Annotated in this window: 108 protein-coding genes, 1 tRNA gene and 1 pseudogene (1 of these 110 cut by a window edge); 65 read left to right on the forward strand and 45 right to left on the reverse strand. The window is 51.7% G+C overall.

Features of this window, described 5'->3' with window-relative positions; genetic code table 11:
• The 4 genes from EYC87_RS16375 to EYC87_RS16390 form a co-directional block, all read left to right on the forward strand.
• Positions 1–2,247, forward strand: the 3' portion of a protein-coding gene (locus EYC87_RS16375; protein WP_279253816.1) for a sensor histidine kinase. The gene continues 432 nt to the left of window position 1, outside the view; only the last 2,247 of its 2,679 coding nucleotides appear in the window; the start codon falls outside the window, past its left edge; the stop codon is at positions 2,245–2,247.
• Positions 2,248–2,290: 43 nt separating this feature from the next.
• On the forward strand, positions 2,291–2,857 hold the full coding sequence (locus EYC87_RS16380) for a heme NO-binding domain-containing protein (RefSeq protein WP_279253817.1): 567 nt from the start codon (positions 2,291–2,293) through the stop codon (positions 2,855–2,857).
• Positions 2,858–3,035: 178 nt separating this feature from the next.
• Positions 3,036–4,145 (forward strand): HD domain-containing phosphohydrolase, encoded by a 1,110-nt coding sequence (locus EYC87_RS16385; protein WP_279253818.1) that lies wholly within the window; start codon positions 3,036–3,038, stop codon positions 4,143–4,145.
• A gap of 370 nt (positions 4,146–4,515) precedes the next feature.
• Complete coding sequence (locus EYC87_RS16390) at positions 4,516–6,936, forward strand: PAS domain-containing sensor histidine kinase (protein ID WP_279253819.1); 2,421 nt, start codon at positions 4,516–4,518, stop codon at positions 6,934–6,936.
• Positions 6,937–6,968: 32 nt separating this feature from the next.
• Here the strand turns inward: EYC87_RS16390 and EYC87_RS16395 are convergent, their stop codons facing one another.
• Complete coding sequence (locus EYC87_RS16395) at positions 6,969–7,370, reverse strand: PAS domain-containing protein (RefSeq protein WP_279253820.1); 402 nt, start codon at positions 7,368–7,370, stop codon at positions 6,969–6,971.
• Positions 7,371–7,508: 138 nt separating this feature from the next.
• On the opposite strand from EYC87_RS16395, the gene EYC87_RS16400 reads away from it, so the two are divergent.
• Positions 7,509–7,829: a response regulator gene (locus tag EYC87_RS16400; protein ID WP_279253821.1), complete on the forward strand. Its 321-nt coding sequence runs from the start codon at positions 7,509–7,511 to the stop codon at positions 7,827–7,829.
• Between the two features lie 76 nt (positions 7,830–7,905).
• On the opposite strand, the gene EYC87_RS16405 is transcribed toward EYC87_RS16400, so the two are convergent.
• A complete protein-coding gene (locus tag EYC87_RS16405; protein WP_279253822.1) occupies positions 7,906–9,732 on the reverse strand; it encodes an ATP-binding protein in 1,827 nt (608 codons plus the stop codon).
• A 43-nt stretch (positions 9,733–9,775) separates the two neighbouring features.
• On the opposite strand from EYC87_RS16405, the gene EYC87_RS16410 reads away from it, so the two are divergent.
• Positions 9,776–9,988: an alpha/beta fold hydrolase gene (locus tag EYC87_RS16410; RefSeq protein ID WP_279253823.1), complete on the forward strand. Its 213-nt coding sequence runs from the start codon at positions 9,776–9,778 to the stop codon at positions 9,986–9,988.
• A 17-nt stretch (positions 9,989–10,005) separates the two neighbouring features.
• On the opposite strand, the gene EYC87_RS16415 is transcribed toward EYC87_RS16410, so the two are convergent.
• The 5 genes and pseudogenes from EYC87_RS16415 to mscL all read right to left on the reverse strand — a co-directional run bounded on the left by EYC87_RS16415 (position 10,006) and on the right by mscL (position 13,634).
• Positions 10,006–11,061 carry a succinylglutamate desuccinylase/aspartoacylase family protein gene (locus EYC87_RS16415; RefSeq protein WP_279253824.1) on the reverse strand — a complete coding sequence of 352 codons (1,056 nt, stop codon included), beginning with the start codon at positions 11,059–11,061 and terminating at the stop codon, positions 10,006–10,008.
• Between the two features lie 39 nt (positions 11,062–11,100).
• The gene (locus EYC87_RS16420; protein ID WP_279253825.1) at positions 11,101–11,568 is read right to left on the reverse strand and encodes an ATP-dependent zinc protease family protein; all 468 of its coding nucleotides are present in this window, start codon (positions 11,566–11,568) and stop codon (positions 11,101–11,103) included.
• Positions 11,565–11,882 carry a cation:proton antiporter regulatory subunit gene (locus EYC87_RS16425; RefSeq protein WP_279253912.1) on the reverse strand — a complete coding sequence of 106 codons (318 nt, stop codon included), beginning with the start codon at positions 11,880–11,882 and terminating at the stop codon, positions 11,565–11,567. The genes EYC87_RS16420 and EYC87_RS16425 overlap by 4 nt, the downstream gene beginning before the upstream one ends.
• Positions 11,865–12,788 (reverse strand): annotated as a pseudogene (locus EYC87_RS16430) (ATP-grasp domain-containing protein); the annotation flags it as partial. The gene EYC87_RS16425 and the pseudogene EYC87_RS16430, both read right to left, overlap by 18 nt.
• 393 nt (positions 12,789–13,181) lie before the next feature.
• Positions 13,182–13,634 (reverse strand): large conductance mechanosensitive channel protein MscL, encoded by a 453-nt coding sequence (gene mscL / locus EYC87_RS16435; protein ID WP_279253826.1) that lies wholly within the window; start codon positions 13,632–13,634, stop codon positions 13,182–13,184.
• Positions 13,635–14,276: 642 nt separating this feature from the next.
• Between mscL and EYC87_RS16440 the strand changes: the two genes are divergently transcribed.
• Both EYC87_RS16440 and EYC87_RS16445 read left to right on the forward strand, forming a co-directional pair.
• Positions 14,277–15,452, forward strand: a complete 1,176-nt coding sequence (locus EYC87_RS16440) for a phytanoyl-CoA dioxygenase family protein (protein WP_279253827.1) — start codon at positions 14,277–14,279, stop codon at positions 15,450–15,452.
• A gap of 124 nt (positions 15,453–15,576) precedes the next feature.
• Positions 15,577–16,734, forward strand: coding sequence for a serine hydrolase domain-containing protein (locus tag EYC87_RS16445; protein ID WP_279253828.1), 1,158 nt, complete (start codon positions 15,577–15,579; stop codon positions 16,732–16,734).
• Between the two features lie 17 nt (positions 16,735–16,751).
• On the opposite strand, the gene EYC87_RS16450 is transcribed toward EYC87_RS16445, so the two are convergent.
• The 3 genes from EYC87_RS16450 to EYC87_RS16460 all read right to left on the reverse strand — a co-directional run bounded on the left by EYC87_RS16450 (position 16,752) and on the right by EYC87_RS16460 (position 18,826).
• Entirely contained in the window at positions 16,752–17,129 is a 378-nt protein-coding gene (locus EYC87_RS16450; protein WP_279253829.1) for a hypothetical protein, read from the reverse strand.
• 10 nt (positions 17,130–17,139) lie between these two features.
• Positions 17,140–17,751 carry a hypothetical protein gene (locus EYC87_RS16455; RefSeq protein WP_279253830.1) on the reverse strand — a complete coding sequence of 204 codons (612 nt, stop codon included), beginning with the start codon at positions 17,749–17,751 and terminating at the stop codon, positions 17,140–17,142.
• 463 nt (positions 17,752–18,214) lie between these two features.
• Entirely contained in the window at positions 18,215–18,826 is a 612-nt protein-coding gene (locus EYC87_RS16460; protein ID WP_279253831.1) for a GNAT family N-acetyltransferase, read from the reverse strand.
• 266 nt (positions 18,827–19,092) lie between these two features.
• Here EYC87_RS16460 and EYC87_RS16465 point away from each other — a divergent pair, with 266 nt between their 5' ends.
• Positions 19,093–20,094, forward strand: coding sequence for a hypothetical protein (locus EYC87_RS16465; RefSeq protein ID WP_279253832.1), 1,002 nt, complete (start codon positions 19,093–19,095; stop codon positions 20,092–20,094).
• A 157-nt stretch (positions 20,095–20,251) separates the two neighbouring features.
• On the opposite strand, the gene EYC87_RS16470 is transcribed toward EYC87_RS16465, so the two are convergent.
• The gene (locus EYC87_RS16470; RefSeq protein ID WP_279253833.1) at positions 20,252–21,484 is read right to left on the reverse strand and encodes a saccharopine dehydrogenase family protein; all 1,233 of its coding nucleotides are present in this window, start codon (positions 21,482–21,484) and stop codon (positions 20,252–20,254) included.
• A 393-nt stretch (positions 21,485–21,877) separates the two neighbouring features.
• Between EYC87_RS16470 and EYC87_RS16475 the strand changes: the two genes are divergently transcribed.
• Both EYC87_RS16475 and EYC87_RS16480 read left to right on the forward strand, forming a co-directional pair.
• Positions 21,878–23,236: an amidohydrolase gene (locus EYC87_RS16475; RefSeq protein ID WP_279253834.1), complete on the forward strand. Its 1,359-nt coding sequence runs from the start codon at positions 21,878–21,880 to the stop codon at positions 23,234–23,236.
• Positions 23,237–23,481: 245 nt separating this feature from the next.
• Positions 23,482–24,498 carry an aldo/keto reductase gene (locus tag EYC87_RS16480; protein ID WP_279253835.1) on the forward strand — a complete coding sequence of 339 codons (1,017 nt, stop codon included), beginning with the start codon at positions 23,482–23,484 and terminating at the stop codon, positions 24,496–24,498.
• 161 nt (positions 24,499–24,659) lie between these two features.
• Here the strand turns inward: EYC87_RS16480 and EYC87_RS16485 are convergent, their stop codons facing one another.
• The gene (locus EYC87_RS16485; protein ID WP_279253836.1) at positions 24,660–26,294 is read right to left on the reverse strand and encodes an SGNH/GDSL hydrolase family protein; all 1,635 of its coding nucleotides are present in this window, start codon (positions 26,292–26,294) and stop codon (positions 24,660–24,662) included.
• Positions 26,295–26,783: 489 nt separating this feature from the next.
• Between EYC87_RS16485 and EYC87_RS16490 the strand changes: the two genes are divergently transcribed.
• Entirely contained in the window at positions 26,784–27,164 is a 381-nt protein-coding gene (locus EYC87_RS16490) for a VOC family protein (protein WP_040542164.1), read from the forward strand.
• Between the two features lie 91 nt (positions 27,165–27,255).
• Here the strand turns inward: EYC87_RS16490 and EYC87_RS16495 are convergent, their stop codons facing one another.
• Positions 27,256–28,575 carry a BamA/TamA family outer membrane protein gene (locus EYC87_RS16495; RefSeq protein ID WP_279253837.1) on the reverse strand — a complete coding sequence of 440 codons (1,320 nt, stop codon included), beginning with the start codon at positions 28,573–28,575 and terminating at the stop codon, positions 27,256–27,258.
• 123 nt (positions 28,576–28,698) lie between these two features.
• Between EYC87_RS16495 and EYC87_RS16500 the strand changes: the two genes are divergently transcribed.
• A complete protein-coding gene (locus EYC87_RS16500) occupies positions 28,699–30,312 on the forward strand; it encodes a class I adenylate-forming enzyme family protein (RefSeq protein ID WP_279253838.1) in 1,614 nt (537 codons plus the stop codon).
• A gap of 132 nt (positions 30,313–30,444) precedes the next feature.
• Positions 30,445–30,837, forward strand: coding sequence for an MAPEG family protein (locus EYC87_RS16505; RefSeq protein WP_279253839.1), 393 nt, complete (start codon positions 30,445–30,447; stop codon positions 30,835–30,837).
• Positions 30,838–30,972: 135 nt separating this feature from the next.
• Here the strand turns inward: EYC87_RS16505 and EYC87_RS16510 are convergent, their stop codons facing one another.
• Positions 30,973–31,182, reverse strand: coding sequence for a hypothetical protein (locus EYC87_RS16510; protein ID WP_279253840.1), 210 nt, complete (start codon positions 31,180–31,182; stop codon positions 30,973–30,975).
• Positions 31,183–31,328: 146 nt separating this feature from the next.
• Between EYC87_RS16510 and EYC87_RS16515 the strand changes: the two genes are divergently transcribed.
• The 3 genes from EYC87_RS16515 (at position 31,329) to EYC87_RS16525 (ending at position 34,528) form a co-directional block, all read left to right on the forward strand.
• A complete protein-coding gene (locus EYC87_RS16515) occupies positions 31,329–32,240 on the forward strand; it encodes a hypothetical protein (protein ID WP_279253841.1) in 912 nt (303 codons plus the stop codon).
• Between the two features lie 154 nt (positions 32,241–32,394).
• The gene (speB, locus tag EYC87_RS16520) at positions 32,395–33,351 is read left to right on the forward strand and encodes an agmatinase (RefSeq protein ID WP_279253842.1); all 957 of its coding nucleotides are present in this window, start codon (positions 32,395–32,397) and stop codon (positions 33,349–33,351) included.
• 130 nt (positions 33,352–33,481) lie between these two features.
• The gene (locus tag EYC87_RS16525; RefSeq protein WP_279253843.1) at positions 33,482–34,528 is read left to right on the forward strand and encodes a hemolysin family protein; all 1,047 of its coding nucleotides are present in this window, start codon (positions 33,482–33,484) and stop codon (positions 34,526–34,528) included.
• 24 nt (positions 34,529–34,552) lie between these two features.
• On the opposite strand, the gene EYC87_RS16530 is transcribed toward EYC87_RS16525, so the two are convergent.
• Positions 34,553–34,996, reverse strand: a complete 444-nt coding sequence (locus tag EYC87_RS16530) for an ABA4-like family protein (protein ID WP_279253844.1) — start codon at positions 34,994–34,996, stop codon at positions 34,553–34,555.
• 167 nt (positions 34,997–35,163) lie between these two features.
• On the opposite strand from EYC87_RS16530, the gene EYC87_RS16535 reads away from it, so the two are divergent.
• The 10 genes from EYC87_RS16535 to EYC87_RS16580 all read left to right on the forward strand — a co-directional run bounded on the left by EYC87_RS16535 (position 35,164) and on the right by EYC87_RS16580 (position 47,534).
• Positions 35,164–36,078, forward strand: a complete 915-nt coding sequence (locus EYC87_RS16535) for a VOC family protein (protein ID WP_279253845.1) — start codon at positions 35,164–35,166, stop codon at positions 36,076–36,078.
• A gap of 2 nt (positions 36,079–36,080) precedes the next feature.
• Positions 36,081–36,284 carry a hypothetical protein gene (locus tag EYC87_RS16540; protein ID WP_279253846.1) on the forward strand — a complete coding sequence of 68 codons (204 nt, stop codon included), beginning with the start codon at positions 36,081–36,083 and terminating at the stop codon, positions 36,282–36,284.
• A 60-nt stretch (positions 36,285–36,344) separates the two neighbouring features.
• Positions 36,345–37,796, forward strand: a complete 1,452-nt coding sequence (locus EYC87_RS16545; RefSeq protein ID WP_279253847.1) for a two-component system sensor histidine kinase NtrB — start codon at positions 36,345–36,347, stop codon at positions 37,794–37,796.
• A gap of 135 nt (positions 37,797–37,931) precedes the next feature.
• The gene (locus EYC87_RS16550; RefSeq protein ID WP_007230182.1) at positions 37,932–38,153 is read left to right on the forward strand and encodes a hypothetical protein; all 222 of its coding nucleotides are present in this window, start codon (positions 37,932–37,934) and stop codon (positions 38,151–38,153) included.
• 76 nt (positions 38,154–38,229) lie between these two features.
• Positions 38,230–38,628, forward strand: a complete 399-nt coding sequence (locus EYC87_RS16555) for a VOC family protein (RefSeq protein ID WP_279253848.1) — start codon at positions 38,230–38,232, stop codon at positions 38,626–38,628.
• A gap of 216 nt (positions 38,629–38,844) precedes the next feature.
• Positions 38,845–40,044, forward strand: coding sequence for a CaiB/BaiF CoA transferase family protein (locus EYC87_RS16560; protein ID WP_279253849.1), 1,200 nt, complete (start codon positions 38,845–38,847; stop codon positions 40,042–40,044).
• Positions 40,044–40,943 carry a hydroxymethylglutaryl-CoA lyase gene (locus tag EYC87_RS16565; protein ID WP_279253850.1) on the forward strand — a complete coding sequence of 300 codons (900 nt, stop codon included), beginning with the start codon at positions 40,044–40,046 and terminating at the stop codon, positions 40,941–40,943. The genes EYC87_RS16560 and EYC87_RS16565 overlap by 1 nt, the downstream gene beginning before the upstream one ends.
• 37 nt (positions 40,944–40,980) lie before the next feature.
• A complete protein-coding gene (locus EYC87_RS16570; RefSeq protein ID WP_279253851.1) occupies positions 40,981–43,041 on the forward strand; it encodes a hydantoinase/oxoprolinase family protein in 2,061 nt (686 codons plus the stop codon).
• Positions 43,042–43,052: 11 nt separating this feature from the next.
• Positions 43,053–44,924 carry a hydantoinase B/oxoprolinase family protein gene (locus tag EYC87_RS16575; RefSeq protein WP_279253852.1) on the forward strand — a complete coding sequence of 624 codons (1,872 nt, stop codon included), beginning with the start codon at positions 43,053–43,055 and terminating at the stop codon, positions 44,922–44,924.
• 81 nt (positions 44,925–45,005) lie between these two features.
• A complete protein-coding gene (locus EYC87_RS16580) occupies positions 45,006–47,534 on the forward strand; it encodes a TonB-dependent receptor (protein ID WP_279253853.1) in 2,529 nt (842 codons plus the stop codon).
• A 50-nt stretch (positions 47,535–47,584) separates the two neighbouring features.
• Here EYC87_RS16580 and EYC87_RS16585 read toward each other — a convergent pair whose 3' ends face one another.
• The 6 genes from EYC87_RS16585 to EYC87_RS16610 all read right to left on the reverse strand — a co-directional run bounded on the left by EYC87_RS16585 (position 47,585) and on the right by EYC87_RS16610 (position 56,600).
• The gene (locus EYC87_RS16585; RefSeq protein WP_279253854.1) at positions 47,585–49,546 is read right to left on the reverse strand and encodes a DUF3604 domain-containing protein; all 1,962 of its coding nucleotides are present in this window, start codon (positions 49,544–49,546) and stop codon (positions 47,585–47,587) included.
• A 128-nt stretch (positions 49,547–49,674) separates the two neighbouring features.
• The gene (locus tag EYC87_RS16590) at positions 49,675–50,880 is read right to left on the reverse strand and encodes an acyl-CoA dehydrogenase family protein (RefSeq protein ID WP_007230168.1); all 1,206 of its coding nucleotides are present in this window, start codon (positions 50,878–50,880) and stop codon (positions 49,675–49,677) included.
• A 13-nt stretch (positions 50,881–50,893) separates the two neighbouring features.
• On the reverse strand, positions 50,894–52,009 hold the full coding sequence (locus EYC87_RS16595; protein WP_279253855.1) for an acyl-CoA dehydrogenase family protein: 1,116 nt from the start codon (positions 52,007–52,009) through the stop codon (positions 50,894–50,896).
• Positions 52,010–52,077: 68 nt separating this feature from the next.
• Entirely contained in the window at positions 52,078–53,262 is a 1,185-nt protein-coding gene (locus EYC87_RS16600) for a hydroxymethylglutaryl-CoA reductase (protein WP_007230228.1), read from the reverse strand.
• A gap of 174 nt (positions 53,263–53,436) precedes the next feature.
• Positions 53,437–55,047, reverse strand: a complete 1,611-nt coding sequence (locus EYC87_RS16605) for a carotenoid oxygenase family protein (RefSeq protein ID WP_279253856.1) — start codon at positions 55,045–55,047, stop codon at positions 53,437–53,439.
• 89 nt (positions 55,048–55,136) lie between these two features.
• A complete protein-coding gene (locus tag EYC87_RS16610; protein WP_279253857.1) occupies positions 55,137–56,600 on the reverse strand; it encodes a coniferyl aldehyde dehydrogenase in 1,464 nt (487 codons plus the stop codon).
• A gap of 263 nt (positions 56,601–56,863) precedes the next feature.
• Here EYC87_RS16610 and EYC87_RS16615 point away from each other — a divergent pair.
• The 3 genes from EYC87_RS16615 to EYC87_RS16625 all read left to right on the forward strand — a co-directional run bounded on the left by EYC87_RS16615 (position 56,864) and on the right by EYC87_RS16625 (position 57,687).
• Positions 56,864–56,940, forward strand: a tRNA-Arg gene (locus tag EYC87_RS16615).
• 19 nt (positions 56,941–56,959) lie between these two features.
• A complete protein-coding gene (locus tag EYC87_RS16620) occupies positions 56,960–57,226 on the forward strand; it encodes a DksA/TraR family C4-type zinc finger protein (protein ID WP_279253858.1) in 267 nt (88 codons plus the stop codon).
• 182 nt (positions 57,227–57,408) lie between these two features.
• Positions 57,409–57,687 (forward strand): YebG family protein, encoded by a 279-nt coding sequence (locus tag EYC87_RS16625; protein WP_423243983.1) that lies wholly within the window; start codon positions 57,409–57,411, stop codon positions 57,685–57,687.
• Between the two features lie 60 nt (positions 57,688–57,747).
• Here EYC87_RS16625 and EYC87_RS16630 read toward each other — a convergent pair whose 3' ends face one another.
• A complete protein-coding gene (locus tag EYC87_RS16630; RefSeq protein WP_007230231.1) occupies positions 57,748–59,151 on the reverse strand; it encodes a M20/M25/M40 family metallo-hydrolase in 1,404 nt (467 codons plus the stop codon).
• Positions 59,152–59,341: 190 nt separating this feature from the next.
• Between EYC87_RS16630 and EYC87_RS16635 the strand changes: the two genes are divergently transcribed.
• Together EYC87_RS16635 and EYC87_RS16640 are read left to right on the forward strand one after the other, a co-directional pair.
• Complete coding sequence (locus EYC87_RS16635; RefSeq protein WP_279253859.1) at positions 59,342–60,754, forward strand: sulfatase-like hydrolase/transferase; 1,413 nt, start codon at positions 59,342–59,344, stop codon at positions 60,752–60,754.
• A gap of 51 nt (positions 60,755–60,805) precedes the next feature.
• Positions 60,806–61,285, forward strand: a complete 480-nt coding sequence (locus EYC87_RS16640; RefSeq protein ID WP_007230227.1) for a thioesterase family protein — start codon at positions 60,806–60,808, stop codon at positions 61,283–61,285.
• A gap of 19 nt (positions 61,286–61,304) precedes the next feature.
• Here EYC87_RS16640 and EYC87_RS16645 read toward each other — a convergent pair whose 3' ends face one another.
• The gene (locus EYC87_RS16645; RefSeq protein ID WP_279253860.1) at positions 61,305–61,925 is read right to left on the reverse strand and encodes a 3'-5' exonuclease; all 621 of its coding nucleotides are present in this window, start codon (positions 61,923–61,925) and stop codon (positions 61,305–61,307) included.
• 250 nt (positions 61,926–62,175) lie between these two features.
• On the opposite strand from EYC87_RS16645, the gene EYC87_RS16650 reads away from it, so the two are divergent.
• The 3 genes from EYC87_RS16650 to EYC87_RS16660 all read left to right on the forward strand — a co-directional run bounded on the left by EYC87_RS16650 (position 62,176) and on the right by EYC87_RS16660 (position 67,145).
• Positions 62,176–63,126 carry a fatty acid desaturase gene (locus tag EYC87_RS16650; protein ID WP_279253861.1) on the forward strand — a complete coding sequence of 317 codons (951 nt, stop codon included), beginning with the start codon at positions 62,176–62,178 and terminating at the stop codon, positions 63,124–63,126.
• Between the two features lie 11 nt (positions 63,127–63,137).
• Positions 63,138–63,983 (forward strand): sugar phosphate isomerase/epimerase, encoded by an 846-nt coding sequence (locus tag EYC87_RS16655; RefSeq protein WP_279253862.1) that lies wholly within the window; start codon positions 63,138–63,140, stop codon positions 63,981–63,983.
• Positions 63,984–64,088: 105 nt separating this feature from the next.
• Positions 64,089–67,145 (forward strand): hybrid sensor histidine kinase/response regulator, encoded by a 3,057-nt coding sequence (locus EYC87_RS16660; protein WP_279253863.1) that lies wholly within the window; start codon positions 64,089–64,091, stop codon positions 67,143–67,145.
• Here the strand turns inward: EYC87_RS16660 and EYC87_RS16665 are convergent.
• Together EYC87_RS16665 and EYC87_RS16670 are read right to left on the reverse strand one after the other, a co-directional pair.
• Complete coding sequence (locus EYC87_RS16665) at positions 67,142–68,920, reverse strand: SpoIIE family protein phosphatase (protein ID WP_279253864.1); 1,779 nt, start codon at positions 68,918–68,920, stop codon at positions 67,142–67,144. The genes EYC87_RS16660 and EYC87_RS16665 overlap by 4 nt on opposite strands.
• Before the next feature lie 162 nt (positions 68,921–69,082).
• Positions 69,083–70,156, reverse strand: a complete 1,074-nt coding sequence (locus EYC87_RS16670) for a peptidylprolyl isomerase (protein ID WP_279253865.1) — start codon at positions 70,154–70,156, stop codon at positions 69,083–69,085.
• Between the two features lie 343 nt (positions 70,157–70,499).
• Here EYC87_RS16670 and EYC87_RS16675 point away from each other — a divergent pair, with 343 nt between their 5' ends.
• From EYC87_RS16675 to EYC87_RS16685, 3 genes are all read left to right on the forward strand, one after another.
• On the forward strand, positions 70,500–70,730 hold the full coding sequence (locus tag EYC87_RS16675) for a DUF2789 family protein (RefSeq protein WP_040542179.1): 231 nt from the start codon (positions 70,500–70,502) through the stop codon (positions 70,728–70,730).
• A 90-nt stretch (positions 70,731–70,820) separates the two neighbouring features.
• On the forward strand, positions 70,821–71,180 hold the full coding sequence (locus tag EYC87_RS16680) for a YeeE/YedE family protein (protein ID WP_279253866.1): 360 nt from the start codon (positions 70,821–70,823) through the stop codon (positions 71,178–71,180).
• A complete protein-coding gene (locus EYC87_RS16685; RefSeq protein WP_279253867.1) occupies positions 71,181–71,474 on the forward strand; it encodes a DUF6691 family protein in 294 nt (97 codons plus the stop codon).
• On the opposite strand, the gene EYC87_RS16690 is transcribed toward EYC87_RS16685, so the two are convergent.
• Positions 71,471–73,144, reverse strand: a complete 1,674-nt coding sequence (locus EYC87_RS16690; RefSeq protein ID WP_279253868.1) for an ATP-binding protein — start codon at positions 73,142–73,144, stop codon at positions 71,471–71,473. The two genes, EYC87_RS16685 and EYC87_RS16690, sit on opposite strands and share 4 nt — an antisense overlap.
• Positions 73,145–73,319: 175 nt before the next feature.
• Here EYC87_RS16690 and EYC87_RS16695 point away from each other — a divergent pair, with 175 nt between their 5' ends.
• The 3 genes from EYC87_RS16695 (at position 73,320) to EYC87_RS16705 (ending at position 75,583) form a co-directional block, all read left to right on the forward strand.
• Positions 73,320–73,733, forward strand: coding sequence for a pyridoxamine 5'-phosphate oxidase family protein (locus tag EYC87_RS16695; protein ID WP_279253913.1), 414 nt, complete (start codon positions 73,320–73,322; stop codon positions 73,731–73,733).
• Between the two features lie 338 nt (positions 73,734–74,071).
• On the forward strand, positions 74,072–74,998 hold the full coding sequence (locus EYC87_RS16700; protein WP_279253869.1) for an LLM class flavin-dependent oxidoreductase: 927 nt from the start codon (positions 74,072–74,074) through the stop codon (positions 74,996–74,998).
• A gap of 210 nt (positions 74,999–75,208) precedes the next feature.
• Entirely contained in the window at positions 75,209–75,583 is a 375-nt protein-coding gene (locus tag EYC87_RS16705; RefSeq protein ID WP_279253870.1) for a glutaredoxin family protein, read from the forward strand.
• 315 nt (positions 75,584–75,898) lie between these two features.
• Here the strand turns inward: EYC87_RS16705 and EYC87_RS16710 are convergent, their stop codons facing one another.
• Positions 75,899–77,101: a hypothetical protein gene (locus EYC87_RS16710; protein ID WP_279253871.1), complete on the reverse strand. Its 1,203-nt coding sequence runs from the start codon at positions 77,099–77,101 to the stop codon at positions 75,899–75,901.
• Between the two features lie 189 nt (positions 77,102–77,290).
• Here EYC87_RS16710 and EYC87_RS16715 point away from each other — a divergent pair, with 189 nt between their 5' ends.
• Positions 77,291–78,103, forward strand: coding sequence for a sulfotransferase domain-containing protein (locus EYC87_RS16715; protein WP_279253872.1), 813 nt, complete (start codon positions 77,291–77,293; stop codon positions 78,101–78,103).
• A gap of 13 nt (positions 78,104–78,116) precedes the next feature.
• Here the strand turns inward: EYC87_RS16715 and EYC87_RS16720 are convergent, their stop codons facing one another.
• Entirely contained in the window at positions 78,117–79,088 is a 972-nt protein-coding gene (locus tag EYC87_RS16720) for an MBL fold metallo-hydrolase (RefSeq protein WP_279253873.1), read from the reverse strand.
• Positions 79,089–79,256: 168 nt separating this feature from the next.
• Here EYC87_RS16720 and EYC87_RS16725 point away from each other — a divergent pair, with 168 nt between their 5' ends.
• The gene (locus EYC87_RS16725; protein ID WP_279253874.1) at positions 79,257–80,012 is read left to right on the forward strand and encodes a DUF4956 domain-containing protein; all 756 of its coding nucleotides are present in this window, start codon (positions 79,257–79,259) and stop codon (positions 80,010–80,012) included.
• Here EYC87_RS16725 and EYC87_RS16730 read toward each other — a convergent pair.
• Positions 80,002–81,078 (reverse strand): hypothetical protein, encoded by a 1,077-nt coding sequence (locus EYC87_RS16730; RefSeq protein WP_279253875.1) that lies wholly within the window; start codon positions 81,076–81,078, stop codon positions 80,002–80,004. The genes EYC87_RS16725 and EYC87_RS16730 overlap by 11 nt on opposite strands.
• A gap of 121 nt (positions 81,079–81,199) precedes the next feature.
• Here EYC87_RS16730 and EYC87_RS16735 point away from each other — a divergent pair, with 121 nt between their 5' ends.
• The 3 genes from EYC87_RS16735 (at position 81,200) to EYC87_RS16745 (ending at position 83,477) form a co-directional block, all read left to right on the forward strand.
• Positions 81,200–81,682, forward strand: coding sequence for a class II aldolase/adducin family protein (locus tag EYC87_RS16735; RefSeq protein ID WP_279253876.1), 483 nt, complete (start codon positions 81,200–81,202; stop codon positions 81,680–81,682).
• A 58-nt stretch (positions 81,683–81,740) separates the two neighbouring features.
• A complete protein-coding gene (locus EYC87_RS16740) occupies positions 81,741–82,736 on the forward strand; it encodes an SDR family oxidoreductase (protein ID WP_279253877.1) in 996 nt (331 codons plus the stop codon).
• 141 nt (positions 82,737–82,877) lie between these two features.
• Positions 82,878–83,477, forward strand: a complete 600-nt coding sequence (locus EYC87_RS16745; protein ID WP_279253878.1) for a hypothetical protein — start codon at positions 82,878–82,880, stop codon at positions 83,475–83,477.
• On the opposite strand, the gene EYC87_RS16750 is transcribed toward EYC87_RS16745, so the two are convergent.
• The 5 genes from EYC87_RS16750 to EYC87_RS16770 form a co-directional block, all read right to left on the reverse strand.
• Positions 83,478–84,626, reverse strand: coding sequence for an NnrS family protein (locus EYC87_RS16750; RefSeq protein WP_279253914.1), 1,149 nt, complete (start codon positions 84,624–84,626; stop codon positions 83,478–83,480).
• A gap of 115 nt (positions 84,627–84,741) precedes the next feature.
• On the reverse strand, positions 84,742–85,980 hold the full coding sequence (locus EYC87_RS16755) for an alginate export family protein (RefSeq protein ID WP_279253879.1): 1,239 nt from the start codon (positions 85,978–85,980) through the stop codon (positions 84,742–84,744).
• A 398-nt stretch (positions 85,981–86,378) separates the two neighbouring features.
• Positions 86,379–86,744 (reverse strand): hemerythrin family protein, encoded by a 366-nt coding sequence (locus EYC87_RS16760; RefSeq protein WP_007230199.1) that lies wholly within the window; start codon positions 86,742–86,744, stop codon positions 86,379–86,381.
• Positions 86,745–86,804: 60 nt separating this feature from the next.
• Complete coding sequence (mobB, locus tag EYC87_RS16765) at positions 86,805–87,323, reverse strand: molybdopterin-guanine dinucleotide biosynthesis protein B (protein WP_279253880.1); 519 nt, start codon at positions 87,321–87,323, stop codon at positions 86,805–86,807.
• 57 nt (positions 87,324–87,380) lie between these two features.
• A complete protein-coding gene (locus tag EYC87_RS16770; RefSeq protein ID WP_279253881.1) occupies positions 87,381–88,220 on the reverse strand; it encodes a TauD/TfdA dioxygenase family protein in 840 nt (279 codons plus the stop codon).
• Positions 88,221–88,365: 145 nt separating this feature from the next.
• On the opposite strand from EYC87_RS16770, the gene EYC87_RS16775 reads away from it, so the two are divergent.
• The 3 genes from EYC87_RS16775 to EYC87_RS16785 are packed head-to-tail and all read left to right on the forward strand — an operon-like array spanning position 88,366 to position 90,575.
• A complete protein-coding gene (locus EYC87_RS16775) occupies positions 88,366–88,857 on the forward strand; it encodes a cupin domain-containing protein (protein WP_279253882.1) in 492 nt (163 codons plus the stop codon).
• A 7-nt stretch (positions 88,858–88,864) separates the two neighbouring features.
• Complete coding sequence (locus EYC87_RS16780; protein ID WP_279253883.1) at positions 88,865–89,728, forward strand: DMT family transporter; 864 nt, start codon at positions 88,865–88,867, stop codon at positions 89,726–89,728.
• A 58-nt stretch (positions 89,729–89,786) separates the two neighbouring features.
• The gene (locus tag EYC87_RS16785; RefSeq protein WP_279253884.1) at positions 89,787–90,575 is read left to right on the forward strand and encodes a thioesterase family protein; all 789 of its coding nucleotides are present in this window, start codon (positions 89,787–89,789) and stop codon (positions 90,573–90,575) included.
• A gap of 25 nt (positions 90,576–90,600) precedes the next feature.
• Here the strand turns inward: EYC87_RS16785 and EYC87_RS16790 are convergent, their stop codons facing one another.
• Positions 90,601–91,830 carry an alpha/beta hydrolase family protein gene (locus tag EYC87_RS16790; RefSeq protein WP_279253885.1) on the reverse strand — a complete coding sequence of 410 codons (1,230 nt, stop codon included), beginning with the start codon at positions 91,828–91,830 and terminating at the stop codon, positions 90,601–90,603.
• 276 nt (positions 91,831–92,106) lie between these two features.
• Between EYC87_RS16790 and EYC87_RS16795 the strand changes: the two genes are divergently transcribed.
• The 3 genes from EYC87_RS16795 (at position 92,107) to EYC87_RS16805 (ending at position 94,611) form a co-directional block, all read left to right on the forward strand.
• The gene (locus EYC87_RS16795) at positions 92,107–93,219 is read left to right on the forward strand and encodes a hypothetical protein (protein WP_279253886.1); all 1,113 of its coding nucleotides are present in this window, start codon (positions 92,107–92,109) and stop codon (positions 93,217–93,219) included.
• A 66-nt stretch (positions 93,220–93,285) separates the two neighbouring features.
• Complete coding sequence (locus tag EYC87_RS16800) at positions 93,286–94,011, forward strand: SDR family NAD(P)-dependent oxidoreductase (RefSeq protein WP_007230239.1); 726 nt, start codon at positions 93,286–93,288, stop codon at positions 94,009–94,011.
• Positions 94,012–94,020: 9 nt separating this feature from the next.
• Positions 94,021–94,611, forward strand: a complete 591-nt coding sequence (locus EYC87_RS16805; RefSeq protein ID WP_279253887.1) for a 2-hydroxychromene-2-carboxylate isomerase — start codon at positions 94,021–94,023, stop codon at positions 94,609–94,611.
• 3 nt (positions 94,612–94,614) lie between these two features.
• Here the strand turns inward: EYC87_RS16805 and EYC87_RS16810 are convergent, their stop codons facing one another.
• Positions 94,615–95,220: a LysE family translocator gene (locus EYC87_RS16810; RefSeq protein ID WP_279253888.1), complete on the reverse strand. Its 606-nt coding sequence runs from the start codon at positions 95,218–95,220 to the stop codon at positions 94,615–94,617.
• A 203-nt stretch (positions 95,221–95,423) separates the two neighbouring features.
• On the opposite strand from EYC87_RS16810, the gene EYC87_RS16815 reads away from it, so the two are divergent.
• Entirely contained in the window at positions 95,424–96,119 is a 696-nt protein-coding gene (locus EYC87_RS16815) for a PaaI family thioesterase (RefSeq protein WP_279253889.1), read from the forward strand.
• Positions 96,120–96,149: 30 nt separating this feature from the next.
• On the opposite strand, the gene EYC87_RS16820 is transcribed toward EYC87_RS16815, so the two are convergent.
• On the reverse strand, positions 96,150–96,563 hold the full coding sequence (locus EYC87_RS16820) for a DUF1761 domain-containing protein (RefSeq protein ID WP_279253890.1): 414 nt from the start codon (positions 96,561–96,563) through the stop codon (positions 96,150–96,152).
• A 65-nt stretch (positions 96,564–96,628) separates the two neighbouring features.
• On the opposite strand from EYC87_RS16820, the gene EYC87_RS16825 reads away from it, so the two are divergent.
• Both EYC87_RS16825 and EYC87_RS16830 read left to right on the forward strand, forming a co-directional pair.
• Positions 96,629–97,303, forward strand: coding sequence for a fumarylacetoacetate hydrolase family protein (locus EYC87_RS16825; protein ID WP_279253891.1), 675 nt, complete (start codon positions 96,629–96,631; stop codon positions 97,301–97,303).
• A gap of 232 nt (positions 97,304–97,535) precedes the next feature.
• On the forward strand, positions 97,536–98,087 hold the full coding sequence (locus tag EYC87_RS16830) for an HNH endonuclease (RefSeq protein WP_279253892.1): 552 nt from the start codon (positions 97,536–97,538) through the stop codon (positions 98,085–98,087).
• Positions 98,088–98,098: 11 nt separating this feature from the next.
• Here the strand turns inward: EYC87_RS16830 and EYC87_RS16835 are convergent, their stop codons facing one another.
• The 3 genes from EYC87_RS16835 to EYC87_RS16840 all read right to left on the reverse strand — a co-directional run bounded on the left by EYC87_RS16835 (position 98,099) and on the right by EYC87_RS16840 (position 101,487).
• Positions 98,099–100,570: an LssY C-terminal domain-containing protein gene (locus EYC87_RS16835; protein ID WP_279253893.1), complete on the reverse strand. Its 2,472-nt coding sequence runs from the start codon at positions 100,568–100,570 to the stop codon at positions 98,099–98,101.
• Between the two features lie 68 nt (positions 100,571–100,638).
• Complete coding sequence (locus EYC87_RS19525) at positions 100,639–100,995, reverse strand: phospholipase D-like domain-containing protein (protein ID WP_423243982.1); 357 nt, start codon at positions 100,993–100,995, stop codon at positions 100,639–100,641.
• Between the two features lie 234 nt (positions 100,996–101,229).
• Entirely contained in the window at positions 101,230–101,487 is a 258-nt protein-coding gene (locus EYC87_RS16840) for a DUF2059 domain-containing protein (protein WP_279253894.1), read from the reverse strand.
• Positions 101,488–101,721: 234 nt separating this feature from the next.
• Between EYC87_RS16840 and EYC87_RS16845 the strand changes: the two genes are divergently transcribed.
• Genes EYC87_RS16845 through EYC87_RS16870 form a run of 6 tightly spaced genes read left to right on the forward strand, consistent with a single transcriptional unit; the run spans position 101,722 to position 107,823 of the window.
• Positions 101,722–102,690, forward strand: coding sequence for an AAA family ATPase (locus tag EYC87_RS16845; protein ID WP_007230191.1), 969 nt, complete (start codon positions 101,722–101,724; stop codon positions 102,688–102,690).
• A 3-nt stretch (positions 102,691–102,693) separates the two neighbouring features.
• Positions 102,694–103,632, forward strand: coding sequence for a DUF58 domain-containing protein (locus tag EYC87_RS16850; RefSeq protein ID WP_279253895.1), 939 nt, complete (start codon positions 102,694–102,696; stop codon positions 103,630–103,632).
• Positions 103,629–104,126: a DUF4381 domain-containing protein gene (locus tag EYC87_RS16855; protein WP_279253896.1), complete on the forward strand. Its 498-nt coding sequence runs from the start codon at positions 103,629–103,631 to the stop codon at positions 104,124–104,126. The genes EYC87_RS16850 and EYC87_RS16855 overlap by 4 nt, the downstream gene beginning before the upstream one ends.
• Positions 104,119–105,111, forward strand: coding sequence for a vWA domain-containing protein (locus EYC87_RS16860; RefSeq protein ID WP_279253897.1), 993 nt, complete (start codon positions 104,119–104,121; stop codon positions 105,109–105,111). Before EYC87_RS16855 ends, EYC87_RS16860 begins: the two co-directional genes overlap by 8 nt.
• Positions 105,101–106,756, forward strand: coding sequence for a vWA domain-containing protein (locus EYC87_RS16865; RefSeq protein ID WP_279253898.1), 1,656 nt, complete (start codon positions 105,101–105,103; stop codon positions 106,754–106,756). Before EYC87_RS16860 ends, EYC87_RS16865 begins: the two co-directional genes overlap by 11 nt.
• Positions 106,756–107,823: a BatD family protein gene (locus tag EYC87_RS16870; protein ID WP_279253899.1), complete on the forward strand. Its 1,068-nt coding sequence runs from the start codon at positions 106,756–106,758 to the stop codon at positions 107,821–107,823. The genes EYC87_RS16865 and EYC87_RS16870 overlap by 1 nt, the downstream gene beginning before the upstream one ends.
• Here the strand turns inward: EYC87_RS16870 and gcvT are convergent.
• The gene (gene gcvT / locus EYC87_RS16875; RefSeq protein ID WP_279253900.1) at positions 107,795–108,904 is read right to left on the reverse strand and encodes a glycine cleavage system aminomethyltransferase GcvT; all 1,110 of its coding nucleotides are present in this window, start codon (positions 108,902–108,904) and stop codon (positions 107,795–107,797) included. The genes EYC87_RS16870 and gcvT overlap by 29 nt on opposite strands.
• Before the next feature lie 129 nt (positions 108,905–109,033).
• Between gcvT and EYC87_RS16880 the strand changes: the two genes are divergently transcribed.
• From EYC87_RS16880 to EYC87_RS16890, 3 genes are all read left to right on the forward strand, one after another.
• Entirely contained in the window at positions 109,034–109,543 is a 510-nt protein-coding gene (locus tag EYC87_RS16880) for a shikimate kinase (RefSeq protein ID WP_279253901.1), read from the forward strand.
• Between the two features lie 374 nt (positions 109,544–109,917).
• Positions 109,918–110,139, forward strand: coding sequence for a PA3496 family putative envelope integrity protein (locus EYC87_RS16885; protein WP_007230187.1), 222 nt, complete (start codon positions 109,918–109,920; stop codon positions 110,137–110,139).
• Between the two features lie 200 nt (positions 110,140–110,339).
• A complete protein-coding gene (locus EYC87_RS16890) occupies positions 110,340–110,546 on the forward strand; it encodes a hypothetical protein (protein WP_007230162.1) in 207 nt (68 codons plus the stop codon).
• A gap of 35 nt (positions 110,547–110,581) precedes the next feature.
• Here EYC87_RS16890 and EYC87_RS16895 read toward each other — a convergent pair whose 3' ends face one another.
• Genes EYC87_RS16895 through EYC87_RS16910 form a run of 4 tightly spaced genes read right to left on the reverse strand, consistent with a single transcriptional unit; the run spans position 110,582 to position 113,877 of the window.
• The gene (locus tag EYC87_RS16895; protein WP_279253902.1) at positions 110,582–111,058 is read right to left on the reverse strand and encodes a hypothetical protein; all 477 of its coding nucleotides are present in this window, start codon (positions 111,056–111,058) and stop codon (positions 110,582–110,584) included.
• Positions 111,055–111,690, reverse strand: coding sequence for a hypothetical protein (locus EYC87_RS16900; protein ID WP_279253903.1), 636 nt, complete (start codon positions 111,688–111,690; stop codon positions 111,055–111,057). Before EYC87_RS16900 ends, EYC87_RS16895 begins: the two co-directional genes overlap by 4 nt.
• The gene (locus EYC87_RS16905; RefSeq protein WP_279253904.1) at positions 111,648–112,505 is read right to left on the reverse strand and encodes a hypothetical protein; all 858 of its coding nucleotides are present in this window, start codon (positions 112,503–112,505) and stop codon (positions 111,648–111,650) included. Before EYC87_RS16905 ends, EYC87_RS16900 begins: the two co-directional genes overlap by 43 nt.
• Positions 112,506–112,527: 22 nt before the next feature.
• The gene (locus tag EYC87_RS16910; protein ID WP_007230169.1) at positions 112,528–113,877 is read right to left on the reverse strand and encodes a glutamine synthetase family protein; all 1,350 of its coding nucleotides are present in this window, start codon (positions 113,875–113,877) and stop codon (positions 112,528–112,530) included.
• A 125-nt stretch (positions 113,878–114,002) separates the two neighbouring features.
• On the opposite strand from EYC87_RS16910, the gene EYC87_RS16915 reads away from it, so the two are divergent.
• On the forward strand, positions 114,003–115,286 hold the full coding sequence (locus EYC87_RS16915; protein ID WP_279253905.1) for an NAD(P)/FAD-dependent oxidoreductase: 1,284 nt from the start codon (positions 114,003–114,005) through the stop codon (positions 115,284–115,286).
• Positions 115,287–115,343 lie beyond the last annotated feature (57 nt).

Below are 115,343 nucleotides of genomic sequence, written 5' to 3' on the forward strand. Positions count from 1 at the left end.
TCACTACAAATCGCGCGAAAGGTAATGGAGGGTTTATTTTGCATCTTCGTGTTCCATATAATCGACAAGGCCGCAATATATATCAATGCTTACTACCATAGGTCACTTCCTTTATTTCCGTCGACCATATCAACAAAAGAATTTGTCCAGTCGATGATGGCAATTGGCCTTACCGGTGTGACGCTGCTTATGACTTCCGTTGATTTAGAGGAACTTGACACCTCATGGGAGTACGCAATGTACAACTCTATCGAGGCGATACAAGCTGAGCATAGCGTAGCCATGCGACAACGAATTGCGCCGCTAATTGCCACCCAGGGTCCGATTAGCACTGCCCCGGGCACTTTATCTAATAACGAAAAACAGAAGAGGTATGCAGAAGCAGGAATTATCAGTGCCAGATTTATTCCAATTTCCGCAGATCAAAAAATCGAAGATTTAGGCGAGGATTACATAGAAACTCTGTATACCGTTGCCAAGCTTCGCCGAAGTCCTTCAGCATTTGCTGTTATCAGGGCTGATGATACTAACGGCGAGCGGTGGGATTTCTTAACTGCCTATGGCACATCCGGAGTTCTTGTATTATCTTTTAAAAGTCAAGAAGCATTCTCTAGCTTTTTTTCAACTGAAAACACACACATCAGTCTTTCTGAAGAAGGCTACAAGAGGCATGGGCGGTCAGGGAGCTTGGAAAACGCGCTTTCGGAAAACCCAAAACTTAAAGAAATCACCCTATTCGAAAATGATTCCATGAGCTTATGGGTTCGCTCGGAGCTATTTATACATAACCATATGTTGCTCTCGGCTCTTGCTGACGGTCAGTCCCATCTGACTTTTTCGTCAGTATCGGCTCTCAGCCCTGGGGGTATAGAGTGGACATTCATTACTATTACGGACGCTTGGCCATATGTATTTCAGCACTATTCTCCTTTTCTGCTAACAACCGGCTGGGGCTTTCTTGCTCTATCTCTTTTTATAATAAGCCTTGGATATTCTGTCCACAGAGCGTTAGATCCCGGGCGGGTACTTTCTAGAGACTACTCAAATTATATTATTTCTGTGATGGGGTTAGAGACAAACGCCGAGCCGCCGAAAACCCGGACGACTTTTATCGAAGAGACAGCCAACATACAAGATACATTGCTGGCGTTAACGCAAGAAATTCAAACGATGAATATTGCGATGCAAGACACTTTAGGTAGTTATCAACATTTTTTCGACGAGATGCCAGTCGGCGTAATGGGCATAGACGAGACAGGTAAAAGAAGTTACATAAACGAAAGTTTGGCAAAGATCTGCAGACTGAGTTCTGTAGCGTTGAACGATATTCAAAACCAAGCCATAGTGCTCTTTAACAACAACCATACTACAGCGATAGATATTGAGATTGTCTGTGGTGACGGCAACCCACATCAGCTTGATCTCTATACTGTGGATCGGCTCGGTGAAAAAGGATTGAAGAAAGGTATTTGGGTTATTATCGCGGATCGTACAGAGGAGAAGTTGAAAGATAAGCAACTCGCGCAAGCTTCCAAGCTCGCAACTCTCGGACAGATGTCGACCGAAATTGCCCATGAACTCAATCAGCCGCTAAACGTTGTTTCATTATGCCAAGCTACCATAGTTGCTGAAATTCAAAAGTCAGACACTGACAAAGAAAAGGTACTGAAAAAGACAACACGTATAAAGTCAGCTGTTGATCGCGCATCTCGAATTATTAATCATATGAGAGTCTATGGCCGCGTGGATGCCGGAAAGCTTGAGCTCATCGACGCTCGACTAGCAATTCAGGGCGCTTTAACGATGACAGAAGATCAGTTAAAAATACTCGGTCTTATGGTGCGGACAGAGATTCCTGATGATAATTTGCTGGTAATGTCTGATGTTACAAAATTGGAACAAGTCATCATAAACCTGATTTCCAACGCCAGGGATGCGGCAGTTGAAAATGCAGAAAGGCCTGAGATACAGTTAAGGGCTGAAGCTGAATCTGGACAGGTAAAGATCGTTGTGCAAGATAACGGTGGCGGCGTGAAAGAAGAAGATCTTTTTAAGATTTTCGAACCGTTTTGGACGACGAAGCTTAGTGGTGAAGGAACTGGCTTGGGTGGCTCAATAAGCTACGGAGTCATTAAGGAAATGGGGGGAACAATTGTGGCTGATAACGTCCAGGACGGACTGAGAGTGACGATAACCCTCAAACAGTTTCGAGGCGAGAAAGCACTCAGCAGATCGGCCACTGCCTAGGTCGTTACAGGTAATTTTTCAACTTTTTTGAGGTCTTAGTTACGTGTACGGTATCATTAATAGTTCATTTAAAAAATACATAGTCGAAGTCTATGGCGACGAGCAGGGGACGGAGATCAGCGACTCCTCAGGGGTCAAATCAGAGGTATTCAACGAATATCGCAGCCATGACGATGAAAATACGCTGGCGCTTTTAAAGGCTGCAGTTGAAGTCACCGGCGAAACTCCAGACCACCATCTCCGACAATTCGGCCGCTTTTGGGTTCGTAGAGTTGCAACGAATGACTTTCGCGGACTCATTGACAGCTACGGTGGTGATTTTGTATCTCTGATTCAAAACCTCGATTCGATGCACAAAGAGATATCCGGCACCTTTCTAGACTACTCACCGCCGAGCTTCGCAATAAAAGAGCTGACTGAATCACGCTACAGCGTTACTTATCAAAGCTATCGCCAGGGTTTCACTCCTTTCGTTTTGGGAATACTCGAAGAGCTGGGTGATTTCTACGGGCGCGTCACAACGATAGAATCAGTTGAGACAACGTTAAGTGACAAGGGCGAGAAAAGTGTAATCTGCGTAGAAATCCCGAAGAAAAACCTCGAAATTTAAGAAAATCACCTCGATTTTCTCTCTCAAGTCATTTTTAGAACGCGCCGTTTGTTTTGCCTGACGAACGTAAAGTCCGTTTAATAAATTTAATAGAATGAGTGCGAGTTATTCCACGATTTTCTTCTAAGCTGTACTCATGGATGGCTTAAGTAACCCCACTTACTAATTGGTTTTTGAAATGAAAATTTTGCTCGTAGAGGACGACCTGGCAACAAGAGAAGAAGTCTCCGATTTGCTAGAGACACTGGGCCATGACACGGTCGACTCGGACTGCGCTGAAGAGGCATTACAGTACATTCGATCAGACGGATCTGCCGATTTGATTTTATTCGATTTAAATATGCCAGGCACCTCAGGTTTGGATATGATCAAGGAGGTTCGCCACACGTCGGCACAGGCAGTTAGCACAATGCCAGCAATTTGTATGACAGGCTCGAAGGATGCTCATGCGGTAGTAGAGCTGCTCAAAACTGGTATTACAGATTTTCTTTTTAAGCCACTACGCCTGGCTGATCTCAAGTCTTCACTACAGAAAGTTGAGAGCGAAATCAGTCGAGTGAGAGCGCAAGAGAGTCAAGCCGCAGCGCTCAATGACAAGCTTAATGAAAAAGATAAGTTACTTGAGGAGCTTTCACTCGAATTATCTGAAAGCCAGACAGAATCAGTGCTTTGTTTGGCCTATGCCGCAGAATACAAAGACTTGGGAACTGGCGCTCACCTCCGACGAATTAGCAAATACGCAGAGCGAATGGCGGAGCTGCTGGGCTGGTCAGAAGAACGATGTTCCAGTATCGCCCTGGCGGCGCCGCTGCATGACGTAGGCAAGATAGGTATTCCTGATACCGTACTGAATAAGACAGGAACGCTTACGAGTCGAGAGTTTAATTGCTTGAAGTCTCATACCACGCTCGGAGCTGAAATTCTTTCCGCGTCGAAAAGCCCCGTGATGCGATTAGGAGCGAAAATCGCTCATTATCATCACGAAAATTATGATGGAACAGGCTATCCAAGTGGGCTTGTGGGGAGTCAGATACCTATAGAGGCCATGATTACTGCCATAGTCGATGTCTATGACGCTTTAAGAACCAGTCGACCGTATAAAGAAGCTATGGATCACGCGTCAGCTATAGACACAATGTGCAACGGCGACGAACGAACAGATGTTTCAAAATTTCACCCAGAATTATTGAAAACGTTTTTACACAATCATCACGATTTTGGCGAAATATATCGTAAAAATACTGTCGCAGACGTCCCACCAATCGTGCTGAATGCAGTCGCGCATTAAGATTAGCGCATAGGATCGCATCGAGCGATTCCTGCACAGAAGCGTCGTCAGCATAAGCGCGCCCCTAAATACACGGGTTGACAAAGAGGCGGCTTCTTTTATTTAGCGACAGTTGCTATAGCCTACCCTTGCGGTGAGACAGCGATGCCGACCTGGTCTTTCCCTGCTCAAAAACTGTTCTAACGCAGCTAACGAAAAAGCGAACTCTGACCACTTAAAGAAACTTAAGTCAAATTCTGATGTCTTTTCATCAGTGCTATTGAGAAACATCGCTCGCCACTAACAACTTATCTAAATATACTTTAGGCTATCGAAGTCTAACTTATTCTGTTCAGACCAATTTACAGCATAATTAAAATTGGAAGTCACAATGCGAGACAATCCGGAAGTCACGACACGAGACGATACTGATTCGCAGAGCCACCTGTTAGCAGAGCGTAATCGGTATTTCAACAAGTTAATGATGATGCTCGTGTGGATCGGTTTGGCTGCTAATATTGCGGTGACATTTAACTGGTTGGAGACTGGTTGGCGGCCTGGCGTTCTTATTGGATACCTACTGAATATCATTGTAGTCGTGCTGCTGATCTTCCGCGAAAACATAAGCCTTCGCGTGCGCGCGACCATTTTTCAATTTTTATTTACCGGCTTATTTATTACCAGCATCTTAAGTGTCGGTTATTTCAGTGCATATCATGCGGGAGCACTGCTTTTGACAGCAACCGCCTACATATTTTTGAGCGCGCGAGAAGCAATCATACAATACGTGGTGTGTGCTGGTGTATATGTAGTATTTTTATTGATAGTAGGTACAGAATTATCTCCTGATTTTATTAGCTACGAGACAGCATCATCAACTTCCGCATTTAAGATCTCCTACTTCATGACACAACTCCTCCTCGGCAGCGGCCTATACTGTTTAATTAGCATGAACAGTCAAATTCAATATCGGGCTGCGCACGAAAATGCAAAATTAGCGGAAGAAAATGAAGCTCTTATTTCCCTGATTTCCGAGGCTCCCTTTGGATTAGGGCTTTGGAACCCAGAAGGAATATTAGTATTTTCTACCAAAGAGCTTGAAGAAATGCTTGATGCAATGAATATTTATCAAGACGGAACCCTACAGTTCGAAGAATTACTGGATGCTGCCCTGAAAAAAAACCTGCATTCGCTTGAACCGGGACAAGAGAATCACTGGCATAAGCAACGAATCAAGGAGTTCTACGCAGGGACACATGATAGCGAATATGAGATGAGTGACGGAAGGTTCGTATCTGCAATCGACAGAAAAATATCCAATGGCTTCATTGCGAGTTTCAGGAAAGATATTACCCATATAAAACAAGCGGAACGCAAAATACGCTTCATCACGGATAATGTCACTGAAAGGGTACTCGCAGTTGGAAGGAAAGGCGACATAACATTTGCCAACGCTGGTGTTGAGGCATCGTTTGGTATGGGCAGCGAGGAGCTTGTGGGTAGCTCAATACATCACTTATTTACACCGCAGTTTAAAACTAGACTGGATGAAATACTTGACACAAAAGATTCAGATGGCTTCAAAACACAGGTATTTACGGAAAACGTTGAAGCAGTCAGAAAAGATGGGACACGCTTTTCTGTGGACGTGCGCTGCAAACGTACTCAGGTGGTAGATGGAATAGAGCTATTAATGGTTATTTATGATCACTCATCGCTTACCAAAGACGAATTGAGAGTCAAGCAGCTTCATGAGGCGATCCAAAAAATTACTGCCGGGATCGCTTTGATCGCAAAGACCGGGGAGCTGTCATTTTTTAATGGGTCCTTCAAGGATCTAGTCGGTGGCGATCCAAATCTAGAGTTGGGCGGTTCGTTCAGCTCTTTGATCGACAAACTTGTAACGTCTGATTGGATGTCAAAAGAAAATCCAACCGACACTGAGCAGCAGTTGCGTAGTGCATACGAAAATGTGCGCTCTGGACATGTAGAAATCGCTGCCAAAGACAATAAATGGTTACAAATTAGCTTTTTTCATCTTTCTGATGGAGACCGGCTTTGCGTGATTATTGATGCATCACAAGCTAAAGCGGTCAATGAACAGTTAGTTCAGACAGGCAAGCTCGCTTCACTTGGAGAGATGGCGGCGGGCATCGCACATGAAATTAATCAACCCCTCAACGTTATCAAATTAGCATCACTCAATTTAGAAAATATACTGTTGTCAGAATCGTCATATACAGAGCCCGTTCAAAAAAGGATAGAAAGAATAATTAGTCAGGTCGACAGGGCTGCAAAAATAATTGATCAGATGAGACTTTACGGTCGCGAAGCAAAAGAATCATCTAGCGAGGCAAATCCGCTAGTTTGCATCAAAGATGCCGTTGAAATGCTTTCCGCAGAGTTTAAATTGGAAAGTATTGATTCAGAGCTGATGCTACCCGAGCGATTACCTTTTGTGAAAATACATCCAATTAAGTTAGTGCAGGTTTTAGTCGTAATGATGACTAACGCCAGGGACGCGTTTAACGACAACAGCATACCGCGCCAAGATCGTATTTTAATGATTAGCGCCGAAATGAACGACTCAGACACACTTAAAATAATATTGGCGGATAGTGCAGGTGGAATTCCGTCGTCGGTGATCAGTAAAGTCATGGACCCGTTTTTTACAACTAAACCTCCTGGAAGCGGAACAGGTTTAGGGCTTTCAATAGCAAGCCGAATCATTGCGGATGCTAGTGGACATATATCGGTTAATAATCGAGACGCAGGCGCAGTTTTCGAAATCACATTGCCCGTAGTTCACTAAGCAGGTGACACAATATTCACGATCTGTGCAGCTTAGGAGCTGTCCAAAAAATTCTGACAAGCGACATCGAGGGTTTCAAGTAAGTCACTGAGCACGCGCTCGGAAGTTGTTGGTGATGAAGACAAGCCCGTGCCTAACGCAATCATAAAAGTATCTGTGCTTAATGCTGACACAAAACTAATAACGCTTGCAGATTTGTTGTGCATTTTTTTCCGGAGCAGATCGTTCTCGGACGCAAACCTCAAAATTTTAATAAAAGCAGAATTTACAAAAGTACAATCCCCACTTGAATCAATACCATAGATAGCTTCACCGGTTGAGTTAATCAGCAAATTTAACCAATCCGATTCGGCACCCAAATTTTCAATACGGTGAACTTTGCTCTCAATCGACTTACCAAGATAAAAAAACAGTGGATAAGACGACTGGGACAATATCGATTATGTAGTGCAGATAGCTGCTCTGATGAATTTTCACAATCGAGCCCAACGGAAAACCGAAATCAAACAGTACAATGTCATCGCCGAAGATAGCGAGGCCAATCAATTCATAATCTCAACTATGCTAGGCAAATGGGATATACGGCCGACATGGTCGCAGATGGCAGAGAAGCCGTGGATGCAAGTCGAGCGGGATACTACGACCTTATCTTTATGGATATTCGAATGCCTAATATGAATGGCAAGGAAGCCACCCACAAAATTCGACAGGCGGCGATTCGGCAGCCAACCATCGTTGCACTAACAGCGAACGCGTTCGATGCAGACAAACCTCAGGATCTGTCGGCTGGCATGTATGGGTTTATCACCAAGCTCATCAGTCTCGAACGCTTAGTTAACGCATTTAAATCTGTAGACAATTCAGCGGCAGATTTACAAAGAATAGCGGATTAAGAAATTCACGTCTTTTGTCAGGGCGAGAAAAATGAGCAGGCATGCCTTTCGAGGTCTTCACAGTCTGCCTCGTAGCCTAGCCAGAGTTGACCGCATTACGAATTTTTCTTAGTTTTTCTGGAAATGTCGCAACATCAATTGGTTTTGTCATGTAAAAGTCGCACCCCGCCGAGATACACTTGTACTCATCACCTTTTATCGCATGTGCTGTTAGAGCCACCACCGGGCACGCAATTTTAAGTGCCTTGAACTTGGTAGCGGCCTCATAACCGTCCATTATTGGCATTTGCATATCCATAATAACAATATCGGGAGGACTGTTTTGCTTCATCATCTTTTTGTAGCACTCTAAAGCAAGGGCACCATTGGTGACATGATCTACCTGTGCTCCTTGCTGTTTGAGAATAATCATAAGTAGTTCAGCAATGCTGACACTATCCTCACAAAGAAGTATCCGCCACCCATCTAAAGCGGCTTCGGATTCGCCACTTGGAGTCGTGTCGCGACTGTATTCCAGCACTTCTGCACCAGGTCTGAACCACTGCGCATCTGGAGAGAGAGCGACATCCAGGGCAATCTTAAAGGTCGTTCCTCTTCCCTCTTCCGACTTAGCTTCCAAGGACCCTTGCATTAGTTTCAACAAGCTTGTAACCAGCGCCAGACCTAATCCAGCACCCTCAATTTCACTTGCATTGCTGGTTTTGTGTAAACGCGAGAACGGTAAAAATGCCTCGTTAATTAAATCCGGAGCCATTCCGCATCCTGTATCTTCAATCTGAAAAATTAGCTTACATCCAGAATTAACGGGAGCGGCGCTGACCGTCACTTTCACGTAGCCTTCTTCAGTATACTTAAGCGCGTTAGATATTAAGTTTGTGAGAATCTGTCTTACCTTGACTCTATCTACTACTACCTCTGTAGGAACTGTTCCCTGATAATCGATTACTAGTTCAAGCTCTTTCGATTTAGCTCGAGGGCGCTGATTCTCTACGCAATCGTCCAAAAAACCTGTTAATGAGATACGATCCAGATCAAGTGTTGCCTTACCGGCTTCAACAGCGGCAACGTCAAGCACGTTTCCTATCAGTTCCTGAAGATGACGGGTGCTCGAAATCAACTGCCTGCGCCACTTAATCTTCTGGAAATCATCAAGTTCCCCTGCCGAGAGTAAATCTGCGTAACCGACTATAGACGTCATCGGTGTTCGTATCTCGTGCGTCATATTTGCAAGAAATCTACTTTTTGCTTCGGATGCGCTTTCCGCACTGCGTCGTGCTTTTGTAAGATCCAGAGCTTGTGATTTAAGTTCCGCCTCTTTTTCGCTCAGCACCAGCACAGCCTGTTCCAGGCGCTCCATTGCAATTGCGGTATCAATTCGATTAGACGCCAACGCTGCTATCGTTTTGAAGAGCTGAACGTCCTCCGTGGAAAAAAAATCAGCGTCCGGGTGCTCTGAATCCAGCACGCCGATAACACGATCTTGATGGGTAATAGGTACAGCCAGTTCCGAAAGACGGAATTCATCATCAAGGATATATCTAGAATCTTGTCGTGTATCAGAGATAATTTGAGCTTCCCCTGTGCAGGCTACATGTCCAACTACGCCCTCGCCTACCTTGATTTTTAACGGACTAGCAATCTGCCGCTGGTCAGGGTTTTTCGGTCCATGTGCAGCGACTTGAAAGAGGTATTCATTGTCTTCATCCACTAAATAAACCACGCAGTCTAAAAAGCCGAGCTCTGCAATAGCAGTTTTCGCTATGTTCCAGCAGATGTCTTCAACGCTTTTTAGTGGTTCTTGGCTGAGCGTGAATCGATGCAGAATTTCGAGGTACCGATGCCTTTGAATTGGCTGATTGGCGACATCTGTTTGGTCGTCTGCTGATGGTTTCTCATAATTCACGTCAGTAAGTATAAGGCATTTAGGATTTTTTTTCGTAGCAACAGTGTTAACGACTTATAAGCCAGAAGTCGGTGGCTCAATGGCGATCAAGTTTGCCCATGATCACCCTGAAAGAGTAAAGGGTCTTTGCTTGCTTGGCTCCACAGCCAGCTGGGTGCAGCGAGACGACTTCCAGACGGGTCTGCCTGAACCGGCTCTAGATGCGCTGGCCCGAAATTGGAGAAAAGGTGTATTGTGCGAGCCTGGCTTGTCTTAAACGCTGCCGAAACCCGCTCAGGTAATAGGTGCCTCTCCAGCGGCCTCTGGTTCAGTTATGGAGTCATCCAGTTGGTGCTCTTCTTGGAACCTTTCGACATCTTTCTCGACGGTAGCAACTTTGCGTCCGTACTCAGCTATATGAAAGATTGCATCCCCTTCATAGACTAGCGGCAAATTTGTTCGCCCAATGACTACTCCATTGCTAGGCGAAACTACGGGTGTCTCATCGGCACCCAAAGGATCCGCGACCATTGCAATGACCTGCCCCTTTTCTACCTTTCCTCCCAGCGGAGCAAAGGTGCGCAAAATGCCACTCTCCGGAGCCCGCAACCAGCTTGTTTGGTCGCTGACAATAGGTGGTCGAGGCACTTTTTTACTCCGTGATTTGGGTAACATTCCTATACTTCGCATAACGTTGATAACACCTTTGACACCCGCTCGAATATAAAGCTCGTCAAAGCGCAATGCCTCACCCGCCTCGTAAAGAATCACCGGTATACCCGCGTCACCGGCGCAAGCCCTTAACGACCCATCTCGAGTCTTGGCATCAATTGCCAGCGGCACCCCAAAGGCCTCGGTCATCGCGAAGGCGTCCGGGTTATCCAGATCTGCTCGAATTTGAGGAAAATTGGATCGGTGCCTGGCCCCCGTGTGCAAATCGATGCCGTGGGTGCATTTGCTAACAATTTGCTCAATGAAAGTATGGGCAACCCTGCCGGTGAGCGAACCCCTGGGTGAGCCCGGAAATGACCTGTTCAGATCGCGGCCATCCGGAAGATAGCGCATGTGGTTGAGAAATCCGTGTACGTTTACGATGGGTATCGCGATCAAGGTTCCGCGTAGACTGTTTAGCGACCTGTGCTGAAGAACGCGGCGGATGATTTCTACGCCATTGATTTCATCTCCGTGAATCGCTCCACTAATAAACAGCGTAGGGCCTGGCCGCTTACCCCTGATCACTTGCACAGAAATCGACATATCATCATGGGTATACATAGGCGCGACTCGAACATCAATCGACTGGCGGTGACCAGGGCTGATGGCGATGCCACCTATCATCAAATCAGGCATGTAATCCTCAAACTCCCAATGCCAAAGCAACGCGAGGCATCACTCTGCAGTGCCTGCTTTCTTGCGCCTTTTTATTCGTTTTCCCTGTAGATACGACCTTCCTGAATCCACAAGATATTGGCCACGTATTGCAGTGCGCCCGAGTAGCACAAGAAACTTCATACTATCTCTGTCTGTCAACGTAACCTCGATACGGTGCTTTTTCTCTCCAATCATGATGTCCGTTTCTATAACAAAACGCTGCTCTTCGTGCCCGCCTGAGTCTCTGACCGTGCGCTGATCTTTTAATAAAGCTTCGCACTGAACATCTTGCGTCGTATCACTGTGCTCGGAACGGATGCAAAAACGAACCCATGCCTTACCTTCGCGCTCGAATGGTTCGACGGAAAATGCGTGCAAACAGCTGGTTCGTGCGCCCGTATCTACCTTCGCCTTTATCTCTGATATTCCAAGCTCGGGAAAACCCAGCCACTCACGCCAGCCCAGTACTGATTTTCCTGTGCTCATGAGTCTTCCTTTTCTGTCGACTCATCAGGAGTATCGACGATTTGAGTATCGAGGTCCTGAATAACAGGCCTACGCTTACGCTTGGTCTTAACGGGTATCATCCCGCGCATAGATTCTAGCTTACCGAAACAAAGCAGTTTATCGCGGGGCTCCAGCACACGTTCGTTACGTGGATTTGGAATGATTTTATCGCCTCTATAAAGTGTAAGAATGTTGATATCGCTCTCTGCTAGCCGCGTCTCTGTAATAGTCTGGCCGATAAATTTAGAACCCTCCGGGACATAAATTTCCGTCACTCCATAACCTTTACTCACCGTTAAACGTTGACGCAAATCGATTTCTGGAAAATCGACCTGAGCCGCTATGTAGTCAATGACTGCACCGGCAATATCTAATTCCGTACAAGTTTCAATCCCTTCCAGGCCTGGCGACGAGTTTACCTCCATTACCTGCGGCCCATCCTCGCCCTCCAGCATATCGACGCCAGCGACCTGCAAACCAAGAATTTGCGCACACCGGACAGCTGTTTCCCGATATTGCTCGTCCAACTCTATCGGCTCTGCTATGCCTCCCCGGTGAACATTGCTGCGAAACTCTTGGCCCTGCGCCACCCGCCTCATAGCTGCTACCACCCGGTCACCGACTACAAAGGCCCTGACATCCTTGCCCTTGCTTTCGGCAACGAATTTTTGGATAAGCACATTTTGCTTCTGGCTCTGTAACAGTTCGACTATCGAAGTAGCCTGAGTCACTGACTCGGCGAGTAACACGCCAATTCCTTGCGTTCCCTCGATCAACTTGATGACTACAGGTGCACCTCCCACGCGCTCAATCGCCGGGAGTACGTCTTTTTTATCGCGAACAAACGTAGTTCTGGGAATACCCACATGATGCCTGCTGAGAATCTGTAAACTGCGAAGCTTGTCACGCGAGTTGGAGATACCGTGGGCAGTATTTGCACAAAATACGTCCATTTCCTGAAACTGCCTGACCACCGCTGTGCCGTAGTATGTGATTGATGCCCCAATTCTCGGCAGCACCGCATCGTAGTTACTCAAGGCCTTCTGGCGGTAATACAGATCTGGTGAGCCCCGTTCGAGGTCTATAGCAAACTTGAGTGTGTTTAGCACTTTTGCCTGATGGCCACGCTGTTCTGCCGCCTCTTTCAAACGTCGCGTGCTATAAGCATTCGGGGCACAGGAGAGAATTGCAAGTTTCATATTTCTATTACCTTTTTTATCGCACTAAACCTGAATGCCCGGCATTTAGATCAGAGTCTCGATAATTTTACCTCTATATTCGTTCGTCAGTTTATAGCAAAACTGAGGAATGACTTACTCTGGTTGCGACGTCGCAAGTCTGCACCTAAAGACCCAATTTGAGCATGTCAGCTTCCAGGCACTATTGCTCAACAACTGCCCCTGAGGGCGCGCTGTTGAGCGGCATATAGTCCGTTCAGTTAATTTACAGAGCGATCTTCAATGGCATAACCGCGGTGAGCTTTAAAGTGAACTGCGAGCGGGGTTAACATGGGGCCATTTCTTGTAGGAGCAGCCAACCGGCCTAACCCGCAGCGGGTTAGGCCGTTAGCAATAATGACATCCTGAATATGGCTAACTGACCTCAGAAGTACAGTGAGAGCATCGAGTCGCCTTAATCGATATCTCCGAGAAGCAGTGATTACACTCCTTGGTTGTTGGCTCAGCCGGGGCGGCCTCTTCTTCCTCTGCTTGCAAGTTGTTAATGCCGCGGATTAGCAGATATACGGCAAATGCAACGATCAGAAAGCTGATTACGGCATTGATGAAAACGCCGTAGCTGATGGTAACAGCACCTGCCTCCTGCGCCGCGGCCAAAGTTGAGTATGGACCTGCCTGAGCGCCTTCCTTCAGCGTAAGAAACAGATCGGTAAAGTCGACCCCACCCAGCAGTAAACCTACCGGAGGCATGATAACGTCGTTCACCATACTCTTAACGATTGTGCCGAAAGCGCCGCCGATGATAATACCCACCGCCATATCTACCACGTTGCCGCGCATTGCGAACTCTTTGAAGTCTTTTAACATGATATTTCTCCAATTCTGTTGGACTAGCCCTCGAAGATTCGAGTGCCTCGAAGCAGCATACTACGATCTATTGACAGAACAAGAGTCGCAAAAATAATGATTACGATCGTCACTTAGCAGTTCTTGACGTCCAGTAATGCTTAATACCAGCTGCCTAAATTGTAATTGGCCGACAATGACAAGACGCAACAATACGCTATAAAACGTTAATTCCGCTATAAACACTGATTTTGGCAACCTGCTCACTTAACCGGGCCCAGGGAACTGCTCGAAGGCATTCCCACCGATCCCAGCGGCGGCGGACACTACGTGATGTGGGGTGATACGCCTTATGCGCACATCATGGTGCCAGTCTCACTGGATGTTAAGGGGGTCATTACAAAGAGCCCATAAACGCCGGTCGAATACGCCCACCGGTAGCTTGGACGCATTCAATCTTGGCGCTATAGAATTCTCGTTCATTCAGCGTATCAAAATGACACCCATGCTGGGCTAAGATACAATCACCGGGTCAGCTTTGGCGTCAACTCCAGTAAAAACAGGCGCTAAACGTTGACTCGTTGTCGTAGGGCAGGTATCCCCCCATCGGCATGCTCCTTGTGGAAACAGCAGAAATATCAAGACACGGCTTGGACAACTATTATGAAACTTCCCGATTACAGTAAATCTATTAACGCTTGCGCCGCTCACTATGGTGATGAAGCCGATGCGGTGAAGCACTATATGCAGCAGGGTCTGCACCACGCCTATGCACTGGGCAATCGTGGCCCGATTTGCTTCGACACCGACGGCCAACTCAGCCCGGAAATTCTCGCAGCGTATTCAAAGTATGGTTTCTACGTATTTGAAGCGGCCATTGGCGATAGGGAAATGGACGATATCCTGCAGGACATTGAAGAAATGCGCTCACGCTTCCCTACCCATCCTGACGGGAAACTAGACTCACAGGGGCGACCCGCGATAGGAGCGGACTGCAACGGGCCGGGGCTGGCTTGGTGTAAGCCGCTGAGTGATCCTCTCGGAGGAACTGACGCGGCCAACGGACGACACCAGGTGAAACTGAAGGAGCTTGAAGCGGATACAGCTGCCCCCGAAGCCGCGCCCTTTGTGCTATTTGGTTCCCTGCAGTTCTCCGATGCGGCGCTACGCTTGTATGGTCACCCTGAACTGCTGAAGGTCGCCGCCGCAATTAATGGCAGCGATTTTGCGCCGTTCAACGAAGTCCTGTTTATAAAAGATGCTGGTCTTGGAGCGGCGGTTTCCTGGCACCAGGATGGTGTCACACATTGGGACAGCCCGCAGTTCGATGAAGGTATACACGGTTTCAACTTTATGGCCCAAGTATACGGAAGCACGCCGGTGAACGGAGTCTGGGTAGTCCCAGGAACGCATAAAGTGGGCAAGGTCGACATTAAAAAAATGGTTGCGAATTCTGGCAGCGAACGCCTGGAGGGAGCGGTTCCTTTAGTGTGTGCCCCCGGAGATGTGGTGATATGTAACCGCCAGCTTGTCCACGGGTCTTTTGCCAATTCCGGTTACGAGCGGCGCCTGACGATCAATTTCGGTTTCCACCGTCGCTCATCGGTGCTCAACGTTAAGGGTGCAGGCATACATAGCGATGTCGCGGTATACACCGAAGACGTCATTCAGCAACGCTCTAAGGTACTGGGCTATGCGATAGATGCACGGCAGCAACAATATCCGGATGAAACGCCCTATCGCTATTTGCCGTTCCAGCAAGACGATCAGGCCTATATTTGGAACGCCGCTGCCAAAGCCGACATCTTCGATTACAACCTGCTTGATTTGAGTATTTGAGCCCTCAATTCATCTGCACTCCTTGCCTCGAACACGCATCGGTTAATGCGTCTGGTCAGCTCGACAGTCTTTATGTTGTCACGTAAATTAGCTCATTTCCGATATCAGTATTGGTTGCGCTAGTATGAAATTAAAACTCTTGTTTATTCACCTCGCTATCGGTTGCTCGTTACTGACTGCCTGCAGCGACAGTGGTCGAGATAGTGACAATGATGCTTTGCCGCCGCCGGAGCCGGAACCTGTTCCCGAGTATAGCTTTACCGCGGTAGACGACCGTTTTCAGCGCTTTCTCGATGACAGCGAAATATTTGACGGTATCTCCTACACCCTGGTAGATACGACTCAGGGGGTAGTGCACGAATCTGCGCTTGGCGATCATACGCTGGACATCGTAGTCATGTTGGCTTCCACCAGCAAAGTACCCGCTGTCACCTTAATGATGGCCGTAAACGACGATGAGTCACTTAATTACGATATCGAAGCATCCATTGACAATTACCTCCCCTGGGAGGGAGTCTATGGAGACCGCACAACGACGCAGCTGGTGAGCAACACTTCGGGCATTCCCGGGTTGACTGGGTTACCAGAGTACGGAGCACATCTTTGCCAGTACGCTGCAGTGGGCACACTTGAAGCCTGTGGCGAAATTATTTACAGCACTTTATTACCGTCTACTCAACCTGCTGATGAAGCCTTTAACTACGGTGGGTCGCAGTGGCAATTGGCAGGTACCGTGATAGAGCAGGTGAGCAACCAAACCTGGCGACAGGCATTTTCAGATTATATTGGCGACCCCTGTGAACTTGATGTATTTCAGTTTGGGAATATGTGGTCAAACCAGGGGGCATGGTCGGGTAATCCAGATAGCCTCCTGGGGCTGGATAATCCCAGCATCGAAGGTGGGGCTGTCAGTAACATGCAGGACTATGCCAAATTGCTGCTATTACATTTGCGCGACGGTAAATGTGGCGACAACCAGGTGCTGTCGAAATCATCGGTAGAGTTTATGCAGGTGGATCGAGCGGGTAAGTTTGGCACGCCCTACGGGATGGGGTGGTGGATTATTGCCGACGCTGCTGGCGGAGCGCCTAGCGTGTTTTATGATCCTGGTGCGTACGGTGCTATCTCATGGATTGATGTGGAGCGTGGTATTGGTGGTTATGTTGCCATCGACGATTATACCCGTGCAGCTGCTGGTGATCCCATCGGCCTGGTTTTGGGCGAGATAATAGATCTGGTGGCTGCAGCCGTAGACGAGGGTAGAGCTGCTATCGCGAACTGAACCTGACGCCTGGTTTATTACTGATTGCCTGGAGGCTCTGCGGTTTTGGACACGGGGATGAGTTGCACATTCCGCAGCCATTTCTGCAAAGCAGCAAAATCCTGTGGGTTTTTCACAGGGTATGCGTTCATCAGTCGGCTCACATCGCGCAGATAGCTATCAATGTTGCCAGGTGTGAGCACGCGAACATCTAATTGATCGCTGCAGTCTCCGACAGTAATACACTCCATAATGATTTTTCCAGCCTCTGGCGAAAAGTGCATGCCGTCGGTATAAAAAGAATTTTCGATTCCGATAGGTTCAAGCGTGATTCCCGGATTATGCTCAATGCCGGTAACGCGAAAGCCGCTGCCAGAAGCATTGACCTTTTTGGTAACCCGACGCTGCCACACCAAATAGTTTTTTTCACCTCTGCGCAGCTTTAACGGAGTTAATCACACTGCCGTGAAACGGAGACAGGAAAAAAGTGGTGTCGATATCGTTAGCCGATAAAAAGTCAATTAAGTCAACAAATTCCACTAAATCCAGTTCGCCAGACTCAGCCAGAAACTCTCGCATTCGTTTTTTGTTAACAAAAGAATACAGCCAGTTGGTACTTTTTTGCGGATAGTACAACCAGGTTCCATCATCCAGGTATTCGGACTGGGGAACTTCGTTGCTGAACATTGAAAGAGTTGACTGAACCAGGGAGTCAACAGAGAGCAAACTAACCCATTGGTCCTTCGACCGTTGCCGTCTTTGGGCAAACCTGTCTCGCATAGTGGCAGCGAGTGTCAGTAGCCTCTCTGGTGGAAGTCCCTCTCTGACTTTCCCCACGTTTTCGGTGCGAAACATGTAGTAATCAAGTGCGATGAAAACAGACTTCAGCGGCCTTACTGTGTGTGCATACTCAAGCATCAGTTTTAGCTCTCGCATCCATATACCCGGAAGTGAAGCATTGTATGAGTGCTTGCCAATAACACCCGGCGGTAAGCTGGCAGCGCGTGAACTGCCGATAACGACGTGTTCAGCGCGCATCTGTTAAAGTGCGTATGGCTTATGGAGCCTGATGTTGACACGGTCTAGTCTGCTGACTGGAGAATTTAAACCAACGTCCGGATATATGTCATAGGGATCGATAATATAATTGATTGCGATCACGCATAATGCGAGCACCAATACTGCTCCTAAAAATCGGAACAAGTAAACGCGATGGGTCTGTTGATTTACAACGGCTGGCATAACTGAGTGTCGCCGATCACCAGCGCCAGGGTCAAGCAAGCACCCCTCGCGCTGGTTGCCACTTTCACCCGTGTTGCCTCGAGGTAATGGAGCGCTGTCGCAGCGAAACCTTTGGCCTGATTGTGCGGGAACAGGACCACGCCTGTGCCTGTCACCATGAGCAAGATTAGCGCTAGGCAGCTTTTACCCGACCGAAGTACCGGGTTCGTCTTTTGTTACGACCTTCTTGCGTTCACCCACGTGACGCTACGAAAAGTGCCTATGGCTTGGACTGCAAACCTTGCCAGTCGTTTTTTGTTAATTCCCAGTAGCGCGAAGGGCGAAGGCCCCCTCCAGGTAACTTGCTGTTAATTTCGCCCATATACGTAAAGCCTATTCGGTCCAGCAGTCGTGCCGTACGCACATTATCGAGCGCCGCTGTCTCACAAATTAAATCAACGCCAATAACGTCAAATAGCCAGGTAAATGCCTGTAATGCGCCAGAGCTACCTTGCCTGGTGTTTTGATAGTCGCTATCAATAGCCCCGCCAAGTTCACAGGATGCCCACTGTGGCCAAACCTGAATATCGTAATAGGCTATTGCTCGTTCATGCTCGTCAGTGCTGACCATCAAAAGGCCCTCTCCGCGTTTACGTTCATCGAGGTGTTGGTGGATAAAAGAGGCAACGGAGTCATGATCTATCCGATCAGGAAGGGTATAGATAGGTTGTGATATATCCGGATTTGACAATAGCGTAGTTAGCGCGGCAATATCCTCGTCCCGGGCTACATGGGCTATTGCTGCCAAACTCTGCGTATTACGGATAGCACTGCGAATGTAGCGCTGCTTTAAATCGCTCGCTGCGACCCTTGTGAGAGGCAATTCAGTCATATGCAATTCGTTGTTAGCAATAGTCTTTCCAGTATAGTTGAACAAATTGGAGACCGAAGCATGCGCTCCAAGCTAAGGTCCGGCTTACCTCACTCACTTTTACGGTGGGTTACTCGATGCCTCTTTATGGCGGGTTATTTTGGCAGCTCCAATTTACATGAGAGAATCCAAGGGCACCGAACGCACGTAAATATTTCAATATGCTGAACTGTCACAAACACCGAGCCGAGGGTGAGCCGATGTTACTACTGCCAAGACTCCTGACAATGAGCCTATTTTCACTGGTGCTCGCTGGCTGCTTCCATACCGAACTGGGTAGCTCCGTAACCGGTGCAAGAGTCACTGTCACCGATCTGCGCAGCGGAGAGTCTATTGAAGACGGACTCACTTCTCTTACTGAGGCAGGCTTTATAGCTACCCGCTCCCAGGACGAATTCGACGAGCTCAATGATCTGGCTAAATTGCTCTACCTGGGCAACTTCTTTGTTGATGGAAAAGCCTACGACCCAGAGAACTGGTACCTGATCACTGCGCGAGGTGGAGCCGACATTGATGTAGATAGCAACTTCGTCATCGATGCCAAGCCCGCGAGCGAGGTAAACGGTCTCTGGCACGCTCTGATCACGGGCAGGCAGCTGCGCAATGGTAACTTTGTCATATCGCCGATCACAGAGGCTCTTTACCAGCTACTTAAGACTGAACTGGATGACCTGGACAACACCCAGTTGCGTGTCCGTTTGAATCAGCTCTCCGCTGAAATACTAGGTGACGTCAACAATGATGAGCGGGTCAACTATGTTGATGCTCTTAAATGGACAACTATTGTCCACAAGCCCTTGTACCTCCGGGACTTTTCCCAGGTAGAGGCGCTGGCGCAGGCAATACGTGATGGCGCGAATCAGACGACCTTATCGGCACTGGCACAGGACATGTTTGCGGAGCCCGCCCCAGACGCATTGCAATACTACCAGCAGAATATTTCCGCTCCTATCGTCCAAACACTTTGCGTGCGTTGCCACATGCCCGGGGGTAGTGCTCCAAACAGTGGGTCGGCATTGGTTCTGGTTACTAACAACACTGCCAATTTTCAGGAAAAAAATCATCAGAATTTTCAAGACTTCCGCGATCAATTACCCGCCAGCCGCGATCTCAGCGACTGGGTGACCGGAAAAGCCAGCGGCCAAATCAGCCACGGTGGAGGAAGGCAGTTGGCCCCAGGTAGTCAGGAGTTAGAAAACCTGGAAACCTATCTGAATTTGCTGGAATAGGTCGAACGTAATGCACTCATCGACTTAGCACTGAAAAAAGCATTGCTGAACATCTGTTGTGAGTTTGACAAGTCACCAACACCTTGTCGTGTTTGCCTTATAGGCGTCGTTTCGTGCTTCGAGATATTCCATTCGAATACCACCTGAGCCAGAGTAGTCAGGCATCAATAAGCTCGAAGTGCATGCCCGCGCTTTGCTGTAAACGGCGAGTCAGGCTTTTTCCCATGGCCGTAGCTGGGGTCCAAATACCACCGGCGCAATCAAGGTCATCACGTGCAAGGCAAACTGCCGCCTCACCAAGCATTCGCGAAGTAGCGCCATAGCCGGGATCACGATCACCGCTTACTCGAACCTTGAGACTATTGCCACTATCAGCGTTTATTCCATGGAAAAATAATTCAAAGTGACCTTTGAGTTGCGCCTCTGCACTCGGCCCTTCCCCCGGCGACGGCAAAAGCCGCGCGGCCAGCTTTCGTAAGGGTTTGACCGACATGACAAGAGGTGTCAACTGACTACCCATGCAGACTATTGCTGCTTTGCGCTTACCTCGACCACCCTCTCCTGTCAGCATACGCTCACTGAATATGAAATCCCGACCGTAGGGATATCCAGCAAGTGCATTGCTGCGCCTTACAACCCGGGTATTGATAGCGGCCATCACGAAGGTACTGGTCCACTGTTGAAAGTCATTATCGTATTCAGGTTTGTTGAGATCAGGCTGGTCCGGGCCGCTTCGCTCTCCCTTTGGATTCAAGGAATAAGGGTTGATCATAGCTTCACGCACTGCATGGTCATTGGCAGCTTCCTCAAACATGTGCATCATGCTGGCTATCGTTCCGCCACTGGCGGAGCCACTGAATTTGCCTACACGAGATTTCACCTGATCTGAGTACTCGCCGAACTGCTCGTGCATCGCCTGCTGCAAAAATAATGTCCCGAGGTCAGTAGGGATGGAGTCGAAACCACAGGTATGGACGATCCGCGCGCCACTTTTTCGGGCATCGTCCAGGTAGTGATCGATCGTTCGCTCCATCCACTGAACTTCACCTGTCAAATCACAATAATCGACACCTGCAAAGGCGCAGGCAGCCAGTAAATCATTACCGTAAGTTGCATAGGGGCCCACGGTGGTACAAACGACTATGGTGCGAGCGACCATGCTATCCAGAGAACTTCTATCGTTACTATCTGCCTTTATGAGCGGCAGATCTGGTCGATCCAGTTGGTCCCGTAAGGCTTCGAGCTTTGAAATGTTGCGACCAGCCAGCGCCAATCGGAGATCAGAGCCATAAGTCTCCACAAGGTGACGAGCAACAAGAGCGCCGGTAAATCCAGTCGCACCCCATAGGATAACCTCGAATTCAGCGTCCTTTCTCGATGTTGTTGTCATAAAACAGCCTTATGCGAATGCCGAGCCCGATGATTCCCAAACGGCTCGATAGTATGGATTGTCTCTGGTGCCCACTCCCCGTGAGTCAACGCGAAGCGTTTTAGCTTAGCAGTCACCCGCCTTACGGGTCTAGCGCTGTGGCTGTACAATTGCTTTTTGATCGTGTGCCAAACGGCCAAGCTCAATACCACTTTAAGACCTGTGAATGGACCCCAGCTTGAAAGCGACATCGTCTTGATGGGCGCGCATAACTCCGTGAATGTCGCAGGTAAACTGCCGCCCAGCGACTGCCTTCCACCTCCAATGCTACACTAGCCTCCAGCTCCGAACCTGCAATAAATTCCAAGCAATGACTGGCCGACATCAAATAAAATGTTATCTGGAGATCTCTTAATGAATTGGCAAACTTTGAAGACGCTGTGCAAAGCGCCTGTCGAGCTCCCGATAATGCTTGCATGCCTCCTGTCGCTCAGTTTAGAAACGAGTGCACAGGCTTATAGTGATATCGACACAGCAGCTGAGCGGGTGGAGCAAAAAGTGATCGAATGGCGACGCCAAATTCACCAGCACCCGGAACTCTCCAATCGGGAAATAAAAACCGCCGCGCTAGTGGCTGATCATCTTCTTTCGCTTGGACTTGATGTGACTACCGAGGTTGGCGTGCACGGTGTTGTAGCGGTTCTGAAGGGCGGCCAGCCGGGCGACAAAGTTATCGCGCTCCGGGCTGATATGGATGCAAATGCGGTTAAAGAGATGCAAACGCTACCGTTTAAGTCCACCAGAATTGATGAGACCTGGCCCGAGGGCGCAGTGCCTGTTATGCACGCCTGCGGGCACGACGGCCATACAGCGATGCTGATGGGGGCCGCAGAAGTGTTAGCAGCTATGCGTGAACAAATTCCCGGCACTGTGAAATTTATCTTTCAGGGTGCTGAAGAGGGGCCACCGGGAGACGAAGAGGGAGGAGGCTCGATGATGGTGCGTGAAGGCGCGTTGGAAAACCCCAAACCCAACATGGTGTTCGCCATTCACCTGGCGCCCTCGCCCAATAATGCAGTAGGCTATGCCAAAGGCAACGCCCTGGCCAACTCTTACAAGCTCAGTATCAAAATCGCGGGCGCGGGTACCCATGGTTCTGCACCTTGGGCCGGCAAAGATCCCATGCCCGTCGGAGCAGAGATCATCAGCGCGTTGGCGCAAATTTATCGGCAGGTTCCAGCCAACGAGGCATTAACGCTAAGCATTGGCAAAGTGATCGACGAGGGACGCTTCAATATCATCGGTAGCAATCTGACACTGGTTGGGACATTGCGCGTGCTCAATAACGACCTGTTACAAGATATAAAAATGCGGGTGGAGCGTATCGCATCAAATATAGCTGAGGCGCACGGGCAAACGGCCGAAGTCGTATGGGAACAATTTGTCCCGGCAGTTTACAATGATCCGGAATGGGTAATTCGCATGCTTCCAACACTAGAGAGAGTAGTGGGTGCTACCAATGTGTTTGAGGGGCCACCCTCCCTTGGCTACGACGACGCCTCAGAGTTCATTAATCCAATTGGGGGTTTATACATCGGCCTGGGCGCGCAAGACTCCGAGTTCGGCGGACCGGCGGGGATCAGGCCAATAGAGGGTGGCAAGGGTATCTATTACAACCACAGTCCTCACTTTTATATAAATGAAGAAGTATTGGTGACCGGTGTACGATTGCATGTAAATACGGTCTTTGATTTTTTGAACGGAAAAATTTAGGGTTCAAGCTCAGAAGCGCTAGACAAACGCCAGCAGGTATAGACCGGCGTTATAGCATCTAATCCTGAGTTCCTGATGCATGATACGAACGGTTACGGGATGTTAACTCTATCGTTGGTTTTGGGGCTGACAAGCGCAAGACCGATAATAAAAAACTGTGTGTCGTTGACATCAACTATCCGTCTTATACTCTCGTAGTTTTATTTTATACTCTCCTCATTACACAGCCTTCACAGGAATTGAATATGCAAAAGAATCGATTGGGTAAGAGCAGCATTGTTGTATCGGATATCTGTATGGGCACCATGACTTTTGGTAATCAGGCGGATGAAAAAACCTCTTTTCGTATTATGGACATGGCCTACGATGCCGGGGTCGACTTTTATGACACAGCGGAAATGTATCCAGTGCCCCCCGACGCAAAGTATGCAGGGCTCACCGAGGAAATTGTCGGGCGCTGGATGAAAACCAAGAATCGCGATGCACTAATTATTGCGACCAAGGTAGCTGGGCCCAGTCACGGCTGGATTGAGGCACCCTTGCGCAGCGGCATGACCGGGCTGGACCGGCACCATATTACGCGCGCGGTGGAGGGCAGTCTGCGCCGCCTGGACACGGACTACATCGACCTCTACCAGACACATTGGCCGGATTGGGATTACCCACAGGAAGAGATCATGTTGGCGCTGGACGAATTAGTGCACGCTGGAAAAGTGCGAATCCTGGGTTGCAGCAATGAATCCACATGGGGCCTGACCAAGAGCCTCTGGGCCTCTGATATTCAGGGCGTGTCTCGCTATGAAACTATCCAGAATAATTTTAGCCTCAACAACCGTCGCTTTGAGGACGAATTAGCACAAGCCTGCCGTAAGGAAAACGTCAGCCTAATACCCTATTCTCCCCTCGGCGGAGGGGTGCTTAGCGGCAAGTACAACGGTGGCGCATTTCCCGAAGGTGCGCGTTTTACGCTCTATCAGAATAAGCCTGAGCGTCAGCAGGCGATGATGCGACGTTTTGTCAATGAACAGACCCTGGCATCCACCGAGCGCTTTCAGGCAATTGCTGCAGACCTGGATATATCGGTTAGCACACTGGCCATCGCCTGGAGTAAGCAGCATGATTTTGTTGCATCCACTATTATCGGCGCAACGACAACCGAGCAAGTACCAGAACTGCTGGCGGCGGCTGATGTGACTCTGACGAACGAAACAATGGCGCGTATTAATTCAGTGTCGCAGGAAATACGCTACCCAATGGGCTAGCATCGGCGGGTTAATTAATCGAACTGGTCTCGGCGCTGGCATGTCCATCCAAGTCCAGTTGCATACACTGACATTAGCACTGAACTCGATGTTGCGCCTTGCACCCGTGGCCGGGAAGCCCGCGAGAAAACGCATAGCGTTGCGTTTTTTTTCTTTGCCTATTAATAGGCGTCTGCAACGAGTTCACACCACGCACGATACTCATCCGCCTCTGGCATTGCCGCCATCCACCCTTGATCATGCAGCAAATTACCGAGGGCATAAGCCATCCAGCAGTGAAAATAAGTAGTGGGGTGCACTAAATCCCAAAACACAGCTCGCGGTGCGTTTGAGCAGATAGACGCTGACGATGGCAGAACACCCAAGCTCATTCCTGCATAGCAGCGATTTTGGTAAGACCGTTCAACACCGGCACCTGATAAGGTCACCTGATTGGATATGAGATCAAAGCCCATAGCAGGCTTGGTAAAGTCGGGGCTCAAGGCACCCTCTAATATCGTATCTGCATCGGCAACAATAATTTCAAGATCAGGAGAGCTTTGCCGTATGCCAAGGACCATGTCGTCTAATGCCGCATTATGTGAACGAGTCAGCTCACTCAGGCGCGTGGAAAACAATAGCAGCCTTTCCTGCTCGTCAATATCGTCAGCACCTGTTTTGAAGCTTAAGTTGTTTAACACCATTGGCGTCTTCCCCAGATCAGGTAGATTGATCACTAAAAGCCGCCTCAAACCAAGGTCGCGCAAACGCAACAAATGCTCTTTGAGCGCATCGATGACGCGATCGATGACAATGTTATAGCCCTCCTCGGAAGTCGGCTTGCTCAGGAGCGCACTAATTGAATTGGAAAACGCCTCTTTGGAAATATAATCGTTAGCGCCTGCCCACAATATTCCAATGGTCATATCTTGCGGCTGACCCTGTTTTTCCTTGAGGTAGTTCTTTGCGTAATCATCTATTTGATGAGTAATGCTTCCAGTGACCAAAAACTGACCGCTAGTCATAATACGTTGAGAAAGTTGTTCATTACTCATTCTGGTCCTATGGGCCGCCATCGCTCCGCCCAAAGCATGGTTTTGCACCGCCGCGCCAGAAGATACTTCCAGATAATCTACCCACACTGGCCCGTTAGCGAAACGTCCTAACCAATACGGTTGGCGGGGTGCCATCTGGAGCCGACGCCGGAGCTTGCCCGTATCGCTGAGACTATCCCCGAAAACAACTAGCCGAGTCACGGGCTGTCGCTCAGACCAATCGTCGAAAACGAAGGAAGTGTAAACACCTGTCTTGGATCGAGATGTTCTTACCAGCCCGGGCCGAAACTGACCGCCTTGCTTACGCTTTTCCATAGTTTGCCGGCAGATTTTGCGCAAATGAGCATAGGGCTGTTCTGCGTCCAGGAACCAGTTTTGGTCCTTGGAAGCGACATCGGTAACTTGCACGAAGCCTGCTTCAAGATACCCTTTCAGCATAATCTTATGGCCCGCAGGCGTTCTGGCCGCAATCCATCCTTTTGAATAGGCCGTTTTGGAGGATTTGCCTTCTTCATGCAAAGGCTTGAGCGAGGACTCACAGTGCACTAACCAGGACTTGCTGACCGGAACAGTATTGACCGATTCGGGCGCCGGGGTGTTTACAGAGCAGGCTGCCAGCATTGAAAACAAGAGAAAACTAAAACAACGAATGATTTGGACTAAACTTATCATGCCGATTAAACGTTCTCGATATACCAACTCCGGGCCTTGCAATGAGGCCCGATTAACGGCCATTAAGGTGGGAATAAAAGCTAACAACATACCATCGCTCTGGGCCTGGCAGCTAGCTCCAGTAAGGCCGCAGAAACAGCTGTCCCTGCCAATGCAGAAACCGCTACTAGTGTAAGCGATGTCTTAACCTGCAAATCCCTTATCGGTTGTGGAACCTCTGCTGGCAACATTAGAAATAAGCCTTTGAATTGGGTGAGGGCAGCGCCACGATAGCAAATCCACTTGGAAAAATCCTGAGAAAATCAGTGCGAATAAACTGTGCAAAGCCATGGAACCCTGTGCTTGCTCCGAACAGATTGCCGTTTATACCTGGCAGATAATGGAACGTGTTGCGCGTTTAATAACCACCTCACAAACCGATAAAGTTCATCGTATATACGATAATCGATCTGTAGCGGCCAGCGCATCGCCTAGCGGCAAAATATTAGGGGCCTGAGAATTTTTCCACTCGTGAAAAGTAGCAGTCAGGCCTTTACTCACCTACACTACTCCTCCTTCAACGAAACCAGGAGAGCAAACATGTTCAGCCATATGATGGTCGGCGCCAACGACATACAGGAATCCAAAACATTCTACGATGCGGTCCTCGGAGCCCTGGGCCATGAGCCAGGAGTGATTGACGACAAGGGCCGTTGTTTTTATTTCACCCCGACCGGCATATTCTCTATGAGTCAGCCTATCAATGGTGAACCTGCCAGTCACGGCAATGGCAGTACTGTGGGTTTTGCAGCAAAGAACCCGGAAGAAGCGAATGCCTGGCACGAAGCAGGGCTGGCCAATGGCGGCACCACCTGTGAAGAACCCCCCGGAGTGCGAGAAGGTGCAGCAGGGGCGCTATATCTTGCCTATCTTCGCGATCCATCCGGAAACAAAATCTGCGCCCTGCACCGCGTTGGTTAAGATCTGGGGCATGGTTGAATTTCGATCTGAAATTCGACCCTGCTATGGATTATTGTCTTCAAGCATTATGGGCTTGGAGAGAGGGTTGCATTCAGAAAGGATGACTCACCATAAACCAGAGATTGCCGCCCTCCTCTGAATAAGCAAAATCCGCACGTACAACCACGCCTGCGGTGAGAGCTCGCAAACCTACACCAACATCCGTCTTCATATCGTCAAATAGCGTATCGAGGGTGTACTCCGGGGCCACCCGTCCTACTTCAGCGAAAGCGACCAGCTGCCACCAGTCCAGGTGTAAAAATTTTAACCAGCTGACGTTACGGATCGGGTTGTAGTCGAGTGTATAGCGGTATTCAGCAGCCCCGTAAATTGACGCCTTGTCGTGAAATCGGCTGTCGCGGAAACCGCGCATACGATAATAACCACCCAAGGTTGCGCCTTCCAGAAAGGGCGGCCCTTTAGTCACTCGGCTACCACCGACATCATTGGTCTGGATATCCCAGCTCGGTGAATAACCGGTCCACGCATTCAACGCTATTATGCGCTGCCGTGCCCAATCGCTGGCTCCAAGCGAAAAGTACTTACTGGCCTCAAGTTCAAGGAATGTCCACTTCTCGTCGGAATCCCCCCAGCCTGGGTCATGATGCACAGCGAAGTACTGTGAACTGCCCCGCGAGGGATTTATGGGAAAGTCAGTATTATTGTGCAGCAGGCCAAACTCAAAGACATTTGTATCGCCATCGAGCTCACCCCCATCATCTCTCTCATAACTCTGGTAGCGATTATACTGCTTGACGCCGATTACTGTTGCGCCGCCCTCCAACGGATTCCAGGTCTCACCACCTGAGGGCTCAGACGCGAGCAAACCGTTTTCAAGGGTATAGTGAACCCTGTTACTGTCAGCCGTTGCACCAATCGGCAGCGCATACTCAATCTTGATATCCAGCCAGTTACTATCGCCACTGGACTCCAGGTAAGCGTCCTCTCTGGAGTCATTAGATCCTGGTCGATTAAAACCAGACGGAAGAAACAGATTACGTGGGAAGGAATAGGCCCGATGTTGCGGGTAGTAGCCATACATTCCCGAGGCGGAAACGAAGGTTCGCTTGCTAAATGGCAGTCGATAGTCCCAAACTCCAGCAAAAAATCCATGGCTATCCTCGCCTGCAAAGGCCGCACCTCCAACGGTCATCTGGTCCTGCAGAAAACCCTTGCGCATGCCCCCCAGGCCAAGAACCGGCCCTGTAGACTCAGCATTAAAGCCATAAGGCAAGACCAGATTTTGACCACGGGGATTCAAGTTTTCAACCCGCTCTACCGCGGTTTTAACCTGCATAGATGGCTTGGCATGAGCAGGACTCCCAATGACAATTGCGACAATTATTAACAGTGAAATAACAGGTAATTGCAAAGCCGTTCTCCAATCAGCGTAGCGCTTTCAAAACGTAGCCGCCAATAAACAGTAGATCGAATCTATATGCAAGACAGGCTACCGTGAAACTGATAACGTAAGCTCCGCTTGGAGGACCAAAACATGTATAAAATAGAATTAAGCGAGTCTTACTGCCCGGCGCAGGGTGGACCTGAACCGGCGCCCATGACGATTGGCGACATTCTGCGCCAGTCTGCTGCGCGAATTCCAGATCAACCTGCAATCAAAGAACTTAACTACGCGGGCGAGATCTGTCGCACCTGGACCTACGCCGAACTGCTGACAGATTCGGAACGACTGGGTAAAGCTCTCGCAAATCGTCACGCCGAGGGATCCAGAATCGCCGTTTACGCGAACAACCTCCCTGAGTGGGTGCTACTGGAGCTAGCCTGCGGGCTCGCCGGCGTCATCCTGGTTACTGTAAACCCGGCCTATCAAAAGAACGAACTCCAGTACGTCCTCGAGCAGTCCGGCTCTGAAGCAATCTATTATGTCGCTGACTTTCGCGGCAATCCGATGCAGGAGATCGCGGACGCTGTGTGCGACGAGGTTCCCGCAATCACCCATCGAATTCTACTGACGGATCACGATGCACTGTTCGCGGGTGAACACGTCGGGGAACTGCGCAGTCCCAGTCCGAGCGATGCCGTTCAAATTCAATATACATCGGGAACAACGGGATTTCCCAAGGGCGCACTGCTTCATCATAACGGTCTGGTTCGCAACGCCCTTGACACTATGATACGTGGCGGCCTGAAGTCCGGTGATAGCTTTGTTCACCACATGCCTCTATTCCATACCACCGGCTGTGCTGTTCTGGTGATGGGAGTAATCGGCACAGGCTGTACGATGCTGCTGGCCCCGATGTTTGACCCTGAAGTTATTACTGAAATCATCGAGCGCGAACGCACAATGTTCATTTTTGGCGTCCCTACAATGCTTGTCGCCCTCATCGACGAAGCCCGTCGCTCAGGCCGGGACGTCTCCTCAATCCGACGAATGATGTCTGGCGGGGCAATGGTGGCTCCACAACTTTGCCGCGATTTGAAAGAAGTATTTGGGGCGACAATTCAAATTGTCTACGGTCAAACCGAAACATCACCAGTACTGACACAAGCTTGGTACGACGACTCGCTTGAAGATCTCACAGAGACAATAGGACAACCGGCGGCCCATACTGAGATGTCCATACGCGACACGCGTGATAATAGTGTACTGCCGATTGGTGAACAAGGCGAAATATGTGCTCGCGGCTACAGCGTGATGGTTGGCTACAATAACAATCCAGAAGCAACCGCTGCTGCTATTGATAGCGAAGGCTGGCTGCACACCGGAGACCTGGGACGCATGGACTCGCGCGGCTTTCTCAAAATTACCGGGCGCGTTAAGGAGATGATTATTCGGGGTGGCGAGAACCTGTTCCCCGCTGAAATCGAAAATACGATGCTGGAGCACGAAGCGGTAGGCGAGGTTGCCGTTGTAGGCGTGTCGGACGACAAATGGGGCGAGCAAGTTGTCTGCTTTATTCGCAGTACAGGTGATCAGCCACTGACGGCCGATGGGCTCAAATCATTCATCCGTGAGCGACTGTCACCGCAGAAGTCGCCGGCGTTCTGGGTAAGCGTTACTGACTGGCCGCTGACTGGGTCAGGAAAAATCCAGAAGTTTAAACTCAAGGAAGCTTACGAGGCAGGGAAATACACCCCGCTGGACTAGTCGATCAACTACGACTCGCGACAAGCTCAGGCCGAAGGCAACGTCGAAGCCGGATCCCAGGCATGAGCATTCTGATTCAAGGCATGTCATACTGATGGCGCAGTAAATTCGTACCCGACGAGGAATAGAACTATGTCCATTGAACTCATGATGTTGGTCTACAGCGCCGCACTATTCTTGGCGATCATCTTGGCACAGGCTGGTCTTGCGATAGCCCAGAACGGACTGGCAAACCAGGCAGGGAGCCGAGACAATCTGGCCGAGCCAACAGTCCTGCGACAGCGCATGCATCGGCTAACGGCAAACATGCAGGAGAATCTGGTTCTTTTTGCGATCGCTGTTCTGGCTGCCAATGCAGCAGGAGTCTCAAACGAAACCACCGTAATGGGTGCAAGCATTTTTTTCTATGCCCGCGTTGCGCATACAATTGTCTACGCCTTTGGTTGGCCGATGATTCGCCCGCTGTTCTATTTTGCCGGTCTGTACGGCACCGTCATCATTGGCTTGCAAGCTGTCAGTGCTTGATTGAGTGATTGTGGGTGCACAAACTGTACCCACCAGGCAAAATAACCGGCAGCTTCCTGTGCCAGAGTAGCCACTCTCAATCTTTATCTCGCAATGATCGGCCCTACTGAAAAGCAAAGCCCAAAGTGACGAGCGCTATCGTGGTTCACCTTTGCGGCGGTTTGCAAAAAAACTGAGCAACACGAAGGTCAGCGCCATTCCTGCAAACAGTATGGCAATTGTTAGCACGTCCCGGTTGGCAGTTTCCGCTGTCCAGATAGCATCGGCATCAAGTCGAAACAAAATATACATCGATAATACCCAGGGTGAAAAAGCGACCAGTGTGCTTATGTGTTTCTTTGGCATGTCTGACCCACAGCCCTATTGTTTTGTTGTGGTAAACCGTATCATGAATTTCAGCTACGCCATTCTGCGCCTATCCGCACGGAGGCCGCACTCAATGACCAGTGACAAAATGCACTGCACCGAATACCCACACAAGCGACTAACAGATGCTTACTAATCTGGAGACCATGTTACGACATAAGGCCATTAATGGTTGGCCTCTGTTTTTGCTTTTTTCGATCCCAATCAGTGGTGCAGTACTGATAAAAATGCTGGCCACTGATTTATCAGTGGGTGAAGGCATAGCATCAATGATTGGATATTCTGTGCGGTTTGCCATCCCCTTCATCTTTTTGGCCATTGGAGCTTCGTCGGCTTACACCCTATTTCCTAACCCATTCACTGCGTGGTTAGCGCGGAACAGACGTTACATCGGCCTTTGCTTCGCCATTGCCATGTTCTGGCAAGCTGTATTTATTTTTACCATGACAACGTTTTTCCGCGACTTTTATTTTGCTGACGTTTACTACTTTAGAGACGAGCTGGAAGGCAGCGTTGGCTACGTATTTTTGACCTGCATGGTTATCACATCCTTTGCATTCACCCGCAAAAGGCTCGGTTCGCAGCAATGGAAATACATTCAAAAGGGCGGTGTTTACTTTTTATGGGCTTACGCCTTCAGTGTGTACTGGTGGAACCTTTATTATTACCCCAACCCTGAAACTATCGACTCTGTCTTTTATTGGATGGGCTTCACCGCATTCAGCCTACGCATTGCCGCCTGGGGAAAAAAGCGCAACCGCCAAAACGATAAAAGCAGCACCCCCATTGTAGTAAAGGCGATTGGGGCTGCTGTTGTCGGTTTCGGCCTGGTAGCATCAGCCACCGGGCTGCTTTGGCAAAAATCGGTTACCGAATTTATGACTTCTGCCGCCTGGTCCGCTGAACTAGAACTGTGGCTACCTTTTTGGCCCCTGGAACCCTTTTTGCCGCTGCTTATTATCGCTTTGGGGACATGGTTTTATACTCACGCCAGGCGGCAAAAAAATATCGCTGTTCCCAGGCCGTCTAGAATATGACTGCGATGCCTGATACTTCTTCAGCTTAGTATCATCAAAGTTATGACAATGCCCGCACAGCTGCTAATCTCAACGCATAAGGCCTGCATCAACTACTGGCGGATATTGCTGCAGGTAATGGGCTTGTTAATGTGCATATTGGAGTAACTACAACATGACCACCCGATTTAACCAGCCACTGGGCGGCAACGAAATGCCCCGCTTTGCCGGTCATGCCTCCATGTTTCGCCTGCCAACACAAACCAATGCCGAAGGACTGGATATCGCGTTAGTAGGGGTGCCACTGGATATAGGCACCAGCAATCGTGCCGGCAGCCGCTTCGGCCCGCGGGAAATCCGTTGCGAGTCTGTGATGGTGCGCCCTTACTGCATGTACACCCAGGCCGCCCCCTTCGATTCTTTCCAGGTGGCCGACATCGGCGATGTTCCGCTCAACACATTCAACCTGCTCAAATCTATCGATATCATCGAAGGCTTCTTTGACGATGTGCTGAGCCACGGCGCCAAAACTATCAGCATGGGCGGTGACCACACGGTTGCACTGCCGATTCTTCGTGCAACGGCAAAGAAACACGGCCCTGTTGCTTTGATCCACGTGGACGCCCACTCAGACACCAACGACAGCATGTTTGGAGAGCGTATTACCCACGGCACTATATTTCGCAGGGCAATTGAGGAAAACCTGGTACAGGCCGACAAAATGTTTCAGATTGGGCTTCGGACCACAGGTTACTCGGCCGAAGATTTCGACTGGGCGCGCAATCAGGGCGCACTGGTCGTTCCAGCCGAAGAATGCTGGCACAAATCGCTGAGTCCACTGATGACAGAGATTCGCGGTGTTATCGGCGCGGAAACACCGGTTTATCTTTCTTTTGATATTGATGGGCTGGACCCCTCTGTCGCGCCAGGCACCGGCACACCCGAACCTGGAGGACTTAGCACGATTCAGGGTATTGAAATTATTCGTGGCTGCTGGGGATTGAACATGGTGGGTGCAGACCTGGTAGAGGTGTCGCCTCCCTACGATACAACGGGCAATACATCATTACTCGCCGCCAATTTGATGTTTGAAATGCTCTGCTCTTTCCCCGGCTGTCAAAGAGCCAGGTAAACTACAGGGAGCCAGACCATAGGCACCGGTGCCAGCGCGGCTCACGATAGAGTCGATAGCTTGTTCCACGCCCTCCCCGGTGTACAATCGACGTGCCTGACGCAACTCTCTCGAGGACTTTTCCCGCTACATGACCCTACTGGTTATTTATCTCTCTCTCGCTATTGGCGTGTCTTTTCTTTGCTCAGTACTGGAAGCAGTGCTGTTGTCAGTAACTCCCGGCTTTGTCGCTACCCAGGTGGAGAAATACCCGCGCCGCGGCAAGGTCTTGCATGATGTCAAAGCGGACCTCGATCGCTCCTTGTCGAGCATTCTGATACTGAACACTTTCGCCCACACCATGGGTGCCGCAGGCGTCGGCGCCCAGGCGGTTCGCCTGTTTGGCGAAAAGTGGGAGGGCCTGATTGCCTTCCTGCTCACCCTCGCCATTCTCTACATATCCGAAATCATCCCCAAAACCCTCGGTGCGACCTTCTGGAAACAGCTAGCTCTGCCGTCAGCCGTTATCATTCGACTGCTCATCAAAACTCTTTACCCCTTCGTGTGGCTGTCGGCTCTGATAACCCAACTGTTTTCCAAGGGTAAGAGCGGGGGCGTCAGCAGGGAGGAGCTGACTGCCATGGCTAAACTCGGTGCGCGCCATGGCTCGCTACGCAACCAGGAGAGCGAATTACTGGAAAATATTCTCAGCCTGCGCGGCACACGAACCGAGGACATTCTCACCCCGCGCACTGTCGTCACTGCATTGCCGGAAAGCATCACTATTCTTGAGGGTCTCGATCGGCTGGGAGATCGGCCTTTCAACCGTATTCCTGTGTACCGCAGTAATGTCGACGCCATCAGTGGCGTGGTTTATCGGCCCACCATGCTGGAGGCGGTCCGAGAAGGCCAGGGAGAGCTGACCCTGGCTGCTATTGCCGCGCCGGAATACCGCGTCTCTGAAGAGTTGCCCGTGCTGCAATTACTGGACCTGTTTCTCAAACGCAAAGAGCACTTGTTTCTGGTGGAAGATGAATACGGCCAGACCGCTGGGGTAGTGACCCTTGAGGATGCGGTGGAAACTTTGCTGGGTCGGGAGATTATGGATGAAAGCGACAAGGTCGAAGACATGCAGCAACTGGCTCGCAGCACCTATCGCGAACGCCTTAGGGACCTGGATAAGGATAAAGAAACCTGAAGAAAAGACCGAGGGTAAAAAGGTCTAGCCAGCTGACTCGATCAGCGTCACGGTGCGCTTCAGGGCGAGTCGCAGCAACAGGTAAAGCATTAACCCTGCAGGGCCTGCCATCAATGTTACCAGCAAGAAAGGCATGATAAGCCAATGCTTGATACCCTGCCGCTTCGCGTCCCTGACTGTCCATGCGCCAACAAACAGGTCAAATACCAGGTAGTGAATCCACCCACCCAGCACAGCGGTGGGACTCTGGAACAACATCATGACACTTTCCAGCGAACCAAAACCTGCTCCCTCCGGCGCGGGCTGTCCGAAAAACAGTGCCCAGATGTAAAAAGGACCTAGCAACAGTGGCACCCAGATAGCATTAACCGAAAGTTGCGTGACACGATGATGAGGCAGAAAAAACAGCAAGAACCAGGCGGGCAGAACAGCATAATTGCAGATCAAGAATAAGTCGTCTGTACTCATAGTATTCTCTGTAAATGCGGGCGCAGTCAGCCGCCCTGTGCCCAGAGCGTACAACGGCTGGCCCGGGATATCCATCCGATTGGCGATGACCAGGGCGATGCCTTATATTAGCGCTATGAACAGATTGCCACGTTGGCTTTCACACACAATTACCGGGAGTCCATTTGGTGAAAAGAATTTGCGCCAGCCTGTTGCTAACGGCAGTGGTTTTGACTGCATGCAGCGCGACGGGGGTCAGCATACCTGCCCTGGAGGGTAGCCTCGCCGGCGAACGCCTGCCCGGCAAAATCATCTGGCACGAATTAATCACCGACACACCCGAGCAGACACAGCGCTTTTACACCGAGCTTTTTGGTTGGGAGTTCGAACCCTTATCGGATAAGAACATCAACTACTTCCTCATTCGCCAAAACGGTAAGGCCATTGGCGGCATGATAAATCAGAACAGACTTCCCACTAAGGCAGATATTTCACAATGGGTCGCCCTCTTTTCGGTGACCGATATCGCTGCAGCCACTGACCAGGTAGCAAGTTCGCGTGGGACTGTATTCACTCCACCAACCTCTCTTGGTGACCGCGGTAAAATAGCCGTCGTCGCCGACCCACAGGGAGCGCTTTTCGCGCTGTTACAAACTGCTAATGGCGACCCGGCGGACACTGCCGAGCCAGCGTCGGTTGGCGATTTTTTCTGGCACGAGCTTTGGACTGGCGACATAGATCGGGCTGTTACTTTTTATGGCAAACTCGCACCCTATCAAATGGAACGAAGAAACCTGGGCACAGGGAACGAGTCCATTGACTACTTCGTGATGCAGACGCAGCAGCAAAAGCGTGGCGGCATCCGGGTGAACCCGTTCAAAGGCTTGCCGCCCATCTGGGTAAATTACCTGCAAATCCTGGATGATGCAGAACTTGATCGCATTTTGGCGAAGGTAGAGTCATTGGGCGGTGAAATCCTGGTGCCGGCTGCTTCCCGCCCCAGCGGGGGCACCGTGGCGATGATTGCGGGTCCCTCTGGCGCAGGTATCGCCTTGCAGACCTGGAAAAATGAAGAGCAGCTCGCGAAATTTGGAGAACAATGATAATGAAGTCTACTTTTCGTGGCGTACGACTGACTGCCCTGCTCATCGCTGTTTGCCTGTTATCCGGCTGCGACGACCCGCAGGTCTACGGCGGCATTAGTGTTTCCAGCGGATACGGTTCCTATGGCGGTTATCATCATGGTCGTTATGGCGGCTACCATTCTGGAGTCCGAACCAGTGTCTCGATTGGGGGCAGAATCCGCTGAATGCACAGTCGGCGCTAAAGAGGCCAAAGCAGTGCTCGGTAGGGTAAAAAAGGTGTCTGAATGGCAACAACCATAGTAAAAAAGCTACTTGCTTGTCTGCTGATATCCGCCAGCCAACCGGCTTTGGCTGACATTTTTGCAGCATTCCGGTTTGAGGACGGTGACACTAACTGGCAGTACGTGGCAAACACCACGGGCACGGTGCTAATTATTGCCCTGAGCTACACCCTGGTCCGTTTGTTTCTCAATATCCGCAAGGCAGGACGTTATAATCGGGAGCTAGAGGAAATCCGTGGTCAATTGGAAGATCGGGTCCGCACTCGCACCGCAACCCTGGATGAGTCCAATCGTCAGTTAAAGAAAAACCACGCTGTTCTTGAAAGTGAAATTTCCAAGCATCAGGCAACTGCGGAGCGCCTGCAGCAATCAGAGTCCTATATCACCAGCATTATGCAATCCATGCCACTTATGTTGATTGGCCTGGATCGGGAAGGCAGCATTACCCAATGGAACACGCGCGCGGAGGAAGTTAGCGGCCTGCAAGAGCCTGAAGTTCTCGGCAAAAAAATATGGCAAGCCTACCCCTCAATCACAGTCACTCCGGAGCAAATTGATGAGGCGATCACCAACGATTGCACGCTCACAGTCAAACATAGCCAACGAGGCGCATATCACTTTGATATCACGATTTACCCGCTCATAGATCAACCGGAGCCGGGGGTAGTGGTGTTGATCGATGACGTTACCCAGCGAGTGACCGCAGAGAATATGCTGATCGAGAGAGACAAGATGTCATCGATGGGAGAACTTGCCGGTTCTCTGGCACATGACGTCAGTACACCCGTCAATGCAATGCTGATGGATATCCGTGAAGTTCAATCACGCATTGCAAAGCTTGAGTGTGAGACTGCCACAGACCCAGCTCCAATGTTGGAAGACGCACTGTTACGTGGCGAACAGGTATCAAGAGTCATTTCCAATCTACTTGAATTTTCAAGCTTGCAAGCGGGCGAAATGAAACTGGCAGATATTCCTGACGTTGTTGATCATAGTCTGGAACTTGCAACGGCAGCGCTGACCTCTTCCTCCGGGCTGCAATTTCGCGATGTTGACATTGAAACGAGTTACGAGGAGGGATTGCCACCCATTCCCTGCCATGAAACGGAGTTGCAGCAGGTTCTACTCAGCCTGCTTCGGCACTGCGTCAACGCGCTGGGTGAAATAGAGCGAGAGGGCTTTGTGCCCAAGGTGACACTGCAGGTTAGCCAGTTTTACGATGCTCTTTGGTTAAAAGTACAACACAATGGCCGAGGTCTTAGCCTTCAGGAGCAACAGGCGCTGTTTGAGCCGTTCTTTGCTGATTCTCGTGACGTCAGCGGCGATGACTATGACGCCAGCCGTCGCCTGTCGTATCCGTATTTTATTATCACTGAGCAACATCGCGGCCAGTTGGCTGTAACATCAGATATCAACGATGGCACCACATTCCATATAGAATTACAGCTCGCTTAGCCCCCGTTCTGGCTAGTGCTTCTGCTGACATCCTGCGAACTTATCCCAGGAATTTTTTACGGGTCAGGCCAAGCCTTTCGCTGCTTGAACTATAATCCCAAAGGCAACGACCACACAAAACAAGGCCAGCACGATATGAACAGAATCGACAAATTAAAAAACGATGTATACAGCTTTGAAGAGCTGATTACGCTGGAGAAAAACGCTACCCAACTGAGAGACAGCGAAACACTGCGCCTCATCGAGATCAGTCGCGCATCAAAAACCGCAAAAGGAGAGAAGCCAAAGGCTGTCGTCGACGAAGATGGCCGGCCACTTACCCGCAGAGCTCGCCGTGAGGAAAAACGCGACCGTTAGTGCTGGTCATTTCCATGAGACGCTACCAGGGGCGAAAAGCACTCAATCGCTACTCTATATCAGGAGGAGGGGCCGAATGATAACGAAGGTACACCACATCAATATTTTGGTACGAGACCTCCAGCTTGCCGTGTCTCGCTATCAAGCCGCTTTTGCAATTGAGCACTTTGAGTACGGCGATTTACCTGAAAGAGGAGTAAAAACAGCGCGGTTTCGCGCGGGGGAAAGCTGGATCGTGTTGCTTGAGCCAATCGACGCTGAAGGCGTTCCCGCCAGACATCTCGCAGAACACGGTGAAGGCCTGTTTCTGCTCTCTCTGGGAGTCGATTCTATGGATAAGTCACGGTCCCATATCAACAGCAGTGGAGGTGGTGTGATCGATGCATCCGAACGCCTTGGACTTGAGGGCTGGAAAGTACTGGATCTGGATCCAAACACCTTTTCTGGCGCCGTACTTCAGCTGACGGAGGACTAATACCTCAAAGTTTGTGCATTGAAACTTCTGATCCGTCTTGCAGCCCCCCACGTACTCTGAATATAGCTAACTATTGTATTCGCACCCGCGTTCTTTCAAGTCGCTGATTTGCAAAGAAAATTGTAAGCCATATTGAGAGCTGCCATGCTGATGCGGTAGGCAAATCGTCTTTTGGCTGTGATAGCCCAGGCAAACCTACTTCGGAGCCTTCCGACAATGTCCAAACCGCTAGACGGACTTCGTGTTCTGGATCTCACCCATATGCTCTCCGGACCCTATGGCGCGATGATTCTCGCTGACATGGGCGCAGAAACCATCAAAGTCGAGCCATTGCACGGCGAAGGAACGCGCAAATTGCTCGCGAATGATCCGGCCAACTCACTAGACGGCATGGGCGCTTACTTCCTGACACTCAACAGAAACAAACAAAGCGTCGCTATCGATCTAAAAAGCCATGCCGGACGCACCCAGTTCTATCGCCTTGTGGAAAAATCCGACATTGTCATCAGTAATTTCGGTGCTGACGTGCCCGAGCGACTTGGTATTGATTTTGAAGCACTCAGCGCGGTCAACCCTGGCATTATCACCTGCACTATCACCGGGTTTGGATCAGATGGCCCCCAGAGCAAACGTCCTGCCTTTGATCAGGTTGCCCAGGCCACCGGTGGTGGCATGTCCATCACCGGCAGCGACCCTGAGCACCCCGTGCGTGCCGGGATACCGATCGGCGACCTTGGAGGTGGTATGTTTGGCGTGATGGGTGTTTTGGCTGCGCTTTATGAGCGCGAAAAGAGCGGCAAGGGCCAACATGTCGACATCTCCATGCTGGACTGCCAGGTATCGCTGCTGAACTACATGGCCACTATGCACTTCCTGTCGGGAGAAGACCCCTACCCTATTGGCAATTCTCACTTTGTTCACGTGCCCTACAACACTTATCGCTGTCAGGACGGCTTTATTGTTATTGCGGTCATCACCGATAATTTCTGGCAAAACCTGAAGCAGGTGGTCAACTGTGCAGCGTTCGATGACCCGGCGCTGGACGGGCAGCCCGGGAGATGGGCAGACCGTGAAATGATCAATGCGACACTCAGCGATGTCCTGAAGGAGCGGAGCTGTTCCCACTGGCTCACTCTATTGGAGGCGCAGAGGATTCCTTGTGCCCCTGTCAATAATTTTAGCCAGGCGCTCTCCGATCCCCAGGTGCGCCATCGCAACATGGTTGTGGAGTTAGGCCATCCCAATGGCGCCAAAACCCGCGGCCCGGGTAACCCCATCAAACTATCGCGAACCTGCGAGGAATCCTTTGCCCCCGCCCCAACGCTGGGCCAAAACACAGATGAAGTGTTCAGCACGCTTTTGGGCTACAGTGTAGGTGAGATCGATGACCTGCGCAGCAGAGGAGTAATCGCTTGATGAGTGAGTGCATCGTAATCAACGAGGTTGGCCCCAGAGACGGGCTACAGAGCCAGGATAAGCACCTGACCGTGGCGGAAAGAGCATCGCTTATCAAGTCTCTGCTCACTGCGGGCCTGCAGCATATCGAGGCGGGAAGCTTCGTGTCTCCGCGAGCCGTTCCGCAAATGGCAGGTACCGACGAGGTCTTTCATCTCTTGGGACCCGAAAATTCGCCTTACCTAAGCGCCCTGGTCCCCAATATGAAAGGCTACGAGCTAGCCCGCTCTGCCGGCGCATCAACCGTGGCGGTTGTGGTGTCTGCCACTGAGACCATGAACCAGAAAAACATCAACATGAGTTTACAACAAACTCTGGAAACCGCTGCTAACATCATCCGCCGGGGGCGCGCAGAGGGCGCCCGCGTTCAGGCTTATCTTTCCGTTGCCTTTGAGTGCCCGTATGAGGGCAAAGTCGCTGCAGATACCATTCTTTCCCAGGCCCGGCAGCTGGCCGCCTGGGATGCTGACGAAATTGTAATAGCAGATACTATCGGCGCCGCTGACCCCGCATCCGTGCGCAGCCTGCTCAACGCTCTGGTTGCAGAGCACGGCGCCGAAAAAATTGCCTGTCACTTTCACGATACCCGAGCGATGGGTTTAGCCAACACATTTGCAGCGATTGAGAGCGGCGTTCGCCGGTTTGACAGTTCACTAGGCGGACTGGGTGGCTGCCCCTTCGCTCCCGGAGCAAAAGGCAACGTCGCTACAGAAGATGTTGTCATGATGTGCGAACAAATGGGGTTTAAAACCGGAGTTCAAATGCCCTTGCTTTTAGCTGCGGTGAAGATGGTTAGCGAGCTAACTGGCCATACCCAGGGTGGCAGAGCTCATTATTGGCTCAGTAACAATGCGGTCTGAAAGCAAAGAGCACACAAGGCACTAGGAGAATCATATAATGGCATACCGACTAGGCGTAGATGTCGGCGGCACCTTCACCGACTTCCTGTTAATGGATGAGGAGAGCGGCCAGACACATACCGCAAAGGTGCCTTCTACACCCGAAGACTCTTCAATCGGCGTGCTCAATGGCGTTGCACGCATCTGTGACGAATCTGGCATCGATCCTTCGCACATCAAACTGGTAATGCATGGCACTACAGTTGCTACCAATGCCGTGCTCACCGGTAAGGGCGCGGTCGTCGGCCTGGTGACCACAGCGGGCTACGAAGACACATTGCAAGTGGCTCGATCATTCTGCCCCGGCGGTCTTGGCGGTTGGGTCAGCTATATCAAAAAACCATTACTGGCACCGCTTGAGCTCACCATTGGCGCTGGCGGGCGCATTGGGGCAGATGGCGCGGTAGTGCGTGAGCTGGACGAAGACGGGTTAAGACGCGATCTCATCACCCTGCGCGAGAGAAATGCCATACAGGCCTTGACCATCTGCTTTATTAACGCGCACATCAACAACGAGCATGAAGAACGAGCACGAGACATTGCCCGCGAAGTGTTTGTTGACACACCCATCTCAATCTCCAGTGAAGTCGTTCCTGAGATGCAGGAGTACGAGCGCACCGAAACTACGGTAGTCAATTCCTACGTAAGACCGGAAGTAGAACGCTACGTTAATAATTTACGCACGGCGCTCGCATCGCGCATGGGAGAAGATACCCAGCTGTCGATACTGCGGTCCGATGGTGGCTTGGCTTCGGCACGCGCCTCCGCAGAATCACCGGTCAATTTGTTAATGTCCGGTCCCGCGGGTGGCGTAGCGGGCGCTATCTATTTCTGCAGCCGCGCAGGATTTAAGGACATTCTAACGTTCGACATGGGCGGTACGTCTACTGACGTTGCCTTGATTCAGAATTCCCGGGCGCGGGTCCGCAGAGAAACTATTGTAGGCGACGTGCGGGTAAGAGCCCCCTCGGTGGATGTTCGCACCGTCGGTGCGGGTGGCGGCTCTATTGCGTTTGTACCCGAACTTACCAAAGCTCTGCGAGTTGGCCCCGAGTCTGCAGGGGCGGTACCAGGCCCTGCCTGTTACATGAAGGGTGGCGAGCTACCCACCGTCTGTGATGCCAATGTCGTATTGGGATACCTGCCATCGGATGTGCAGCTGGGCGGTAAAATGGAAATCAACCGCGACGCGTCTATGGCCGCGGTACAACAGGTCGCCGACGGCATGGGCATCGGCCTGATGGAAGCCGCAGAAGGCATTATCAAAATAGTGAATGAGTCCATGTTTGGCGCTTTGCGTTTGGTTTCAGTTGAACAGGGCTATGATCCGCGCGATTTTGCCCTGGTGGGTTTTGGCGGTGCTGGTCCATTGCATGCCAATGCGCTGGGAATTCTGACAGACGCATGGCCGGTGATTGTACCTCCAGGCCCAGGCGTACTTTGTGCCTACGGCGACGCCACAACGCAAGTTCAGGACGAAGCAGCCAGAACCTACCTGACGATGGCAGGTGATCTTAGCGATGAAAAACTGAAAACTGATTTAAAAACACTGCAACTGCGTGCGGGAGAATCGCTGGTGCAGGACGGTATACCTATTGAAGATCACGAGGTCACTTATCAGGCTGATCTGCGTTATGCAGGACAGGCATTCCAGATTACTGTTGATTTCACCGAAACAGATTTAAATGAAAAAGGTGCTGCTCTTCTTACTGAGCAGTTCGATGCGGAACACGAGCAGCTGTTTACTTTCAAGCTCGACGATGGCCACGAGATTCTTATGATTCGCGCTGTGGCCAAGGCGCGCACGCAGGCGATTGCTGAACTACGCCGCGCAGAAGCTGGCACTACCCTAGAAGAATGTGTTCTACACCAGAGCAAGTTTTTCTATGAAGGGGCGTGGCACGACGCACTTATCTATGACCGAGACAAGTTACACGAAGGCCTGGAGGTCGCCGGTCCGGCGATTGTCAGTGAAATGGACTCTACAACAGTAGTCCTGCCCGACTATAAAGCAAACGTCGACACTATCGGCAACCTGCTGATCAACCCGATCGTATAAAGGGGATTCCAATGACTGCCAGATTAATTGAAACGAGCACCCAACCCCTAAACGCAGTAGAGGTCGATGGAGTAACGGTCGACATCATCGAAAATGCGCTACGCAACGCGCGTGAAGAGATGGACGCCGTTTTATTCCGAACAGCGATGTCCCCGGGCATTCGCGAGCAGGGTGATTGCTTTCCAATGATCGCCAACAAAGACGGCAAAATGGTAGTGGGACAGTTTGGCTCCTTTATCGGTCCGTTCCTGGATGCTTACGATGAAGAAATTGAAGAAGGCGACATTATTCTTACCAACGATCCCTACATGTGTAACGCTGCAGTTTCACACCTGCCGGACTGGGTCGTGCTGGTGCCAGTGTTCAAGGAGGGCCGCCACATAGCCTGGACAGCCATGTTCGGCCATATGTCAGATAACGGCGGCATGGTGCCCGGTTCTATTCCTATTGAAGCGACGAGCATTTATCAGGAAGGCATTCGGATTCCACCGACCAAACTTTATAAAAAAGGCGTATTGCAAAAAGACCTGCTCGAACTGATTCTGCACAATGTGCGCACACCACAGTGGAACCGGTTTGACCTGAACGCTCTGGTAGCGGCCTGCAACACGGCAGCCAAGCGCTGTGTCGAACTGGCGGAAAGATTCGGTGACGAAGTGCTGGTGTCAACGATGGACATTATGCTGCAGCGTAATCACGCTGCCATGAAGCACATCATCGAAATGTTCATTCCCGAAGAGCCTCGAGAATTTGAGGACTACCTCTGCGATGATGGCATGGGCATGGGCCCGTACAGAATTAAATGTCGCATGTGGCGCGAGGGTTCTACCGCCATTTTTGATTTTGAAGGAACGGACCCGCAGGCGCAAAGCTCGGTTAACTTTTTCCTCAACGAAGACATGTTCAAAATGTTCTTCGGCTCCTTCACGATTAATGTAGTAGACCCCCAGATTGTGTTTAATGATGGCTTCTATGACCTGGTTGATGTGCGAATACCACAGGGCACTCTATTAAAGCCCAATTTCCCTGCCGCATTATCAGGAAGGACCCACGCCCTTGGGCGTATCTTTGACCTGCTTGGTGCGCTACTGGGCATGGGGGCACCGGACCAAATGCTTAATGCAGCCGGTTTCTCAGATTCTCCACATTTGTTCTATTCCGGCTACGATAAAAAAGGCGAATGGTTCCAGCTGTTTCAGATTGGCTTTGGCGGCATCCCAGGGCGCCCGGTTGGCGACGGACCCGACGGCCATTCACTATGGCCGGGGTTTACCAATGTGCCTAACGAATTTATTGAGTCCTATTTCCCTTTACGCATTGAACAATACGCGACTATTCCCGATTCAGGCGGCGCTGGTTTGCACCGCGGCGGCAATGGTTTAAGTGTGGCCTACCGGTTTTTGGCAGACGGCGATATCGGTATTCATGACGAGCGGTGGCTCACCTATCCCTGGGGTGTATTGGGCGGTGAAACAGGCATGCGATCGACCAAGCGCCTGGTTCGCGCGGACGGCACTGAAGAGTGGCTACCCGCTAAAGTAGAAGGAGTCAAAGTGAAGGAAGGCGACATCCTCTACTTTAACACCTGGGGCGGCGGTGGTTGGGGCGATCCCTTTGACCGCGATCCGTCACTGGTATTGCAGGATGTTGATAAGCGCCTGGTGACACGCGAGGGGGCTAAACGCTACGGCGTCGTCATTGCGGATAACGGCACAGTCAACGCTGAAGCGACTGATGCACTGAGAAACGAATTACGCACGGCCCGGCCACCTATCGAGGTGTTTAACAGAGGCGGCACAATCGAAGAACTAAAGGCAAGGTGTCTGGAAGAGACGCATCTGCCACCACCAGTTTCGCCCAGCTTCGTAGGCGGGACAGCGTGATAAAAAATGTTTTGTAAAACCAATGAAATAACAAACTTTAAGCGGTAGAAAAACCAGCAAATATAAATCAGGAGAAATGCCATGCACTTCAACAGAAAACCATTAGTCATAGGGCTGGCGGCAGCTGTCGCTGGATTTACAGTCACCCCAATCGCCATCGCGCAGTCAGAAAGCCTGGCTATCGAGGAGGTGGTAGTCACCGCTCGAAAACGAACAGAGAACCTGCAAGAAGTTCCGATTGCGATCAGTGCCATTGGCGAAACGACAATAGAACGGGCCGGTATTGAAAGGGCATCTGACTATATTAGTTTGATCCCCAACGTCACCATTGTCGACGCCGCCAACGTGGGTGATACCCAGGTCAGCATTCGAGGAGTGGTATCAACCCGAGACGCGGAATCCACTTTTGCCTATATCGTCGATGGCGTACTGAGCACTAACCCCAACAGCTTTAATGAAGAGCTGTTCGATGTTCAGCAAATAGAAGTGCTCAAGGGTCCTCAGGGGGCACTGTATGGTCGTAACGCTGTCGCCGGGGCAATACTTGTAACCACCAAGGAACCGACCAATGAATTTGAGGCGAAGGTAGGTGGCGGCATTGCCAACAATAACGCCTACAAAGTAAACGCCATGGTGAGCGGTCCGATTGTAGAAGACACTCTTCTTGGCCGCTTTTCTATCAGCACGCGCGAGACCGATGGTTTTTACAAAAACATTTTCACCGGGGAAGACGACTCAGTGGATTATCTTGAGGACACCAGCGCCCGCGGACGTTTGATCTGGAATGTTAGCGAAGACATGTCCCTGGATTTTCGGGCGGGCTATTCGGAAGTGAAGGGCGGAGCCATTAACTTTAATGCCGCCTTTGCCATCCCTGCTTTCGAACAGAATTTCGGCGCGCCGGGCTTTTTCCAGGATGTGAATGACCTGGACTTCCGCTACACCTTTAATGTCCCTGGCGAAAACGAGCAGGAAACACTCGATTTTGCAGTAAAGATGGACTGGGACCTGGGCTTCGCGGACCTGGTGGCCAATATCGCCTACAACAACCTAGAGGAATATTTGCTCTCTGACGGAACCAGCGCTACTTTTTATGGTTATGAATTGACAGGCGCGTGCCAGGCTGACCGACAAACCCTGAACAGCTTCAGCAGGCCCGACTTGTTTGGTCCATTCTTTAACCCTTATGGCGTGCTGCCCCCCGGTGAAGAAAACGATTTCTCAGGCGTTTACGGCCCTTACACACCCACTTCCTGCGATGGTTATCAGTACCAGGAGCGCAACCAGGAAGACCTCAGCTTTGATGCTCGACTGGTTTCACCCGGGGATCAGGCGTTACGCTGGATTGGCGGCATCTATCTCGCTGAGATTGAACGTGAGGTCGTGGTTGGTTATGGCGCCGATACGGGCAATGGCTTTAACAGGACCCCTTATGTCCCGGCGGACGGTCCTAATCCTACTGACTTATTATTCTGGGATGACTTCGACACCACCGTCTACGCGGTCTATGGCCAAATTGAATTTGACCTGACTGACACGCTGGAAATAGCGCTGGCCGGTCGCTATGACCGAGAGGAAAGAGAGGTTACCAATAAGGTACCAAACGTTTCCAACTCCGGACTTAATATTAACTTGCTAGACGATAACTTCCAGCCAACGCCTATTAACCCTGCATTCAACAGCAACCCTAATGGGATTCCGAAGCGGGACGATACCTACAGCCAGTTCCAGCCCAAGCTAACCCTGAACTGGGCGGCTACTGACAACATGAATATTTACGGCAGCTACGGCGTTGGATTCCGCAGTGGCGGCTTTAACTCTGTAGGCACTGAGGATCTGCTTAACTTCTGGTTCAATGCTGGCTACGGCGGAGCGGGCGAGGCTGTGAATGCACAGATCAATGTCACGGATGACTATGACAAAGAAGTCTCCGAAGCCTTTGAAGTTGGCATGAAATCTGAGTTTATGGATCGCAGGCTGCGGTTGAATGCAGCGCTGTTTCGCACCGACGTAGAAGATAATCAGTTCTTCGAATTCTTCGCCGGCCCCTTTGGCTTGCTTCGCTCGGTCACCACCATCGATGAGATGTATATCCAGGGATTCGAAGCCGATATCACCTTTATCGCCACCGAAGGCCTGACATTCTATGGCGGCGTAGGGCTGATGGACTCGGAGATAGAAAAGAACAAGAACCGACCATTGTCCCAAGGTAATGATGTTCCGCAGGCTCCAGAGACAACCGGTAATCTTGGTGCAGAATGGGTAATTGCCTTATCCACTAATATTAACCTGGTCAGCCGGCTCGACTGGAGCTACGTCGGAGAGACCTGGTTCCACACTCTACAGGGCGAACAGACCCCGACGATCTGGAATGCATTTTTTGGTCCGGGTAACAATCAGGACTTCTCCAAGTCGTCTCGAGACGCCTACGACACGCTTGACCTGCGCATAGGTTTGGAAGCGGATAACTGGAGAGTGACTGCCTGGGGACGCAACATTACCGATGAAAAATACCTCGAGGAAGTGATTCCGGCACCAGAGTTTGGTGGCAGCTTTAATCACCAATCAGCCCAGCGCTCTTACGGGCTGGATTTTTCTTACCTCTTCTAAACTTGATCCTTCCTATAAGCCGCCGGTATTCACTGGCGGCTTTTTTTGCCCTAGTCATTATCTTCCCTGGCACTCGCGAGCTCAGGTGAGTACCAAATTGGTGATGTGTAAGCTCGCTCCTGAATAGTAGCGGGTCCCTCGTATGGCGTATCGACGCCGAGGGCAGTAGCATCCAGTTGAGAGTGTCGCACCGTCGGTATCTGCAATACACGCAAATAGTAGAGCGAGCTTTGGCCAGCATCGAACTCCGGATCGATCCATAAAGCACTTAGCTGCGCGGCACCGATATTATTGGCCGTTTTCCCCGTTTTGATGTTCGCACTATTACCCACTGCTGGCAGTTTTCCGTCCAACTGCAGGGCTCGCTCACCAGACACACTTTCCGACCAGGCTACGTTGAAGATTTTTTCTTCTGCCCGTCCATCATTATTCAGCCAAAGTTTAATGACCTGAATTCTGTCAAGATTGTGATCCAGAGCTCCCTTGGTAGCCGCCACTAAAAACCGCGGCGCTGCTCCAGTGGGTGCACTGGCTAACTCCCCACCCATCGGCACCCCTCCCGCATAACCCACTGCGGCCAGGTCTGCAGCCTGAATATCTTCTTGTTGATAGCCCCAACCGCCAAAAAACCGCACGCCTATGCGTGGACCTGTGGTGGCGTATGTCTCGCGGCGCTTCATCGCGGCAATAATGGCTTCGCGGCTGTTATCCTCACTCCATACTGCAGCCAAGCCTGATGCTGACATCGTCCAACCGTTGGTGCTGGTTTTGCCGTTGGCATAGTCCCCGGAATCAGGTCCACGCTTGTTAACGGGAATGGAATCAGTAGGCATCTTGCCCCAAAAGTTAGGCTCCTCCGCTGAAGCCAGACTGGTATGGGCATCGGTGGAGCCAATCATGCCAAGCTTGAATGGATTAACGCCGGTATCTTTTTCCAGCTCTATGCCATTTTTTAAAGCCGAGCGCACAGTATCGCCTTTCTGCACCTGATAGGTTTGGCCGGGATTGATGCCTTGAATGTAAAAACGATAGCGCTCGAAATTCGCAAACTCATCATCTGGCGCTAAATCGGGATGGGTTTCGCTATCACCTTTAATTTGTGTAGCTTCGACCAGCGGCTCCCAACGCGACCGCTTGCTCGCGTATTCAGCCGTAATCGGCTCTCCTGCAACAGTGGTCTTGGAAAACATATAACCTTTAGAAATATTGGAATTATGGGGAATCGCAATAAAGTTGGCGCCAACGCTCGCCGACAAAGCCGCCAATTGATCCCACAGTTGCTCTGGATACGGAGCTACGTCAGCGCCAATCGGAGAAAAACTGCTGGCAGTTTTGCCATCGGTATCAGACAGTACAACCCGATGTAAATTGGCACCGCTAGCGGTCTGTGACCACTCCCAACCAACCAATGTAGTAAAACTTCCAGGCTGGTTATAACGATCTGCCACTTCCATCGAGCGAGTCCACTGAGACGCAATAATTCGCGCTGCACTGTCCTTGCTGACCAGGCCCACGCTCTCAAGCCCCTTTCCATTACCCGACTCATTCGCAGTGGCGATTGGATCCCGACTGTCTCCCGGCTGAATATCGTTAGTTGGTATCATCTCCCTGAAAGTCTCAACACCCTTTCTTGGATCGGAGATGAAATAGCGAATTGACTCCACATAAAAGAAAGACTTCAATTTTTCAAACAGGCCAGCTTCCGGTTGCTCAGCGCGACCGCCCATCACCTCCGGGAAAACACCTAGGTATTCAGCATGGTCAGCGACAGCAAGAAAATCCAGCGGTTGATTAATTTGCACTCGGTTACCGGCATAGGGATGAATGACTGGCTCACCTCTGGCATAACGATAGGCCACGTCAGGGCCGGCGGTACGGTTGCCCGCCATAAAGGCATCGGGTGAATTGGCGGTATGAAGGTGTGTGTCGCCCCATAAAAGCTTAGTCTCTGCCAGTGCGCCAGTGCTTGGCAGCAGCGCGATCACGGCAAAGAAATAGTTGTATTTTTTCATGAATCGCCTTTTTATACTTTTACTCGAAACGCCAAGTGCGCGGAGCAGGGTAGCATTAAAACGCTAGTATCTGCTGAAGCTGCCAATAGCGCGAGAGCCACTTGCCGATGGCAAGCAGTTCAGTCGTTCTACTTCAGTTCACTGGATGACTTTCCCAATATTCGTCGAGCAACAATAAGCTGCTGTATCTGTTGAGTACCTTCAAAGATATCGATGATTTTGGAGTCGCGTGCAAATTTTTCCAACAAGCGAGATTCGCTATAACCCAGGCTCTGGCAAAGTTCCACACAGCGCAAGGTAACCCGGTTGCCCATGCGACCAGCCTTGGCTTTACACATGGATGCTTCCTTTGAGTTTGGTTGCTTGTTATCTGCCATCCAGGCTGCCTTGAGTGTAAGCAGGCGAGCACCCTCCCACTCAGCCTCCAACCGATATAGCTCTGCCTCAACGGCACTGACATTGCAGGGCTTGCGGTTATAGTCTGGAGAAACACCCTCTTCAGTCAGTAGTTCACTGGCTAGGTCAAGTGCGGCTCTGCCAACACCCAAAGCCATCGCTGCGACAGGAGGTCGGGTATTATCGAAAGTCTGCATCACCCCACCAAACGCCTTTTTGCGACCTTCAGCATCGGCGGCAAGCTCAGCGCTACCGAGAATGTTGTCGGCTGGAATACGGCAATCGCTAAATGTAATGGCAGCAGTGTCCGAAGCGCGAATGCCCATTTTGCGTTCCAGTCGCGTAACCTCGCAACCGGGCGTCCCCTTCTCCACAATAAAGGACTTGATTGCAGCCTTACCCAGTGATTTATCCAGCGTTGCCCACACCACCAAGGTGTCTGCCCACTGGCCAGAGGTCACATAAATTTTCTCTCCATTGAGTACCCACTCGTCACCATCGCGCACGGCCGTGGTGGCAATATTGGCGGAGTCGGATCCAGTTCCCGGCTCAGTAATACACATGGCGGCGTAGCTGGTGCCGTATTTTTCTCGCTGGGCCAAGGTACCGACGGCCTGTATGGCTGCATTGCCCAGCCCATTAGCGGGCATTCCCAGAAACAGACCTAAATCGCCCCAGGCTAATGCCTGCAGACCAATAACCGCTGCCATATTACCGCCATTCACTACCGCGCTACTTTCTGCAGCACTGGCACCCCCTGTCGAAGAGCCTGCGCTTCGCCCACCCGCCAGTAGTTTGACGACTTCATCCATCTCCGTCGGATAAGTGTGCTCTTCCTTGTCATATTTGCGCGAATAGGGCCGCATCATATGCTCGGCAAGCAGCATTGCGTTGTTGAATGTTTCCTGGTGCTTGTCGGATATTTCAAGTTGTATCATAGTCGTTGTCTCTTCAGGCGCTGGCAACGCCATCCAGAATGGCGATAGCTCGCAAATTGCGATACCACATTTCAACCGGATGCTCTCGGCAAAAGCCGTGACCGCCCAATAGCTGCACACCATCCGTGCCAATTTTCATCGCATGCTCTCCGCAGGCCACATGTGCAAGATAGGTTGGTCGGTGGAACTCCAGTCCCTGTTCAGCCAAAGACGCTGCTCGCCATACCATCAACCGCATGGCTTCTAACTCGGTGGCCATGTCTGCCACCATGAAAGCGACTGACTGGCGATTGCTGATGGGTTCTCCAAAGGCGACACGCTCATTGACGTAATCTTTAACGTAGTCCAGAACAGCCTGACAAGTGCCTACGGCCAGGGCTCCAATGCCAAGACGGGACAAGTCGATAAAGCGCTGGAGATCAAATTCATCGTGTCCAAGGCGAGCCTCCAACGGTAGCCGAACATTAGTAAATTCAATAGTCGCCAACTGCAGAGTGCGCAAACCCATGTTCGACTCTTCAGTGCGAGTCATTCCCTGTGGCGTACCCTCAACAATAAATGCTGCATTGCCCTGCCCTTTCAGTCGAGCAATAACCAGCGTTAGTTGAGCATCCATACCCAGAGGGACCATGCACTTAATGCCATTGAGTACATAGCCCTGTTCTTCCTCTATGGCGTTGCAATGAAGCTCCGTGGGATCAAACATTGCCCGGGGTTCCATCAGCGCAGTAGTCGCGGCAACAAATGTACCTTCGCAGAAAAGTGGCAGATATTGTTCGCGCTGTGCATCGTTCCCCTGGTCAATCAAGGTATTCACAAATGCTTGAGGACTGACCGCGCCCAGTGCGAGTCCCAGATCACCCTTAGCAAGGTCCTCAATATTAAGCACACTGGAGACTGGCGATCGCTCCATGCCGGCCCCGCCCAATGCTTCTGGAATCGATAACAACGCTAGTCCGAGCTCGGCCGTTTTATCATAGAACCCCATTGGGGGCGCACCCGCCTCGTCACTAGACCTGGCGATACTGCGAATTTCAGAATCGGCGAAACGCTGCATGGATTCATGACTCATACGCTGATCATCAGTGCGGGTGAGATCGAATAATCTATCCGGGTGGCTGCTACTCATCGTGTTGAACTCTTTATTCAATTTGCTATGAACTTTCTATTAATCTACTGATGTCTGTCGAGACAGCACTATCGATTACGACCCAGTTTTTCGTGGGCATCTACCCACTCGTTAGTACCCGTGGCCTTATCCGTTCGCGCTGCAGATACCAGCGACAGCTCTCCCGCCACCACCAGGCCGGCTGCAATCTCTATTAATTTGTAGGCTTTGTCCTGACCATAGCAGTCCATCAACTCCAAACACTCACGCTGGGTCGCAAGACCAGTACCGCCACCATAGGTCGCCATAATCAAGGCCGGCAAGGTGATGGAGTAGTACAAATCTCCTGTCTTGGTCACGTAACTGTAAACACTGCACTGATTTGCCTCTCCTATATTGGCCATGTCCTGGCCAGTCGCCATGTAGAGAGCGGCCAGGCCATTCGCCGGATGCGCTGCGTTATTGGAAGCGCCCGTCAAAAAGGCGGCTAGCGTGTTAATGCCGGTGCTGTTGCGAAGGTTTTCCGGTGTGGTGCGCAGCACGTCAGCAAGCACCTGTCGCGGAATGGTGATCTCCGCCGTCACTTTACGGCCACGGCCCTTCAGGGAGTTAACAAAAGAAGTTTTCTTTTCTGTATCCATGCCACCGGAAAGGCCATAAGTACGCAGCTTTGGATAGTTAGCCCTTATCCATTCGCAAGCAACAAAAGTCGCGCCACCGGTCATGTTCTGCCCCGCGGCGTCGCCGGTGCTGTAATCAAAGCGAGTGTAGACCATGTTGTGTACCGGGTACTGTTCAATTTCCAGAAGCTTACCCACCGAAGTCGTTGACTCAGCCTGTGCCCTGATCACGTCGATGCTGTCGACCAGCCAATGACAAAACTCGCGAGCGTCACGCGCATCCTTGAAAAAGAACACGGGAGCTCGCTGCATGGCTTCACTCATTACAGTAGTTGTGACTCCGCCGCTTTCGCGGATAACCCGCATGCCTCGGTTATAGCTTGCGATAAGAGTTCCTTCGATCGTGGCCATAGGCACATAGAATTCACCCTGGGCGTGCTCACCGTTAACCAGTAACGGGCCGGCAACACCAATAGGTACCTGTGCAACGCCAAACAGCTGCTCGCAATTACCTTCCATGGTTTCCGGGTCAAAACTAAACTGCTTGGTGTGATTCAAGCTCGCCCCGGACTTTTCTTCCAGAAAATGCTGGCGCTCGGTGATGATTTCACTGGTGTAGTCGTTTTCCTGACTGCGGGGTATCTTTGCACTCATTGTCGGCTCTCTTTTAACTTCTCTACTGGGGTATACGCTGCACGCAATGAATCAATCGCTACTGAACAGCATCTATATCAATTCCGCGTTTTTGAAAAACGGTGCGACGCCACAGCAGATATGCTGTGGCAGCAACTGGACCCGGACTATTCAGCACAGGTCGTTCGTTATAGCTTACGCCTGCAGCGACTGCAGCTGCTCGCTATTCAGCCAACAACCATGCACGCCATAGGGCACTCTCTGAGGTAGTGTCAGGCGGGCAATCTCGGTCATGGTCTTCGCATCAAGCACTAGTAACGCAGAGTCCTTATCGCTCGTAAGTAGCTCTATCAAGTAACCGTCATCTTCTTCCACTGCGTTGTCTCGCGGCACGAAAAGGGCTTCACCCCCACGGTATTCGCCATAGTCAAAACTCGCTATCGCTTGCTCACTCAGTAAGTCATATTTCAGTACACCACTGCCCATGATTCCACCGGAACCTTCTTCATCGAGTAAATAGGCATAGCGAGTTTGCTTACCCAGCCAATCAGTGTTGATGCTGGGGCGTTCATAAAAATGCTGCAACAGACAGCGTTTATCAACCAGTGCCCCACTGTCCAAATTGAAACGGAACTTGTAGAGATGAGCATGCGGCTCCTGCGGCGAATGAATGGGCACATTACTCGGATAACTGGTGAATACCGGGGCCACCAATACCAACTCAGTGGCTCCATCTGCGTCAACTTCCTCCCAGCCATTGACCGTGTGCCAAATGTGACCGTGCATATCAGCATCAAACCAACGCACGGTGGCGTCACTGCCTTCCTGGCGATGCAGCACACCAAAACGCATCATGTAATCGGAGTCGTAATAAAAAGCACTGGCGTGTTCCTTAAACGACTGCCCTGCGTCGAAACGCAATGACAAGTCAGGAAATACCGCGCAATGATCTGTCAGGAAGCCATCATGGACGAATGCTGAAGAGGGTTTAGCCTGGTCGATTTCCTGATAGAAAGTCAGCTCGCCTTTCGATAACACTGAATAGGACACGGAACCGCTTTTCAATTCAGTGCTAAAGGAATGCCAATCGCCGGTGTCAGGATCGATCTTGGGGTGAGCCGTAAAAGGCCCTGTAAGCACACCGCCAAGGCCATCGAACTCGCCCTCACCACTGAGCACCAACAGACCATCTTCAAAACGCACTTGCAGAGCGAAGGGGTAAGCAGTTTCCTGCAGTGCGTAAAGCTTGCCGTGATGGCACTGGATAGCAGTCGTCGCTGAAGCGTTTTTCACACTGTCCATCTTCGGTACCAGCCCGAAACGCTGCTCCATGAGATTGCTGATAATGCGCGCGAGCCCTTTTTTGCCATTGCCGGCTATATCACCAAACTCTGGATACAACTCCTTACCCGCCTCTTGTTCATGCGCAAAGCGCGGAGTGCGCACATAGGTATTTGAGTACCAGGCACGACCCTCTTTAAACTGCACCTGGTGCAACATACCTGCGCCATTAAACATGTGCAGACGCGAACGGGATTCAGTGAACTGTCGGTTAGTACCATTGCGTAGGTAAGCGCCTGTCAGATCATCAGGTAACGTCCCGCTTACCGACAACTCCGCTCTGTCCAGCTCACTGTGTACAGGATCAAAACCGGGCTGGCGATAGGCGCTGTTCTCGTTATAAGAGTCGATGGCGGGATCAGCTTGTAATTTTCGAACCCAAGCAGTTACCAGGCGCGGCAAAAACACCGTGCGCGCCAGCAGCAATGCCAGCAAAACAATGACGACAGTCATTAGGGTGGCCATGGGGTTAGTCTCCGGAAATTGTTGTTATGAGAGTGGGTACCGACGCTGCTTCTGCACTCGACCAGTACCCACTATATTCATTATGAATTTTAGATTTTGGTTTGCATCTTTATCGAGTTTTCGGTGTTTTTACCGTAAGGCGGACGCATCCCGGCAAGTCCCGCGATATCAAATTTTGGCTGGCGGTATATCGCCTTGGCATGACTAAAAGTCTTAAAGCCGTGCTCACCATGATAAGCGCCAGTTCCAGCAGGCCCTACGCCACCGAAGGGCAGGTCCTCCTGCATGATATGCATAATAACGTCGTTAATGCAGACGCCACCTGAGGTAGTGCGATCCAGCACGTCTCGCTCTTCGCGTTTGTCATAGCCGAAATAGTAAGCCGCGAGAGGTCTTGGCTTCGAATTGACGTAATCAATAGTTTCGCTGAAATTTTTATAGGTTTTAATCGGTAGCAACGGTCCGAAAATCTCTTCGTCGAGAATTCGCATATCTTCCGTTGGATTCTTCACAATAGTGGGCGGCAGTTTGTGCGTGCCCTGTTGCAGGGAGAAGTCTTCTGCAGCTGGATTGCACTCAATAATCTCAGCTCCTTTTGCCTTGGCGTCTGCAAGATTTTCCTGCATACGGCTAAAGTGCCTTTCATTAATCATTGACGTGTACTGACCGTTATCCAGCAGCTTTGGGTACATTTCCGCTACCGCAGAATGAATCTCAGCAATCACTTCGTCGACACTTTCTTCGGGCACCATCAGGTAATCGGGCGCCAGGCAAATTTGTCCGGCGTTCATGGTTTTGCCGAGCATCACTCTGCTCATGGCCTGCTTGATATCTGCACTGCGGCTTAGAATCACGGGTGATTTTCCACCGAGTTCCAGTGTTACCGGCACCAGATTTTTTGCCGCAGCCGCCATGATGTGGCGGGCGATGCCGGTTGCCCCGGTAAACAGCAGATGATCGAACGGTAAATTGCTAAAGGCAACCCCGGTTTCTGGCCCTCCGGGAAAGATAGCAACCTCTTTCTCATCCCAGGCATCTTTAACGATATCCGCCATGACCTCGGAAACGGCAGGCGTAAATTCGGAGGGTTTGACCATTGCTCTGTTGCCCGCCGCCAAAATGTCGGCGATCGGAGCAAAAGTTAAGTTAGCGGGAAAATTCCAGGGACTAATCACGCCCACTACACCCAGTGGCTGATACTCAATCCAGGACCGACCACCCAACACGTTCAGAGGAAACATGGTTTTGCGTTTGTCGGGTTTCATCCAGTGTTTGACGTGCTTTATGGCGCTCTTGAACGGCATGATGCTGGCCGAAACGTCCGTTATCATGGACAGCTCTCGGGGGCGGCAACCAAAATCAGTACTGAGCGCCTCTACCAACTGGCCTTGATGCTTGTGAATCGAGGTCATACCCCGTCGCATCCGATCGATACGAACCTCTGCGCTCACATGTCCTTCGGCGGTGTAATCCGCACGCTGGGCCTGCAAAACAGCGGTCATGGCTTCTGCGACAGAGTCCTTTTCAATTTCAGCTTGCTGGGGGGCATTCATGGCTTTCTCCTCGAAAACAGTGGTGTATGGGCCCGACAAACATGAGGTCGCGGCGTAAACCCCCATCCTAGTGCATTCCCACAACATAATAAAACAGGATAAACGGCTTTTTAAACGTGTAGCGGCAGGGAGTAGATTAAACGACGATGCGACATTGCTGACTTTAAGAGCGATATTACGATCGGCAATACTGTTATCGGCTCAAACATTTGTTCCCTGACTTTGTCCGTTGGCGGAAATAGTCTGTATACTTGCGTCTCCACGCGCCCGTAGCTCAGCTGGATAGAGTAACTGGCTTCGAACCAGTTGGTCGGGAGTTCGAATCTCTCCGGGCGCGCCAATCTACAGCGGAACATCTCATGGCTGGAGGTTTTGCTAAAAACGGAGCGGTCCAGGAGCAAATAGACGCGAGCCTGGAAGATGAGATCAGTCGCGCCCGTGATCGCCTGCCCCATGGTAAAAGTCTCCTACAATGTGAGATATGCAGCGCCTCCATCCCTGAAGCTCGCCGCAAAGCCATTCCCGGAGTACGCCTGTGTGTTAAGTGCCAAGCATCGCTCGACGAGGAAGAGGCCGCTTTTTCGGGTTACAACCGTCGGGCTAGTAAGGATAGCCAACTGAGATAGCCCGTTAAAATAGCCCGTTAAAATAGCCCGTTAAATTAACCCGCCCGCCTGCTCCACTCCCAACAGCCAAGTTCACCGAGCTACAGTCTCGCGTAAAAAGCGCTTGCCAATTTTACTGTATATATATACAGTAAAACCAAATACAACAAACGCACACGAGGTGAACTGTGGCCGTAGTAGCAATGTGGAAATGTGATCGGGATAACGCAATGTTTGACAGCAAAAAAGCAGCCGATGCCCATGACAAAATTCTGGAACTGGCGGAAAACTTCAGTCTGCTTCTTGAAAAGCAGGTTGATGGCATCAGCGAGCAAGACGCAGAGAACATTGGGCTTCTGCTCTCCAAAAATAAGGACGTACTGATCGCCGCCTGTAAAGGCAAGCCAGAGCTATTGTTAAACATTGGTAGCGAGAGCGCAGAAGACGCATCGAACGTAACGCCTCTGGCTGCCCAGGCATAGTGCCTAAAGCGGCTTTATAGACAGTATTGTATTGCGCGTGAGCAAATCGGACTCCGATCCTTAGCTTGGCGCGTTGCTGGCGAGTTCTTTGAGGATTACGGTCCAGTGATCCAGAGCGTCATAAAACGCCTTCTTGGGCACTCGTTCGTTTAGGCCGTGAGCAAAGTTGTCTTCAGGGCGCATAAAGAGCCCTGAAATCGCCAAGGTCGGAATGCCTGCGTTTCGAAAATGCATCCCGTCGGTCGCACCCGAAGCCATGTAGCCAATAATCGCCACATCGGGATAGCGAGCATGAACGGTTTTCGATACGGCGGCCATCACGTCCGGGCGCAGCTCCGACATTGGGCTCACAGTGGCCTCACCCAGCTCAACAAATTCAATGGCGTCGTTATCAACCACCTTTGCAAGCTGCGCTTTTATCTCAGCGACGGGCACTCCAGGATAAACGCGACAATTAATAGTGACGGTCGCTGACTGCGGTAAGGCATTTTCAGCATGACCGCCACGAAGCATTGTCGCCACACAGGTTGTCCTGGTTGCTCCAATGTAAGACGGCTCCAATGCAATCCGATCAGAAGCGCTGTTGTCCCCGGGATCTGCTGCAAACCGAACCATTGCCTCTCCCAACTCTCCACCTTTTTGCTTTCCTATCTGCTCAAAGTAACCGAGCGTCATATCACTCCAGCGAACTGGAAACCGGTAGTTTCTGATGCGGGTGATCGCATCAGCCAAGTCATAAATTGCATTATCTACGGCGGGTCTGGAGCTATGCCCACCCGGGTTACGAGTGGTCAATTCCCAGGTCACATAGGTCTTTTCGGCCGCCTGAACATTGTATGACAGCGCCTTTCCCGAGCTGTCCAGGCCGCCACCGCCAGCATCTGAGTTAAGCGCAAACTCTGCCTTGGCGATGTCGGGACGCTCATTTGCCAACATTATGGTTGACGCCATGGTGCTTTCTTCATCGCCCGAAAAAGCAATGATCAAGTCACGATTGGGGACAAAACCCTGTTTACGTAAGCGGATAAAAGTGGAGGTCAGCTGAGAAACCCCGAATTTATTATCATCCGTCCCGCGTCCATAGAAAAAAGTTGCATCCTCGGTCAGCTCAAAAGGAGGGCGCTGCCAGTCACTGGGCAGTGCTTCCACAACGTCCATATGACCCAACAGTAAAATAGGTGCCTTGCCTGAAGATCCATCGCCGCGATACGTTGCCACCAGGGCTGCTGCATCGCCGACGGGAAGAACTTCAACATCATCCGCCGGAAAACCGGCTGCCAATAACTCATCGGCAAGAAAGCTCGCCACTCGCTTCACGTTTCCGGAGTTTTTCACTGACTCAATACCAATAATATGGCGGTAAATATCCAAGGTTTTTTGAGCGTGCTCGCTTGACTCATTTGCGGCGACTGTCAGCACCGGGAACACGATACTGGCCGCGAGGGGGAGTAAAAACTTGTACATTGTCAGCTCCTTACGATTTCGCCCAGTTTAGTAACAAAAGCCTTTTGCGTCATGACAAATCTGAAGTGGAGTAATTTCCTTTGACCACCGCTGCCCGCCTATCGCTGTCGACAGCCGCAATTTAAGCAACTACCATCAATTTGAACAGCGCGCTCAATGCCGTGAAAGCAAAACGTCAGGGAATACAGGAATGCCAAAGCTCAATCGCCCTCTCAAACTCGCTGCATATTGCAGCACACTTGTATTTTCAGTTCTATTCTCCGTTACCGCCGCCGCCAGCAAGCCCAATATCGTAATGGTTGTGATGGACAACTTTGGTTATGGGGAAGTTGGCGTGTATGGCGGTGGCATGTTGCGCGGAGCTCCAACACCCAATATCGATAGCATCGCAACAGAGGGGTACCAGCTTACCAATTTCAATGTTGAGGCCGAATGCACCCCCTCCCGTTCATCCTTAATGACGGGGCGTTATGGCATACGCACCCGGCAACGCCCCAACGATGAACCTCGGGGCATCTGGTATGGCATTACTCCCTGGGAGATCACCCTGGCAGAGATGCTGTCAGACGCGGGGTACGCAACGGGGATGTTCGGCAAATGGCACCTGGGCGATGAAGAGGGCCGCTATCCCACAGATCAGGGCTTTGACGAGTGGTACGGTATACCCAACTCCTCAGACCAGGCCTTTTGGCCTGATAGCGATAGCTTCCAGAAAGATGCCGGGGTGGAATTCACTCATGTCATGGAGGCCAAACGGGGTCAGAAACCGAAAAAAAAGGACGTCTATGGTCGCGAACAGCGCAAGACTATCGACCGGGAAATCACAGATCGCGCTATCGATTTCATCAAGCGCAAGGCCAAAGCGGGTAAGCCGTTCTTTGCTTACCTGCCTTACACGCAAACTCATGAACCGGTTGATGCTCATCCCGACTTCAAAGGCAGCACCGGCAACGGCAGTTTCGCCGACGTTCTGGCACAGACTGACTCTTACGTGGGCGAGTTACTGAAGACGATTGATAACCTCGGCTTTAAAGACAACACTATCTTTATCTTTACCTCAGACAACGGTCGCGAAGGTATAAAGCGATCCTTTGGATTCACCGGACCATGGCGAGGAACAATGTTTGCTCCCTACGAAGGCTCACTGCGTGTGCCCTTCCTGATCCGCTATCCGGATAAAATTCCGGCCAAAAAAGTATCAAACGACATCGTTCACTTGATCGATATATTCCCTACCATTGCCAAGCTATCCGGCGGTGAGATACCACAGGACCGAATACTGGACGGCGTGGACCAAACAGATTTTCTCACAGGCAAATCTGAGAAATCTGCCAGAGAATCCGTAATCATCTATATCGGCAACGAACTCTTTGGTGTGAAATGGCGTAACTGGAAAATGCTTCTCAAGGAAATTGACGAAGACAGCTACGCAATTCAAACCATGGCCTACCCATCAATTTATAATTTAATTGTTGATCCCAAGGAAGAAGAGCCTGAAAAATTCTATCTCGATGATACCTGGGTAGACACGCCACTATGGCGAGTTGTAGAAGAGCACACTGCCTCTATTGAAGCGGACAAGGGCGCACCGCCCGAGCAATGAGATGTGGCTCACAGCCCTCTGTCACCCCTTTTCCTTTAGCGAGACAAATCTATGCCCGAGACCGCACTTTTCACTGCTTTTACTGAAGTAAAACCGGAGTGGATTGATTTTAACGGCCACATGAACATGGGCTACTATCTCGTGGCTTTTGACCATATCGCAACCGACCAGTTCTACAACTCAATGAACATCGGCATAGCACACAAACAGGCCCTGGGTATGACCACTTTCACGCTGGGCGCTAACATAGACTTTATCCGCGAAGTGCTTGCGGGCGACACACTCAGACTGACCAGTCAGCTGGCAGACTATGACCATAAACGCTTGCACTACATTCACCGTATGTACCATGCCGATAAGGGGTATCTGGCGGCCACCAACGAATGCCTGGGTATGTATATCGACTTGGAAACGCGCCGCAGCGCCAGCTTCAACGATGAGCAGATGGCGCGGTTTGAACAGGAACTGGAGCGGGGGAAACAGGTTCCTTTGGCCGAAGAATTTGGTCGCAAGCTGGGCATTCGACGCTAAACGGCGAGGCAAGCCCAAGTCACAGCTGACAGACGCTCTCCCAAAATTTGCCTACAGCATGCTTTGGCGTTTTTGCCACCCTCTGCATTTGCTTGAAATCTATTGCCGATATAGCGTACCGCCGTCGAACGTCATTCAACATCGCAAGCCAGAGCTTCGCCGTCATTTCAGAGTCATACAGGGCCCGGTGAAAAACACCCTCTACAGGAATATTCATGAACTCAACCAAGGTACCCAACTTGTGATCGGGCGCTTGCTGAAAGATTCGACGAGCGGCGAGCATGGAGCAGGAGAACTGTCCTGTATAGCTTAGTGCAATCCGTTCGAATTCAGCGTCGAGGAATCGCTTATCGAATGATGCATTATGAGCCACCAGATTGTCCTCGCCTATGAAGTCAGCAAAGTCTCGCATCACGTCACTACACGGCCGGGCATCCGCAAGCATCACGTTTGTAATCCCAGTAAAGGATTCGATGAAGCTGTCGACACGGCGACCTGGATTCATCAGTTCCTGAAAACGCGCAGTGACTTTCCCACTCTCAATGCGTACCGCTCCAATTTCAATAGCACGATCGCCCTCCCCCGGGGACAAACCTGTGGTTTCAAAATCAAGGACTACTACGGTATCGGCGTTAGGCACACTAAAGCTCTCATCTGAGTTCGTGCCCCAGGGTTTAATCAGTTGAGGTCACTGTCTTCAGCTTACCACCGAAGAGAATAGACGCGTTAGTCGGTGTGGACCTTTGCCGTCGAGTTCAGTTTGAATTGACGCTCCGCCATGCTGGACCTTTTATCAATAAAAAATCAAAAAAACTCGCCTTATATTGATCGCCTTCGCGGTCCCAATATTTTATCCTGCAGGGGCAAAGCTCCGAGGTAAGGAAAAAGCAGTGGAAGGTTTTATCGGCAATGAGAAACTCATCAGCGGCGAAAAGCTGCGCAGCTACAACCAGCGCACCAATCTGCGCGGGTGTCTGCAAACGGGAAGCCACCTGACCGCTATCTCGCTCGCTGCCTATGCCTTGCATAACAGTTGGGGCAGCTACTGGGCAGCCTTGTGGTTTGTCGTATTGGGCACGCTACTGAACTTTCTTTACGCGGGACAGCACGAGCTGTCCCACTGGACAGTGTTCAAAGCCCGCTGGCCCAATAACCTGTTTGGTCACCTGTTCGGATTTATCCTGTTAATGCCCAGAGAGCACGATCGCATGGAGCACTACCAACACCATCGACATACCCAGGATCCGGATCTGGATGGCGAGCTTCAGGGCAGCCCCTATTTCAACACTCGCAGCTATCTCTGGTATGCCTCGGGCCTGGGCTATTGGACAGGTATTATCTGGCGCACCTTCGGTACTGCTTTCAAACGAAGATTTCCCGCATTCTTTACCCCAAAACAATGCCTACTATCGACGCTGGAGGCGCGCCTTTACCTCTTCGGCTATCTGCTGATCGCCCTGCTGTCCTGGTACCTGCAAAGCTGGGCGGTGATCGCCTACTGGATCGCTCCCATGTTCGCCACTAAATTCATTCACAACTGCCAGAACCTGGCAGAGCACACCGGCATGCCCAATGAATCCGACATTCTCATTAACACCCGCACCATCAAAAGCAACGCTTTACTCAACTGGCTGGCCTGGAACATGCCCTACCACACCGCACATCACACCTATCCCGCGGTTCCCTTTTATAAATTGCCCCAACTCCACGCTGAGATGGTTGCAGCCAGCGGGCGTGAGCCCGAAACTATCAGCTACTTAAGCTATCAATGGCATATGCTAAGAAAGCTGCGCCGTGAAGGCAGCTCAGAGTATAAGGGTAAACCGCTCAGTAGCTATTAGGAGGCTTGGCCGTGCAGGACCTCGTTGTATACCAGTCCCTTTGGGGCATGCAGACCTGTAACACCAATGTCGCGACTCGCCCCCATGAAGAGGTTTTTGCACAGGCAGCGCAAGCCAAATTCGCGGGCCTTTGTCTGGATCCCGGTGTCAGTCAAATTGAGGAGTACCTGGCCCTAAAGCCCTTTTATCAGCAGTACCAGATGGGCTGTCTGGTCAACGTATTTCCTAATACGGTAGAGGAGATGAGGCCGTTACTGGAATTCAGTAAAGAAATGGGTGCTCCCTATGCCAATGTTATCGCTCCCGTGTTTCCGCTCACCGTTGAGGATGCGATCCCCATTATCAGGACCTGGCTCGAAATGGCCGACGACATCGGCATGCCCATCAAATTCGAAACACATCGGGATTGTATTACCAACGACATGTTCATGACCCTACAGTTACTTGACGCTATTCCCGAATTGCGCCTCACGGCTGACCTGTCACACTATTGCCTCAATCGCGAGATGAGCGCGCCAATAACGGCGCAAAACCAGGCGTGGATTCAGCAACTCCTGGAACGCTCCGACAGTTTTCAAGGGCGGATCTCCAGTCACGAGCAAATCCAGCTGCCATTGCACTTCCCACAAACCCAGAAATGGATTGGCATTTTCAAAGATTGGTGGAAGCGAGGCTTTCGATCATGGCGTACCAGGGCAGGTGACAACGAAACACTGATTTTCCTGTGCGAGCTTGGCCCGCCTGAATACGCCTTTACCGATGCCAATAACGAGGAATTGTCTGATCGCTTTGAGGAGGCCATAAGGATTCGAAGCTGGGTTCAGGCAATCTGGCAGGAGCTGGAGGCAGAGCTTTAAAAGCAGGGCCGGATTGGCAATAAAGAACGCGAGAAGGTTGAAAACTTGTCAGCCTCCGCCACGATGCTATATTTCATTCATTCGCTTAAAACAAGGAGTAGGGATTTGCGCCAATCGGCGTCTTTTGTGTATCTAATCCGTGTTCTGTCATGCATTACTCTGGCTGTGTCGGTCTACGCTCACGGCGCTCCCAACACTGTCAGTATTCCAGACGGAAAGGTGACCCTTCTGCAATCCATTCTGGTGAATACCACTTGGCCCAATGAAAGTGAGATCGACAATTTCATTATTGGGCTATACGGTAAAAACAGACAACTTACGCGCTCCTTAAAACGCGAACTGGATGGTTTTACAGTGCGCGGAAAGCCCGTGAAAATTACCGCCTTCGATGCTCTGAGCAATGCCAGAAAAGCTCACATCCTCGTACTTTCCTCAGCGGAAAACTCTCGACTGGCAGCTATCGAAAACGCATTGAAAGGCAGTCAAACTCTGATCGTTAGCGATGGCGCGACCGATAAAGATCGAATCATGGTCAACTTTACGCAACCGGACAAGAACCGTCTTTCCTTTGAACTCAACCGCAGTAATATCATTGACGCTGGAATTTCCCTGTCACGGGATATGCTGCTGTTCGGCGGCAGCAAACTGGATGTCGCCGCCATCTATCAGGAAACCGAGGCAAAACTGGAACGCGCGAATGCTGTGGCAAACGAGCAACAAAAACTGCTGGCAGACCAGAAGAGCACCATCGACAGTCAACAGCAAGAAGTTGAGCGCAACCGTAGCGAACTATCACTATTGGAGCTACAACTAGACGCGATACAAAGTACGCTGGCTGACAGCGAGAGCCGACTTGAGAAGAACGCTGCGGCACTGATAAAAAAAGAAGACATACTGGCTGAAAAAGAAGCATACATCGACAGCTACTCCCAGAGAATAGAGCGCAACCTAAAGCGGTTGGAGGACCAGCAAACGGCGATCGCTGAGAAAGAGCGCCAGATTGCGGATCAGGATAAGGTGCTGATGAAACAGGTCAGCACCATCGAGAGCCAGCGATTTATCCTGATCGCCGCAGCGGTCACCCTGCTTTTGGTGATATCTCTCATTGTCGTTATATTTCGAGGATATAGAAGCAAGCATCGGCTCGCGCTGCAATTGGAAGGAAAGAGCCGGGAGCTCGGCGTCGCCAACGACAAGCTGGTGCAGGTCACTGAAGCTAAAAGTCGGTTTCTTTCCGCCATGAGCCATGAAATTCGTACGCCCATGAACGGCGTCATTGGTATGGCGGAACTGTTGGAGGGCACCGATCTTACTAACCAGCAGGGTGAGTATGTTTCTCTAATTATCAAATCTGCAGACACGCTCCTGGGCCTCATCAACGATATTCTCGACTTCTCCAAGATTGAAGCCGGAAGGCTGGATCTTGAACATATTCCCTTCAACCTACGAGATATTCTGGGAGACACTCTACAAACCCTGGCCCTTCGCGCAAACGAAAAAGACATTGAACTCACCTTTCATATTCCGCCTGATATACCGGACAAATTGATTGGTGATCCCCTTCGACTCAGGCAGGTCATCGTTAATCTGGTTGGCAATGCCATCAAGTTTACCGAGGTTGGGGAGGTCGCGGTTGATCTTCTTCTGCAATCGATTTCTGACTCGGACATTCAGCTAGTATTTGAAGTGCGAGATTCAGGTATTGGCATTTCAGACGCACAGCAAAGCAAAGTTTTTAAGGCTTTCGACCAGGCAGACACCTCTACCACCCGACAGTTTGGCGGCACTGGTCTGGGGCTGGCGATCGCCCGCCAACTCACGGAAATGATGGGCGGCACGATGGCCGTGCGAAGTAAGCTCAACGAGGGGAGCACCTTCTCCTTTAGTGCCAGCTTCGGCTTGCCCGAGCAGCCTGAAACGGTGGCACTGGAGCCGCAGGAGCTAAAAGGCCTGAACGCGCTGGTGGTCGACGACAACAGTACCAATCGAATGATACTCGAGGAATTATTGGTGAACTGGGGTATGTCCGCATGCGTTGTAGACAGCGGCGAGAAGGCGCTCGAGGAATTGAAACGCGCCGAAGACAACAATATGGCGTTTGCAGTGGCGCTGCTAGATGTAATGATGCCCAACATGGATGGGTTCGAACTCGCTGCGAGAATCCGTCAGCGTCCCAAGCAAAACAAGACCCGCATCCTGATGCTCACTTCAGCTGGACGCTCAAACACTGAACAGATCAGTCAGCGACTCGATATTTCACGCGTGCTATTGAAGCCTACCAAGCAGTTTGATCTACAAAGAGCGATTACCGATGCACTGGGCGTGACCACCAGTCACACCGTCAAAAAAGTTCAGAATCTGGTGCCGGGCCCGGAAGCTCGTCGAGTGCTATTAGTGGAAGACAACCCGGTTAACCTGAAAGTAGCATTGGAGCTGCTGCGTAAACGGGGTCACAGTATTGAAGTTGCGCGCAACGGCGCAGAGGCGGTGGAGGCCGCTGCGAAAGAAGATTTTGACGTCGTGCTAATGGATGTGCACATGCCAGTAATGGACGGCCTGACCGCCACCCGTATTATTCGTGAGCGAGAGCGCGTCGACAAGGTAGCGCATGTGCCCATCATCGCCCTGACCGCGGGAGCAACCGTAGAAGACAGGGAAAATAGCATCTCTGCAGGAATGACTGATTTCGTCAGCAAACCGTTCAAATCAGATGAGCTTTTCCAAGCCGTAGAAAGCAGTTCTATGAGTGCGGCGAGCGCAGTCAGCGCAGATACGGCTGACAACTCAGCGGTTCGCTCAGGCAATGAGCCCTGCCTTGACTGGCAGGGAGCGCTAAGAAACCTTGAAGGCGACGAGAATTTTCTTCACGAACTTGCCCAGATGTTTTTATCCCAGTACCCCGCACTGCTGCAAGCCGTAGAAGCGGCCGTATCCAGCGAAGATGCAGATGAATTGAGAAAGGCGGCTCACTCGCTGAAAGGCTCAGCTCTGGTAATAGGCGGGCAGGCCACTGCCGCGGCGGCGCTGTCTCTTGAAAATGTGGGACTCAGCGGAGACTTTCCCGAGGCCTCACCGTGCCTAAACAGCTTGCAGGGAAATCTAGCAGAACTAAAGGTTGCGTTATTGACACAGCTGGGCGCTAGTCAGGTTGATGCGTCCTAGTTTTCCCCAGGCAAATCAGCGCGCAGGGAATTTACAACGGCTCGAAACTGTTCCTGGTTCTCAGCGCTAAGTGAAGCCAGAGTTTCGTGGGCCCCCAGAATTCGGGCGCCCTGTTGCTCGGGGCTGAGGCTTGCAGCATTAATAGCCGTCATGCCGTGCGGCAGGCTCTGGGTATTCGGGTTAATGTGTTCCAACACACTGGTCATGCTCAATTCATCGAACAGCTTGCGGACGTCGGGAGAAACCGCTTGCAGATTCACAGATTCCGGATGCGATGTCACAATTTCGTGCAGCGTTCCAAGGCAAGTGCTGTCCATGTGCTCACAGTTTCCGAGATCCAGGGTGAGTTCTGCGCACTGTTCCAGCATGGCATTCGAGCAATCGAGCAATGACTGACCACACAGCCAGGTGACAGCGCCGGAAATACTGATATAAGCATGACCATCCGACGAGCCTTGCTGAAGCTCAGGCGGAGGAGCGAGGGGTTCATGCTGCTGCGTTTCTCTGGGTACCGCATCATCAAAATGGCTTTCGCCCTCGGCGCGCTCGAGAAGAAACATCGTAATATCATCGCGGTCACTACCGACACCCCGAACAGCGCTTGCATATAAATTACCAAGCAACTCCTCCCTGTTTTGGCCGGAATTTAGTGCATCTGCAATATCCTCGGTGCGAGGAGAATCCGGCCCACCATCCAGCACACCGTCGGTATAAAGCATCATCCGATCGCCATCGGTCAGCGTAAATTCATGTTCGTCATAGCCAGCCCCCGGCTCAAGCCCGAGAGCGGGGCCCGTGCGCTCCAACATCAATGGTGAACCCTTCGCAGGATTCAGAACACAGGGTGTGTGACCCGCCGATGCCAACCAACCACGACCGGAATGCAAATCAAGCAGTACGTAAACCGCTGTAATAAAGGCACCGGGCGCCGACAGCATATCGTAGAGCCGACTGTTCAAACGCTCGAGCACTTGGTTGGGCATTAACACCTTTTCATGACGGTCCAATTGCTTCAAACGCAACTTGAACAAAACGGAAAGCATCGCTGCAGCCACACCGTGACCGGCGGCATCCGCGATGACCAGACCAAGATGCTTTTCGTCCAACATGACAGCGTCATAAAAATCCCCACCGACGCTGCTACCAGGACGATATAGCGTCTCCATACACCAGCCCGGAATTACCGGTGGCTCCTGGGGTAGCAGCGCTCGCTGTATAATTTCAGCCCTGTTCAGATCTGCCTGAATAACCGCGGCCTGGTTCTGCAGCACATGGCAAACCTGCTGTAACTGATCTACCTTCTCTGCGAGCTGCGAATTACTGTCCTCCAGCTCCGCATATAGTCGCTTTCGCTCTCGTTCCAGTTCGATATGATCCATTGCATTACGCACGGCCACGCGTACCCGAGGTACCTCCGGTGGCTTGGGCAGATAGTCAAATGCGCCGCTTTGAAGGGCTTCCACTGCCGCGTCAAAGGTCTCTAATCCGGAAAGAATTATCCACAGTGGCTGCGGGCAATGCTCCTGGGCCCATTTCATCAGCTCCAGGCCATCCATGTTCGGCATAACGACATCGGTAACTACGACGTCGATGGCCATCGTTTGCAAAACCTTCTGGGCCTCAAGCCCATCCTCAACCTCCAGCACCTTAGCGGGGTTGAGCTGACCGAGACCTCGGGTGACGATTTTGCGCACCATGGGGTCGTCATCAACAACCAAAAATACAGGTCCAAGCTTGTCCGGGAGATCAGTTCCGGGGGAAACACTGTTTGTCATGGCCATACCTCCCAACGTTCAGACCACAGGATAGCGACAAGTAAAGGACGTAGTAGCGCAAATGTCCAATTTGCATGTGACCCTCCATTACAGCACACACGGCCCGTGCTCACCGATCTGGTCCTGGGACTGCGCTAGGGAATTCTGCGATTTATGCCAAATCTATAAAAAACGCACAGATTGCAGTAGTACCCCTCGTGCAGGCACATCGCTGCCTACGCCGGCCAACTGAGTCGTGGGCTCGGCTGCTATTTCATCGACGACAGACATGCCAGAATATACACGAGCAAAAACAGCGTAACCATCTGGGTTATTGCTGGAGCCAAAATCAAGAAAACTGTTATCTGCCTGATTGATAAAAAACTGAGCTGTCGCGCTATTTGGATCACTGGTCCGCGCCATCGAAAGGGTGCCACGGCTATTTGAAAGCCGATTACTCGCCTCATTGATAATGCTGGGCCCCGGGGTTCTGATGGACCATGTCACTCTGTCTTCGTCATTGTAGCCATCGAAGGAGAGCAGACCCATCTGGATCATAAAACCGTTGATAGCCCTGTGAACCAGCATCTGATCGTAGAACCCTGCTCGCACATAATTCAGGAAGTTGGCGGCCGTTACGGGTGATTCCCAGTTATAGGTTTCAAGTAAGACCGTGCCCACATCAAACGACATTTCTACGCGCTGACTCCCCAGGACCTCTCGGGAATGCAGGTCTAACATATCTGCTGGCTGTCCCGATGTTACCGCGTCTGAGAGTGCTGCCAACTTGTCCTGCGGACCGAGCAAAAACGCGCCGTCGATCGTTTGGTTCCAGCGCAATACATCGTCGTAATCAATCGTCCCATTGCGGTCGACATCGCCCACCACAAGCTGGGCAGCCGCGTTGAGGCGGTCGAGGATGGCTTTGTTTGACAGGCCTGCAGGTGCCTGCAGTTGCTGGCGATACAGGGCTTCGGTAAGAACCGAGATTTTCAAGTTGCCCTCTGTGATGCGCTCCCCCGTGGCAATCACATGCCAGCTACCCTGCACTTCCACTGGGCTGTCGCTCAACAATTGTTTTCGACCCGGGTCATAGTCTTCGCCACCGTGGGCGGTCACTACATAAAGAGACTGCGAATCCAGCTCCGACAACTGCGCCCCAAACTGCGTTATGCCAACCACGAGCAGACGCAGTAACGATGACCAGTCGTCCCATTGTTGCTGGCCACCCTGCCCAATCCAGTCCGATGCTCGCATGGAGCTTCCAGTAGCCAGGACATTGTCCGGGTTGTCCAACGGAGCGACTGTGACTTCAGCCCCCCCTACCGATCCGTTAAGCTGGGTATGAAAGCAAGCGGATAAGCAGAGGCAGGCAACGAGCAACAGGCTCGATTTGACGAATCGATTCATAGTGATGGAACTGTCTGTATTTTTAGAGCTCAGAATTTTAACACAATGCCGCGCACTGTTAAGCGCGCAATGCTTCACTCGAATTGCCGCTCTCACGCATCGAGGTCGTTCACCACAGTTTGATACAAAGCAAGCCGCAGACGGGCAAACCGCCTATACTTGAGCTAAGCCCAGACAGGAGCCTCATAACGTGGATACATCCCGCCATACCATCCAGTGCCTTTTCAAGCAGTTGGGTCTAGCCAGCAGTGATGCCGCTATCGAGTATTTTGTACAAAACAACCATTTGCCAAAGGATATCCCGCTGGATCATGCCGCCTGCTGGGATGCGGGTCAGGCGCAGTTTATCCGCGAGTCACTGGACCTGGATTCAGATTGGTCAGAAATTGTCGACCAGCTTGACGCAATGTTGCGGCACTAGCAGCCCAAACTCGACCAAGGGCAAGGCTGTTTGTTTACCTATTCAACACCACTCATTGGCTGACTTATTATCGGCATCGCCGCCAGCGCCATGCTCTATTTTATCGGTCGAATAGCGGGCATCAGTGGGATTGTCTGGAGCGCAATTTCGGCCCGTGCCGACAATAGCTGGCGGTGGCTATTCATTAGCGGCCTGCTGGCGGGGCCTATCCTTTATCACGCCCTATTCAATACACCCTACCCCGCCGCCAGTGACCTTCCCTGGTGGCAGGCTGCTGCGGGAGGGTTGTTGGTTGGCATTGGCACCAAACTTGGCTCCGGCTGCACCAGCGGCCATGCAGTATTCGGACTTGGCAGACTGTCACTGCGCTCTCTCCTGGCCACTGTTACTTTTATAACAAGCGGTATGGTTACTGTTTATGTAATTCGACACCTCCTGGGAGGGCTGTAGATGAAACCTCTTGTTGCGCTTTTGTGCGGGATCATTTTTGGCTTTGGTCTTGCCATCTCAGGAATGACAGATACGGCCAAGGTACTGGGATTTTTAGACCCGTTTGGTCACTGGGTTCCTGATCTGGCATTTACCATGAGCGGAGCAGTATTCGTCACAATCATCAGCTTCCGGTTTATTCTACGGCGGCAAAGTCTTGTGCTGGTCGAAGCAGCAAACAGAACCGGCCGGGTAACGGCGATATTCGCTACAAATGTTCCCGCCACTGAAGCGGCAACATTAATCAAGCGCTAGCGCTCCTGCTTGTGCCAGTTGTTAACCAACTTCTCAACATCTACCGTACTGCCGCCGTCGCGCCATTTGTCCGCGTAGTCAATATCCGTTGAATTGGGAGGCGGGTCCGGCAGGTCTATTTTAAATCGTACCGGCATGGGCACGGCTTCACCGAGCGCAACGGCCTCACCTTTTGACAGGGAAGTTAGCGCGGCAAAGGTGCCTCGCGCAGCATCTGGCACCATAGCGCGCACATACTCCTGGTCATCCGGATTGGATATTCGTAAACAAATGAACGAACTGCACTGGGCCAGTACCGTTTCTGAAACATCGTGTGGGCGCTGGCTCACAACGCATAATCCAACGCCATACTTACGGCCGTTCTTGGAGATTCTCTCCATAGAGCGTCGCGCTTCCCGAAACCGTGGAATATCTTCCCGGGGAATATACTCATGCGCTTCTTCACAAATGAGAAACAGCGGGAACTCCCGGCAATGTGGATTCCAGAAATTGAACTCGTAGCACAGTCGGCCGATCTGGGCAGCCACCAAAGGAACCACATCGAAAGGAACAGCACTGAGGTCAAGCACCGTAATACTGGCCTTTTTATCGCCAATACCCACCAGGTCTGCCATCAGGCCCGGCAGTGACTCGGTGGAAGTGCGAGTCTTCGGCCGCATCAAAAAATCATAGCGATTGTCGTTCAGCAGACTTTGAAGACGCACCAGCACCTCGTCAAATTTGCCGTAGAGTGGAGATTTTTTCTTGCCAAAATCACTGGTCTCCCGGTTTGCCGCTTTTACCGCCTTAATCAGATCTTCCATGGAATAATACAAGGGAGAATCAACAGTGATGTGACCGATATTCAGATGGTCATTGGCCTCTTGCCGCAGTCGGGTCATGCAAGAGCGCAAAAAAGATATTTGAATGGAGGCGTTCTCGTCATCGGAGTTAATCACCAACTCGGTGAGCTCGGAAAACGCGAGTAGCCAATAGGGGAACTCCAGCTCCTCGGCCCTGAAACAACGTACTTTGTCTGCCGGAAACGGTGACTTGGCGACCAGGCCATCAACTTCCTTGTCGCCATATTCCCCATGCATATCCAACAAAATAATATGCGAGTTAGGCATACTCTTGACGGCTGACTGAATGAGACTGGTCACTGTCCATGACTTACCGGAACCAGACTGACCCAGGATTGCCGCGTGACGTCCAAAGAAAGCTGAAGCATCGAGGTGCACACCAATATCATCAAACGAGGTTAAATGACCCACCTTGAAGTCCTGATCGCCGTAATCGGAAAATATTTTCGCCAGACTGCCATCCACCAGCCGATGCAGTTCAGCCCCGCTGATAGGATAATGAGAGATACCTCTGGTGAACTCGCCTTTATCACTGATTTCACCGAGGGGCGTCAGGTGAACCATGTGTGCGGCACGGCCTTGCTTATCGGCCACGCGATAGCTGCGATCAACCATAACCAGAGTGTTCCAGCCTGACTGACGAACCGTGAAATAAGAGCCGACCTGCCCCAAGGTCTTGTCTTCGTCGGTCGAGGTTGCAGCTTCTTTTGGTGAATCCAGCCTGGCAGTAAACTGATCTCCAGTGACGTCCATAAGAACGCCTACTCGAGAAACCGTAGCGCCATTGTTGGCTGCTGGTTTATCCGTAGAGCCCGCTTTGTCGAGCATACATCCTCCTGCACGCATTATTATTTTCCTGAAATTACGGGATAACCCTACGATGAGTAAAGGAAAATCCATGGTTTATTTCAATTAACATTCACTGCTAAGGTCTACGCTTAAAAGCTGGTTTTTTGTTATCCGTAAAAAGATAAAACCTATGGAGATCGCCTTTGTGACTAGAATGACTGAAGAGGAAAGAGAGTCCTTTCTTGCCGAGGTGCGTGTGGCTGTAGTCGCTATCCCCAGGAATGACCTGGGGCCGCTAACCACCCCGGTATGGTACTGGTATGAACCGGGAGGTAATCTCTGGTTTGAGACCCAGCCGACATCCCGTAAAGGCCAGCTCATGCAGATCGGCACACGGATCAGCCTGTGCGTGCAGGACGAGCGCCCCCCATACACCTATGTCAGCGTGGAAGGTCCGATAGTGGAAATTGCAGAAGACGATAGGGATCTGCATGAAATTCCTATGGCCATTCGCTATATGGGCAAAGAGGATGGTCCAAACTATATCACCGGCCTGCCTCCCTCTGAGTGGAAGCGCTACATAATGCATCCCGAACGCTGGCTCACCATGGACGGCTCCAAAAGTTGAACATTGAGTCATTCTGAGCCAAATCGGAGGCGTTCATGAACGGCCATGCAGTTCATATCCTTGTTCATCTCCATTAGGTCTTGGTAAAAGACGTGATGAGCGCCCAGGGCCGCAACCGGCTTACATTCATAAGATTCAATGTGGACAGCACTGGCATGAGGTGTGGTGTCCGCACCCCCATCCGAGTATGGTTTTGCCTTCGCCCTTGGAGAATCAGTTATGCCACTCGCTCACATTTTGCTGTTACGCGGACCTAGCCTAAACTCGACGCCAGATTCTGATCGACAAGTGGCTGGCAATCGATACTTTTACCCGCTCACTCAATCAGCAGTCTGCCAATGAACAAACTGCATCTGGGCTTAACCTGCTGGAAACCGGAATCTAGCTGGAACGCTCGCTCTCTTTGCGACCAGGCCAGTCACGCAGAACAGCTGGAGTTTGATTCCTACTGGCTGCCAGAAAATCATTTTGGCAACAACGCCATGCCCTCGCCTCTCACCCAGCTGGCAGCAGTATCAGGGTGCACCTCAACTATCAAATTGGGTACGGCCTCCTACCTGTTGCCGATTCGGCATCCAATACAGGCCGCAGAGGAAGTCGCCGTAGTCGATCAGCTTTGCAATGGTCGCTTAATTTTGGGCTTGGGTCGCGGTATGCAGGAATCGGTATTCAACGCTTTTGGCGTGGATAGTAAGGAAAAAAGGAAGCTGTTTGCCAGTCATCTAGCCCAAATGCGCGAGGCCTGGAATGGCAATATTATTGCGACTGAAAATTCATCAGATAATATCTGCCTTTCCCCATTGCCAGTACAAAAGGGCGGCCCGCCACTTTGGATAGCGGCATTTGGTCCATTGGCACTCAAGCAAGTCGCAGAGCTAGGGCTGCCGTATCTGGCATCGCCAATGGAGACGCTGCAGGAGCTTAAGGACAATTACTCTCGCTTTAACGCCCTGCTCAAGGAAGCAGGGAAGTCACCACCAGCAACGGTAGCAATCATGCGAACCGTTTTTGTTCATGACGACCCCCGGCTGTGCGACCAGGTTGCCAGTACCCTGGCCCAGCAAGCGGGCAAGTTTCGACGCGCAAAAGCGGCGGACCCTCGAGATTGGGCCCTGATCGGCAACCGCACTCATGTCGAAGACAAAATCGCCGAGTACCGGCAAGCACTGGGCGTCACTCATTTCATCGGGAGCGGAAGATTTCCCGATGTCGATTCAGTGGCGATAAAGACCAGTATTGAAAACTTGGCCGCGCTGAATAGATAAGTCGCAGCGCTGCAATCTGTGCGTAGCCGCTTTGCGTAAGCTGACTTAAGGTTAGGGTCAAAAAATGCTTTCGCCAGCCTTCGAAACGGCCGCCCGGACTCAATAGCGCAGGGTTTTGAGCTTCATGTACAATGCGCTCCGATTCAACTCCAAAAGCAACCTCGAAGACGATCGTAGCCGCTTTTTAGCAATAACCACGGATTAAAAACCATGCAGATTATCCGCCTGATACTCGGCAAACTGATACTCCTGGGGAACTGGATCTTCACTCCTCAAAGTCTGAAGCGCGATCCTGCACTGCAGGCTGCTGTTGACCAACAGGCCGCCTCTCTTGCGCTCTATCAATACGAGGCCTGCCCGTTTTGTGTAAAAGTACGCCGATCTATGAAACGTCAGGGGCTGACCATTGTCACCCGCGACGTTAAAAGGTCCGAGAACGCTAAAGATGAGTTGCTGGCCGGCGGCGGTAACCTCAAAGTCCCCTGTCTGCGCATTGATCAAGGCGAGCAAGACTACGAGTGGATGTACGAGTCCGAAGACATCATTCAGTATCTGGAAGCTCGATTCGCTGCCGCTGAAGCCTGATAGTCGCGTAAACTGTATCCCATGTCATCGGACAACTAACAAGGGCCACCACTCTGCCGAGAGTGCTTACACCTCTTGATCCGCGATCGCGAACACTTCCTGGTGGGGCCAACATGGACAGCGGGAACCGCTTTCACCTATGGCGCAATGGGCGGTATATTTGGCTCCTGGTACATCCCTTCGAAGAATGAGCACACGCCCTGGGAAACAGGACCAGAGGCTCAAGATCACCATCGCTCCTTCTGGCAAAACACAATGAGACCATTTCGCGATTCGTTACAGATGCTAAAGACTGCGCCCGACGAGGAAGATAGCCTAGGGTGCTAACGCGAGGCTAGTATCGGTGCTGGCATCAACCTCATCCTCGCGACCACGATTAAAGGTAATCTCAAAATTAATGCGACCAAAAAACACACCGTGACGCTCATCGTAATGGCTACGTTTACGGTCGGTGTAGCCAGGTTCAATTTCGACGTATAGCCAATCCTTGTAAAGTCGGTTACGCAGTTTGAAAATTATGCCGTAGTTGGTTACCAGAGAGCCGTCACTCAGCGGCTCCGCAGGCCATTCAGTTCCCTCACCCACCTCTTTTGGGGGGTCAGGCTCCGTCTCACCCGTAACGCCGAAAATCATTGAAAAAGCTGAATCCAGGCTGTAGCCATAGCGCCAGGAAATCAAACTCCGCCACTCGGTGCCTTCAGAGCGCTCGCCGAGTTCAACCTTATTGCTCCAGCGAACCAGTGAGCGCTCGCCTGTAAGCACGTCGAAATCTGCTACATGCCGCATATTGAAGCGATCGTCATTGGTATAGCGCAGACGCCCGGTATAACGAAAGCGGCCCCAATCCGACAAATCATCTTTAAAACGATAACGCACACCTGGCTTCAAATTCAGGTCCGAATCTATGCCCATAGTGAGGTCGAAACGAGAGCGGCCCTTCTCAACTGCCTTGAACTGTACGCCTGCAGTATTTCCTGTACCGCTGCCACTATAACCCCCACGTTCATCGTCAGCGTCATCGGCATTAAACACCAGCGAAAGTCGCTCGTTAACCCGCGGCAAATCTACCTTGCCGCGCAAACGAAATTTCACATCTTGGCCGCGGTCCTCATCCCATTGGAAGCGAGTCGCAAAACGAATCGTAGAATCGGCGGACTCAAGGTCCTCCAGGGGGGCACCGAAGAAGCGGTCCAGGTAGATAGCAAGATCATCGGCCCTATTGCCGATATAGTGATGACTACTATCTACCCAATTGCCTTCCTCATCCTGCTCTCGGCTTAGCGACTCTTCTATTTCCTCAGACGTCAGGCTTGGCTCATTGACTTCGATGGGGCCTATAGAACGGGTATCCGGATCTTGCCCGGGCGACTGCAGCTGCTGGTCAATCTGTGGTGATTCCTGTGACCACGCGGTGGCGCTGGCCAACATCAAGGCGGTGGCAAGTGCAGCCCTGAACCGCAACGGGGTATCTCTAGCCCCCTTGCAGTTGCGGATTTCGTTTTCCTTTTGCACATCCATTACTGAAATATGCCAGCAGACAGGAAGTCATGCAAATACAGTGGAGTGGTCATCCAGGCTCGCGACCATGGCTCGCGGGTAGTAGACTGCTGTCATTTATGGGGAGAACATCTCATCAGAGCCACAACGCTCGAACAATTAAACGGGAAGCTACAGCACCTGTTCACTCCAGAGGGAGTAAGGGCCGGCTTGCGCTTCAAGCCGCGTCCGACCGACATCATCATTTCCCCTTTTTCAAAGTGCGGCACCACCTGGATGCAACAAACCGTGCACGGATTGCGCACTCGCGGCTCAATGAATTTTGGCGAAATAACTGAGGTAACCCCCTGGCTTGAGGCCGCCTCAGACCTGGGGCAGAATCTTGACGCTGAGCAGGTCACGACCCCGCGAGCCTTCAAATCTCACCTGCCCTGGGACAATGTCCCCAAGGGGGGGAAGTACATTTGCGTATTCAGGGATCCGATACGAGCCTTGGTATCTATGTACCAATTTTTCGACGGCTGGCTCATAGAGCCTGGGGCTATCAGCTTTGAGAGCTTCGCCTATGATCATTTTTTGGCGCGTCAGGCGCCTCGCGGCTATTGGCATCATCTGGTCAGCTGGCTGAGTCAGAAAGATAACGATGAGGTGTTGCTGCTGTGCTACGAACAGTTACAAGATTCTTTTGAGCCGGCGCTTGAACGTATAGCGACTTTTATCGACATTGCTTTGGACGACGAGCTAGTAAAAATTGTGCATCACCAATCGTCTCTGACCTTCATGCAGCAGCACGGCTCACATTTTGACGATCACTTTTTACGCCAACAACGGAACCCTGCAATGGAGCTTGGCCCGGAAAACCTTTCATCAAAAGTGTCATCTGCTTTATCCAGAGCAGCAAGACCCGAGCCTAGCCAAGCACTGGTTAAAGATATGCAAGCCAGATGGGACCAGGACGTCAAGTCTGTTACCGGTTTGAAAAATTATGCGGCACTGCTGCAACAAATTACGGATCAGCGTTAGGCAATGTTTAGACTTACTTCATCATCCACCTGGCAAAGTCAGTCAACGTTCTTTGCATCAGGTTCATGGGGATTATTCTGAGTCGGGCCAGCTCTACTTCATTGGCCTTGGGCAGCTTTTCCAGCTCAGTATGCATTAATGAGAGAGTCGCTGGATTAATTGGCAGCGGTGCTTCTTCCGGCTGATAGCTAGTACCAACCGGGTAGTATTCGCCCTGCCGATGCGTCACTTCGATATGCGCTCCCAGTACCATACTTACATCGTTGGCACTGGCAAACCTGGCAAGGCGCGCAATGCTCATTCGATAGTCATCCCAGTTCTTCACGTAAATCAGCCCCGGGTATACTGTGTCACCGGTAAGTAGCCATTGTGTCTCTGGGTCATATATCGCGATTGATTCTTCCTGATGACCAGGAACGGGAATCACTCGAAGCTCTCGACCGCCAAGATCGACCCGCCCTTCTCCATCTGGCCAGTTCATGATTCCCAGGGTCTCGAGATAGCCTGACCCACCGGCAGTAACCAGCGTAACGCCTTCCCTATTATCGAACTGTGGATCCGCAGCAATATGGTCGCGATGCCCATGTGAATGAACAACCAGCAGATGCTTTTCTCCCACCAGAGCATTCACTGTTTCATACAGTGGAAATGCTACTGCGTCAGCGGTTGCACCGGTATCAAGTAGCAAGGCCGAGTCTTCGCCAATCAACAGATACATGAAAGGCGCCTCAAAGCTCTGGCATTTATTCTGGCGTAATATATAGCTCGTTGAAGAATAGCTGTGGACTTCGATCGCAGGGTCTTTGTTGACCGCGCAGTCAGCAGAGCCATGGTTCCATTGCTTATCCTGCAGCATGGGCTGGGCACTAAAAGCCACTGTGGCAAAAACAGTGCACGCCAGCGCCAAACACCTATCGAAACGAACAAAAGACCGTAGCTTCACAAGCAGATTCACATTATCGGTAAAGAAACTGCAGTTTGCCATGCGGGGCCAGGAGGTGGCAGCTCGATAGGATAAGTTGCATTATAGTTGCGTTAAAAGGCTTGTGGTCGAAATCCAAATAGACAGCTAAACTGAGAATGACCGCGGAAAAACGATAACATCATTGATGAACAATGCTTTTTGGCAAGTAACATTGCGGAGTAACCACCAGTGAACGAGAAACTTCTCGCCCCTATTCCCAGTAAACCTTTCCTACTTAAACTCCTGCTTAAGCTAATCGTTTACTATGTCGTGCTTGGCGCCTTAGTCATAGGGCTGTTTACTGCTTTCCCGCCACTTCTGGACATGGCGCCCGTAGGAGGGGTGAGCGAGCTTGCCGGAGGTTATGATCCCTCTCTGCGCGAGTTCGAAGATGCCTTCCTCAATGACGACATCGACGAAGTACAGCCCTTAACCGCTCAAGAGCAGGGTATTGCTTCCAAATTTCGCTTTGCAGACGCCCGCAGCCTGTTTTTTTCCATGCTGGGAACCTTCCTGCTGATGTTGCCAGTGTCATGGATTTATAAGGGCATACACCGCGACGGCGAGCACGATCAATCACTGGACGAAACCACTTTGATATTGCCCGCCGTTGTCGCCGGCATAGTGATGGTTGTGCAGCACAGCCTTGCTCTTGCGTTCAGCCTTGCAGGAATAGTCGCGGGTGTGCAGTTTCGCCGTGCCCTGAGCGATACCTTTGATACTTTGTTTATCTTTGTGGCGATTGCCGTAGGTATTGCTGCGGGAATCAAGGCGCTCGATATCGCCCTGGTGTTAACAATGTTTTTCAACTTCGCTACTCTGATTGTTTGCCTCTATGGCGATGGTCTGGAATCACACCACGAAGCGCGCCGCAAAAGGGAGCGACGCGCGCGTAAGGAAGCAGAGCGAATAGAGTCGCAAGGCCAGGGACCCACTAACCCTTAATCACATCTCCGCGGCAATGCTCAAGAATTTCCTTTCTTACAGAGTCTTCGTCACTGATGCGGTCGTAAGAGTTTTGCAGGTAACCTAGCGCCCGTTTACGATAGGTTTTGTTCAGCAGCGGAGAGTTCTCAAACAGAGCAACCGCGGCTTCCTTGTGCGAAATCATCAATGCAATGGCGTCTTTATACCGCCGATCTTCTTTACACCAACCATTGAAATAACGAGTTGTAATACGCTTTATTGGTATGTTCGCGGGCAACGTAGCGTAGGGTGCGTTAACAAAACCAGACGAGTCAAAGTCATAAGCAACAGGTAAAATTCCAGTATCTGTGCCCTCTGAAGACAGCAATTTTACGTTATGGCAACAGTGCTCTCCCTCCGGGGACATCAGTGTAGAGTAGTCGACATTGCCGATCATGTATTGAAACACCTCGACGATGGCGGTCTGGGCCATGTCCATCTGAACACGCATCGTATAAGGAATCTTTTTCAACTCCAGCTCATAACGCTCTGCCATTGCTTTGTCGTCTTCGAGCAAGAAGTTAGTCGTCTGCCAGCGTTTATCCTTATTACCGGTATCTACATATGCCACTTCCACCAATCGAGTGCGAAAATGGTAATCACTGTAAAGCGCAAACAACTGGTAAACCAGGTACTCAAGATAAATAAGCTGCTGATAAGCTTCGCCTCGCTTACAGGGACTCACCAGCTTCAGTTTGTCCTGCCCTTCTAACAAGGTGGTCTCGACCTCCTTTTTTTTGAAGTTCAGCATTAACGGAGGAAGGGTGCAGTTGCGCCGACGATAATTTCCCCGAGTTCGGATCTTGACACTGACGCGCTCAGTTTCCTCGCCGTTTTTCTGGCTCCAATAACCGTCGAAATAGAGCCGGTCTTCCTGCTTTTTTTGGCCGTAAGCTTCAAGAATAGGAGCTGTTAATACACCCTTGTAGGGCTCATCGGAGGCAAATAGTGGAGAGGCCTGGGCGTTAATTCCGGCCATGGATGTGATTAGCGTTATTAGCAGTGCAGGCCTGAGCATCTTCATTCCTCTTTTAGAACTGGTCATAGTGTAGCTCAGCTTCGCGCGTTACACTTTTTCAGCTCATTTAAAATGATGAGTCGTGTGAGCGCAGAGTTAAACGACTACACTGAACGTGATGCACATCAGGCAATACATCGTAAGAGGCATGCCTTTGAAACAGTACCGTGATGATCAGCAAAGCCGTCAAGCGCTTGTCGACACTCTTGTCGAGCTGGGCAACAGGAATCTCAATAAAGGGACGTCAGGCAACGTATCTGCCAGCACGAGCAAGGAAATACCCGCAATGCACTACATGGTCGCAGCTGCTGGTGGTTATGGCATACCTCTGGCGGGCTATGCGACCTTTGGTAGGAAGGCTCTTTCAGCTGCAAATCTTGAGGCCCTTTCCGACTCCATGGCTTGCCTATTGGCGAATCATGGACAATTGACCGTGGGCGTCGATCTGGAAAGCGCAATAAAGCTTGCCGAACTTGTTGAAGAGCAAGCCCATTGCTACTGGGGCACCTTGTTAATTGGGGGTCCTGTGTTATTGGAAAAGGAAGAAATGGACGAGGTGCTAGCGGCCTTCGTCAGCTACGGTCAACAGGAAAAGCGCGTGGATCTTGTTCCGGGTAAAAAAATCGATTGAAGCGGCGCGGCAATCGTGAACACAGTAGACTATTAACCCAGTCCACAGAGGATCCTCCATGAGTAAAGTATTGATCACCGGTGCCACCGGTTTTATCGGCAACCACGTCACTCGTTTGTGCCTGGAGCAAGGGGATGAAGTTAGAGTCATGGTTATGGTCGGTGAGGATCGGTCTCCCCTCGCCGGTATGGATGTGGAATACGTCGAGGGCAATCTGCTGGACGCAGACTCACTCGCGCGGGCGGTGCAGGGAGTGGACAAGCTTTACCACCTGGCGGCGCTTTTCGCCGTTTGGACCAAAGACCCGGACCTGCACTACAAAATTAACGTAGAGGGCACCCGCCACATGATGAACGCGGCGCAGGCGGCCGGAATAGAAAAAATCGTATACACCAGCAGCATCGCCGCAATAGGAACCGATGGCAAAGGAACGCCCTCTACTGAAGATACCCCATTCACCAGCTGGCATTTTGCCAGCGAGTACATCATGTCCAAATACATCAGCCATCTGGAAGTGAAGAGCAGAGTAAAGGGTGGCTTGCCCGTCACCATGGTAATGCCCGCCCTACCCTTTGGCCCCGGCGACCGCATGCCCACCCCTACCGGCACGATGATTATCGGTGCGTTGCAAGGCAAAATGAAAAACTATTGGGATGGAGGCGTATGTCCGGTAGACGTAAGAGATGTGGCGTTAGGCCATGTATTGGCGATGGAAAAAGGTCGCGTGGGCGAGTCTTACATCCTGGGCAATTCACAGAACAACATGCCTAATAAAGAGTTTCTGCAACTAGTCGGTAAAATAGCCGGTGTAGACAATGTCGCGACCAAGGAAATCTCTAAAGCGATGATGTTACGAGTGGCCAAAGGAGCAGAATTTTTCAGCAAAATCACAGGAAAAGCTCCCGTGACTACGGTAAAAAATAGCTCCTATGCAATGGAGCACTTTTACGTCGACGCCAGCAAGGCAATAACTGAATTAGGGCTGCCACAAACGCCGCTTGAAACCGCTATTGCTGACTCTGTCGAGTGGTTCAGGGAGAACGGTTACGTCTAACTCTTGCACGACCCATGATCATGATTCGCGCAAACAGCTTGTCGAACGACATTGTGCAACCGCTAGCCTTTTCGTCTGCATCATTACCCATGCTATGCTCGCTTTTTACCACCACCCACCAGCAAAACAAGTGACCGTTCTATGCGCATAATATCACCTCTTGTTATCACCGCTATCGTTGGACTCCTCGTTGCATGCTCAACCGATAAGCCAGAAGAACAATGCCAGGGCAGAGGCAAAAATTTGCTGCAGGACCCATCTTTTTCGACGATTAGTGCTCCCCGCTCCCAGCGTCGTTGGTTTGCATCAGAACACGCCGCAGGGCAGTCGTTTGAATATGAAGTGAAGAACGGCGAGCTGGAGATTCGAAAAACTGGCAACGAACCGTGGTTCATTCTGAGACAAATCGTCCCTCGAAAAGAAATTCCTGGCAAGTTTGCGGTGTTTAGCGCCGAAATCAAACTCGCCATGGAGCCCGCCGCCATCGAGCATGGTTTTGAGATGGGGGGTGGCCTGAGCGTGACCGCCATGGCTAACGGCAAACCCATAGTGCGCTCAATACTCGAGCATGAGCCTCGCATTGGTAATACAGACTGGCAACGAGTGGCGGTACGAGTCGAGCTACCCAAAAAAATTGATTCTGTCCGCGTAGGGTTTTTACACCAGGCTGATGGAACACTGTGGGTTCGCAATCCCTCTTTCCAAAAGACTAATAAGGCAAGCTGTCCAGATCGCTACTGACTAACCCGGCCGGCCGTCGGGTCGGGGTTGAGTAAGAATTGGTAGATAACGGATAACAAACAGGCCGTAGGCCGATGCCCAAAGCACAGCAGAGCCTGCGATAACGACACTATAGTCAGAGAGCCATATCGGACCGCTTACTCTTAGCAATGCGGCAAGCGCTATGGCAACAAAGGCTAACAATATTAAAGGACCAACCGCGAGTGACCGACCGGTATGTCCCAGCGATATCCGGGCAATCATTGCCAAAGTCATCATCCCTATGGCCCCCACTGTGAGCGCATGTAAGGCCTGACTATGGCTAATGGCCATAGTCAGCTTCGACAGTCCAAGTAGCCCCAGACCGATGGCTATAAACCAGTAGCTAAGGTGCAGGGGCCACACCAGAGGCGTGGAAAGCGTTACCCAGCTGCGCCAGCGAAAAACCCTGAAGCCCTGGCAGGCAGCAGCAAAGAAGAGCAGTAGGGCGCCAATCTCAACCGCCATCAGACCCATTGTGGCAGGTATTGCCAGCACCATAACAACGGGGCTCAGGCGCTCCAGCCAAGGTAAAGGCTTTACGCGCTCAGTTCCGATGCCATTGGCGGTAAACATTGGCACCACCCGACCCGCTACCACCGTCATCAACAAAGCCACCAGCATCACCATAAAATTCGCAGCCATAGCCTGCAGAGCAGGATCATCGTGATAAACGGCGGCGTGGAACATGCCATTGGCAAATGTCATGGCTATTAAAATAGGAACAAAAATAATGTTACGCCATTGACGGATGCGCAGGACGGGCGCTGCCAGTACTATCGCTGCAGCGGGCAGAAATAATATGTCCAGCAGAGTGACTAGCACGGCGGGTAAAGCCGATGGATACAATAAAACAATTCTGGCGCTTAACCAGAGGAGCACAAGTCCCAAAAGCGACCAGCCGCGAATACCGGCAATGCCTGTCCAGGCCTGCACCGCAGTGAGCAGAAAGCCCACAACGATTGCAGCAACAAAGCCAAACAGCATTTCATGAGAGTGCCACCACAAGGATCCGCCGAACGGTGAAATACCGATGGCCCCACTGAACATCCCAGCCCATAGCAAGATACTGATCGTGCTGAATAATGCGCCCAACAAAAAAATGGCCTGAAAGCCAGACGAAACAGGGATGGGCCTGTTCCCACCGGACGCTCCACAACTTTCCCATTACTTCTTAGCACAGTCATAAGTCACCTTTCCTAACCAGCCAGGCCTGCGCTTAAGTGGCTCACTGCAACTCTCACAACTACAGTTTCAGTTGCAGTGTCACCCAAACTTTCTGGGCATCGCTATAACGATCGCTGTCGCTGGAGAAGTTGGCGTATTTCAGCTGAGTACTGAACTGCTTGCTAATTGGCCACGTCCCCACCAAATCCCATTCCGTACCAAAGTCCTCACTGGAGTCCTCGGCAGAAAAGTCGTGGTAGAAGGCACCCAACTTAACCGGACCCAAGTTTCCCGTCACACCCAGATAGAGATCTTCAATACCGTCGCCAGGTGCAGTCAGGAACTTATCAGCCCAGCCCTGAAATTTGTGCGCTGTCGCCAACGGGGTCTTAAAGCCTACACCGTTATCCGCGCCCAATACTTCATAACCCAGTTTGCCGCTTATTCCTGCAGAGCTCATAGCACCTTCGAGCATGTAATAGTCAGCGTCGTAATCCAAAACACTGTCGCCCGCATCAGATTGCGTCGCATACGCCGCCTTGACGGCCACAGGACCCAGGTTGCCGCTATAATCAACACCGTAAGTGTCAGTAGAGTTGTTCACCGACTTATTGGGAGACCAAGCGCCGCGCTCATCAATCTCCAGTGCGTAAATGAAGCCGCTCAAGGTGTGGTTGTCTCCCAGTTTCCAATCGAGCCGGGCCAGGTGATTGTTACCTTTCCAGTTGGCAGGCTGGGCCGCGCTATCATCCGGACCAAAAACTCGGTTGATATTGTAAACGTAGGCATAGTCCAAGTGCAGGTTGCTGGCTTCGCCCCACTGCGCGCGCAGGCCATCGTAAGTTTGTTCGTTCTGGCGCCAGGCAACACCACCGACAAAACGCTGACTGCCATGCAATATACGTTGTCTACCATAAATGCCTGACAGGCTTTCAGTACCGTACTTCACCCACGCTTGATTCACTTCAGTGCCCTTTGGATCTGCAACAACAGGGCGGTCTACTTTGCCATTCTCAGTGGAGTTGAAATCATCGCTGCCCACATAGGTAACGTTGTCAAACTCCAGCAATCCGTTAAAGCCACCCACGGTGCCGCTCTGGAAAGTCAGGCGAGAACGCAGGGTGGACGCATTAGCATCTTTAGCAAAAGCGTCATCGTCGACATTTTCAAAGCGATATCTGAAATCGACTTTCGCACTGCCCTCACTTACCGCCTTGCTCAATGCCTCAGAGAATCCGTCTTGAGCCTGTGCCCCCACAGTCAGGCCAGCAGCCAGAAGCCCTGAAATAATCATCAAGTAACTTTTCTTGTCGTTCATAGAGTTATCCATTCATATAATAAGTAATGATTGGGGCTGAACCAGTTATCGTCGCCCCCTCCCTGATCTCATCATTATTTGGGAAAAATATACCACAGCGAATGTCATCAACCGCTTTAAGCCCTGCCTACTTACTGCGCACAATTTAGTAACTGCAAGATGACGGATCCTTCCAGTTGTTCGAGATTACATTGACAGCCTGATCATAGGCCTTGCGTTCAGGGTGCCAGTTCACCATGGGTGCTCACCCTGGCCGAAGTTCCACCTAAAGGTATGGATATGCCGTCTTCCAAAACTGAATTAAGTCGTGGAACCTCACTGTGTTGGTGGCACGCGTTACAAGCAGCGCGACACCGAGTATCGATGCTCAGATCAACACATTCATAAACTCGAAACACTTACTTGACAGAGGACGCCAGAATAAAGGCCTCCAGGTCTTTATCGATACCCAATACATGACGCTTGAGCCACTCTGTTAGATATGTCGATATCACTCCCATGAATAACGCATCGTACTGTTGATCGTGCATTAGCAGCTTTTCTATCTCGTCGCGAAAGTGATCATGCGCCCGAATATGCACCTCGCGGCCAGGAAAATTCACAAGTTCCATATAGCGTTCTTCGAGGGTGAAATGCGTTTGTGTGTATTCCAACAGGCGCTGGATGACTGCCGTACCTGAATCTGGCTTACGAATATCATCCAGAATTTCAAATAGCACTTGGTGCTGGGCGTCCTGCCATATCAGTTCACTGGTCTTTTGCATGCTGTGTAGTGTGTCAAGTCAGCAGGAACAAGACCATGACTCAAGTCATTGAATTGTGACTCAGCTGGGTCGCGTCAAGCCACAATAATCGAGAACAAAATTGGCGATAGCATCGATGTCGTCCAGTGCAAGCAAAGGACCCGCGCATCGGTAATCGGACGGGGTTATCGTTTCGTCGCTGGCAATCGCAACAATGGGCTGGGCTTCAGCGGGCAGAACTTCAGTATTGTTTGATGGCCTGACCACCTGAATTTTGGGCTGTTGTCCCATCTTGAAGCCTTCTACGATCACCAGGTCCACGGGTCGCAATTGCTGGAGAAGTTCATCGAGCTCAGGTTCCTGTTCGTCGCCAACTTCGCTCATCAAAGCCCAGCGTCGATTAGAAGAGAGCAGCACCTGTGCAGCACCTGCCTCTCTGTGGGTGTAACTGTCGCTGCCGGGCTTGTCGATATCAAAATCACAATGTGCATGCTTGATGGTAGACACCTGAAAGCCACGGGCGCTGATGTTTTCAACCAATCGCGCTACCAGAGTAGTCTTGCCGCTGTTCTTCCAGCCGGTCACCCCAAACACTTGCATTAAATAAACCTTTGGGGGAACCGGTAAGGTATCGGCCCCATCTCAAACGTGATGACACTATGCTCCAATCGTGGTGCGGTGCAACAAGCGGTTGTAACCTTCGTAGCCACCGGTGGCGGAGTGCAATACTGCACGGTTATCCCACATCAATAGTGTTCCCTGCTCCCAGTGATGGCGATAGCGAAATTCTTCGCGAGTTTGCCATTCGTACAGCTCAGTCAGCAACGCTCTCTCCTCTTCCCCTTCGAGGCCTTCAATACCGATCATGTATCCGACAGTGCCAAGGATTGAGTCTCTACCCGTCTCCGGATGACTAAAGATGATCAGATGCGACTGCGTCGCCGCTGCATCGTCAGAGGGTCGAATATCCATACTGCGGCCCGCTGCTTTATCTGCGTCTCCGAGAATACCCGCAGGCGAGTAGCCCATGATCGCAGAGTGCACTGCCCGCTTACCTTCCAGTTTGTCCCTCAACGACTTTGGCATTGCAGCCGCAGCGGCCACCTGATCAGCAAATAAAGTATCGCCGCCTGTCGGCGGAATCGTAACACCATATAGACACGTGCCCTGTGGCGGGTGTGCCTGAAAACTCCAGTCGCTGTGCCATTGCTCTGCAAATAGCGAAGTGGTCTCGCCTGCATCACGCTGGACAGCGATAATGTGCTTCCTGCCAGTAATGGGCGCAATAAAAGGGTCGTCACCAAAAGGGCCGAAACATAGCGTGAAGCGCTCTAGATCATCGTCACTCAAAGACTGACCTGGAAAACTGAGGACCTGGTGCTGCAACCATGCCTCGCGAATTTGGGCGACCAGTGTTGGTGCTAGTTCCCGGGATAGATCAACCCCGCGAACCTCGGCGCCACAAGATTGGCCACTGGCGGTAACTTCGATGTTCATAAACAGGTCCCCATTGGAAAACGACACAACAACACTGACTAACCACTTCAGCACGACATTATCAGCAAAAACGTATTCTGTTCTATACTGCCATGCTTTCAGGCGCTAACAAAAGCGTTGTCAGTCTTACCGAGGAGAAGCCCAGGTGAATTACCCGGACAGGGAAACCATCATCGAGAAGCTTCAGCTAGAAGCTCATACAGAAGGTGGTTATTTCAGGCGAACCTTTCAAGCAGACCATCGCGAAAAAATTGCGAGTGGCAACGGTCCGCGTTACACCCTCACCTCTATATATTACCTTTTAACGGCAGAGTCCCCGGTTGGCCACTGGCACCTCAATCAATCGGATATCATCCACTACTTTCACCTGGGTAGCCCCATAAATTACTACCTGATTGAGGCAGACGGCAGAAAACGAACGGCGACTCTGGGACCTGATCTGGCAGCGGGTCAACAATTGCAACTGACGGTACCCGGCGGCACCTGGAAAGCGTCTCATCTTTCCACAGGAGACTACGGCCTTATCAGCGAAGCGGTGTCTCCCGGTTTCGAATACGAAGATATGTGCCTCGCAAAGGCACAGCGGCTAATCTCAGAGTTCCCTCAACACCAAGCCCTTATTGAAGCTTACACCTGATATCGGCATGCCAAAGTCGAAACTCATTCTTGTTGGCGTTATCGCCGTACTGACAATGTCCGCCGTACCTGTGTTGGTGAAGTCCACCGCAGCCAACGAATACACGGTTGGAATAGCTCGACTGGGCATTGCAGTCATTGCATTTATGCCAATGGTTGCGCTACGCGGTCATCTGCTGAAGCTCACTCGCAGACAATGGTTGCAGCTGGTCATCATCGGCGTGATGTTTGGCTTCCACTGGCTGACTTACTTCATGAGTATCAAGCTTGCTACGGCAGCGATCGCCGCATTGACCATCCTCACTTATAGCGTCCAATACCTAATACTGGCCTACCTGTTCAATGGTGAGAAAGTGACTCCTATTGAGTGGCTCGCCATCGGTGTCTGCTTTGCCGGCTGCATTGTGGTCGCTCCAGACTTTTCACTGAGTAATGATGTTTCACTGGGGATTGCAATAGGCCTGCTCAGCGCGCTTTTTTACGCGGCCATGCCGCTGCTGCACCAGCGGGCAAGTGGTATCGGTACCCTGGAGCGGACCTGGGGGCAATTTTTCTTTGCACTACTGGTGTTTTTGCCTCTATTAGGCCGGGCAAATTGGGACCTGGGCCAGACAGACATCTATCAACTACTGGTCCTGGGCTTGGTTTGCACTGTTTTTTCCCACGGTTTATGGGTGAAAGCGAGCACCGAACTACCGGCCCTCTATGCCAGTATGATATATTTCCTTTATCTACCCGGTGCGCTGATCGGCAGCGCACTGTTTCTGGGGGAGCCAATAACTCCGGTTAAAGTACTGGGTTGTATCCTGGTATTTGGCTCCAGCGCGGCGTTGGCGGTTTATCGCTACCGTCGCCGCTCGACGGCGAGCTAAAGTCCCCCGTCGGGGTCTCAACAACTGTTTTTTTAATCTTCTCCTTTAAGTTTTCATTATGAGTTTTGCAACCGCCTCTTTGGTCAAACCCGTCGGCAGTCACTTTGAAGCCGATATTCTCGACGGCTGGGATATTCAGGGTAATGCCAATGGCGGTTACCTGATGGCCCTGGGTGCACGCGCGATGGCCGCGGCCAGCAGGCCACACCCGGTGACCGTAACGGCCCACTTCCTGTCACCCGGCAGGGTCGGGCCCATTAGCATCCACCCGGAAACCCTGAAAGCCGGACGAACATTCAATACCATGCGCGCCAGCGTACGCGGCCCCCAGAAGACGCTTATCGAATTGCTGGGTAGCTTTGGTGAATTGGAGAATGTCGATGGCGCTATTCTGGTGGATGCCGAACCGCCCACCCTACCCGCGCCCGAACAATGCATACGCATCGTCAGTAACGAGCGTGGGTTCCCTCCTCCAATGATGGACCGATTGGAAATTCGACTTCACCCGGATGACGCATCGCTATTTGAGGGCCAACCCAGCGGGCAGCCATTAGTGAGAGGCTGGGTAAGGCTTCCCGATGGAGAGCCAATGGATGCGTTTGCCCTGATGTTGATCGCTGATGCTTTTCCACCCACAGTGTTCAACGCTCGCCTGCCTGTGGCCTGGGTCCCCACGGTAGAAATGACAACCCAGATTCGAGGCATTCCCGCCAAGGGGTGGCTGCGCTGTAAATTCAGCACCCGTTTTATCACCGGCGGCGTGCTGGAAGAGGACGGGGAAATATGGGACAGCAGTGGTCGTCTGGTGGCATTGTCACGGCAACTCGCACTAATGCCCCGGGGATAACAAACCTCGGGGTAAGTTCCCATTGCTACATTCGGTCGAACTCAATTTCCCGCATGAAACCGGCCATTTCCTTGAGGTACTTGCCCTTATCCAGGTGAACCAGATGGTTACCTGGAAACCAGTGAATTTTGGGCCGGTCCCAGTGGTCCCACAACAGACGGGCATGCTTGGGGGGGGCCAGTCGATCGCCTGCTCCCGCAATAACCATCAAGCGCTCTTTAGGCAGCTTCGGTTGATACGTCAGTGCGGAGTGCACCGCTAACTCATGGCGGATATCCCTGACACTGGTACCCGTGGCCTTCAACATGGCCTTGATTGAAAGGTTCAGCGGGAACCATTCCAGCACCAGATCGGCAAGACTCACCACCGGCACATTAGGAATAGCGAACTCAAGTCGATCCTCCACTGAAGCCAGCAGCGCTGAGGTGTAACCTCCCAGGCTAATCCCGGTCACCCCCACTTTACTCACCCCCTCTGATTCGAGGTAGTCCATAAAAATGCGGAAGTCATGCACCGCGTGGGCGAAAGATTCGCTGATATGTGCGGTACCGTTCGCAAAGAATCCGTGGCCGCTAAAGGGTGAGGAGCGTGCCGCACGCTTGCCATGATGAGGGAGCGTATAGAGCAAAATATCGTAGCCCTGCTCATAGAACCATGGCAGCGCAAAAAACATGCGGTTCATCCAGTAAGGGTCCGCCATGAACCCGTGAATCACTGCGATAGTAGGTCGCGGGCCGTCATTGTGACGCCAGTGCTGGGCGACCGCACGCATGTTCCGTTTTAGCTTGGGATACTCTTCCCGCAACTTGGGATTCACGGTCTTGAAAGGGCTGTCAAAGCTGAGCAGGCGACAGCTGCCGTCATCCGGGCGGAACCGCAGCAAGCCAGCGTTAGATGACTTAATCTGGACTTTCGAGGAATTGGGCCGCTTAAAAAAGGCAGCGGGGTCAGCCTTATTAGCCTTGCGCTGATAAAAAGACCGATTGCCTGCATCACGCTTCAATTGCATCGGCTTGAAGCTGGACGGCAAAGCAAGTGTGTTCAGCATGCTGGCTCCGGTTGTACGCAGCAGCAAATCACCCAGCGCTGTCGCATCAACGGTCATTTCGGTACGCAGGTCGAGCTCGAAATCGTCGGGGAACTTGTGAAAGCTGCTTTCCAGATGCTCCCACCAGGGCTGTGGCGGCATAATACGCCGGGTATGACTATAGGTCTCGTTGGCGACCCGGGAGACGTTAGTGGCGATGTCGTACATGCTGCTGACCCTGCGGTGTTTTTATAAGAATAGTGTACCCGATGGTGTTCGCTTTGCTAGCACCACGAAACAAAACTCCACCAGACTGGCCCATCTACTTCACGTCTATGCAGCCGACAAATGCAGTGCAGGGTATGCTGCTGATCTGGGCTGGCGCTTGCGCACGGCCTCATGCGACGGCGGTCAAAATCGCCCCACCAAACGTCATTCAATTGCCAGAACAGAAACAATTGACTACATTGTTGGCCTCAAGATTGTGATACCCCGGAATTTAGTTTGAGTTTTTCCAGCGCTACCGTTTACTGCCGCCTTTTCCCCGGCATTGCCATGGCAATGCTGTTATGCGCTTGCACCAGCCATGAACACCAGTCTTATGACGCTGGCGGCCAACCTTACACGATGCCTGCGGCCTATCCGGCTGGATATTATGACTACAGCGCACCCCGCCCGGAGCCCGAAACCTATCAACTCCCTTTCCAGCAAGTGCCCGGCTACCATCTATCGGGTATTCGCTTTGCCTCTAGCGAGCAAAATGGCCAGCCTGGCAATCTTGTTGATGCACGCTACTTTCGCAGCCACAAAAGCGGACCAAAGCCGCTGTTGATCGTGTTACCCATATGGGCGACACACACCTTTCCTTCTACGGTTATATCCAATGGCTACGCCCAGCATGCCCAGGGGCAGGTCAACGTGCTTTGGTTGCAAGGCGATGGGCCTCTATTCAAATGGTTTGAAATGTCAAAGATAGACAACGAAGACGATTTCACGCGCGAGGTAGAAACAGCCTCTGCACGGTTTCGCGCCGTTTCTATCGATACGCGCCGACTGATCGACTGGGCAGAGACCCAACCGGAAATCGACAGTTCACGAATCGCTATTATCGGTTTTTCAATGAGCGCTCTGGTGGGCGCTAATGTCGCTGGTAACGACCCGCGCATTAGTACTGCCGTTTATGTGCTGGGGGGCGCCAAGCCCTGGAACATGATGGCCGAGTGCAATATGGTCGTGCAGTACATGCGCGAGCAAGTGAGTGAAGAGCTGAACTGGGACCAGGAGCAGTATCGCGAATTTTTCCGCAAGCATCTGGCACTGGGAGACCCTGCGCGCTGGCGCGGACGCTACCGGCCAGAAAACACGCTCATCATCGAGAGCAGCAAAGATGACTGCATTCCCGAGGAGTCACGTGAATCGTTATTTTACGCCACCGGCCAGCCCGAGCGTGTCGTCTACCCCTATAATCATTGGCAGCCCTTTTTATCAATGACCCCAATGGGACGTAATATTCTGACTCAGGACATTTTCGAATTTCTCGATCGTAAATTATTGCCCCGTCAAAATGGTTCCCATCAGGGCGGCAGTGTCCTGACCTCTTCAGCACAATCACGATAAGCTCAATTGACTTTTATCGACCCCTGCTTATACTAAGTTCCAAATTGATACTGTGAGAGTGCTGCCATGTCCAAAGGTGTCGCATTAATCATTGGTGCGGGTGATGCGATTGGCAGCGCAATCGCGCGGAAATTTGCCGCCAGCGGGCTAACGGTGTGCGCAGCTCGACGCAACCCGGAAAAGCTCGAGCCTCTTATGGAGGAATTGCGTGTTAAGTCTCATCCAGCGCACGCGTATCAGCTGGATGCGCGTAAAGAAGAGCAAGTCATCGATCTTTATCGCCGAATTGAAGAAGAGGTGGGCGAGCTCGAAGTTGTCGTGTTCAACATAGGCGCCAACGTACCCATGGGTATCCTGGAGACTGACAGCCGCAAATTTTTTAAAATCTGGGAAATGGCCTGCTTTGCCGGTTTTCTCTGCGGACGAGAGGCGGCTCGCTACATGAGCGCTCGTAAGCGCGGCACCATCCTGTTTACCGGCGCTACCGCCAGCGTCCGAGGGAACGCCGGCTTTGCTGCATTCGCCAGTGCCAAACACGGCTTACGCGCTTTGGCCCAGAGCATGGCGCGGGAATTGGGGCCACAGAACATTCACGTGGCCCATGTTGTTATTGACGCCGCGGTGGACACCGCCTGGATCAATGAGAATTTTCCCGACGCCGCTGCGCTCAAAGAAAAAGACGGTATCGTCGACCCGAATGACCTGGCAGATAATTACGTGATGCTACATCAGCAACCAGCCAACAGCTGGACCTTTGAACTGGACGTGCGCCCCTGGATGGAGCGCTGGTAAGGAGACACCATGACCAAACACATTGAATTCTACTTTGACTTTGGCAGCCCCACTGCCTATCTCGCCTACTGCAGGCTTGGGCAGCTGGCAAAACAGCACGGCCTGGCCATTCAGTACAGGCCGATGCTGCTAGGCGGCGTATTCAAAGGGGCCGCCAACACCTCCCCTATCACTGTGCCCGCCAAGGGCAAGTATATGCTGGAGCAGGACCTGCCCCGATTTGCGCGGCGTTACGATGTACCGCTCAACTTCAACCCGCATTTTCCAATCAACACGTTGAACCTGATGCGCGGTGTCATTGCAGCCGAGCAGTTGGATTGCCTGGAAGCCTACCTGCAAGCAATCTTCAAAGCAGTGTGGATAAACAGCAAAAATATGGGCGAAATTGAGACTGTGACTAAGGTGCTTACCGAGGCTGGATTGGACGCACAGGGCATTATCAATAGCTCTCAAACTCCTGAAGTGAAGGCTGAACTCATCAGCAATACCGAAGCAGCTGTGGCCAGAGGCGTATTTGGCGCGCCTACCATGTTTATGGATGATGCCATGTATTTCGGCCAGGATCGGCTGGACTTTATTGAGGAAGCTCTCGGTAATTAAACGTCAGGTGAGTAGCACCGGATAAAGGGACACTACTAACAGCACTGCCATGCTGACGTTAAAAACAACCAGACGTCGCCGACTAGTCAGCAGTCGCTGAAGTTGCTGACCCAGTAATGTCCACAAACTGACACAGGGCAAATTAATGCCCCCAAACACCACCGCGACCAGCAGTACCGAAAGAAAATTCTGTGATGGTGCATAAACCGTCAGTGCAGTCAGCGCCATCGTCCACGCCTTGGGGTTCACCCATTGAAACAAAACCGCCTGGATAAACGTAATTGGCTTGCCCTGCATATCTGCTGATACTTCCGTGCCAGCAGGGGCGGCTGACGTTGCGATCTTCCATGCCAGATAGACGAGGTAGACAACGCTCACCACCTTGAGCACTTCGTAACTCAACGGATAGGCCTCAAACAATCCGACCAACCCCAGACCCACCAGCGTTACCATAGCGGTAAAGCCAAGCCCTACTCCCAGCATATGAGGCAGTGTGCGCCGAAAGCCAAAGTTTGCGCCCGACGCCATTAGCATCAGGTTATTAGGCCCCGGGGTTATCGAGCTTACAAAAGAAAACAGCGCCAGTCCGGTAAATAATTCAACAGTCATGGGGCAATTATGGACGTTTTTACACAAGACGTAAGATAATTCGGATAATAGATGTCACGCTTTTCTCGTTATCCCAGCAAACTGAGTGTCAATTAACAGCAACATGCTGCCACAAAGCCAGCGAGTTAGATCAACCTCAAGGTCGAGCAAGCCTGACAAGCTAAACTGCGAATGTCTCAACCGTGCGGTAAACTATCCCATCAATGGACAACGCAGACAAAGACATGAGTGACTTCGACAACCCCTTTGCCAGCGAGGAAATAAGCCCCGCTTTTAGTGAGGAGTGGGAGGCAAAACGCCGGGTGGCAGCCGCTATCCGTGATCTGACCGAAGTGCTTGTCACCAGTTCACCATACACCGGGAAGATGCATGCAATTGCCGCTCAACTGGAAGAGACTGCCGCTGACTTTGCCCAGTCGCCTCGTGTTTATGGTCGACTGGAATGGACTCGCAGCCAACAGCATGGCTCCTTCGGTCAAGTCAGCCATGAGCTGAATCCATTGGCGGGTTATAGCAATCCCATCGCCCCGCCGGTAACTACCTGGCTGGAAGGTGACAAGGCACTGGGGCGATGTTGCTGTGGCTGGGCTTATGAAGGGCCACCCGGGAGCGTCCACGGTGGTTTTATCGCGGCTATTTTTGATCAGTTCATGGGCATGGCTCAAAAACTAGGCGGCCAGCCTGGCATGACCGGCTACCTGCACGTGAACTACCACAACCGCACACCACTCAATACCACACTCAATATGGAAGCCCAGTTAGTAAAGGTTGAAGGCCGCAAGACTGTAATTTCAGCACAAATGTTCGCTGGCGACACCATGACAGCGAGTTGTGAAGCGCTGTTCGTCGAGCCGCGCAAGGGCATTTATTCCTTAGAGGCGCAGCAACAAGAGCAATAGCCGAGTCAACACACTGACGTTAGCAATGACTCAACCAAAGGCACCAATGATCGCGCCCATCAACGCAAACTGCAGTATGTTGAAGCCCGCATCAATTCCAAACAAGGCTTTTGGGTGGCGGGAAAACAGATAATTGACACCAAATGCGGTAGCAACGAAACTCACGCCGATCACCAGAGCATAAATCACTGCGATTTCCACGGTACTCTCTGCCGGCACAATTGCCGATAAGATGATGGCCTGCATCAGGGTTAAAATAAAAGCCAGGCCCATGATCACCGCAGGGTGCCCTTTACTGGCAAGGTCCTCGTCAGACAAACCTATATAGCCCTGCCAGCGCTTGCCGAATAGTGGGCCATACCAGATACCCCCAAGCACGAAGGCGGCGAAGGCCGCCGCCAATGCAGCCGTTAAGTTCAAATGCAACTCTACTTCCATTGGCATTCAACCCTTCTATGTCTCGTTTTGAATGCCAGCGTAGCACAGCTGCGCGAATTGGCCTGCGCTCAATGCCAACCCAAAACTGGCAGGCAGGCTATACTGTCGTCCACGAATCGTTCGGTAAACAGTCGATGAATCACGTGTTGCTCGACGGCAAAAAAGTCATGCCCTCAAAAATAGTATGCATCGGCCGTAACTACGTTGCCCACATAGAAGAACTGGGCAACGAAGTGCCCGAACAAATGGTCGTCTTCGGCAAGCCAAATTCCGCGATTGGCGACACTCTTTATGCCGAACTGGGGGGCGAGCCCATACACTACGAGGGTGAGATCGCACTACTCATTAAGGATGGCCTTCCCGCTGCCGCGGGTTTCGGCTTGGACCTGACCAAACGCAATTTGCAAAGCAGGCTTAAAGACCAAGGCCTGCCCTGGGAACGGGCTAAAGGATTCGACGGCGCGGCCCTATTCTCGCCATTCAGAAGTATCGACAGCACTCAAGATCTGTCACTGCAACTGACAGTTAACGATAAGCTCCGGCAGTCCGGTGGTGTTGAATTAATGATGTATTCCCCGCAGCTGATTCTTAGACAATTACAAGAATTCACCACTCTGGAAGACGGCGATATACTGATGACGGGCACCCCCGCAGGCGTCGGCAAAGTTCAGGCAGGAGAGCGTTTTGACGGCCTGGTCATGCAACGCGGCAAAGTGATTGCAAGCCATTACTGGCTCGCAAACTAATGCCGCCACTAGACTCGAACGTGGTGGGGATAACGTCATTGTTACAGCGGCAATCGCTGGCAAACACATTCTCGACGCGTATCGCAGCGAGGGGCGGGGAAACCATTTAACAAACGGGTGAAACGGCGCAACGGCATGATCACTGTATCAATTGACGCCGCTACAACGTATTCAGATTTGAAGTCGACACAATTTTGCAGTAGCTTGTGGTTGAGTTAATGAGTAGGAGCCAATGCAAGCGATCCTGCGTTTAGACATGGCGGGCCAGCCACGCGGCTGGATCACCGCCCACGAGGCAGTTTCTGCCTACGCCAAAGGCGATGTCATCTACGGCATCGGGGAGCCGCTCCCGCCGGTTTTTGGCGGCACCCAGCGCCTCTCTGGCCTGCGCTCTCGAATAGATTTACAGCCCATCGTCGCAATTCAAGGGCGCATTATTCAGCATTTTGCGCCTCCGCTTTGCAACCGCACCTTGTTTCGCCGAGATGATCACCGTTGCCTCTACTGCGGGCAACAACACACCCGGGGAGAGCTCACTCGCGATCACGTCAGACCTACGTCTCGCGGAGGGCTGGACAGATGGGAGAACGTTGTCGCCGCATGCCGCCGCTGTAACTGGCAGAAAGATGACAAAACACCGGAAGAAGCCAGCATGCCACTGCTAGCAGTACCATTCAGGCCTAACCCCTATGAGTGGCATTTTTTGGCCAAGGACAGAATACTCGCCGATCAAATGGAATATTTATCGCGTCAATTCAAAGCTGAACGGGCTTGGGCAAACTAAAGCCAAGGCCACTAGTCAGATTCCGCGTTATCTCTGGAATACCCGGAGAGATCCATTACCTGGACTTCATCAAGGCCAATAGGCTCTCCTGACAACCAGAGCAGTAACCGCCTTCCGTCAGTAAAATAGGAGTCGCCGGTAAGATTGCTCCTTGGCTGGGCATAGTCAGCGACACCGACGCCACCGATGTAGCCGAATGCTTTCACCGTCTGACTATACGCAAGATCCTCTAATAGATATTCCCGGGTCTCATCGACGTCAGGATCTATCTTGTGAGTACTGATCGTCTTGCGAGTGAAGCGCACACCAATATCGCGACTGATCTGGCCTATCCACACCGGCTTGCCCTCGTGACGCAGCGGTGTCATCCATATCCGCAAATGATTGCGTTCTTTAACACTGCCACGAGCACGTTGCAGCGCTGCGTCTTGCGGACGGTCGAACACGTATAGCGCACTAACTGGCGAGTGGCGATAGCGGCCAGCGGTAAACATAGAGGCGGCAGTCTTCACCAGGGATGCGCTATGAATACTCTCTGTTTCGTCCCAACCAGCGCGCATAAACGCATAATAGAGATCCCTCGGTTCTCCAATAAATACCAGGTTCAAAGGGTCACCCTCGTCTTGACCACCGGCGTTATAAACACAGCAAGGCATCAATTCGACCTCGGCAACCAATTCTGCAAGATTGACGTTACGAATTTCATTATTGGGGTAGATGTTAGCAAAATCTACTTTATGGTGATCCAGTTTCAATCCTGGAACAGGCACAAAAAAAGACATGAGATAGGCCTCACCTTCGCCAATCACATCCACATTAAACGACTTCGTGCCCTCGTCTAATCGACTGAAAATATAACCCGCTACTATAGATTGGGGAGACACCGTAAGGCGCGCATGAGATCTTTCCTCAAAATGTGCTGTGTGACCCAAGCTGAATTCAATACGACTGCGATTGGCAGTTTCCCGCGCTGTAAAATATGCCTGATCCAGACTGATCGGGGTCAGAATAAGCTCGTTGTTCCCTCGGTTTTCCACCTGCACCCAAACGGGCTGGATGCCCTTTCCATAAAGGTCCATGCCGAATATTTTTTTTGTCTCTTCTCGACTGGGGACCGCCGTAGAAACCAAAAGATCGCCTTCACTTTGCGTATGCAAACGATTGTTGGGAGGTGCAATCTGCCTGCCCTTAACTATTGCCTCATTAGTATGCAAAGGGCGTCGAATGTCATAGATAAATGCGGCATCGTCCAGGGCCATTATTGTGTCTGCAAGAAACACAACGAGTCGATAGCCTTCGGTAAAGTAAGTGGCGCCTCCAAAACTGGTCTGTGGATTATCAATCGTTACCTCACCAGCGCCATGCACATAACCAGTAGCCTCTAATGACCCGTTATACCATAGGTTCTGGAGGAAAAACTTCTGCGCGCTATCGAGATCCGCAGTCACACTCTCTTGTGCAAAAAACGCCTGCGCCTCGGCATTCCCCTCAAGTTTTTGCAAAAAAATAGCGACTGGACTGGTATCAACTACAAAGTAAAAGACCTGACTGACCCAAACCGGTTTGCCATCTACACGCCAGGGAGTTAACCATAGGTGCAAGGCAATACGTTCATTGCCGTCTTTTCGGTATTTCCAAAACACCGCATCAGGAGAGCGCCCCTTATAACTCTGCGTGCGTGACTTCGTTACTGTTTCTGCGCTAGTTTCCAACCAGTCGCCGCGTAGCATGGCCCTGCGCAAAGTATTACCACTGCCGATCAGAATCGTATTAAACGGACCGCCTTGCTTCGTCTTGGTTTCGTCGGTCGCGCAACAGGCCAATTCATTTTCAAGCTTGTCACGCAGCCCCGCGCGGTCAAGTTCAATGATCTCCTCTGAAACGTATAGCTGGTCAAATTTAACTCGCGTATAGTCAGCTTGAAAACCTGGAAGAGGAACTAAAAAAGTAAAATCGTAGAGCTGGCCTTGCTGAAACAGATTCAGATTGAAACCTTTAGTCCCTGCCCGTAAATGCGTAAAAACCAGTCCACTCGCTTTTCCCGAAGCAGGAATTTGACGTGGCATTGCATTGTTGTGAAACCAGGCCTGCATGTCTTGGTAGCCTTGCTTAGTGAACTGTTTCCGGTTCATATAGGCCACTTCAATTGGTGAGAAGTAGTCTCTGTCGATGCTCCATTTAACCAACCGTACCGGCCACTCACTGCCGTTCTCGATTTCCAACCAAACAGGCTGTATGCCCTGTGAGTAAAGGTCCAGGCCAGTTAATGCCTCTGTCTCTGCAGCCGTTGGCACGGATGCAGAAACGGTAAGATTGCCCTGCTGCTGAACTATCGCGCGCTGGGTAAAAGCCACAGCCTTGAAGCCAGAGGCCTGATACGGTCTGGAGGCACAGGCAGCCAAAAGAAGCGATAGCAACAAGACCGCAAAAAACCGCCAGTGTCTGCTGCATCTTTTATCAATACGATCGACACAATCGAGCATAGTTAACAACTCCCGAGCCAACAAAGCCTACTACTGATCCTGCGACCCAAGCTTCATCAGCAAATTCATCACGCGCTGCAGTCCATTGCGCGCTGGCTGGCTGGTGCCAACCTCTCCGCTATTTTACTAAAACAACTTTTTTGTTCATTCATCTGCACATGCCAGGCGTTTTCTCCACTCATATTACGCTCCAGAATTTTCTGGCAGTTCTTCGGCCAACTCCGCGAATATAGCATCGCTCCGATTTCGATGTTGATTGCACGTGAACGGGAATCAAGGTTCATAGAACCAATAAACACATAACGAAGATCTGCAGCGGCACATTTTCTATGCAAGCCAGAGAAAAGCCCGCTTTTGCTCGAGAAATTCGGGCGCGGAATCCCCCGGAATAACGTTGGCGCTATGAACCAACAATCCCTACTCACTCAAATTGAAGACTTTTTTGTGATTATTTTAACTCAAGGTCCCAATCTTTTGACTGCAAGGGAAATCGCTCTAGCTGCGATCCGTTGGCAATTCTTTGCTGCAACTTTTCGCACTGCCGGCGAGCTATGCTCGAGTCAGGCTTGGTACTCAACGCGTCGGCGGTGGCCACCTGTATGTTACGCACTGACCTCTGTGTATGACATCGCCTGGCCTGCGCGTTAAAAATTGACGGTCTAGTCAGAGCCCATTGCTTCTTTAACCTTGTCAATATCGACTGACTCAGAAGCCTTTTCCATGTCTACCGAGTCATAAGCCTTCTTGTAATCAAGACCATCGCCGGTGACCGCCTCGGTCATCTGTTCCTGATCGACCGACTCGATAGCTTTGTCCGTATCAACAGCCTCCATTAACTTACCCACGTCCTGGGCCCAGACTGAAGCGGCAAGCGGCAGTGTCGCTATGACTACTAATCTGATAACAACTCTCTTCATTTGGGGTCTACCTCTGTATTGTGATGTTCATCGTATAACTGATTTGAGACGATAACAGGACTGAATTTTAATGAGAATAGTAGGTGTTACTGCAACTATCCACTTATCTATTGGTTCACCCCCGTTGATAACAACAGCAAGCAACTATAGATTTATGCCGGAAAAGGGCCCGCTGCGGCTATAATCAACAGCAGCAGTTATACCAAGACCAAGCCGCCACAGAGGAGCAGTCACTTGCCCAGCGAAAACCTCAATGCAGTAAAGTCCATGATGGAGCAAATGGCCCGATCAGTGATCGGGCAGGAAGAGGTCGTACGCACCCTCGCTCTCGCTTTATTATGCAATGGCAACGTGTTGCTGGAGGGGCTCCCCGGTACCGCTAAAACCCGTTCGATCAAAACCCTTTCCAGAGTGTTACAGGCCAGCCTGGGACGTATCCAGTTCACCCCGGACCTGCTGCCTTCTGATGTCACTGGCAACGAGGTTTACCAGGATAACCAGGGAGTGTCGGAGCTTATCTTTCAAGAGGGACCCATATTCAACGAACTGATACTGGCCGACGAAATCAACCGCGCTCCAGCAAAGGTCCAGGCGGCACTGCTGGAAGCCATGGAAGAACGCCAGGTTACGGTCGCAGGCAAAACCTACCCGTTACCGCCCTTATTCATGGTGCTGGCAACCCAGAACCCGATTGAACAGGAAGGCACTTATCCCCTGCCGGAAGCGCAAATGGATCGTTTCCTGATGAAGATCTCTGTGGACTACCCGGATAACGCGGCGGAGCTGTCTATCGTCCGCATGCTGCAGGCCGAAGAGGCCGCGCAGCAGGAACAACTGACTATGATCTCCCAGGATCATATCTTCGCCGGCCGTGAGGTGATCGGTAAGATGACATTATCGGCACCGGTAGAGCAGTACATCGTCGACCTCGTAATGGCTACTCGGCAGGCCGCCGACTACAGCAAGCAACTGGCTACCTGGATAGACACCGGGTCCAGCCCAAGGGCCACCATTGCACTGCATCGCACCAGCCGCGCCAGTGCCTGGCTGGACGGGCGTGATCACGTCACCCCTGAAGATGTTCGCTCGGTATTACATGCAATCATGCGCCACCGACTTATCCTGAGTTACGACGCCCTTGCCGACCGGGTATCTCCTGACGATGTCATTGACGAGATCATTACCCAGGTCGCTGTGGGCTGACCCATGTCGGTGGATGCCAACTCGCAAATCTATACCAACCTACAGGATTTGGTGCGACTGCGTTACACCGCTGGCGGCTTTAGCTATCTCCCGCGCCAACCGATACGTTCGCAATTGGCCGGACGCAAGCGCTCCAAACTGCGCGGCCGCGGCCTGGATTTTGACGAACTTCGTCACTACCGACCCGGTGACGATATTCGCACCATGGACTGGCGAGTCACCAATAGAACTGGCAAACCTCATGTCAGGGTTTATACCGAGGAACGAGACCGACCGGTACTGGTCATCGTCGATCAGCGCCTGCCCATGTTTTTCGGCAGCCAATATAAGATGAAATCTGTTATCGCAGCCGAAGTGGCCGCTATCACTGCCTGGCGTGTCATCGACGTTGGCGACCGCATCGGCGCGATTTTATTTAACGATGAACGCGTCGTCGAGGCCAGGCCCGCCAGAAGCGAAAAGAAAGCCATGGGCTGGTTGGGAGACCTGGCCACTATGAACAACGAGCTGTCCGTCAATTCTGGCGTGCCAAGCAGGCCTGAGGCGCTGGCTGAAGCACTGCGGGCCACCGAGCGACAAATCAGCCACGATTACCTGGTCATACTGGTGTCCGACTTTTACGGCTGGAGTGATGCGGCCTTGCAAAGCATTCGGCGCATTGGCCAGCACAACGACATCGTCTGCAGCATGATCTACGACCCACTGGAACGAGACATATCCAGCGCTGAAAAGCTGGTAGTGAGTGACGGTCATTTTCAACTGGAAATTGACCCCGGTCACCAGGATTTGGGCGAACGTTTCGAAGCCAGTTTCGAAAGCTCTTTCGCCCACGTGCGAGAGGACTTGCAGCGCCACCAGATTCCTGTCATTCCGGTACACACCGCTGTACCGACCGACCAACAGTTGCGAGAGCAACTGGGCGGTCAACGGGTTCTGGTATGAGTCTGCCTGCACTGCCAGACATTTTTGGCAACTATGTTCTGGGCGATTTCAACGAGGTAGTTTCTCCCCCGAATATCGACTGGTTACCACAAACTGCTGGCTGGTATGTCGTGGCCGCCGTGCTCATAGCCTGGACGTCGCACAAGCTGTGGCTCCGATTACAATACTGGTATCGCAATCGCTATCGCAAAGAGGCCAGCAACAGGTTGCGTCAACTCGGAAACTCGGCGACCGAGGCAGCACAGATTAATAGCTTATTAAAACTCACCGCACTGGCTGCGTTCTCACGCCAGCAGGTCGCCAGTTTATCGGGACACGATTGGGCCCGATTCCTCAATGCCCAATGCGAGCAACCAAGCTTTAACCAAGACCAGTGTCAAATTCTGGCCCTTGGCATCTACCAGAAGCAGGCGCTTGAACGGGCCACCGCCGAGCAATTGATAGCCGCCAGTCTCACCTGGATTGAAAAGCACAAAAACCGTTACGATGATTGAATTCGCATTTCCTTTGGCCCTGCTGCTGCTGCCGCTGCCCTTGCTGATTCGCTTGTTTCCTGCTTACAAAGAAAGTCGTGATTCCGTGAAAGTGCCTTTCTTCGACAAGCTGGTTGACTTGAGCGAGCAAAAGCCTGAGCAGGGTGCGCGAATTTTACGCCGCAGTACGCTACAAAAAATCCTGGTAAACCTGACCTGGCTTTTACTGATTCTGGCCGCAGCCAAACCCCAGTGGATTGGTCCACCGATAGAACAACAAAAGTCTGGTCGTGACCTGATGATTGCAGTCGATCTTTCAGGTTCTATGGAAGCCAGGGATTTCACCCTTCCCAGCGGGGTAACAGTAGATCGGCTTGACGCAGTAAAACAGGTTTTAAAAGAGCTGGCAGCAAACCGCGAGTCTGACAGGTTGGGCCTCATCGTATTCGGGGCGGCGGCCTATTTGCAAACACCATTTACTGATGATCACCAGGTCTGGCAGCAATTGCTTGATGAAACCGAGATTGGCATGGCGGGGCCCAGCACTGTGTTTGGCGACGCCATTGGGCTATCTATTAAGCTGTTTAGTGACAGCGACTCTGACAACCGGGTTTTGATCATGCTAACCGATGGTAATGATACCGGCAGCACGGTGCCGCCTGTGGATGCCGCCAAGGTCGCGGCTGCCAATGGTGTCCGCATTTATACCATTGCGATTGGAGATCCCGCGACTGTGGGGGAAGACGCCCTGGATATGGATACGATCACTCGGGTGAGCGAAATTGCCGATGGCCGAACCTTTCGCGCCCTCGACCAGGACGAGATGCGCCAAGCCTATATCACCATTGGTGAACTGGAGCCTGAGCTCTATGAAACGATTAGCTTCCGTCCCAGACAAAGTTTGCACTGGGTGCCGATGGCGTTAATTTCAACGCTATACCTGTTTTACCATGGCTTCTTTGCCTTTGCGTCCCTGTGGGCCGGGAGGGTCACTAATGCTCCCTGACCTGGCCTCGCTCGAATACTTTCATTTTCTCCGACCGCTTTGGCTAGTGCTGCTCATTCCCTGGTTACTGCTGATTCGACTCGGCGGCAACAGACGTAACCAGAAGGATATGTTTGGCGGCATCATCGCGCCTCATTTGCTGGAACATTTGCGCCTGAATAGCAAGGACTCGCGCTGGTTCAACCCCACTGCTGTTGGCGGCGCTTTTATCGTGCTGTGCCTACTTGTCGTCATCGGGCCCAGTTGGCGTCAACAACCCTCACCATTAAGCCAGGATGAGTCGGCAATGGTCGTAGTGCTGGATGCTTCCTCATCGATGGAACAGGGAGATGTACAGCCCTCGCGTCTAGAGCGTGGCAAACAAAAGGCGTCTGACTTGCTGGCCCTGCGACCGGATAAAAAATCTTCATTGGTGGTCTATGCCGGGACCGCTCATACCGTGCTAACGCTCACTGCAGATCAGGACATCCTCAATCAATACCTTGCTGCTATTAAACCAAGCATGATGCCCCGTGGCGGCAAATTTGCCGAGCATGCCCTGCCCCTGATCGATGACATTCTTCGCGATACCACCGCAGCAGCGACCGTCGTCCTGATTACAGACGGACTAGGCAGCAACACCGAGACCGCGTTTACCGACTATTTCGGACAGCGCTCTCACCAGCTCCTGGTACTGGGCATCGGTGGTGACAGTGATGAAAACGGAATAGCCCCTCTTGAGCGCCGGCGTTTGCGGACTCTAGCCAGTGACAGTGGCGGACACTACGTAGAACTGACCATCGACGACGGTGATGTGCGAGCGCTGGAGCGCCGCATCGAGAGCCATTACGTAATCATCGACGACGACGCTTTACCCTGGCTGGACAGTGGCTATCCCCTGATTTTCATTTGTATGGCGCTGTGGCTGATGTGGTTCCGAAAAGGCTGGACGATTAACTGGGCATGGTTGCTGCTGCCGATAGCACTGACGTTAACGCCAGAACCGGTCTTAGCCCAGGAGAGCGACAAAGGTAAGGATCAAAAGGCCACTGAAACTTTACAAAGCAGCTTTTCACTGGGTCAGTGGGTCACCGAACTCTGGCTAACCCCTGATCAGCAAGGACGATTACTACTGCAGTACGGCGACTATCATGGCGCTGCCAATCACTTTGAGGATCCACTTTGGAAAGGCGTCGCCTACTATTACAACGAGGACTTCATGCAGGCGGCAGAATACTTTTCACGATCGGACAGCGACGATGCATTGTTCAACGAGGCCAACGCTCGAGCCCATGCACGCGATTTTTTGCGCGCAGTAAAACGCTACGATCAACTGTTGGCGCGAACACCTGGCTACCCAGGGGCAACCGAAAATCGCGCAAAAGTGCAGGCATTGATCGATGAAATCAACCGTATGAGCGAGTCGCAACAGGGCGAGGAAGGCAGCAGTGAAGAGAAGCAGATGGGCGGCGACGAAGCTATTGCCGCAGAAGGTGCGGAAAAACTCAGTTTTGATCAGGTAGAGATCAAACAATATACCGCTGAAGAAATTCTGCAGAGCGAAGCAACAAGAGACATGTGGCTGCGCGGAGTGCAGCAAGATCCCTCCAATTTCCTCGCCACCAAGTTCAACATGCAACTGCAGCGCAGGGGACCGAGGCAATAATGCGTATCTTCGCTATGTTCCTCGTGACTTTCTGGCTGGCAGTGCCACTGCAAGCCATCGCCGATATTGAATCTTTATTATCGGATGGAGAGCTCACAGTGAACGCCAGCCTTGATCAACGCGGACTACTGGTGCCAGGGCAGCGCACACAGCTAATTTTAGAAATTGCTACCAGCAGCTGGTTTTCCGGCGGCACCCGGATACGCATTCCGGAAGTACCAGGATTGGTGATTCTGCAGACGGAACAGTTCGCAACTAATGCCAGTGAGTCTCGCAGCGGAAGCACCTGGGTCATTCAGCGCTGGACACTGGATCTCTATCCGCAGCGCGCAGGTAACTTCACCATACCGCCCATTTCGCTGTCGATAATGGTTAACGCGGGCGAGCAAGGCAACGTACGGGGCGACACATTAAGTGCGCCCCTGGAATTTTTCGTCGCAATGCCCAGCGCTCTAGAAGAGGCCGATTTTTGGGTAGCGGCACCCGCTTTTTCTGTGCGGCAGAGCCTTAACAAAGACACTAGTCAATTAGAGCCCGGTGATGCATTTGAACGTCGGATAGAATTTCAGGCGGACGACCTGCTGGCAATGATGCTGCCCGAGGTCGGCACTGAGCGACAAGCAGGCCTCGCCGCCTATCCCGCCCCTCCGGTGCTGGAAAACAGTCGTAACCGCGGCCAGGCCACGAGCAGTAGAGTTCAAACCATCAGCTATGTCGCACAAAAACCCGGCAATTACCTACTCCCGAATGAAGACTTTTTCTGGTGGGATACTGGTTCCGAGGAGCTACGTGTCTTGACTCTTCCTGCGGTGGAAGTGCGGATAACGGGAACCGCCGCGGTCAACACCCAGGGCGCGCCACCCGCGCTGAGCCGAACTCAACTGCTAGGCCTGGCACTGGCAATCGCAGTGATCTCCCTGGTGCTTTGGCTGCTCAAACGCTACCGCCCATGGCGACTGCTACCTTACCTGATACAACCCCTACGGGCCGGCTGGGGCCAACTGCAAGACCTCCGCAAACCGGCATTGGCCGAGCGGCTCAACCCCGATAGTAACGCTGGGGACTGAATGGCATTTTGGTAACGGTAACGGGCAGCAGTTTTCCACGAACGTCTACCGCAAGCTCCGTGCCCGGGTCACCAAGTTGACGCTGCACATAAGCCATAGCGATAGGCCCGCCGAGGCTAGCACTATAAGCAGCGGAACAAATTTCGCCTACTGCCTCGCCATTGGCATTTAGTACAGTCTGGCCTTCTCGCACCGGGCGCTTACCGTCGACGGTCAAACCGACCCTGCGCAAGTCGGGTTTGTTGATAATACGGTCAAAAATAGTGTCAGACCCGGGGAATCCGCCAGCTCGAGCTCCATCGGCGCGGCGAGACTTGCTAACAGACCACAGCAGGCCTGCCTGCACCGGGTCAATTTCAGTATTCAGTTCATGGCCGTAAAGACAAAGGCCGGCCTCGAGACGCAGAGAATCACGGGCTCCAAGGCCGATAGGCTCAACCTGTTCAAAGTCGAGTATTCTTCTCGCTAACACATCGGCGGCGCCATTGGGCATCGACACCTCAAAGCCATCCTCTCCCGTGTAACCAGAGCAGGTGATATAAACCTCTATGCCATCTATGGTCGCCGCACAGCCTTGCATGAAAACCAGTTCCACTGCAGCCGGACATAACTCACTCATCACTTCACGCGCTTTGGGGCCCTGCAGGGCAAGTAGCGCCTGATCACTCAGTACCTCCATTGACTGGCCGGCAAGGTGACTGCGCAAATGTGCTATGTCCTGTTCCTTGCAAGCCGCGTTCACCACCAGGAAAAATTTATCCTGCGCCCAGCGGGTAATAATCAGGTCATCGAGCACGCCGCCCTGATCGTTGGTCAACAGTGCATAGGTTTGGCAATTAATGCCCAGACCCTCAACGTCAACCGGCACCAAAGACTCCAGCATAGCCGCAACACCTGCGCCCTCTATAATGACCTGCCCCATATGGGAAACGTCGAACAGCCCTGCTGCCTCTCTCGTCTGCAGGTGTTCCTTGATGATACCGGCCGGGTATTGCACGGGCATATCGTAGCCGGCAAAGGGAACCATTTTGGCACCGAGCTCTCTATGCAGCGCATCCAGGGGGGTAGTCAATAAACTCATGGGGTTTTCCTGATCTCGTAGGCAGGGCTGCCACTCTAACCAGAGCCAACTTACCCTGCAAGGCCCGGGGCTGGCGCCGCCCGCCCGGCTCCGTGATAATAGGCCTTCCTGGTTACAAGTGAGTCCGTTGTGAGCCCATTCAATACCATCAGCCTGGTTGGCATGCCCGGCACAGGCAAAAGTACAGTGGGAATATTACTTGCCAAGCTGACCGGCCTTCGCTTTGTTGATACTGACCTTGATATCCAGGTGCGGGAAGAAGCAACGCTTCAGGAAATACTGGAGCAACACGACTATCGCTACTTGAGGCAGGTGGAAGAGGACGTGCTATTGAATCTTCGACTTGATCACGCTCTGGTTTCCACCGGGGGCAGCGTAGTTTACAGCGCGCCCAGTATGGCTCGACTCAAATCACTGGGACCGGTCATCTATTTGAAAACAGAGCTGGCAACGCTGGAGGAACGGGTGGCAGCTGCACCCTTGCGCGGAATCGCCAGTGATGGAGAGCAAAGCTTCGCCCAGGTTTATGCCGAGCGCACTCCGCTTTACGAGCGATACGCTGATTACATTCTAGTCACCGGCGATAACACCCCCCAGCAAGTGGCCACCGCGGCTTTGCAACTTTTGCCCCGTAACTAGTCATCAAACCAAACTCTCGTTAAGCGGCCGCACCTCGCCGGCCGCACCTCGCCGGCCACGACCGCACGCGTGCATCATCGCGACGCACTGGGTGATTGAGCTAAAAACCCTCACGTTCAGGGCCTTGAATGCCTGGCACAGTCCTTGCTCTATTCAGCGCAGGGTGGCCCGCCAACCCGAGAGCCAGGGACGGTGCGACAAGGATGTCGATGCGAGGGCTGAGAGAGCCATGGATGGCAGCGGGTCACCCTATCTTTCTTGTAAAAAGTCGCAAAAAAAAAGTTTCCCAGGACCGAAATATTTGATTTACTCCGCCTTGAGACAGAACTGTTTCTGTCTGATGTGACCTAGTGTAAGTCATCGGGAGGTGATTTATGGGAGAGCGCAACCAGGAACCGAGCTCCTCTGAGCCGATAGAAGATATTTTCGAGCCTATGCTCGGTGATATCGTCGAAGAGGAATTCGCCGATATGTCCCCCGTTTCCAGCGACAAGCAACGGCTGGCGCAAAAGCGCCGCCGTGCCGAACAGCGTCTGGAAGAGAAACGTCTGCGGGACGAACTGGGCTACTACGACCTGGAACTGGACGACTTCTAGGGCCTCAGCCCTGGGTTCGCCAATTCCGGACGCTGTATACGCTGCCGATTTCAGCGGTGGCCGGCTTTTTATTCACTTCGTTATTTGGATCGCCCCACCCATTTACCCAACACTCTGCCCGCAATTCAACTAATAAAGCACTTTAGAACTGGATTCTGTCGCGCTAGCATAGACCTACCAATCAAGGAGATCCTCGACCAATGGCAGAAATCAAAAGAGAAGTCAGGCCAGTTGAAGTCAACTATGTTTGTGATGCCTGCGAAAAAGGCATGATGACCAAGTCAGGTGAAATGGACATGCAAACGGGTGAAATAGAACACAGCTGCTTGATCTGTGACCACAGGCAAAGCTTCCGGTGGCGAAGTTACCCGCGCATTGATTACGTTGGCCTTGATGAAAGGATCTAAGGATAGTTTGGCGACGGACATCCGGAGGGCAACGACTAAAGTCGACCCTGAAGCTGAGTTAATCCGGCCTCGCTCGCCTCAAACACGCCATGCTCTGTCACCAAACCACGCACCAGTCGAGCGGGCGTAACATCAAAAGCGGGATTAGCGGCCTGAGTGTCGGCAGCAGCAAGATTCACTTCCAGGCCCTGTCCCGCATAATCCACACCAGCAATCGTCAACACTTCCAGTGAATCTCGCTCCTCAATGGGTATCTCCTGCCCCGTGTCACAGCGCCAATCGATAGTCGACTCGGGAAGCGCAACGTAGAAAGGAATGTCATTGTCTTGCGCTGCAAGCGCTTTCAGGTAAGTGCCCACTTTATTGCAGACATCGCCATTGGCCGCGGTGCGATCAGAACCGACGATAACGCAGTCGACCTTACCTTCACGCATCAGTTGGCCACAGCTATTATCGGCCACAACCGTGCAGGGCACACCCGCACGCTGTAACTCCCAGGCGGTAAGATTCATTCCCTGGTTGCGTGGGCGGGTCTCAGAAACCCAGACGTGCACTGGAAGGCTTGCGCCTTGTATATTGGTGCCAGCGCCGTACCCCATTGTATGGTCGCCAGCCAACCGGCATTGCAATGGGTCATAATATTCAAGGCCTCGCCATGGGGAATATCCCGCAGTAGGCCAAGTCCATTTTCGCCAATCAAGGCACAGTTATCGATATCAGCCTGGCGCATAGCGATAGCCTGCTGGCGGGCAGCAACTGCACGGTCCCCCTCCACGAGGGAACAAAGATGACGCTCCATAGTTTCCAGCGCCCAACGCAGATTCACGGCCGTTGGCCGGGTGGCCATCAGGCTGGCGCTGGCGGCAACCAGATTAGTATCAGAGGGATTTTCAGCGACTGCATGAGCCAAGCCAAATGCGGCGGTAATCCCAATCAGTGGGGCGTGCATTACGCTAATAGCGTGGCAGTAAGCTTCAAGTGAATCGAGGTGGACCCAGTGGAGTGTATGAGGGAGCAACGTCTGGTCGATAATTTCGACGGCGCCGGACACCGTATCCCAGCGTAAACTGGAAAGGTCATCGCTACTGAGCATGGCTTCCCTCAGGCGGTTGCAGGATTTTCCTGACTGGTTTCGGCCTGCCATTCAAACACATTGAGCTCGATAAAGATAAAGGCGAACAGCCACAATGCAGCATCCCAGAAATCAAGAAAGTCTCCAGCCACGCCCCAGTATCCGGCACAGGCAAACAGGGCCCCGTACACGACATACTTGATCATCAGGGTAAAGCGCATGATCTGATCCGAGAGGTTGCCACGCAGCTGCAGCCTGACTTCAATTTCAAGCAGTATCACCACCAATAACCACGACGCTGAGTTGATGACATCGGTCCAGCCCAACCACCTGACGCTCTGTAATACATCACCGCTGCTCACGATATTGAAGTCGCCCATCTGGTAGACCGGGCCCGCCAGCGCGGCACAATTTGCAACGCTGAGAGGTTCATATTCATCGATAGTCACTAGCAGAGACCAGCCCTGCTCAAGGCTGGCACAAGCATCAAAGGCAGCAAGTGAAGTTACCTGATATAAAGCGACCAGTTCCGCGTAATAGCCGGTAAAGGCATAAAAAACAGCTGCATAGCAAACCAGGCGCAAACCGTGCAGGCTCCACTTGACCGAACCACGAATCTTGTCATCGTCCAGAACTGAGGTTTCCAACTCAAACAGCAAGAGCAGCAAGACCCAGGCTGCTGTATCGATGGTTGCCGAAAAGACCTGAATAATCTGACTCAGTTCAAAACCGTCAACAAAGGTATGCTCCAGCGCACTCAGCTCTTCCTGTAAGAACAAATAGATATTGAAACTGAGCAGCACATAAACCAGATACTTGACCCAGACAAACAAGCGGTAGCTCGTCTGGCTGGTGCCCACTATACCATCACTATCCTTGCTACTCATGCTGTCGCCACAACTCCAGTCATCATACCTGCAGCAGCAGGTGTTCCCGCTCCCAGGAAGAAATCACCCGATTAAATTCTTCGAATTCATCGCGTTTCACAGCGGCATACCCTCGAAGGAACAACTCTCCGAAGACCTCACAGACTTCCGGAGATTTATTAAGATTGCGCAGGCCTTCTTCAAGCGTTCGTGCAACTTCAATCTCGCTTTCGTTGGCAGTGCCCTCGTGAGGATCACTGGGTTTGAGTTGTTGCTTCATGCCGAGATAGCCACTGGCAAGACTGGCTGCAAAGGCCAGGTAGGGGTTCACATCCGCCCCGGGAAAGCGGTTTTCAACCCGTGTCGCTGCTGGGCCACTTTGAGGAACACGGAATGCGGTAGTTCGGTTATCCAGCCCCCAATTGAGGTTAATGGGCGCAGAGATATCGGGGGCCAAGCGCCGATAGGAATTCACATTGGGTGCATAAAAGCTGATCAGTTCTGGTGTATAACGCTGCAAGCCGGCGATGTAGCTCATGAAGGCTTCAGAATGCTCGCCGTTGCCGTCAGTAAAGACATTCTCTCCGGAGTCTTTGCGTAACAGACTCTGGTGAATGTGCATGGCGCTGCCGCACTCATTCTGCATCGGCTTAGCCATAAAGGTGGCATACACCCCGTGTTTATGCGCCGCCTCGCGGACAGTGCGCTTGAAGGTAAACACTTGGTCTGCCAGGTCCAATGCGTCTCCGTGGAGGAAATTGATCTCCATCTGAGCAGCACCATTCTCGTGAATCAGGGTGTCTACCCTAAGCTTTTGGGCTTCGGCGTAGTCATACATATCCTCAACGAAGTCCTCAAACTCCGCCACCGCGTCAATGCTGTATGAAAGACGAGAAGTTTCCTTGCGACCGGAGCGACCGTAAGGCGGCGTCAGTACGTTGTCCGGCTCAGTGTTTCTGGCCACCAGGAAGAATTCGACCTCTGGAGCGACAACAGGCTGCAACCCCTCGGCTTCATAGAGATCAAGAACCTTACGGAGCACGTTTCGAGTCGATAGCGGATGGGGCTTGCCATCCATGGTGTAGCAGTCGTGAATAATCTGGGCGGTAGGCTCGCGCGCCCAGGGTACAAGGCGCATGGTGGAGGGGTCAGGCACCAGGATCATGTCGGCATCGGTGGGTTCAACCAGGTCCCAGTGTTCGTCGGAATACTCACCAGTGACACTCTGCACCATGATACTTTCGGGTAGCCTCGGCTCACCCATCTCTAGAAACTGGTTTGCGGGAATGAACTTGCCGCGGGCATTGCCCGTCATGTCCGGTACCAAACACTCCACTTCGGATATTTGGTGTTGCTTCAGCCAGTCCTTGATGACTTGCGTATCGGTGCTCATAAAGTGTCCATGCTGCCCAAAAAAGCGAGTATCGCGGCGAAACCCGCACTGTTCAAGGACTTTGGGTCTAAGCTAACCCTAATGTGTTATGACTTAAAGGGGCCCCAAAACGGTATATTGCCGCCATGCAAAATACTTCTCATGTCGATTCCTGGTACGCCGCTTCTGCTAACCAGCAGCTCTCCTTCCCACCACTGCAAGGAGAAGTGTCTGCTGACGTCTGCATTATTGGCGGTGGCTACACCGGCCTCTCCTCTGCCATCCATTTGCGCAAAGCGGGATACAGCGTTGCCCTGCTGGAAGCCAACAAGATTGGCTGGGGCGCCTCCGGCCGTAACGGCGGGCATGTGGGAACAGGGCAACGGGCGGACCAGGAAACCCTGGAAAAACTGGTTGGTTTGGACCATGCCAAGGCGCTTTGGCAGTTAGGTCTGGAAGCCGTAGATACCGTATGCGACCTGGTCAGTGAGTTTCAGATCGACTGCGAACTGAAGACCGGCAATTTGCATGTCGCCTCCAAAGCCAAAGAGCAGCCCTGGCTTATCGAGGAGGCAGAGCACCTGCAGAAGGTTTACGACTACCAGCAGATTCGCTATGTGGATTCCTCTGAACTGGCGGATATGACCTCGGGTCAGGGCTTTCACGGCGGAGTTCTTGATGAAGGGTCGCGCCACCTTCACCCGCTCAATTACGCCCTGGGTCTGGCCAAGGCAGCCGACACCCTGGGAGCTGAACTATATGAGGGTAGCCGGGTACTTTCTTATACTGAGGGTCATCAGGTATGCGTGAAAACGGATAGCGGTACGGTAAAGTCCAAGTACCTGGTGCTGGCCTGCAACGGTTATCTGGAAAAACTGGAACCGCGCACCGCCGGGCGCATTATGCCCATTAACAACTACATGCTGGCCACCGAACCGCTGCCTGAGGCACTGGCCAGACGCCTGATTCGAGACGACACGTCCATGTCCGACAGCCTGTTTGTCATCGACTACTGGAAACTGTCCGCAGACAATCGCATGCTCTTCGGCGGTGGAGAATCTTATAGCCGCAGGTTCCCGGCCGACATAGGCAATTTCGTCCGCAAATATATGCTGCGAATATACCCCGAACTCGAAACCACTCGCATCGACTATGGCTGGGGGGGCACACTGGCCATTACGCTGAACCGTATGCCCGACTTCGGCCGTCTGTCCTCGCAGGTTTTTTATGCCCACGGTTATTCAGGCCACGGCGTTCCGACGGCGACTCTGGCTGGGAAACTACTTGCGGAAGTCATCGCCGGCAGTGCAGAACGCTTCGACGTGATGGCAAGCGTACCTTCGAGAACCTTTCCTGGCGGCACCCTGCTGCGCTGGCCCGGACTAGTGGCCGGCATGTTGTTCTACAGCTTGCGAGATCGGCTGGGCTGACTCAAGCCACAAGCAACTGATAGAATGGTCATCCGTTGTTGACCCCGGGAAAAATGC

Origin of the sequence: Candidatus Seongchinamella marina, assembly GCF_026262685.1 — a bacterium.
GTDB classification, from domain to species: Bacteria; Pseudomonadota; Gammaproteobacteria; order Pseudomonadales; family Halieaceae; genus Halioglobus; species Halioglobus marinus.

Bases quoted from the DNA above. Each gene is read 5' to 3' on its own strand.
- EYC87_RS16630 (WP_007230231.1), bottom strand. From the start codon at position 59,151: ATGTACAAGTTTTTACTCCCCCTCGCGGCCAGTATCGTGTTCCCGGTG.
- EYC87_RS16580 (WP_279253853.1), top strand. From the start codon at position 45,006: ATGCACTTCAACAGAAAACCATTAGTCATAGGGCTGGCGGCAGCTGTC.
- EYC87_RS16390 (WP_279253819.1), top strand. From the start codon at position 4,516: ATGCGAGACAATCCGGAAGTCACGACACGAGACGATACTGATTCGCAG.
- EYC87_RS16460 (WP_279253831.1), bottom strand. From the start codon at position 18,826: ATGACTGAATTGCCTCTCACAAGGGTCGCAGCGAGCGATTTAAAGCAG.
- EYC87_RS16755 (WP_279253879.1), bottom strand. From the start codon at position 85,980: ATGAACGACAAGAAAAGTTACTTGATGATTATTTCAGGGCTTCTGGCT.
- EYC87_RS16515 (WP_279253841.1), top strand. From the start codon at position 31,329: ATGCTTACTAATCTGGAGACCATGTTACGACATAAGGCCATTAATGGT.
- EYC87_RS16610 (WP_279253857.1), bottom strand. From the start codon at position 56,600: ATGAATGCCCCCCAGCAAGCTGAAATTGAAAAGGACTCTGTCGCAGAA.
- EYC87_RS16705 (WP_279253870.1), top strand. From the start codon at position 75,209: ATGCAGATTATCCGCCTGATACTCGGCAAACTGATACTCCTGGGGAAC.
- EYC87_RS16860 (WP_279253897.1), top strand. From the start codon at position 104,119: ATGATTGAATTCGCATTTCCTTTGGCCCTGCTGCTGCTGCCGCTGCCC.
- EYC87_RS16910 (WP_007230169.1), bottom strand. From the start codon at position 113,877: ATGAGCACCGATACGCAAGTCATCAAGGACTGGCTGAAGCAACACCAA.
- EYC87_RS16545 (WP_279253847.1), top strand. From the start codon at position 36,345: ATGGCAACAACCATAGTAAAAAAGCTACTTGCTTGTCTGCTGATATCC.
- EYC87_RS16555 (WP_279253848.1), top strand. From the start codon at position 38,230: ATGATAACGAAGGTACACCACATCAATATTTTGGTACGAGACCTCCAG.
- EYC87_RS16770 (WP_279253881.1), bottom strand. From the start codon at position 88,220: ATGAACATCGAAGTTACCGCCAGTGGCCAATCTTGTGGCGCCGAGGTT.
- mscL (WP_279253826.1), bottom strand. From the start codon at position 13,634: ATGTTAAAAGACTTCAAAGAGTTCGCAATGCGCGGCAACGTGGTAGAT.
- EYC87_RS16840 (WP_279253894.1), bottom strand. From the start codon at position 101,487: ATGAAGAGAGTTGTTATCAGATTAGTAGTCATAGCGACACTGCCGCTT.
- EYC87_RS16800 (WP_007230239.1), top strand. From the start codon at position 93,286: ATGTCCAAAGGTGTCGCATTAATCATTGGTGCGGGTGATGCGATTGGC.
- EYC87_RS16455 (WP_279253830.1), bottom strand. From the start codon at position 17,751: ATGCGCGCTGAACACGTCGTTATCGGCAGTTCACGCGCTGCCAGCTTA.
- EYC87_RS16825 (WP_279253891.1), top strand. From the start codon at position 96,629: ATGCCAACCCAAAACTGGCAGGCAGGCTATACTGTCGTCCACGAATCG.
- EYC87_RS16865 (WP_279253898.1), top strand. From the start codon at position 105,101: ATGCTCCCTGACCTGGCCTCGCTCGAATACTTTCATTTTCTCCGACCG.
- EYC87_RS16635 (WP_279253859.1), top strand. From the start codon at position 59,342: ATGCCAAAGCTCAATCGCCCTCTCAAACTCGCTGCATATTGCAGCACA.
- EYC87_RS16780 (WP_279253883.1), top strand. From the start codon at position 88,865: ATGCCAAAGTCGAAACTCATTCTTGTTGGCGTTATCGCCGTACTGACA.
- EYC87_RS16445 (WP_279253828.1), top strand. From the start codon at position 15,577: ATGAAATTAAAACTCTTGTTTATTCACCTCGCTATCGGTTGCTCGTTA.
- EYC87_RS16525 (WP_279253843.1), top strand. From the start codon at position 33,482: ATGACCCTACTGGTTATTTATCTCTCTCTCGCTATTGGCGTGTCTTTT.
- speB (WP_279253842.1), top strand. From the start codon at position 32,395: ATGACCACCCGATTTAACCAGCCACTGGGCGGCAACGAAATGCCCCGC.
- EYC87_RS16590 (WP_007230168.1), bottom strand. From the start codon at position 50,880: ATGATACAACTTGAAATATCCGACAAGCACCAGGAAACATTCAACAAC.
- EYC87_RS16470 (WP_279253833.1), bottom strand. From the start codon at position 21,484: ATGACAACAACATCGAGAAAGGACGCTGAATTCGAGGTTATCCTATGG.
- EYC87_RS16850 (WP_279253895.1), top strand. From the start codon at position 102,694: ATGTCGGTGGATGCCAACTCGCAAATCTATACCAACCTACAGGATTTG.
- EYC87_RS16885 (WP_007230187.1), top strand. From the start codon at position 109,918: ATGGGAGAGCGCAACCAGGAACCGAGCTCCTCTGAGCCGATAGAAGAT.
- EYC87_RS16575 (WP_279253852.1), top strand. From the start codon at position 43,053: ATGACTGCCAGATTAATTGAAACGAGCACCCAACCCCTAAACGCAGTA.
- EYC87_RS16745 (WP_279253878.1), top strand. From the start codon at position 82,878: ATGCGCATAATATCACCTCTTGTTATCACCGCTATCGTTGGACTCCTC.
- EYC87_RS16700 (WP_279253869.1), top strand. From the start codon at position 74,072: ATGAACAAACTGCATCTGGGCTTAACCTGCTGGAAACCGGAATCTAGC.
- EYC87_RS16900 (WP_279253903.1), bottom strand. From the start codon at position 111,690: ATGGCAGGCCGAAACCAGTCAGGAAAATCCTGCAACCGCCTGAGGGAA.
- EYC87_RS16600 (WP_007230228.1), bottom strand. From the start codon at position 53,262: ATGAGTGCAAAGATACCCCGCAGTCAGGAAAACGACTACACCAGTGAA.
- EYC87_RS16595 (WP_279253855.1), bottom strand. From the start codon at position 52,009: ATGAGTAGCAGCCACCCGGATAGATTATTCGATCTCACCCGCACTGAT.
- gcvT (WP_279253900.1), bottom strand. From the start codon at position 108,904: ATGAGTTTATTGACTACCCCCCTGGATGCGCTGCATAGAGAGCTCGGT.
- EYC87_RS16735 (WP_279253876.1), top strand. From the start codon at position 81,200: ATGCCTTTGAAACAGTACCGTGATGATCAGCAAAGCCGTCAAGCGCTT.
- EYC87_RS16740 (WP_279253877.1), top strand. From the start codon at position 81,741: ATGAGTAAAGTATTGATCACCGGTGCCACCGGTTTTATCGGCAACCAC.
- EYC87_RS16550 (WP_007230182.1), top strand. From the start codon at position 37,932: ATGAACAGAATCGACAAATTAAAAAACGATGTATACAGCTTTGAAGAG.
- EYC87_RS16805 (WP_279253887.1), top strand. From the start codon at position 94,021: ATGACCAAACACATTGAATTCTACTTTGACTTTGGCAGCCCCACTGCC.
- EYC87_RS16810 (WP_279253888.1), bottom strand. From the start codon at position 95,220: ATGACTGTTGAATTATTTACCGGACTGGCGCTGTTTTCTTTTGTAAGC.
- mobB (WP_279253880.1), bottom strand. From the start codon at position 87,323: ATGCAAGTGTTTGGGGTGACCGGCTGGAAGAACAGCGGCAAGACTACT.
- EYC87_RS16890 (WP_007230162.1), top strand. From the start codon at position 110,340: ATGGCAGAAATCAAAAGAGAAGTCAGGCCAGTTGAAGTCAACTATGTT.
- EYC87_RS16480 (WP_279253835.1), top strand. From the start codon at position 23,482: ATGCAAAAGAATCGATTGGGTAAGAGCAGCATTGTTGTATCGGATATC.
- EYC87_RS16490 (WP_040542164.1), top strand. From the start codon at position 26,784: ATGTTCAGCCATATGATGGTCGGCGCCAACGACATACAGGAATCCAAA.
- EYC87_RS16620 (WP_279253858.1), top strand. From the start codon at position 56,960: ATGGCTGGAGGTTTTGCTAAAAACGGAGCGGTCCAGGAGCAAATAGAC.
- EYC87_RS16905 (WP_279253904.1), bottom strand. From the start codon at position 112,505: ATGAGTAGCAAGGATAGTGATGGTATAGTGGGCACCAGCCAGACGAGC.
- EYC87_RS16815 (WP_279253889.1), top strand. From the start codon at position 95,424: ATGGACAACGCAGACAAAGACATGAGTGACTTCGACAACCCCTTTGCC.
- EYC87_RS16665 (WP_279253864.1), bottom strand. From the start codon at position 68,920: ATGACAAACAGTGTTTCCCCCGGAACTGATCTCCCGGACAAGCTTGGA.
- EYC87_RS16870 (WP_279253899.1), top strand. From the start codon at position 106,756: ATGCGTATCTTCGCTATGTTCCTCGTGACTTTCTGGCTGGCAGTGCCA.
- EYC87_RS16570 (WP_279253851.1), top strand. From the start codon at position 40,981: ATGGCATACCGACTAGGCGTAGATGTCGGCGGCACCTTCACCGACTTC.
- EYC87_RS16415 (WP_279253824.1), bottom strand. From the start codon at position 11,061: ATGCCTGATTTGATGATAGGTGGCATCGCCATCAGCCCTGGTCACCGC.
- EYC87_RS16695 (WP_279253913.1), top strand. From the start codon at position 73,320: ATGACTGAAGAGGAAAGAGAGTCCTTTCTTGCCGAGGTGCGTGTGGCT.
- EYC87_RS16710 (WP_279253871.1), bottom strand. From the start codon at position 77,101: ATGGATGTGCAAAAGGAAAACGAAATCCGCAACTGCAAGGGGGCTAGA.
- EYC87_RS16510 (WP_279253840.1), bottom strand. From the start codon at position 31,182: ATGCCAAAGAAACACATAAGCACACTGGTCGCTTTTTCACCCTGGGTA.
- EYC87_RS16465 (WP_279253832.1), top strand. From the start codon at position 19,093: ATGAGCCTATTTTCACTGGTGCTCGCTGGCTGCTTCCATACCGAACTG.
- EYC87_RS16680 (WP_279253866.1), top strand. From the start codon at position 70,821: ATGCTCTATTTTATCGGTCGAATAGCGGGCATCAGTGGGATTGTCTGG.
- EYC87_RS16585 (WP_279253854.1), bottom strand. From the start codon at position 49,546: ATGAAAAAATACAACTATTTCTTTGCCGTGATCGCGCTGCTGCCAAGC.
- EYC87_RS16720 (WP_279253873.1), bottom strand. From the start codon at position 79,088: ATGGCAAACTGCAGTTTCTTTACCGATAATGTGAATCTGCTTGTGAAG.
- EYC87_RS16625 (WP_423243983.1), top strand. From the start codon at position 57,409: ATGTGGAAATGTGATCGGGATAACGCAATGTTTGACAGCAAAAAAGCA.
- EYC87_RS16640 (WP_007230227.1), top strand. From the start codon at position 60,806: ATGCCCGAGACCGCACTTTTCACTGCTTTTACTGAAGTAAAACCGGAG.
- EYC87_RS16440 (WP_279253827.1), top strand. From the start codon at position 14,277: ATGAAACTTCCCGATTACAGTAAATCTATTAACGCTTGCGCCGCTCAC.
- EYC87_RS16730 (WP_279253875.1), bottom strand. From the start codon at position 81,078: ATGACCAGTTCTAAAAGAGGAATGAAGATGCTCAGGCCTGCACTGCTA.
- EYC87_RS16500 (WP_279253838.1), top strand. From the start codon at position 28,699: ATGTATAAAATAGAATTAAGCGAGTCTTACTGCCCGGCGCAGGGTGGA.
- EYC87_RS16855 (WP_279253896.1), top strand. From the start codon at position 103,629: ATGAGTCTGCCTGCACTGCCAGACATTTTTGGCAACTATGTTCTGGGC.
- EYC87_RS16830 (WP_279253892.1), top strand. From the start codon at position 97,536: ATGCAAGCGATCCTGCGTTTAGACATGGCGGGCCAGCCACGCGGCTGG.
- EYC87_RS16420 (WP_279253825.1), bottom strand. From the start codon at position 11,568: ATGAGCACAGGAAAATCAGTACTGGGCTGGCGTGAGTGGCTGGGTTTT.
- EYC87_RS16790 (WP_279253885.1), bottom strand. From the start codon at position 91,830: ATGTACGACATCGCCACTAACGTCTCCCGGGTCGCCAACGAGACCTAT.
- EYC87_RS16475 (WP_279253834.1), top strand. From the start codon at position 21,878: ATGAATTGGCAAACTTTGAAGACGCTGTGCAAAGCGCCTGTCGAGCTC.
- EYC87_RS16895 (WP_279253902.1), bottom strand. From the start codon at position 111,058: ATGAATCTTACCGCCTGGGAGTTACAGCGTGCGGGTGTGCCCTGCACG.
- EYC87_RS16385 (WP_279253818.1), top strand. From the start codon at position 3,036: ATGAAAATTTTGCTCGTAGAGGACGACCTGGCAACAAGAGAAGAAGTC.
- EYC87_RS16915 (WP_279253905.1), top strand. From the start codon at position 114,003: ATGCAAAATACTTCTCATGTCGATTCCTGGTACGCCGCTTCTGCTAAC.
- EYC87_RS16690 (WP_279253868.1), bottom strand. From the start codon at position 73,144: ATGCTCGACAAAGCGGGCTCTACGGATAAACCAGCAGCCAACAATGGC.
- EYC87_RS16485 (WP_279253836.1), bottom strand. From the start codon at position 26,294: ATGTTGTTAGCTTTTATTCCCACCTTAATGGCCGTTAATCGGGCCTCA.
- EYC87_RS16785 (WP_279253884.1), top strand. From the start codon at position 89,787: ATGAGTTTTGCAACCGCCTCTTTGGTCAAACCCGTCGGCAGTCACTTT.
- EYC87_RS16560 (WP_279253849.1), top strand. From the start codon at position 38,845: ATGTCCAAACCGCTAGACGGACTTCGTGTTCTGGATCTCACCCATATG.
- EYC87_RS16530 (WP_279253844.1), bottom strand. From the start codon at position 34,996: ATGAGTACAGACGACTTATTCTTGATCTGCAATTATGCTGTTCTGCCC.
- EYC87_RS16605 (WP_279253856.1), bottom strand. From the start codon at position 55,047: ATGGCCACCCTAATGACTGTCGTCATTGTTTTGCTGGCATTGCTGCTG.
- EYC87_RS16685 (WP_279253867.1), top strand. From the start codon at position 71,181: ATGAAACCTCTTGTTGCGCTTTTGTGCGGGATCATTTTTGGCTTTGGT.
- EYC87_RS16820 (WP_279253890.1), bottom strand. From the start codon at position 96,563: ATGCCAATGGAAGTAGAGTTGCATTTGAACTTAACGGCTGCATTGGCG.
- EYC87_RS16540 (WP_279253846.1), top strand. From the start codon at position 36,081: ATGAAGTCTACTTTTCGTGGCGTACGACTGACTGCCCTGCTCATCGCT.
- EYC87_RS16400 (WP_279253821.1), top strand. From the start codon at position 7,509: ATGGGATATACGGCCGACATGGTCGCAGATGGCAGAGAAGCCGTGGAT.
- EYC87_RS16835 (WP_279253893.1), bottom strand. From the start codon at position 100,570: ATGCTCGATTGTGTCGATCGTATTGATAAAAGATGCAGCAGACACTGG.
- EYC87_RS16505 (WP_279253839.1), top strand. From the start codon at position 30,445: ATGTCCATTGAACTCATGATGTTGGTCTACAGCGCCGCACTATTCTTG.
- EYC87_RS16760 (WP_007230199.1), bottom strand. From the start codon at position 86,744: ATGCAAAAGACCAGTGAACTGATATGGCAGGACGCCCAGCACCAAGTG.
- EYC87_RS16565 (WP_279253850.1), top strand. From the start codon at position 40,044: ATGAGTGAGTGCATCGTAATCAACGAGGTTGGCCCCAGAGACGGGCTA.
- EYC87_RS16670 (WP_279253865.1), bottom strand. From the start codon at position 70,156: ATGCGAGCATCGGACTGGATTGGGCAGGGTGGCCAGCAACAATGGGAC.